This window comes from Egicoccus sp. AB-alg6-2 (genome assembly GCF_041821025.1).
In the GTDB taxonomy this organism is placed as follows: Bacteria; Actinomycetota; Nitriliruptoria; order Nitriliruptorales; family Nitriliruptoraceae; genus Egicoccus.
Genome location: NZ_JBGUAY010000006.1, coordinates 1 through 115,343, shown reverse-complemented (window position 1 = coordinate 115,343; position 115,343 = coordinate 1). Strand labels below are relative to the sequence as shown.

At 72.4% G+C, this 115,343-nt stretch carries 88 protein-coding genes (1 of these 88 running past the window's edge); 58 read left to right on the top strand and 30 right to left on the bottom strand.

Features of this window, described 5'->3' with window-relative positions; translation table 11 throughout:
- From ACERMF_RS12045 to ACERMF_RS12035, 3 genes are all read left to right on the top strand, one after another.
- On the top strand, positions 1-1,639 hold the 3' portion of the coding sequence (locus ACERMF_RS12045) for an S-layer homology domain-containing protein (protein WP_373669352.1). The gene continues 632 nt to the left of window position 1, outside the view; 1,639 of the gene's 2,271 nt are visible here — the last part of the coding sequence; its start codon lies off the left edge, out of view; the stop codon is at positions 1,637-1,639.
- 267 nt (positions 1,640-1,906) lie between these two features.
- Positions 1,907-2,758 (top strand): tyrosine-type recombinase/integrase, encoded by an 852-nt coding sequence (locus ACERMF_RS12040; RefSeq protein WP_373669351.1) that lies wholly within the window; start codon positions 1,907-1,909, stop codon positions 2,756-2,758.
- A 104-nt stretch (positions 2,759-2,862) separates the two neighbouring features.
- The gene (locus tag ACERMF_RS12035) at positions 2,863-3,330 is read left to right on the top strand and encodes a universal stress protein (protein WP_373669350.1); all 468 of its coding nucleotides are present in this window, start codon (positions 2,863-2,865) and stop codon (positions 3,328-3,330) included.
- A gap of 46 nt (positions 3,331-3,376) precedes the next feature.
- Here the strand turns inward: ACERMF_RS12035 and ACERMF_RS12030 are convergent, their stop codons facing one another.
- Positions 3,377-4,063 carry a DUF305 domain-containing protein gene (locus ACERMF_RS12030; protein WP_373669349.1) on the bottom strand — a complete coding sequence of 229 codons (687 nt, stop codon included), beginning with the start codon at positions 4,061-4,063 and terminating at the stop codon, positions 3,377-3,379.
- Between the two features lie 332 nt (positions 4,064-4,395).
- On the opposite strand from ACERMF_RS12030, the gene ACERMF_RS12025 reads away from it, so the two are divergent.
- Positions 4,396-6,198 carry an LVIVD repeat-containing protein gene (locus ACERMF_RS12025; RefSeq protein WP_373669348.1) on the top strand — a complete coding sequence of 601 codons (1,803 nt, stop codon included), beginning with the start codon at positions 4,396-4,398 and terminating at the stop codon, positions 6,196-6,198.
- Positions 6,199-6,292: 94 nt separating this feature from the next.
- Here the strand turns inward: ACERMF_RS12025 and ACERMF_RS12020 are convergent, their stop codons facing one another.
- The 4 genes from ACERMF_RS12020 to ACERMF_RS12005 form a co-directional block, all read right to left on the bottom strand.
- A complete protein-coding gene (locus ACERMF_RS12020; protein WP_373669347.1) occupies positions 6,293-6,538 on the bottom strand; it encodes a hypothetical protein in 246 nt (81 codons plus the stop codon).
- A gap of 132 nt (positions 6,539-6,670) precedes the next feature.
- Positions 6,671-6,937, bottom strand: a complete 267-nt coding sequence (locus tag ACERMF_RS12015) for a hypothetical protein (protein WP_373669346.1) — start codon at positions 6,935-6,937, stop codon at positions 6,671-6,673.
- A 91-nt stretch (positions 6,938-7,028) separates the two neighbouring features.
- Positions 7,029-7,451, bottom strand: a complete 423-nt coding sequence (locus tag ACERMF_RS12010; protein ID WP_373669345.1) for a DUF86 domain-containing protein — start codon at positions 7,449-7,451, stop codon at positions 7,029-7,031.
- 2 nt (positions 7,452-7,453) lie between these two features.
- Positions 7,454-7,870: a nucleotidyltransferase domain-containing protein gene (locus tag ACERMF_RS12005; RefSeq protein WP_373669344.1), complete on the bottom strand. Its 417-nt coding sequence runs from the start codon at positions 7,868-7,870 to the stop codon at positions 7,454-7,456.
- Between the two features lie 124 nt (positions 7,871-7,994).
- Here ACERMF_RS12005 and ACERMF_RS12000 point away from each other — a divergent pair, with 124 nt between their 5' ends.
- The 3 genes from ACERMF_RS12000 to ACERMF_RS11990 all read left to right on the top strand — a co-directional run bounded on the left by ACERMF_RS12000 (position 7,995) and on the right by ACERMF_RS11990 (position 10,785).
- The gene (locus tag ACERMF_RS12000) at positions 7,995-9,455 is read left to right on the top strand and encodes a uracil-xanthine permease family protein (protein WP_373669343.1); all 1,461 of its coding nucleotides are present in this window, start codon (positions 7,995-7,997) and stop codon (positions 9,453-9,455) included.
- A 28-nt stretch (positions 9,456-9,483) separates the two neighbouring features.
- Positions 9,484-9,933 carry a lamin tail domain-containing protein gene (locus ACERMF_RS11995; RefSeq protein ID WP_373669342.1) on the top strand — a complete coding sequence of 150 codons (450 nt, stop codon included), beginning with the start codon at positions 9,484-9,486 and terminating at the stop codon, positions 9,931-9,933.
- Positions 9,934-10,071: 138 nt separating this feature from the next.
- Positions 10,072-10,785: a GAF and ANTAR domain-containing protein gene (locus ACERMF_RS11990; RefSeq protein WP_373669341.1), complete on the top strand. Its 714-nt coding sequence runs from the start codon at positions 10,072-10,074 to the stop codon at positions 10,783-10,785.
- Between the two features lie 162 nt (positions 10,786-10,947).
- Here the strand turns inward: ACERMF_RS11990 and ACERMF_RS11985 are convergent, their stop codons facing one another.
- Positions 10,948-11,292 (bottom strand): ANTAR domain-containing protein, encoded by a 345-nt coding sequence (locus ACERMF_RS11985; protein ID WP_373669340.1) that lies wholly within the window; start codon positions 11,290-11,292, stop codon positions 10,948-10,950.
- Positions 11,293-11,318: 26 nt separating this feature from the next.
- Here ACERMF_RS11985 and ACERMF_RS11980 point away from each other — a divergent pair, with 26 nt between their 5' ends.
- The 10 genes from ACERMF_RS11980 (at position 11,319) to ACERMF_RS11935 (ending at position 28,642) form a co-directional block, all read left to right on the top strand.
- The gene (locus ACERMF_RS11980; RefSeq protein WP_373669339.1) at positions 11,319-11,822 is read left to right on the top strand and encodes a GAF domain-containing protein; all 504 of its coding nucleotides are present in this window, start codon (positions 11,319-11,321) and stop codon (positions 11,820-11,822) included.
- The gene (locus tag ACERMF_RS11975) at positions 11,819-12,013 is read left to right on the top strand and encodes an ANTAR domain-containing protein (RefSeq protein WP_373669338.1); all 195 of its coding nucleotides are present in this window, start codon (positions 11,819-11,821) and stop codon (positions 12,011-12,013) included. Before ACERMF_RS11980 ends, ACERMF_RS11975 begins: the two co-directional genes overlap by 4 nt.
- A gap of 215 nt (positions 12,014-12,228) precedes the next feature.
- Entirely contained in the window at positions 12,229-14,409 is a 2,181-nt protein-coding gene (locus ACERMF_RS11970; RefSeq protein WP_373669337.1) for a S8 family serine peptidase, read from the top strand.
- A 149-nt stretch (positions 14,410-14,558) separates the two neighbouring features.
- Positions 14,559-15,776: an EAL domain-containing protein gene (locus ACERMF_RS11965; protein WP_373669336.1), complete on the top strand. Its 1,218-nt coding sequence runs from the start codon at positions 14,559-14,561 to the stop codon at positions 15,774-15,776.
- 29 nt (positions 15,777-15,805) lie between these two features.
- On the top strand, positions 15,806-19,636 hold the full coding sequence (locus ACERMF_RS11960) for a BTAD domain-containing putative transcriptional regulator (RefSeq protein WP_373669335.1): 3,831 nt from the start codon (positions 15,806-15,808) through the stop codon (positions 19,634-19,636).
- 408 nt (positions 19,637-20,044) lie between these two features.
- A complete protein-coding gene (locus ACERMF_RS11955; RefSeq protein WP_373669334.1) occupies positions 20,045-21,223 on the top strand; it encodes an EAL domain-containing protein in 1,179 nt (392 codons plus the stop codon).
- Between the two features lie 188 nt (positions 21,224-21,411).
- The gene (locus ACERMF_RS11950; RefSeq protein ID WP_373669333.1) at positions 21,412-22,704 is read left to right on the top strand and encodes an S-layer homology domain-containing protein; all 1,293 of its coding nucleotides are present in this window, start codon (positions 21,412-21,414) and stop codon (positions 22,702-22,704) included.
- A complete protein-coding gene (locus tag ACERMF_RS11945) occupies positions 22,701-23,450 on the top strand; it encodes a hypothetical protein (protein ID WP_373669332.1) in 750 nt (249 codons plus the stop codon). The genes ACERMF_RS11950 and ACERMF_RS11945 overlap by 4 nt, the downstream gene beginning before the upstream one ends.
- 143 nt (positions 23,451-23,593) lie before the next feature.
- Positions 23,594-26,062 (top strand): S-layer homology domain-containing protein, encoded by a 2,469-nt coding sequence (locus ACERMF_RS11940; protein ID WP_373669331.1) that lies wholly within the window; start codon positions 23,594-23,596, stop codon positions 26,060-26,062.
- Between the two features lie 123 nt (positions 26,063-26,185).
- Positions 26,186-28,642 carry a heparinase II/III family protein gene (locus tag ACERMF_RS11935; RefSeq protein WP_373669330.1) on the top strand — a complete coding sequence of 819 codons (2,457 nt, stop codon included), beginning with the start codon at positions 26,186-26,188 and terminating at the stop codon, positions 28,640-28,642.
- Between the two features lie 24 nt (positions 28,643-28,666).
- Here ACERMF_RS11935 and ACERMF_RS11930 read toward each other — a convergent pair whose 3' ends face one another.
- The 6 genes from ACERMF_RS11930 to ACERMF_RS11905 all read right to left on the bottom strand — a co-directional run bounded on the left by ACERMF_RS11930 (position 28,667) and on the right by ACERMF_RS11905 (position 36,278).
- Complete coding sequence (locus ACERMF_RS11930; RefSeq protein ID WP_373669329.1) at positions 28,667-29,365, bottom strand: anti-sigma factor; 699 nt, start codon at positions 29,363-29,365, stop codon at positions 28,667-28,669.
- Positions 29,362-29,928 (bottom strand): RNA polymerase sigma factor, encoded by a 567-nt coding sequence (locus ACERMF_RS11925; protein ID WP_373669328.1) that lies wholly within the window; start codon positions 29,926-29,928, stop codon positions 29,362-29,364. Before ACERMF_RS11925 ends, ACERMF_RS11930 begins: the two co-directional genes overlap by 4 nt.
- Positions 29,928-30,521 carry a hypothetical protein gene (locus ACERMF_RS11920; RefSeq protein WP_373669327.1) on the bottom strand — a complete coding sequence of 198 codons (594 nt, stop codon included), beginning with the start codon at positions 30,519-30,521 and terminating at the stop codon, positions 29,928-29,930. The genes ACERMF_RS11925 and ACERMF_RS11920 overlap by 1 nt, the downstream gene beginning before the upstream one ends.
- A gap of 92 nt (positions 30,522-30,613) precedes the next feature.
- Entirely contained in the window at positions 30,614-31,663 is a 1,050-nt protein-coding gene (locus ACERMF_RS11915; protein ID WP_373669326.1) for an FkbM family methyltransferase, read from the bottom strand.
- Positions 31,660-33,879 (bottom strand): glycosyltransferase, encoded by a 2,220-nt coding sequence (locus ACERMF_RS11910; RefSeq protein WP_373669325.1) that lies wholly within the window; start codon positions 33,877-33,879, stop codon positions 31,660-31,662. The genes ACERMF_RS11915 and ACERMF_RS11910 overlap by 4 nt, the downstream gene beginning before the upstream one ends.
- Positions 33,876-36,278, bottom strand: a complete 2,403-nt coding sequence (locus ACERMF_RS11905) for a hypothetical protein (RefSeq protein WP_373669323.1) — start codon at positions 36,276-36,278, stop codon at positions 33,876-33,878. Before ACERMF_RS11905 ends, ACERMF_RS11910 begins: the two co-directional genes overlap by 4 nt.
- 198 nt (positions 36,279-36,476) lie before the next feature.
- Between ACERMF_RS11905 and ACERMF_RS11900 the strand changes: the two genes are divergently transcribed.
- The 4 genes from ACERMF_RS11900 (at position 36,477) to ACERMF_RS11885 (ending at position 42,449) form a co-directional block, all read left to right on the top strand.
- Positions 36,477-37,373 carry an ABC transporter permease gene (locus ACERMF_RS11900; protein WP_373669322.1) on the top strand — a complete coding sequence of 299 codons (897 nt, stop codon included), beginning with the start codon at positions 36,477-36,479 and terminating at the stop codon, positions 37,371-37,373.
- Complete coding sequence (locus ACERMF_RS11895) at positions 37,366-38,172, top strand: ABC transporter ATP-binding protein (protein ID WP_373669321.1); 807 nt, start codon at positions 37,366-37,368, stop codon at positions 38,170-38,172. The genes ACERMF_RS11900 and ACERMF_RS11895 overlap by 8 nt, the downstream gene beginning before the upstream one ends.
- Before the next feature lie 189 nt (positions 38,173-38,361).
- Positions 38,362-40,824 (top strand): glycosyltransferase, encoded by a 2,463-nt coding sequence (locus tag ACERMF_RS11890; protein ID WP_373669320.1) that lies wholly within the window; start codon positions 38,362-38,364, stop codon positions 40,822-40,824.
- Complete coding sequence (locus tag ACERMF_RS11885) at positions 40,821-42,449, top strand: glycosyltransferase family 4 protein (protein WP_373669319.1); 1,629 nt, start codon at positions 40,821-40,823, stop codon at positions 42,447-42,449. The genes ACERMF_RS11890 and ACERMF_RS11885 overlap by 4 nt, the downstream gene beginning before the upstream one ends.
- Before the next feature lie 88 nt (positions 42,450-42,537).
- Here ACERMF_RS11885 and ACERMF_RS11880 read toward each other — a convergent pair whose 3' ends face one another.
- The 3 genes from ACERMF_RS11880 to wecB all read right to left on the bottom strand — a co-directional run bounded on the left by ACERMF_RS11880 (position 42,538) and on the right by wecB (position 46,330).
- Positions 42,538-43,461 (bottom strand): hypothetical protein, encoded by a 924-nt coding sequence (locus ACERMF_RS11880; protein WP_373669318.1) that lies wholly within the window; start codon positions 43,459-43,461, stop codon positions 42,538-42,540.
- 176 nt (positions 43,462-43,637) lie between these two features.
- Positions 43,638-45,245, bottom strand: a complete 1,608-nt coding sequence (locus ACERMF_RS11875) for a hypothetical protein (protein WP_373669317.1) — start codon at positions 45,243-45,245, stop codon at positions 43,638-43,640.
- Positions 45,242-46,330 carry a non-hydrolyzing UDP-N-acetylglucosamine 2-epimerase gene (gene wecB / locus ACERMF_RS11870; protein ID WP_373669316.1) on the bottom strand — a complete coding sequence of 363 codons (1,089 nt, stop codon included), beginning with the start codon at positions 46,328-46,330 and terminating at the stop codon, positions 45,242-45,244. Before wecB ends, ACERMF_RS11875 begins: the two co-directional genes overlap by 4 nt.
- A 183-nt stretch (positions 46,331-46,513) precedes the next feature.
- Between wecB and ACERMF_RS11865 the strand changes: the two genes are divergently transcribed.
- The 6 genes from ACERMF_RS11865 to ACERMF_RS11840 all read left to right on the top strand — a co-directional run bounded on the left by ACERMF_RS11865 (position 46,514) and on the right by ACERMF_RS11840 (position 55,846).
- Positions 46,514-48,340 carry a glycosyltransferase gene (locus tag ACERMF_RS11865; protein ID WP_373669315.1) on the top strand — a complete coding sequence of 609 codons (1,827 nt, stop codon included), beginning with the start codon at positions 46,514-46,516 and terminating at the stop codon, positions 48,338-48,340.
- A 391-nt stretch (positions 48,341-48,731) separates the two neighbouring features.
- Positions 48,732-50,639, top strand: a complete 1,908-nt coding sequence (locus ACERMF_RS11860; RefSeq protein ID WP_373669314.1) for a phosphodiester glycosidase family protein — start codon at positions 48,732-48,734, stop codon at positions 50,637-50,639.
- A gap of 110 nt (positions 50,640-50,749) precedes the next feature.
- Positions 50,750-52,045, top strand: coding sequence for a nucleotide sugar dehydrogenase (locus tag ACERMF_RS11855; RefSeq protein ID WP_373669312.1), 1,296 nt, complete (start codon positions 50,750-50,752; stop codon positions 52,043-52,045).
- Between the two features lie 60 nt (positions 52,046-52,105).
- Positions 52,106-53,233, top strand: a complete 1,128-nt coding sequence (locus ACERMF_RS11850) for a glycosyltransferase (RefSeq protein ID WP_373669311.1) — start codon at positions 52,106-52,108, stop codon at positions 53,231-53,233.
- The gene (locus tag ACERMF_RS11845) at positions 53,230-54,270 is read left to right on the top strand and encodes a glycosyltransferase (protein ID WP_373669310.1); all 1,041 of its coding nucleotides are present in this window, start codon (positions 53,230-53,232) and stop codon (positions 54,268-54,270) included. Before ACERMF_RS11850 ends, ACERMF_RS11845 begins: the two co-directional genes overlap by 4 nt.
- Before the next feature lie 178 nt (positions 54,271-54,448).
- Entirely contained in the window at positions 54,449-55,846 is a 1,398-nt protein-coding gene (locus tag ACERMF_RS11840) for a sugar transferase (RefSeq protein ID WP_373669309.1), read from the top strand.
- A gap of 10 nt (positions 55,847-55,856) precedes the next feature.
- On the opposite strand, the gene ACERMF_RS11835 is transcribed toward ACERMF_RS11840, so the two are convergent.
- On the bottom strand, positions 55,857-56,408 hold the full coding sequence (locus tag ACERMF_RS11835) for a DUF5319 family protein (protein WP_373669308.1): 552 nt from the start codon (positions 56,406-56,408) through the stop codon (positions 55,857-55,859).
- 94 nt (positions 56,409-56,502) lie between these two features.
- Between ACERMF_RS11835 and ACERMF_RS11830 the strand changes: the two genes are divergently transcribed.
- Genes ACERMF_RS11830 through ACERMF_RS11815 form a run of 4 tightly spaced genes read left to right on the top strand, consistent with a single transcriptional unit; the run spans position 56,503 to position 61,074 of the window.
- Entirely contained in the window at positions 56,503-57,621 is a 1,119-nt protein-coding gene (locus ACERMF_RS11830) for a GuaB3 family IMP dehydrogenase-related protein (RefSeq protein WP_373669307.1), read from the top strand.
- A gap of 5 nt (positions 57,622-57,626) precedes the next feature.
- On the top strand, positions 57,627-58,913 hold the full coding sequence (locus tag ACERMF_RS11825; protein WP_373669306.1) for an O-antigen ligase family protein: 1,287 nt from the start codon (positions 57,627-57,629) through the stop codon (positions 58,911-58,913).
- Positions 58,914-58,940: 27 nt separating this feature from the next.
- Complete coding sequence (guaA, locus tag ACERMF_RS11820; RefSeq protein ID WP_373669304.1) at positions 58,941-60,515, top strand: glutamine-hydrolyzing GMP synthase; 1,575 nt, start codon at positions 58,941-58,943, stop codon at positions 60,513-60,515.
- 34 nt (positions 60,516-60,549) lie between these two features.
- The gene (locus tag ACERMF_RS11815; RefSeq protein ID WP_373669302.1) at positions 60,550-61,074 is read left to right on the top strand and encodes a DUF6328 family protein; all 525 of its coding nucleotides are present in this window, start codon (positions 60,550-60,552) and stop codon (positions 61,072-61,074) included.
- 107 nt (positions 61,075-61,181) lie between these two features.
- Here the strand turns inward: ACERMF_RS11815 and ACERMF_RS11810 are convergent, their stop codons facing one another.
- Both ACERMF_RS11810 and ACERMF_RS11805 read right to left on the bottom strand, forming a co-directional pair.
- Positions 61,182-63,020 carry an S-layer homology domain-containing protein gene (locus ACERMF_RS11810; protein WP_373669300.1) on the bottom strand — a complete coding sequence of 613 codons (1,839 nt, stop codon included), beginning with the start codon at positions 63,018-63,020 and terminating at the stop codon, positions 61,182-61,184.
- Between the two features lie 14 nt (positions 63,021-63,034).
- A complete protein-coding gene (locus ACERMF_RS11805; RefSeq protein WP_373669299.1) occupies positions 63,035-64,279 on the bottom strand; it encodes an S-layer homology domain-containing protein in 1,245 nt (414 codons plus the stop codon).
- Between the two features lie 233 nt (positions 64,280-64,512).
- Between ACERMF_RS11805 and ACERMF_RS11800 the strand changes: the two genes are divergently transcribed.
- Together ACERMF_RS11800 and ACERMF_RS11795 are read left to right on the top strand one after the other, a co-directional pair.
- Positions 64,513-65,067, top strand: coding sequence for a LemA family protein (locus ACERMF_RS11800; RefSeq protein ID WP_373669298.1), 555 nt, complete (start codon positions 64,513-64,515; stop codon positions 65,065-65,067).
- Between the two features lie 2 nt (positions 65,068-65,069).
- Positions 65,070-66,242: a M48 family metalloprotease gene (locus ACERMF_RS11795; protein ID WP_373669297.1), complete on the top strand. Its 1,173-nt coding sequence runs from the start codon at positions 65,070-65,072 to the stop codon at positions 66,240-66,242.
- Positions 66,243-66,324: 82 nt separating this feature from the next.
- On the opposite strand, the gene ACERMF_RS11790 is transcribed toward ACERMF_RS11795, so the two are convergent.
- The 4 genes from ACERMF_RS11790 to ACERMF_RS11775 form a co-directional block, all read right to left on the bottom strand.
- Complete coding sequence (locus ACERMF_RS11790) at positions 66,325-67,632, bottom strand: SGNH hydrolase domain-containing protein (RefSeq protein ID WP_373669296.1); 1,308 nt, start codon at positions 67,630-67,632, stop codon at positions 66,325-66,327.
- Between the two features lie 178 nt (positions 67,633-67,810).
- The gene (locus ACERMF_RS11785) at positions 67,811-69,901 is read right to left on the bottom strand and encodes an acyltransferase family protein (protein ID WP_373669295.1); all 2,091 of its coding nucleotides are present in this window, start codon (positions 69,899-69,901) and stop codon (positions 67,811-67,813) included.
- 389 nt (positions 69,902-70,290) lie between these two features.
- Positions 70,291-71,217 carry a hypothetical protein gene (locus ACERMF_RS11780; RefSeq protein ID WP_373669294.1) on the bottom strand — a complete coding sequence of 309 codons (927 nt, stop codon included), beginning with the start codon at positions 71,215-71,217 and terminating at the stop codon, positions 70,291-70,293.
- 398 nt (positions 71,218-71,615) lie between these two features.
- Positions 71,616-72,839, bottom strand: a complete 1,224-nt coding sequence (locus tag ACERMF_RS11775) for a PucR family transcriptional regulator (RefSeq protein ID WP_373669293.1) — start codon at positions 72,837-72,839, stop codon at positions 71,616-71,618.
- Between the two features lie 269 nt (positions 72,840-73,108).
- Here ACERMF_RS11775 and ACERMF_RS11770 point away from each other — a divergent pair, with 269 nt between their 5' ends.
- From ACERMF_RS11770 to ACERMF_RS11735, 8 genes are all read left to right on the top strand, one after another.
- On the top strand, positions 73,109-73,894 hold the full coding sequence (locus ACERMF_RS11770; RefSeq protein ID WP_373669292.1) for an ABC transporter ATP-binding protein: 786 nt from the start codon (positions 73,109-73,111) through the stop codon (positions 73,892-73,894).
- A 102-nt stretch (positions 73,895-73,996) separates the two neighbouring features.
- Positions 73,997-74,797 carry an ABC transporter ATP-binding protein gene (locus ACERMF_RS11765; RefSeq protein ID WP_373669643.1) on the top strand — a complete coding sequence of 267 codons (801 nt, stop codon included), beginning with the start codon at positions 73,997-73,999 and terminating at the stop codon, positions 74,795-74,797.
- Complete coding sequence (locus tag ACERMF_RS11760) at positions 74,794-76,740, top strand: long-chain fatty acid--CoA ligase (RefSeq protein WP_373669291.1); 1,947 nt, start codon at positions 74,794-74,796, stop codon at positions 76,738-76,740. The genes ACERMF_RS11765 and ACERMF_RS11760 overlap by 4 nt, the downstream gene beginning before the upstream one ends.
- Positions 76,740-77,639: a branched-chain amino acid ABC transporter permease gene (locus ACERMF_RS11755; RefSeq protein WP_373669290.1), complete on the top strand. Its 900-nt coding sequence runs from the start codon at positions 76,740-76,742 to the stop codon at positions 77,637-77,639. The genes ACERMF_RS11760 and ACERMF_RS11755 overlap by 1 nt, the downstream gene beginning before the upstream one ends.
- A 61-nt stretch (positions 77,640-77,700) precedes the next feature.
- The gene (locus ACERMF_RS11750; RefSeq protein WP_373669289.1) at positions 77,701-78,867 is read left to right on the top strand and encodes a branched-chain amino acid ABC transporter permease; all 1,167 of its coding nucleotides are present in this window, start codon (positions 77,701-77,703) and stop codon (positions 78,865-78,867) included.
- A gap of 193 nt (positions 78,868-79,060) precedes the next feature.
- Positions 79,061-80,482 carry an ABC transporter substrate-binding protein gene (locus ACERMF_RS11745; protein ID WP_373669288.1) on the top strand — a complete coding sequence of 474 codons (1,422 nt, stop codon included), beginning with the start codon at positions 79,061-79,063 and terminating at the stop codon, positions 80,480-80,482.
- A gap of 195 nt (positions 80,483-80,677) precedes the next feature.
- Entirely contained in the window at positions 80,678-81,358 is a 681-nt protein-coding gene (locus ACERMF_RS11740; protein ID WP_373669287.1) for a DUF4870 domain-containing protein, read from the top strand.
- 157 nt (positions 81,359-81,515) lie between these two features.
- Positions 81,516-82,946, top strand: coding sequence for a S8 family serine peptidase (locus ACERMF_RS11735; protein WP_373669286.1), 1,431 nt, complete (start codon positions 81,516-81,518; stop codon positions 82,944-82,946).
- Positions 82,947-83,399: 453 nt separating this feature from the next.
- On the opposite strand, the gene ACERMF_RS11730 is transcribed toward ACERMF_RS11735, so the two are convergent.
- Positions 83,400-83,822 carry a flagellar basal body-associated FliL family protein gene (locus ACERMF_RS11730; RefSeq protein ID WP_373669285.1) on the bottom strand — a complete coding sequence of 141 codons (423 nt, stop codon included), beginning with the start codon at positions 83,820-83,822 and terminating at the stop codon, positions 83,400-83,402.
- A gap of 120 nt (positions 83,823-83,942) precedes the next feature.
- Here ACERMF_RS11730 and ACERMF_RS11725 point away from each other — a divergent pair, with 120 nt between their 5' ends.
- The 3 genes from ACERMF_RS11725 (at position 83,943) to ACERMF_RS11715 (ending at position 89,545) form a co-directional block, all read left to right on the top strand.
- Positions 83,943-86,732 carry a S8 family serine peptidase gene (locus ACERMF_RS11725; protein WP_373669284.1) on the top strand — a complete coding sequence of 930 codons (2,790 nt, stop codon included), beginning with the start codon at positions 83,943-83,945 and terminating at the stop codon, positions 86,730-86,732.
- Positions 86,733-86,825: 93 nt separating this feature from the next.
- Positions 86,826-89,003, top strand: coding sequence for a DNA helicase PcrA (gene pcrA / locus ACERMF_RS11720; protein WP_373669283.1), 2,178 nt, complete (start codon positions 86,826-86,828; stop codon positions 89,001-89,003).
- An 80-nt stretch (positions 89,004-89,083) separates the two neighbouring features.
- Positions 89,084-89,545 carry a dimethyladenosine transferase gene (locus ACERMF_RS11715; RefSeq protein ID WP_373669282.1) on the top strand — a complete coding sequence of 154 codons (462 nt, stop codon included), beginning with the start codon at positions 89,084-89,086 and terminating at the stop codon, positions 89,543-89,545.
- Positions 89,546-89,585: 40 nt separating this feature from the next.
- Here the strand turns inward: ACERMF_RS11715 and ACERMF_RS11710 are convergent, their stop codons facing one another.
- Entirely contained in the window at positions 89,586-90,101 is a 516-nt protein-coding gene (locus ACERMF_RS11710) for a hypothetical protein (RefSeq protein ID WP_373669281.1), read from the bottom strand.
- Positions 90,102-90,314: 213 nt separating this feature from the next.
- Here ACERMF_RS11710 and ACERMF_RS11705 point away from each other — a divergent pair, with 213 nt between their 5' ends.
- The 3 genes from ACERMF_RS11705 (at position 90,315) to sucD (ending at position 92,903) form a co-directional block, all read left to right on the top strand.
- Positions 90,315-90,710 (top strand): cobalamin B12-binding domain-containing protein, encoded by a 396-nt coding sequence (locus ACERMF_RS11705; protein WP_373669280.1) that lies wholly within the window; start codon positions 90,315-90,317, stop codon positions 90,708-90,710.
- Positions 90,711-90,788: 78 nt separating this feature from the next.
- Positions 90,789-91,967 (top strand): ADP-forming succinate--CoA ligase subunit beta, encoded by a 1,179-nt coding sequence (gene sucC, locus ACERMF_RS11700; protein ID WP_373669279.1) that lies wholly within the window; start codon positions 90,789-90,791, stop codon positions 91,965-91,967.
- Positions 91,968-92,012: 45 nt separating this feature from the next.
- Positions 92,013-92,903: a succinate--CoA ligase subunit alpha gene (sucD, locus tag ACERMF_RS11695; RefSeq protein ID WP_373669278.1), complete on the top strand. Its 891-nt coding sequence runs from the start codon at positions 92,013-92,015 to the stop codon at positions 92,901-92,903.
- 9 nt (positions 92,904-92,912) lie between these two features.
- Here sucD and ACERMF_RS11690 read toward each other — a convergent pair whose 3' ends face one another.
- Positions 92,913-94,706 (bottom strand): diguanylate cyclase, encoded by a 1,794-nt coding sequence (locus ACERMF_RS11690; RefSeq protein WP_373669277.1) that lies wholly within the window; start codon positions 94,704-94,706, stop codon positions 92,913-92,915.
- Entirely contained in the window at positions 94,687-95,907 is a 1,221-nt protein-coding gene (locus tag ACERMF_RS11685) for a hypothetical protein (RefSeq protein ID WP_373669276.1), read from the bottom strand. Before ACERMF_RS11685 ends, ACERMF_RS11690 begins: the two co-directional genes overlap by 20 nt.
- A 472-nt stretch (positions 95,908-96,379) precedes the next feature.
- On the opposite strand from ACERMF_RS11685, the gene ACERMF_RS11680 reads away from it, so the two are divergent.
- From ACERMF_RS11680 to ACERMF_RS11655, 6 genes are all read left to right on the top strand, one after another.
- On the top strand, positions 96,380-97,807 hold the full coding sequence (locus ACERMF_RS11680) for a diguanylate cyclase domain-containing protein (protein WP_373669274.1): 1,428 nt from the start codon (positions 96,380-96,382) through the stop codon (positions 97,805-97,807).
- 122 nt (positions 97,808-97,929) lie between these two features.
- The gene (locus tag ACERMF_RS11675; protein WP_373669273.1) at positions 97,930-99,087 is read left to right on the top strand and encodes an FIST N-terminal domain-containing protein; all 1,158 of its coding nucleotides are present in this window, start codon (positions 97,930-97,932) and stop codon (positions 99,085-99,087) included.
- A gap of 165 nt (positions 99,088-99,252) precedes the next feature.
- Positions 99,253-99,591 (top strand): P-II family nitrogen regulator, encoded by a 339-nt coding sequence (locus ACERMF_RS11670; RefSeq protein ID WP_373669272.1) that lies wholly within the window; start codon positions 99,253-99,255, stop codon positions 99,589-99,591.
- Positions 99,592-99,595: 4 nt separating this feature from the next.
- On the top strand, positions 99,596-102,265 hold the full coding sequence (gene glnD / locus ACERMF_RS11665; protein ID WP_373669271.1) for a [protein-PII] uridylyltransferase: 2,670 nt from the start codon (positions 99,596-99,598) through the stop codon (positions 102,263-102,265).
- Positions 102,266-102,462: 197 nt separating this feature from the next.
- Positions 102,463-103,824 (top strand): inositol-3-phosphate synthase, encoded by a 1,362-nt coding sequence (locus tag ACERMF_RS11660; RefSeq protein ID WP_373669270.1) that lies wholly within the window; start codon positions 102,463-102,465, stop codon positions 103,822-103,824.
- Between the two features lie 388 nt (positions 103,825-104,212).
- Positions 104,213-105,124, top strand: a complete 912-nt coding sequence (locus ACERMF_RS11655; protein ID WP_373669269.1) for a type IV toxin-antitoxin system AbiEi family antitoxin — start codon at positions 104,213-104,215, stop codon at positions 105,122-105,124.
- A 289-nt stretch (positions 105,125-105,413) separates the two neighbouring features.
- On the opposite strand, the gene ACERMF_RS11650 is transcribed toward ACERMF_RS11655, so the two are convergent.
- Positions 105,414-106,679, bottom strand: coding sequence for a Glu/Leu/Phe/Val dehydrogenase (locus ACERMF_RS11650; protein WP_373669642.1), 1,266 nt, complete (start codon positions 106,677-106,679; stop codon positions 105,414-105,416).
- A 151-nt stretch (positions 106,680-106,830) separates the two neighbouring features.
- Positions 106,831-108,222, bottom strand: coding sequence for a class II fumarate hydratase (locus ACERMF_RS11645; RefSeq protein WP_373669268.1), 1,392 nt, complete (start codon positions 108,220-108,222; stop codon positions 106,831-106,833).
- Positions 108,223-108,502: 280 nt separating this feature from the next.
- Here ACERMF_RS11645 and ilvA point away from each other — a divergent pair, with 280 nt between their 5' ends.
- The 4 genes from ilvA (at position 108,503) to ACERMF_RS11625 (ending at position 111,984) form a co-directional block, all read left to right on the top strand.
- The gene (gene ilvA, locus ACERMF_RS11640) at positions 108,503-109,711 is read left to right on the top strand and encodes a threonine ammonia-lyase (RefSeq protein ID WP_373669267.1); all 1,209 of its coding nucleotides are present in this window, start codon (positions 108,503-108,505) and stop codon (positions 109,709-109,711) included.
- A gap of 232 nt (positions 109,712-109,943) precedes the next feature.
- Positions 109,944-110,435 carry a hypothetical protein gene (locus tag ACERMF_RS11635; protein ID WP_373669266.1) on the top strand — a complete coding sequence of 164 codons (492 nt, stop codon included), beginning with the start codon at positions 109,944-109,946 and terminating at the stop codon, positions 110,433-110,435.
- A 188-nt stretch (positions 110,436-110,623) separates the two neighbouring features.
- Entirely contained in the window at positions 110,624-111,436 is an 813-nt protein-coding gene (locus ACERMF_RS11630) for a hypothetical protein (RefSeq protein ID WP_373669265.1), read from the top strand.
- A gap of 158 nt (positions 111,437-111,594) precedes the next feature.
- On the top strand, positions 111,595-111,984 hold the full coding sequence (locus tag ACERMF_RS11625) for a response regulator (RefSeq protein ID WP_373669264.1): 390 nt from the start codon (positions 111,595-111,597) through the stop codon (positions 111,982-111,984).
- Here the strand turns inward: ACERMF_RS11625 and ACERMF_RS11620 are convergent.
- Both ACERMF_RS11620 and ACERMF_RS11615 read right to left on the bottom strand, forming a co-directional pair.
- The gene (locus ACERMF_RS11620) at positions 111,975-113,294 is read right to left on the bottom strand and encodes an ATP-binding protein (protein WP_373669263.1); all 1,320 of its coding nucleotides are present in this window, start codon (positions 113,292-113,294) and stop codon (positions 111,975-111,977) included. The genes ACERMF_RS11625 and ACERMF_RS11620 overlap by 10 nt on opposite strands.
- Positions 113,294-113,983, bottom strand: a complete 690-nt coding sequence (locus ACERMF_RS11615) for a response regulator transcription factor (protein ID WP_373669262.1) — start codon at positions 113,981-113,983, stop codon at positions 113,294-113,296. Before ACERMF_RS11615 ends, ACERMF_RS11620 begins: the two co-directional genes overlap by 1 nt.
- Before the next feature lie 476 nt (positions 113,984-114,459).
- Between ACERMF_RS11615 and ACERMF_RS11610 the strand changes: the two genes are divergently transcribed.
- Positions 114,460-115,343 (top strand): Ig-like domain repeat protein (locus ACERMF_RS11610; protein ID WP_373669261.1); only part of this gene is annotated, 884 nt, incomplete at its 3' end.

Sequence of the window (115,343 nt, the reverse complement as noted above, 5' to 3'; positions counted from 1 at the left end):
CAACTACCCCGACGTCGACGATGACGCCACCCACTCGGACAACATCAACAAGCTGACCGAGGCTGGCATCGTTCGTGGTTTCGGTGACGGTACCTACCGTCCCGGCGCCAACGTGACCCGTCAGCAGATGGCCCAGTTCATCATCCTCGGCGCCGCCGAGCTGCACGAGCAGGGCCTTTGGGAGGGCGAGTTCGAAGAAGAGCCGACCACTCCCACCACGAACCAGACCTTCACGGTGACCACAGGCGAGGCTGCCACTAACGAGGTCGGCGATGGCCGTACCTACACGGTGACGGGCCTCGACGACACCGAGACCTATAACATCGCACTGTTCGAAGCCGGCAGTGTCACTGTCGCCACGGGAGACGTGGTGTCCTTCGATGAGGACGGCACCACCGGAACCGCCGACCAAGGCGACATCGCTGCCGTCATCACCCACGTCAATAACCTCGACGTCGTGGATGCCGACCAGCAGACTGCCGTGCCGGTGGGTGGCACCATCACCTTCCGTATCAACAGCGACCTAGCTGACAGCGTCTTCCCGGTCGTCTGGCTTGATGAGGACGGAGCCGACTTCACCGCCCTCGCGCTCGACGTCGATGAAGACGGCCTGCCGACCGAGGACTTCGGTGTCGGTGGTCAGAAGACGTGGATCCCGACCGAGGCAGAGATTGGTTCGGACCACGACGGTGAGGTCACCACGATCGACGCCGCGAACAACTGGTACATGCTCGACACGGACGGCGATGGCCGGGCCGACGTCGTCATCACCTACGTCGCCGGTGACACCTTCCGTTATAACGGCGCTTCGATCTCCCTCGCACAGTTCGAGGCGTGGGCGAGCGCGGGGGACACGATCCAGGTTACGGACTACAACCCTGGCGGCGCCGAGCCTGGTGACGCCACCATCCACGACATCGTCGAGGACGTCACCGCCGCTCCGGCGAACGTGACGGTTGTCGCCGATGAGGACGACATCGTCGTGGACTGGGATGCTCCCAGCCCGGCCGAGGGCCGCATCGCTGGCTACGAGGTCTGGCTGTACGAGGCTGACGCCGCCGACACCGCTCTGGCATGTGCCGGGACCGATGTTGATGACGCCAGCACGACCGCTGCTGTCACGGAGTACACGTTCGAGGGCCTGGTCGACGGCGAGTACTGCGTCGAGGTCTACGCCGTTTCCTTCACTGGGCACTACAGCGACGCTGTCGCTGTCCAGGTCGAGGTGGACACCACGGTTCCGGCCGAGCCGGCGACCATCACCGACATCGATCTGACCGACACGGTCATCGAGGGTCTGGCTGACGCCGGCGACGTGTGGGAGCTGACCTTCGCTGAGGACATGGACACGGCCAATGCCGACGACATCCAAATCCGTGTCCAAGACGGCGACGGGGACGCGACCATCGTGGTCTGCTACGACGTAGTCGCAGTTCCCGGAAGCTCGGCAGCTGGCGAGACCAGCGCCGAATGCACCTGGGACACGACTGGAGACGACGACGTCCTCGTTGTCACACTGCTCGAGGAGGCGGACGACCGCACCATCGCTGGTGACGGTAACCTGACCTACCCACTCGAGATCACCGCAGTAACCGGTCTGAACGTGGACCTGACAGCGGGCGTTACCACGATCAGCTGAGTGACGATAGGTCACCGTCTGATCGTTTGATCCAGGTCAGTCGCACGACGTGAAGCCCCGGTCTCTTCGGAGACCGGGGCTTCCGGTTTTTCCGGGACGGCAGTCGGCGTTGACGCGCAAGCCCTGACGCCAGCCGTGATCCACAGGCGTCGGTCACTGTTTCCGCTGGTGGGCCGGCGGCGCTGTCAGCATCAGCCCATGGCCGCTGATTCGCACACGAGCTCTTGGCAGGCGCTGCTCAGCGGCTTTGTCGATCACGAACGCGCCGTGGCGGGGTTCGCAGCCGAGACGCTGCGACACCGCGAACTCTGGTTGCGCACCTTCGCCCGGTGGTGGTTCGGCGTCCATGCCGACCGCTGCCCGTCGAGCGCGACGACCGCCGAGCTCGCCAGCTTCCTCATCGCCGAAGACCATCGTGGCGTGAGTGCTGCGACCCGCAAGGCGCAACTCGCGACGCTGCGCCGCTTTTTCGCCTGGCTGGTGCTCACCGGGCGAAACGACGACGATCCCGCCGGGAGGCTCGCCGCGCCGAAGGTCTCGACGTCGGAGATCTCGGTCTACCGCGCCGACGAGGTGCGCGACATCCTCGGCCACACCGCTGCCCTCGACGACCTCCGCGGGCGGCTGCGCCACGTCATCGTCTCAACGCTCCGCTACACCGGGATGCGCTCCGGCGAGCTGCGGAGTCTGCGCCTGGACCGGCTCGACCTCGACGCCGGTCGTGCCGGTGTCATCGGCAAGGGGTCGCGTCCCCGCGTCGTCGTGCTGCCACCTCCGCTGCAGCAGCTGCTCCGCGGCTACCTCGGCGGGCTGCGTCCAGAGCTGCCCGACTCGCCGTTGCTGTTCGCCAACCCGCACCCGGCCGTGACCACACCGCAGGCCGGCTTCAGTCACGAGGCCGTCTACCGCGAAGTCGTGCTGGCCGGCGAGGGGGCAGGCGTGGCCGGGCGGCATTTCCCTCACCGATGGCGCCACACCTTCGCGACCGAGCTTGTCCGCGACGGCGTCGACATCCACGTCGTGCAACGCCTGCTCGGGCACCGGTCCATCGCTTCCACCGTCGGCTACACCCACCTCCACCTGGACGACCTGCGCCGCGTCGTCGCCGACCGGTGGTGACCGATCACCCGCTCGACACCGGCGCGTGTCACCACGTCGGTCGCCGCCTTGCCGGTGGGGCGGTTCGCTGCGACCATCCGGGTACCGCAACCGGGGGACTGAAGATGGACACCATCGTCGTCGGCGTCGACGGGTCCGAGCGCTCGACTGCGGCCCTGCGATGGGCGGTCGAGGAAGCCCGGCTGCGAAACGCGCAGGTCGAGGCGGTGTACGTGCTCGACATGCCGGGCATGATGGCGTCGGGCTACACCGACGGCCTCGTCAACCCCGACGTGCTCGACAACGCGATCGTCGGTGCCAGGGAGGAAGCGCAGCGCGCCCTCGACGAGGCGATCGCCGACGTCGAGGCAGGCGAGGTGACCATCCGGCGCCTCGTCGTCGACGACCGCGGCCCGGCCGACGCGCTGGTGGAACGCTCCCGTGACGCCGCCCTGCTCGTGGTCGGCTCCCGGGGGCTGAGCGGGTTCCGGGAGCTGGTGCTCGGATCGGTGAGCCGCCAGGCCGCCAACCATGCCCACTGTCCCGTGGTGATCATCCGCTACGAGGCCGAGTCCACCGACGAGCACAGCTGAGCGCGACCTCGGCGGCTGCCCAGCGACTTCTCAGGAGCGACGGACCTCAACCCGCCGCGTCGCCGGCGTCGAGCTCGTCGAGGATGCGGCGCATCCGGCCGATCTCGATCGTCTGGTCGGCCGCCACGTGATTGGCGAAGCTCGACACCGACAGGTCGGTGGCGCCGCTCTCGGCGTCGAACAGCTCGGTGACCATCTGCAGCGCACCCTCGTGGTGGCGGATCATCGCCTCGAGGAACAGCCGGTCGAACGCCTCGCCGCTGGCTGCCTCGACGGCCAGCAGCTCCTGCTCGGTGAGCATCCCCGGCATCAGCTCGTCGTCGGGGACCGTGACCTCGTCGTGGTCGTGGCCGGCGAGCAGGGACGGGACGGGTTCGTCGCGCTCGAGCAGCCAGGCGCGCATCTGTTCGAGCTCGGCCTCCTGCGACAGGTCGATGCGACGCGCGAGCAGCGGGATGTCCTCACGCGCGGTGCGGTCGGGCACCAGTCGGGTCAGCCGCAACGCCTGGACGTGGTGGAGTATCATGTGCTGCATGAAGGCGACGTCGGCCTCGCCGTAGTCGCTGTAGTCGATCGCGGCTAGTTCGCTCGCTGACAACTCGCGACTGGCATCGCCCGGAGCGCCCGGCTGGACAACCCGGGGAGCGTCCTCGGACGAAGAGGTGCAGCCGACCAGCATGGCCGCCGCCATCAGCAGCGGCAGCGGGTGACGACGCCGCCGAACAGCACTCATCCGCCGGTCCTCCGCCACGTACGCCGAAAGTCGAAACCATAGACCCGGCTGCCGGACCGACGATGATGAACTGATTCGGTGCGCGCAGCGCGGGCGCGCCCGTACGGTGACCTGCCGCGTCCAATGGCTCGCCGCCGCGCGAGCTGCGCGCGAGGGCCCTGTTCGCGACCGGCCGGAAATGACTAGTTTCTTCCCATGCCCGGTCGGAAGGCGCCGGCGAGTCGGATCGGTGCGAGGTCGTCGTTCGGGGGAGGACGGCCGCATCACCGCGACGTCGCCACGCGTCGCCTGCATGCCGGGTTCGGGAGCACTTGAGGAGAGGACCACGACACATGCACGACTCGCAACCGCGGCGCAACCAGCGCCGCAGCCGCCCACGCATCCTGAGCCTCGCGGCGATCGCCGGACTGCTCGTCGCGCTGATGCCGGCAGCGGCGACCGCGCAGACCGACCCTCGCGAGGGTCTGGGCAGCGGCTTCCTCGATGCCGAACAGGCGATCTTCGGCATGGACCTGATCGGCACCTTCGAAAAGCCGGACGGCGAACTGTGGGACCCGGCGAGCCTCGACTCCGCCTTCGGCGGGATCTCGACGGCCAACTCCGACCTGACCTTCACCGGCGACTACGCCCTGCAGGGCAACTTCGCCGGCTTCAACATCTTCGACATCTCCGACCCGGCCAATCCGACGCTGCGCACGGTGGTGCACTGCCCCGGTGGCCAGGGCGATCTCAACGTGTGGGGTGACCTGGTCTTCATGTCGGTCGAGGAGACCCGCGCGCAGCTCGACTGCACCGCCGGTCCGTCCTCCGGCGAGAACCCCAACCGCTTCCGGGGCGTCCGGATCTTCGACATCAGCGACATCGACAATCCGCAGCAGGTCGCGACGGTGCAGACCTGCCGCGGTTCGCACACCCACCGGCTGGTTCCCGACCTCAACGACCCGAGCAGGATCTACGTCTACGTCAACGGCACGAGCTCGGTCCGCTCCGGCGACGAGCTCGAGGGCTGCGCCAACCCGCCCGCCACCGCCGAGGACTTCGACGAGGCGTCTTCGAGGTTCCGCATCGAGGTGATCGAGGTCCCGCTCGCCAATCCCGCCGCGGCCGAGATCGTCAACGAACCGCGACTGTTCGCCGACGACGAGGGCAACATCGACGGGCTGTGGCCGGGCGGTAGCCACGGTCCCGGGACGCAGAACACCACGCAGACCGACGCGTGCCACGACATCACGGTCTTCCCCGAGATCGGTCTGGCCGCCGGCGCCTGCGAGGGCAACGGGCTCCTGCTCGACATCTCCGACCCGGCCAACCCGAAACGGATCGACGAGGTGATCGACCCGAGCTTCGCCTACTGGCACTCGGCCAACTTCAACAACGACGGCACCGCGGTGATGTTCACCGACGAGTGGGGCGGCGGCACCGCGGCGCGCTGCCGCGAAGGTGACCCCGCGACCTGGGGCGCCAACGGGCTGTACGAGATCGTGCGGACCGCCGACGGTCCACGTCTGCAGTTCGCCAGTCACTACAAGCTGCCGGCGGCACAGACGGCGGCGGAGAACTGTGTCGCCCACCAGGCCAACGTCGTGCCGGTACCCGGTCGCGACATCATGGTCCAGGCGTGGTACCAGGGTGGCATCTCGGTGTTCGACTGGACCGACCCGTCGGCACCGTTCGAGATCGCCTACTTCGACCGCGGCCCGATCGCCGACACGCTCGTGCTCGGCGGGTTCTGGTCCGGCTACTGGCACAACGGCAACGTCTACGGCACCGAGATCGCCCGCGGGCTGGACGTCTTCGACCTGGTCGAGACCCAGTACCTGAGCGCGAACGAGCTCGCTGCGGCCAAGACCGTCACCTACGACCAGCACAACCCCATGACCCAGTCGAAGGTGACCTGGAGGCTGACGGCTGTGGTCGCTGACGCATTGCGCGACCAAGCTGACCGGGCGGAGCTCCCGGCCAACCTGCGACGTGACCTCGACAAGTTCCTCGATCGGGCGCTGCGCTTCGACAGCGGTGCGCAGGGTCGGGCCGCAACGGCCCAGCTGCACGCCCTCGCGAACCAGATCGAGCACCAGTCGGACGCGTCCGCGTTGGCCAAGGCCCTGCGCGGTATCGCCGACGCCCGGGGGTAGCAGGTTCTCGAAACAGTTGGAGGGGCCGGCCTGGTGCCGGCCCCTCCCGAGCCTCCAGCCAGCCACGGTGGCGCCGCTGCCGTCGCCCCGCGCCTCAGCCGGCTTTCCGCTGCCACTGCAGCAGGATCGAGGTGAGGCGGCCGTTGCGCTCCGCGAGTGCCCGGCGGTCTTCGGCCGTCAGCGCGGCGGTGCGCAGCCGTGCGGCGTTGCGCTGGACCTCCAGGTGGGCCCGGCTGGCGCAGGTGGCCGAACAGCAGCCCGGCTCAGGCGTCGGCGTGCCACACAACAGGCAGGCCGGCGGGACGGGCCAGTCCAGTGCGGCGGAAGCAGGTGCGGCCATCGCGGGTCCCTCCTCGACGATCCGGGAGGACCCGCGCCTTGAGTCCGGCCTTCAGCGTAGCTACAGGTTTCGCGGGACGAGACCGACCGTCGGACACCTGGCCGCGGCAGGAACCGGGCGGGGGGGCCGGGATCAGGCGTCGTCGCGTCCGCTCTCGAGGAAGGCCTCGGTCAGCGCCATCGTGACGGCGGGGGGCTGGCCGCGCTGCTCGAGGTTGACGAGCAGGAAGCCGGCCACGGTGATGAGGTCGGCGACGAGACGATCAGCATCGCCGTCCTCCTCGATGATCTGCTTGGCCTCGTGCATCGCGATCGGCAGGTTGTCCTCGTTGCCAGCGTTCCAGGCTCGAAGCACTTTCAGCGCCCGCTGGCCCATGTCCTTCTCGTCGAACGGCTCCATACGGTCCTCTTCCCGCTTGGGCCCGGGTCCGCTGCGTATGCCCGGGGTGCGAACCGGCGACTGTAGTGCTCCGTCTCTGGCTCGCCGGGCCTCAGTTTTCGGCCAGGCCCGCAAGGCTGGATCGCAACCGCTGGAGGTCGTGCAGCCGATCGCCGTGCAGGATGTCGACGACACGGTCGTCGTCGACCTCCGCGTAGCCATGCACGAGCAGGTTCCGAAACCGCGCCATGGCCCCCAGGGAGTCGCCGAGTTCCGCGTCGATCGCGCCTCGACGCGCCAACTCCTCGAAGACGCCGGCGAACGAGCTCGGCGCGGAGTAGCCCTCGGACGCGATGACATGCTGTCCCGCATCGATCGCGATCTCCGCCGCGAGGACGAACAGGTACTTGCAGGCGTACATCCGGTCGACATCGTCGCGGACGGCAGCGGGGCCGAGTTCGCGCAACCGGCGCAGCTCGTCCTCGGTCCGCTCGAGCCGATCGAGGAGAGCCAGGAGTCGTTCGGCGTCGACCATGCTCAGGGCGCCTGCCTGGCCATCGTCGCCAGCAACGCTTGGTCGAGTTGCCGGGCATGGTGGTCGAAGTCCAGGAAGCGGGGGAGGAGATCGGTCTCGTACCGCACCCGTGCTGCGCTCTGGAGTCCGACGACGACCACACGCTCCGTCAGGATGCGACCGGCGAGGCGCAGCGGCGCTTCGGCCAGGTCGACGACGTCGACGTGCCGACCCAGCAGACGCTCCAGCCGGGCTCCGAGCTCGAGGAACCGCTCGAAGCGGTCCGATGCCGGCAGTCCGTCGGCGAACAGCACCGCGAGGTCCACGTCGCTGTGCGGCTGTGCGTCACCCCGCGCCTGGGAACCGAAGAGGTACGCGAACTCCACCGGCTCGCCGGCAAGGGCCGTACCGATCGTCTCCACGAGTTCGCTGGTCTCCACGCGACGACGATACCTGCCACGCCCTCGTCACCGCGGACGCGTCCGTGGTCGAACCTGCCGCTTGGTCGACCGTCCGTCCGTACGATGTCCGGACTGGATGGACCGGAGCAAAAGGGAGCGCTTCATGGTCGATCGCGGTTCGGTTGAGGTCCTGTACGACGTCGAGGAGATGCCGCCGCTGGGCAAGGCCATCCCCCTCGGCCTTCAGCACGTGCTGGTGATGGTCGCCAGCAACGTCACCATCCCCATCATCATCGCCGGCGTCGTGGGAGCGACCACCGGCGAGACCGCCTTTCTCGTGCAGGTCGCGCTGCTCGTCGCCGGTCTGACCACGTTGCTGCAGACGATCGGAATCGGGCCCGTCGGCGCCCGGCTTCCCGTCGTCCAGGGCACCAGCTTCGGGTTCCTGGTCATCGCCATCCCGCTGGCGTCGGAGTACGGGCTGTCGGCGATCTTCGGCGGCGCGATCTTCGCCGGCGTCGTGCAGGTTTTGCTGGGCGTCAGCCTGCGCTGGCTCAAGTCGCTGTTCCCGCCGCTGGTCAGCGGCATCGTGGTGCTCGTCATCGGGGTCGGGCTGCTGCCCGCCGGGATCAACCTCGCCGGCGGTGGCGCCGGTTCGGAGAACTTCGGTTCCGCCACCAACCTCGGCCTGGCCGGCCTGGTGCTCGTGGTGATCCTGGTCACGTACGCGCTCGGCAAGGGCATCCTCAGCGCCGCCTCCGTCCTGGTCGGCCTCGTGGTCGGCTACCTCGCCGCCATCCCGTTCGGGCTCGTCGACGGTGCCCGCATCGCCGACGCCGCCTGGTTCTCGTTCCCGCGTCCGCTCGCGTTCGGCCTCACGTTCCCGGCGGCGGCCGTCATCGGCATGGGCGTCATGGCCATCGCGACCAGCGTCGAGACCATCGGCGACCTCGCCGCGGTCACCAAGGGCGGTGCCGGCCGCGAGGTCACCGACAAGGAGCTGTCCGGTGGCGTCATCGCCGACGGTGTCGGCACCGCGTTCGCGTCGGTGTTCAGCGCGATGCCCAACACCTCCTACAGCCAGAACGTCGGCCTCGTCGCCTTCACCGGCGTGATGAGCCGGCACGTGGTGTCCGTCGGCGCGGTCTTCCTGATCCTCGCCGGCTTCATCCCGAAGCTCGCCGCGGTCATCGCCGCCATGCCGTCGGCCGTTCTCGGTGGTGCTGCGGTCGTGATGTTCGCGATGGTCGCCGCGGCAGGTATCCGCCTGATCGCGGAGTCGCGGCTCGACCGGCGCGCGCTGCTGATCATCGCCGTCTCGGTCGGGGTCGGCCAGGGCATGGCCACCGTGCCCGACCTGGTCGCCATCGCGCCCGAACAGCTGCGGGTCCTGCTGATCACCGGCATCGTGCCGGCCGGCTTCCTCGCCGTGTTCCTCAACCTCGTCCTGCCGGGACGCGAGACGGGGACCGACTCGCCGCTGGGTGCAGCGGTCGCTCCAGCCAACATCACGACCGACCCGGCGCGTCCGACCGATCCGGCGCGTCCGACCGGCCCGGCGGGAGCGCCGGATCCTGCGCACCGGCACGACCCGGTCCCGCCGGCCGACACGACCGGGACGTAACCTTCCCGGCCCGCGTCGAGGAGGGACCGTGGGTCGGCGTACGGTGGTGGCGGCGGCCATGGTGGCCGCCGCCTGCAGCGGCGGTGGCGCCAGCGGCACGTTCGACCTGCCCGACGCCGACACCGCGCGGACCGGGTCGGCCTACATCGCCAGGGTCGTCGCCGACGCCGAGGGCGACGACCTCGCCGAGGGGGCGGGCGAGCACGTGGTCCTGCGCCACGACCTCGACATCCGCAACGACCTCGGCGGCTGGTGGCTCGAGGATGCGCAGGGCAACCGCCTCAACGTCGGCATCGGGACCCAGATCGACCCCGGTGCCGAGCTGCGCGTGCACACGGCCTGCGGCGAGAACAGCGACGAAGCGGTCTTCAACTGCCTCGACACCGAGGTGCTGGACGACGACGGCGACGTGCTCGTCCTGCGGGATGCCGCCGGCGCCGAGGTCCACCGCTTCGCCTACGGCGACGCCGCCGAATGAGTCGACGAGGCATCCCTCGGGTCACATCACCTCGTGCCACCTGGTCCGGCGTCCAACAGGGGATTGGTAGGCTCGTTGCGGACGAACTTGCTGTGGACGAAACCGCTGACGAGCCGTTCGGACGACGGTGGCTCGTTCGTGGTAGATGGTCTGGGCGCGGCTGAAGGCGGTCCCGAGGGCGGGTCGGGCCGGTTCGCGGCGGCACTGCGCGACCTCGCGTCGTGCAACGAGGTCGACGGCACGCTGCAACTGGCGGTCGAGTTGGCGACCGAACTGGTCGGGGGCTGCGACATCGCCGACATCATGTTCATCCGCGCCCGCGGGGTCACGACCCCGGTCTCGACCGATCCGCTCGCGATCGAGTTGGACAAGATCCAGGAAGCGACCGACGAGGGGCCGTGCCTGCAGGCGGGGCACGACCAGGTCACGGTGGTCGCCGCCGACCTCGGCAGCGACCCGCGCTGGCCGGCGTTCGGCCCCGACGCCGCGGAACGGGGCATCCGATCGGCCCTGTCGTTTCCGCTCTTCCTCCATCGCACCGACGACGACCGCTTCGGCGTGCTCAACCTCTACTCCCGCGAGACCGACGCGTTCGACGCCCAGGCGGTCGAGCGCGGTGAGGTGTTCGCCGCACAGTGTGCGGCGGCGCTGGCGGCCGCGATCGCACGCGAGGGGCTGCAGTCCGCGCTCGAGTCCCGGGACGTGATCGGCCAGGCCAAGGGCATCCTGATGCAGCGGCACCGCTGGTCGGCGCTCGAGGCGTTGGACCGGATCCGCGAGGTGTCGCAGCGCGACAACGTCAAGTTGCGTGACGTCGCGAGGCACGTCGCCGAAACGGGCGAACTGCCCTGATCCTGCCGCCTGGATGGCCGATCGCCCCGAGCAGCCGCCAGGACGAGGTGGCACCCTGAGGGAGAGTGTCGTGGCGTTCAACCCCGAGCGCCCCGACATGGGGTGGCGCCACGCGTGACCGCCTCCACGGCCCCCGCCGGTGCACCGGTGCGGGGCTGTGTCTCACCCCGGAACGGGTGACTCGCCCGTTCGCGTGGCCTCCTCGGCAAGTTCGCGCAGTGCCACGTTGCGGCGTTGCGACACGTCGCGGAGCCGGTCGAACGCCGCCTGGGAGGTCAGTGCCTCGCGCGCCATCAGGATCCCCTTCGCCTGGCCGATGACGTCGCGCGACTCGAGCGCCGCGTGGAGGCCGACCTCGGCGATGGACGCCTTCATCGCCACGGCGGCATGCGAGGCGAAGACCTGTCCGAGCAGGCGGGAGCGGGCACCGAACGCGTGCGCAGTAGCGGAGTAGAAGTTCAGGGCCCCGAGGGTGTCACCCTCGAGGAACAGCCGGAAGCTGATCATGGCCCGTATCGACGGGTGGCCGGTCCGTGCAGGAACATCTGCGTGCCGTGGTGGTGGAGTTCACGCGTGCGCTCCTCGACGAGTACGACCTGTCGGAGCTGCTGCATCGCATCACCGACCATGCCGTGACGGTGGTCGAGGCCACGGGGGCGGGCATCATGCTCGCGCGCGGCGACAGCCTCGAGTTCGCCGCCGCCTCCGACGAGGTGGTCACGGCGGTCGAGCGGATCCAGGACCGCAACCAGTCGGGGGTCTGCCACGAGGCGTTCATGAAGAACACGACCCTCGTCGTCGCCGATCTCGAGCAGGTCGACGGCTGGCCCGAGTACCGCAGCCGGGCGCTCGAGCTCGGTCTGCGGTCGGTGCTCGGCCTACCGCTCAACGCCCGCGGCACCACGATCGGCGTGCTCAACGTCTATCGCGACCGGCCAGGACCCTGGAGCGACGAGGACGTGGAGGCTGCGAGATCCTGGCGGCGATGGCGGCCGGCTACGTGCTGTACGCCAGCGCGTTGCAGGAACAGCTGGTGATCACCGGTCAGCTCGAGGAGGCACTCGCCTCGCGCGCCGTCATCGAGCAGGCGAAGGGCGTGCTGATGGCACGCGAACAGATCGACGCCGACACGGCCTTCGCGTGGTTGCGGGAAGCGTCGATGACGAGCAACCGCAAGCTGCGCAGCATCGCGCAGGACCTCGTCGACCGGGTCGCCTCCGGCGTCTGATCGCCGCCTCCGTCGTGATCCCTCGGGGCGCGCCGGTCCCGGCCCCCTGCCGCGTCGCGCCCGTGGCGGGCGCTGCGTGCACCTGCATGATGGTCCGCTGACCAACTGCTGTGGCCGCAGGGGCGCATGGCCGACGGGCTGGGCGTGTCCCGACACGCCGCGATCGACGGCGTGCGGCACGTCGCCGCCCGCCCCGTCGCATCCTGGAGACCGCTGTGACCCGCCACGCCTCTGTCCGGTCGCACCTGGTGTCCTGGCTGTCGCTGGCCGGACTGGCCGTCTCGTCGGTTGCCGCGACCTCCGCGCCGGCGCCCGCGGACCCCGACGTCGTCCCGGGCCGCGTCGTCGTCGCGTGGGAGGACGACGTGGTCGAGCAGGACCGTGCCGCACTCCTCGACCGCCACGGGTTGCACACCCTCGAGCAGATCGACGGACTCGACGCCGAGGTGGTCGGTGTGCCGGCCCGCGCGGTGGAGCGCACGATCACCGCCCTCACCGACGAGGCGCACGTCAAGTTCGCCGAGCCCGACTTCCTGCTGGAGGTGGCGACGGACGACCCGGAGTTCCGCCGCCTGTGGGGGCTGCACAACACCGGTCAGAGCGGTGGGACGGCGGGCATGGACGTCCGCGCGGAGGCGGCCTGGAGGCTGACCCGCGGCGCACCGGAGGTCGTCGTCGCCGTCGTCGACACCGGGATCGACCTCGGCCACCCGGACCTGGCGGGCAACATCTGGACCAACCCGCGTGAAATCGCCGGCAACGGCCGCGACGACGACGGCAACGGCTTCGTCGACGACGTCAACGGCTGGAACTTCCACCACAACACCAACCAGGTCTTCGTCGACGCCGTCGAGGACCGCCACGGCACCCACGTCGCCGGCACGGTCGCGGCCGTGGCGGACAACGGCATCGGGATCGCCGGACTGGCGCCGAACGTCAGGATCATGCCGGTCAAGGCGCTCGGGCCCGGCGGCACCGGGACCACCTCGGCGGCGGCTGCCGCCATCACCTACGCGCACGCCAACGGCGCCACGGTCATCAACGCCTCGTTCGGTGGCGGCAGTGGCAGCAGCATCCTGCGCGAGGCCATCCGCAACGCCACCGGCGCGCTGGTGGTCGCCTCGGCCGGCAACAACGGCGTCGACATCGACGTGACGCCGAGCTATCCGGCGTCGTGGGCCAGGGACCCGCACGGCGTGCACAACCTGCTGTCGGTGGCGTCCATCGACCGCCACGGCAACCGCTCGTCGTTCTCCAACTTCGGCGTCGCCTCGGTCGACCTCGGCGCGCCAGGATCCGACATCTACTCCACGGTTCCCGGCGGCGGGTACGCGCACGCGTCGGGCACCTCGATGGCGGCACCGCATGCGTCCGCGGCGGCGGCGCTGATCGCCTCCCTCGCGCCGGGGCTGGACGGTGCCGGACTCGCTGAGGCGCTCAAGGCCGGGGTCCGGCCGCTGGCGTCGCTGTCGGCGATCACCACGACCGGCGGGCTCCTCGACGCCCACGCCGCCCTGCTGCCGTACGCCCCCACGGACCCGGCCCCTGCGGCTGATCCCGCGCCTGCACCGGACCCGGCCCCGGCTCCCGCTCCGGCACCGTCGCCCGCGCCCGCGCCTGCACCGGCTCCTGCGCCCGCGCCCGCGCCGGCTCCGGCGCCTGCTCCTGCTCCGGCGCCCGCGCCTGGACCGGCTCCTGCGCCGGCGCCGGTCCCTGAGCCCCTTGCGCCCGCGCCCAGGACCGAGCCCGTCCGCACGCCCGTCCCCTACGACGGCACCGGGGCGCGCTCCCTCGAGCAGGCCTGCCCGTCGCTCCGGACGTCTGGATTCCACGACGTTCCCACCACCTCGCCGCACGCGGCCGGCGTCGGCTGCGCCGCGTCCTGGCAGGTGTTCACCGGCTCGACCACCGGGGCGTTCCAACCGGGCACCGAACTGACCCGCGGACAACTCGCGTCGGTCCTCGCACGCGGCATCGAGCGGGCGACCGGTCGGCCCCTGCCCGCGGGACGCACGAGCTTCGGTGACGTCGGTGACTCGGCCCATCGGGAGGCCATCGCCAAGCTGGCCGAGCTGGGCATCGTCGGCGGGATCACGGAGACCACGTACGCGCCCGGCGCCCCCGTGACCCGGGGCCAGTTCGCCGCGATGCTGGCCCGTACCTACCGCGAGCTGGCCGGTGACCTCCCGGCGGGCCGCCCCGCGTTCACCGACGTCGCCGGGTCGTCCCACGCCGCCTCGATCGAAGGGCTCGCCGCGTTGGGAATCGTCGCCGGCAACGGCGACGGCCACTACGAGCCGAGCGCCGTCCTCAACCGCGGCCAGGCCGCCACCATGGTCGCGCGACTGCTCGACGCGCTGGTGGCGGCCGGCGTCGCCACCCCACCGTCGGCGTGACGCGACGGCGACGGATCGCCGGGCCGGGACGCAGACAGTCGCGAGACACCTCCCGGGCAGGGTGAGCATCGGATGCTCCTGCGCGGTCGGCCGTCGGCCGGGCAGGCGTCCGCCCGCGCTCACCCCCGCCGCCGCCGAGGTCCTTCTCCTTGTCCGTCTCCCAACCGGTCCCTCGCGCCCCCGCCATGCAGCCGTGGGTGTCGGGGACCTTCCGCCCCCTGTTCAGCGTGTCCGCGATCCTGGCCCTGCTCGCCGGCGCCTGGCTGATCTCCTATGCCGCCGGCGGATCACGCACGGCGGCGCCGCACGGCTTCTACCTCGCCATCGTGCTGGCGGCGCTGCTGCTCGGAGCGCCGGGCGGCGCACTGACCGGCCTCGCCGCGGGCCTGCTCAGCGGCCCCCTTCTGCCGTTGAACGTCGCCACCGGCGAGTCGCAGCTGGCCGCGAACTGGCTGTTGCGCGCGTTCTTCTTCGTGCTCATCGGCGTCATGCTCGGCCTGCTGGTGACCGCGATGCGCCGCAACTACGAGGCCGCGCTCGAAGCGCGGTTCGACCACGAGCTGCGGTTGGCGACCGAATCGGCCGTGCCGACCACCTCCTACCACCAGTGGCAGGTGCGCGAACTGCTCGAACAGCAGCGCTTCACACCCGTGTTCCAGCCCATCTATGCCCTCGACGACGGGCGCCTGCTCGCGGTCGAGGCCCTGACACGCTTCACCACCGAGCCGCCCGAGGCCCCCGACGTCTGGTTCCGTCGCGCCGACGATCTGGGCATGGGCCGCGACCTCGAGGTGGCCGTCATCCTGGCGGCCGTCCGGGTCGCCGACACCGAGGGACTCCCCGAGGACGTGGCACTCAGCCTCAACTGCTCGCCCGGAACCCTGGCCGACCCTCGCCTGCTGCACCTGGTACGGACCAGTCGCCGGCCGGTCGTCTTCGAGATCACCGAGCACGTGCTCGTCGAGGACTACCACGAGCTCGACCGGGCCATGGCGCTGCTGCGCGAGCACGGGGCGCGCTTCGCCGTCGACGACGCCGGCGCCGGATTCGCGAGCCTGCGCCACATCGTGCGGCTGGCGCCGGAGATCATCAAGCTCGACATGTCCCTGACGCAGAACCTGCGCCACGACCCGATCCGTCGCAAGCTGGCGGACTGCCTCATCCGCTTCGCCCGGGAGACGGGCAGCGAGCTGGTCGCCGAGGGCATCGAGCACCACGCCGACCTGGTGACCTGGCGCGACCTCGGGGCACACGGCGCGCAGGGCTACCACCTGGCCCGTCCGGGGCCATTGCCGGTCGACGCCCACTCGCGCATCATCGTCGCCGAGACCGTGGTGGCAGCGAGGGGACCTGCCGGACTGGCGTAACCTGACCCCCGAGGATCGCGAGGGGACGCATGGCGGCGTTGGAGGTGCTGCTCTTCGGCGGCTTCCAGTTGCGCAACGACGGTGAACCGCTCCCGCCGGTGCCTTCTCGCGCCGCACGCTCGCTGATGGCCTACCTGGTGCTGGACCGGGGTGTCCGCCACTCCCGGGACCGCCTCGCGGCGCAGTTCTGGCCCGACCTGCCACCCGCACGCGCCCGGCGCCGGCTCAGCCACACCCTGTGGCAGCTCCAGGACGCCCTCGGCGAACTGCCCGGCGGCTGGGACCACCTGCAGGCCACGACGGACGCGATCGCGATCGACCGGGACGCGCCGTGCTGGATCGACGTCGAGGAGTTCGAACGCCGCCTCGACACCGTCCGGGCGCCCGCCGCCGAGCCACGTCGGGCCAGCGACCGCGCCAGCCTCGAGCAGGCCGTCGAGCTGTACCGCGGTGACTTCCTCGCCGGCCACTACGACGACTGGGTCCTGGCGGAGCAGCAGCGGCTCGCCCAGCGCCACCTCGACGCCCTGTCCGGGCTCATCGGCCTGGCCCGCAGCACCGGTGACTACGCCGAGGCGCTGGTGTTCGCGCGCCGGCTGACCCACCACGACCCGTTGCGCGAGGACGCCCACCGCGAGGTGATGCGCCTGTGCACGCTGCTCGGTCGCACCAGCGACGCGCTGCGCCAGTACGAACGCTGCCGGGAGGTGTTGGCCGAGGAACTGGGTACCGAGCCGGCCGCCGCCACCGAACAGCTCTACCAGCGGATCCTGCGCGAACGTGACGCGGTCGCCGCGCCGCGTCCGCCGGTCCAGCACCCACCGTTCCCCACGCAGCTGCCCCTGGCAGGACGGGACCGAGAGCGTGAGCAGGGTGTCGCCGTGCTCGAGCAGGCTCTGGCCGGACGTGGCGGGCTGGTGCTGGTCGAGGCCGACCCGGGCCACGGCAAGTCCCGCCTGCTCGCCGAGCTGGTCGACGACGGGCTCTGGCGCGGCTTCCGCACGCTGCAGGCGGTCTGCCGTGGCCCCGAGCTCGCGGGCCCGTACGCCGCGGTGCGCCAGTTGCTCGAACCGGTCCTGACCCCGCTGCGGGTCGAACAGCTGCGGCACCGCGTCGAGCCCGTGTGGCTCGGGGTCGTGGCCCAGCTGCTGCCATCCGTCGCCCAGGCGCTGCCGCCCGAGCAACGCCAGGTTCCCGCCGTCCGCAGCGACGAGGCGGCACAACGGCTCCGGCACGCCCTCGCGCGCACCATGGCGGCGCTCGCCGGCCTCGACCCACTGCTGGTGGTGGTCGACGACCTGCACTGGGCCGACGACAGCTCCCTGCAGGTGCTGGTCGACGTCGCGGCACAGGCACCGGAGCACGGTCTGGCCCTGCTGCTCGGCTACCGGGGCGAGGAGGCACGGGCACGACCAGCGGTCTGGGACGCCGTCCGCGACCTCGACCGTCGCGTGCGTCCCGTGCGGATCGTGCTGGCGCCGCTGGACCCCGAGGCCGTCGCCGACGTCGTGCGGGCTGTCGGGCGTGCACGCGGAACCGAGGCCGAGCTGGCCGCCCGCCTCCACCGCGAGACCGGCGGCAACCCGCTGTTCGTCGTCGAGACGCTGCGGATGCTCACCGAAGCCGACGAGCGCGGCGGGAGCGACCCCGCCGGCGGGGACCGCGACATCGGCGCCCTGCCGCTGCCCGCCACGATCCGTGACCTGGTCCTCGATCGGCTCGACGGCCTCAGCACCGAGCAACGCAACGTGGTCGACCTCGCCGCGGTCGGCGGCGACGGCACCGACCTCGACAGCCTCGTCGCCGCCTGCGACCTGCCACGCCTCACCGTGGCCGACGCCACCGCCTCCCTGGTGGGCCGGGCGCTGCTCTGCGAACGCGACGACGGCTTCGGGCTGCAGCACGAGCAGATCCGCCGCGTGGTGCTCGAGGCGATGCCGGCCGCGGCCCGCCGTGCCCTGCACCGCCGTTTCGGTGACGCACTCGAGCACCACCACCCGCGCGCGGTCGACCGGCTCGCGCACCACTTCGTCGCCGCCGGCGACCATCGCAAGGCCGTCCACTACCTGCGTGCCGCCGGCCGGCAGGCAGCCGGCGTGCACGCCTACACCGCGGCGGAGGAGTACCTGCGCCAGGCGGTCGAGACGCAGCGTCGCCGCCCCGCCAGCGTGTCCGCCCGCTTCGCACTGCTGGCCGAGTACAGCGACGTCCTCGACGTCCTGGGCGACCGCGCGGCGCAGCAGGACGTGGTCGCCGAGCTGGCAACGCTCGCGGCCGGCTCGGCGGCACGCGAGGTCGAGGCGCGACGCCGGCAGGCACTGCTCGAGGGACACCTCGGCAACCACGCCGCGGCGCGCGTCGCCGCCACCCAGGCGGTCGAACTCGCCACCTCGGTCGGTGACGAGCCGTTGTCGGCCACCTGCCGCTTCGCGCTGGCGCAGGTGCTGGCCTGGGGCGGTGAGCGCCGCGCCGCCGTGCCACTGTTCGTGCGGGCCGTGCGGGCACCCGGCCTGCCACCGGCGACGACCGTGCAGATCCGCACCACGCTCGCGTCCGTCCTGCGGGAACTGCAGCGCTACCGCGCCGCCGCCCTGGAGCTCGATGCCGCGCTCGACCTCGCCCGAAGCCACGCCGAGACGCGCGAGGAGGCGCAGGCACTCGGCGTCCTCGGCACGGTGCGGATGGAAACGGGACACGCCACCGAGGCGACGGCGCTGTACGGGCAGGCGATCGACCGCTGCCGCGCCATCGGCTTCCCCCGCGGCGAGGGGATCAACCTCGTCAACCGCGCCAACGTCCACTACGTGCGCGGCCTGCTCGCCGCGGCACTTGACGACTACCAGGCTGCCGCCGGGGTCTTCGCCCAGCTCGCCGACCGGCGTGGCGAGGCCGCCGTACGTCTCAACCTCGGGGTCGTCGCGCACGCCGTGCTCGGGGACGACGACCGCGCCGTCGCCGAACTGACCGCGGCGCTGGACTTCTTCGCCGACGCGGGCGACGCCCCGTTCGAGGCCGCCGCCCGCGAGGCGTTGGCCGGCGTGGCGCTACGTGCTGGCGACACCGTCGCGGCCCGCCGCCACGTGAGGACGGCGCTCGCGCTGGCCGCCGCGGGCGACGACGTGCGGGGCCACGCGCAGCTGCTGACCCGCGCCGCCGAGGTGGCGCTCGCCGAGGGCGTGCCCGCCGACGCCGCCCGGTCGGTACGCGAAGCCCTGGCGCTGGCCGAACGGCACGCGCTGACCGAGGTGGCACCGTGGATCCGTGCCCTGCAGGGGCGCGTGCACCTCGCATCGGGTGACCTCCCGGCCGCCGAGCAGGCCACGGCCTCCGCCGTCGCCCTGCTGCACGACGGGGTCGAACGTCCCTGGCTGGTGCACCTCGCCCACCACGACGTGCTCCGCGCCAGCGGTCGCGACGAGGCAGCCCGCCGGGTCGCCGCGGATGCCGCGGACAGCCTGGGCGCGCTGCTCGCCGGCCTGCCGCCCGACGACCGGGCCCGGGCCGAGGACGTCCCCGAGCACCGGCGCATCCTGACCGCGGCGGCCCGCGTCGCCGCCGAGGTGGTGACGGTCCGGGTCGCCGCGGCAACGGCCCCGCGCGGCCGCCCGCTGCGGGCCGCCGAGTACGTCGAGGTCGAGGTCGCGCTTCCCCCCGGACCGGAGGCGCCCGACGATCCGATCCAACGGCGACGCTGGCTGCTGTCCCGGGTGGTGACGCAGATCACCGACCAGGGCGGAGCCGCGACGACGGCCGACCTCGCGGGCCTGCTCGACGTCAGCGAGGCGACCGTCCGGCGCGACCTCGCCGCCCTTCGCTCCGCCGGCCGGCCGATCGAGACGCGCGGCCGCCGGACCGGATGAGCGGTAGGTGACAGGCCCCGCGGCCCGATCGAGACATTCCAGAGACAGTCGCTCGCGACCCTGACGCGGTCTCGTTCCGACCGCCAGCCTGGCGGTCCCCCCTCGACCGCCGGCCCGGCGGTCGTCCGACCGTCACCAAAGGTTGCGCCATGTCCCGCCTCAAGGCCCGTCTCACCGCCCTCTCCGTCATGACCGCCATGGCGATGCTCGCCGCCAGCCCCGCCTTCGCCGGGATCAAGAACCTCGGCCTGTAGCCGGACCGCGACGTCGAGGTTCAGGCGACGGGCCACACGGCCGACAAGACGACGGGGAGTACGTCCAGGGAGCCCAGACATCTCGAGCGCGTCGCGGGGCCGCACCGCCGGTGCGGCCACTGATCCGGCGCCGTCGACGGGAACGCCGACGGCGATGGCCGCGCGCGCACTCCTGGCCGCCGTCTCCCTCCGTCCGCGTGCGAGCGTGGTCCTGGTCGCCGCCCTGCTGTTCGCCCAGTGGGCGCTCAACTCGGTGTTCGGCGCCGGGGTGGTCGTCCCGCACGGCTACTACCTGCCGGTGCTGTTCGTCGCCCTGCGCTTCGGGCATCTCGCCGCCCTCGCCACCGCGGCGGTGGCCGGCCTGCTGGCCGGGCCGTTCACCTACCAGGTGGTCGACTCGGCGACGCACCAGGCGCCCGTCGAATGGGGAACCCGGCTGGCGTACTTCCTGCTGATCGGGCAGCTGGCGGCGTGGCTGGCCCGGCATGCCCGACCCCCGCTGCAGGCGGCCGCGCGTCTGGCGAGGGACGAGCGCGAACTCGTCGCAGCCATCGAGGCGGGTCGACTCGACGTCCACTACCAGCCGGTGTTCGACCTCTCGACCGGTGAGCTGCGCGGCTACGAGGCCCTGGTGCGGTGGGACCACCCCGACGGTCTGCGCGCCCCGGACACGTTCCTGCCGGTCGCGGAGGCGACCGGGCGCATGCGCCAGATCGGTGACGTCGTGCTGTCGATCGCCTGCGAGCAGGCGCAACGATGGCGCCGCGAGGCCGAGGCGGCCGGTCGCCGGCCGCCGGTGCTCGCGGTCAACCTCGCCGCGGAGTGCGTCAGCGCAGACGACCTGCAGGCGCGCGTCGAGCGGGCCCTGCGACGCAGCGGCCTCCCCGCCGAGCTGCTGTGCGTCGAGGTGACCGAGGGCGCCGTCGTCGCCGACCTCGACGGGTGCGCGCGCCGGTTGCAGGCGCTGCGCGAGCGTGGCGTCTGCGTCGCGATCGACGACTTCGGCGCCGGCCACGCCGCACTGTCCTACCTGCACCGGCTCCCGGTGGACGTCATCAAGCTCGACCGCAGCTTCGTCGCCGAACTCGAGGCCTCCGGACCCTCGCTCGGGGTCGTCGAGGTCATCCTGGCGCTGGCGGAGCAGATCGGGGCGCCCGTGGTCGCCGAGGGCATCGAGACCGGCCGGCAGCAGCGGCTCCTCGCGCGCACCGGCTGCCACTTCGGGCAGGGCTACCACCTCGGACGGCCGCTGCCGGCCGGACAACTACCCGCGGACTGGCTCGAACAGCTCCCCGTCGAACCCGCGAGCCGCCCCGCCGTCGGCGCCGACTGACCGGCTGCCCCGCCGTGCTGCCAGGGCGCGGTCGTGCGGTCAGCCCGGGGTCTACCTCGGCCTCAGCGCACCACCGCGCCGTGGCATCACGGCACCGAACGTCGCGTCCGGTCTCCGCAACACGGCCACGGCGCGCGCGCCGGTCACCTACCTTGCGCGGTGCTGCAACCTTCGAGGGAGCCCCATACGTGGATGTCCGCCGACGTCGTCGTGCCCCGCAGCGGACGCTTGCGCTGTCCGCCGTGGTGGCCCTGACGGCCGCACTCGCCCCGGCCGCGCTCGCGCAGACCACCGGCCCGGAGGCCGGCGCGTCCGAGGAACGCGGCATCGAGCGGGTCTGTCCGCCCCCCGGCGACGACGGCGCCCCGCTCGAGCCGGGCGAACCGCGATTCGCGGACGCGCAGGGCACCCACGGTGACGCGATCGAGTGCGCCGCCGACTACCTGCTCGTCTCGGGCTTCACCGACGGCACCTACCGTCCCGGCGCGGCGATCAACCGGGCCCAGATGGCGACCTTCGTGGCCAACTGGGTCGAGGTGGCCACCGGCGAGGAGCTGCCCTTCGACCCGCAGGCCGCCTACTTCCCCGACATCGCCGGTGGCACCCACGTCGACGCGATCAGGAAGCTCGCCGAGGCCGGCATCGTCAGCGGGCGCGCCGACGGCTCCTACGGGCCCGGTGCGAGCGTGACCCGCGGCCAGATGGCGCGCTTCGTCGCCAACGCGATCGACTACGCCGACACGTTCGCGGTCGACGGCTCGCTGCCGCCCGCCGACGACACGGTCTACTTCGCCGACGCCGTCGGCAGCGCCTTCCAGGCCGACATCCAGCGCATCGCCGGCGTCGGCATCGTCCAGGGTGACAGCAGCGGCGACTACGGCGCCGCCCGTCGGGTCACCCGCGGGCAGATGGCGTCGTTCCTGATGCGTGGCGCCGACTACGGCGACCGTGAGCAGCGCTGGCTGCCGACCGCCGTCATCGTCGAGTTCCTCGTCCCGCTCAGCGGGCTGACGGTCCTCGACGACGACGGGCGCCCGGGGCAGGGTGAGCTCGCGGGCCGGGGCGAGGCGACCATCACCGTCGACGCCTTCGACGGCGTCCTCGAGTACACGATCGACGTCTCCGACGTCTCGGGTCCGTTCGCCTCCTCCGGCGGCGCGGCCATCCACCTCGGTGCGCACGACGAGAACGGGCCCGCCGTCATCCCGCTCGCGACCGGTGCACAACTCGACGCGGCCAGCGACGGCGTCGTCACCGGCGTCGTCATGGAGATGGACGTCGACCACCGCTTCGCGGAACTGGTGGAGGATCCCTTCGGGCACTACGTGCTGGTGACCTCCGACGGACATCCCGACGGCGCGGTCCGCGGGCAGCTCCTCGACGCCGGCGAGGACGAGGACGACGACGAACTCGAGGTCGCCGATCCGCCCGGCGAGATCGTCCCACCGCCCGGGCAGCCGGGCGTGGCCTCCTTCCGGTGAGCCAGGAGCTGGGTGACGCCGAGCTCACCCGCCCTGGTGCACCGCCGACGACCGTCCGCTTGGCGCTGCCCACCGGGCGGCGGGTCGCGTTCGTCGCGGCCGGGCTCGTCGCCGCGCTCGTCGTCCTCGGCATCCTTGCGGCGGTCGTCAGGACCGCCGGCTGGGTCTTTCCCGGCAGCGAAGGCCTGGTCGCGCTGTTCCACCTCGACTCGGAGTTCAACGTCCCGAGCATCGCCAGCGTGCTGGGGCTGACCGCCTGCGGCGCCCTGCTGCTGCTGACCGGTGCGTGCCTGCGCGCCCGCGACCTGCCGGACGCGACCCGTTGGCGCTGGCTCGGTCTCGGGTTCGTCCTGCTCGCCTTCGACGAGGGCGCCCGCATCCACGAGCGGGCCAACACGGTGGTCAACGAGCTGGGGATCTCGCTGGCCGCCCTGCGGTTCGGCTGGGTCATCCTCGGCGCGGTCGCGGTCCTCGCGCTGCTGCCGATCTACCTGCCCGCGGTGCTGCGCATGCCGGCGGACCTGCGGCTGCTCGCCATCCTCTCGGCGGCGCTGTACGTCGGCGGCGCGGTCGGGGTGGAGATCGTCGGCGGGCTGCTCTACGACCGCGGCACGGACGATCCGCTCTACCAGGGCGCCGTGCTCGTCGAGGAGACCGGCGAGATGGCCGGCATCGCCCTCTTCTTCGCCACGCTGTGGTCCTGGTGGCGGCGGATCGCGCCACGGACCGAGCTGCTCCACGCCTGACGGGCACGAGCCGGGTCGTGGGCCCGGACCGGGCCGGGTCGGTCGTGCGCCCGGAGCGCGTCCGCTAACGCCGCCCCCCGGCAGGACCGACGGGGAGGTGGACGCGTGACCTACGCGTCGCTTCCGCCATGCCCGGGGACCGCATGTCGCACCGCCGCCCGTCCGCCCGTCCGTTGCTCGCCGTGCTGGTGGCGCTGGGGCTGCTCGTCCTGCCCCCCGCCGACACTTCGGCACAGGCCGCGCCGCTGGCGTTCTCGTGCATGCCGGCCAGCGGACTCATGGGACTCAACACGCCCGAGGGCGTGCTCGCCGGCAAGGTCGTGCTGCCCCAGGGCGTCACCGTCAGCATCGGGACCACCGGGGACGTGAACTGGTCGCAGCCGCAGCTCGACACCGAGAGCGCACGGCTGTTCTACAGCCTCAAGTGGCTCGATCCGCTCACCCGCGAGGCCGCCCGCGGCAGGTCCACGATCCACCTCGAACGCGCCCAGGCCATCGCGCGCGACTTCGCCAGGGACAACCCGCCCGGCCGCGGTTCCCGGCCCCTCGACGTGTGGAACCCGATGTACTCCGGGCAGCGGGCGACCGTCTACAGCTGTCTCGACAGTCTCGGCGACGACCCGGCGATCCGCACGGCGTTGGCCGCGCACGGCAGCTGGCTCGCCGACCCCGTCAACGATCCGGGCAACTGGAACCAGGCCATCGATCCGGCGCTCGGACTGCTCGGTGCCGGCTGCCGCCTCGACCGGGCCGAGTGGCGCAGGCAGGCCGGTGACCGGCTCGGCAGGCTCATCGCGGTCAACATCGACCACCAGGGCGCGATCAACGAGCAGGCGCCCGGCTACGGCGGCTTCATCTACGACCGCTGGGGCATCGTCGCGGACAAGCTCACCGAGTGCGGCCAGCCGGTGCCGTCCGCCATCGCCGCCCGGCGTCCGTTGCTGCTCGACTTCGTCGCCTGGGCCACCGGCCCCGACGGCCGGTTCGTCCAGATCGGCGACACCTACCACGAGCCGCCCCGCGTCGTGGCCGGCTCGCCGACCGCCTACGTCACCAGCGCCGGCCGCGAGGGCCGCGCCCCCAGCGGCACGCACAAGGTCTACGACGCCGGCTACGTGTTCGGTCGCGACACCTGGAAGCCGTTCGCGACCGGTATGCACTACAGCCTGCGGTTCGGGCCCGGCATGGACTTCCACGGCCACGAGGACCACCAGTCGGTCACGCTGGCTGCGTCCGGGCGCCCCGTCCTGGTCGACTCCGGCCACGTCGGCTACACCGACCGTGCCAAGCGGGACCACCTCCGCTCACCCGAGGCGCACAACGTCCTGGTCGCCCGTGGCGAGACGCTGCGCCGGCGCCAGCCCACGCAACTGGTCCGCTCCCGCGGCGGGTCGACGTGGCAGTTCTTCGAGGTCCACGACCGGATCTGGGGCGGCCACGACCGCACCCGCGGGATGCTGGCGGACACCTCGCTGCAGGCATTGCTGATCCAGGACCGCGCCGCGCGCGGCTCGACGGGCTGGTTCGACCAGCTCTGGCACCTGCCCCGCGGCAGCCAGGTCCGCGTCGAGGGCCGCGGCCGCGCCGTGGCCCGGCACCCCAGCGGAGCGCTCGAGACCCACGTGCTGCAGATCCCGCTGCCGGGACAGACCCTGCCGGCCGGCTCGACCGACGTCATCACCGGGCGTACCGACCCGATGCTCGGCTGGCTGGCGCCGTCCGTTGGTGCCTGGCACGCCGCTCCCGTCGTCCGCACGAGCCGTTCGGGCACCTCGACCCGCATGGTGACCGCCGTCGTCCCCGTCCCCACCGGGACCGCCGTCTCCGCGTCCGTCACTGCGGTCGGCAGCCACCTGCAGGTCACGCTCACCGCCGGCGGCACCGTGCGCCGCTACGGACTGGGCAACGACGGCAACATGTGGCTGATCGAGTCCGCGGTCGCCCAACCGCAGCTGCAGCCGACGACCGTGCCCGACGAGCGCACCACCGTCAGCCTCGACGCGGCCTGCCCGCCCGGCACGTTCGCCCCGGCCACGTTCACCGACCTCGGGCGCACCCCCTTCGCCGCCGACATCGCCTGCGCCGTCGACTGGGGCGTCATCAACGGGATCAGCGCCCGCGAGTTCGCCCCGACCCGCACCGTCACCCGCGCGCAGCTGGCGTCCATGCTCGACCGGCTGGTGACCGCCAGCGGCCACCCACGGACGGCCGCCACCACGAAGCGGTTCACCGACGTTCCGGCCGGCAACGTCCACGCCGAGGCGATCGGTCGCATGGCCGCGGCGGGCATCGTCGCCGGCCGCACCGACGGCAGCTTCGACCCCGCGGGCGCCGTCACCCGCGGTCAGCTCGCCACGATGCTCACGCGCCTCCACGAGCAGGTCTGGAACGGGGCCCTGCCGGCGACGACGGCGCGACTGCCCGACGTCCCCGTCGGCAGCGCCCACGCGCGCGGCGCCGGCGCGATGGCCCACCTCGAGGTGATGCCGGTGATCCGGTCGTCCCAGGGCGACTTCGTTCCCGGCGCTGCGGTCACGCGCGCGCAGCTCACCTCGCACCTGATGATGCTGGCCGACCACGGGATCCGGCACGCCGACGCACGGCGCCCATGACCCGCCGACCGGCAGGGCGGAGCGCGCACGCCCCGTACCCGAAGGGCGGTCCCGGTCGCTTGCCCCTACGATCTTCGATCTTTGTTCCCACTTCGCCACGATCTCGGGGGATTCGTGCGACCGTTGTTCCGTACGTTCGCGGCCGTGGCGGCCGCCGCCGTGCTCGTCCCGCTCACCATGACCGCCCAGCCGGCGCTCGCACAGGACGAGGACTCGACGCCGATCGACGGTTCCGTGCGGACCGAGGCGCCGCCGGCGCCCACCGGCGACGAGCCGCCGTCCGGGCTCGACCACGACCCGCTCGCCGACCATCCCGCAGAGCCCTACATCGGCACGGCCAGCGTCGACGCCCAGCGCGGCTCGCTCTGCCTCGGCTACTCCGGCATCGACCGGGACAACCCCGTCGAACAGGTCATGCGCGGCGAGGTCGTGCTCACCAGTCGCCCGGCGGTGCAGGTCATGCGCGACGGGCGCGTCGACTGGAGCCTCAACCCCTACGGCGACAGCACCTGGCGGCTCTGGTTCCAGTCGTTGCGCTGGACGGGGTCGCTGATCCGTTCGCCCGACGCCGCCGCGGTACAGCGCGCCACCGACATCGCCCGCGACTGGACCCGCACCCACGACGTCCAGCGCCTGCAGGGCCAGGACGCCGAGGCGGTCCGTCACCGCTCGAACGTGCTGCTGTGCCTGCGCGAGCGGATCGGTGCCCACGACTGGCTCGACGCCGCGCTCGCCCGCCACGCCGACTTCCTGCTCGCCAACTACAGCGGCGACTGGAACCACGGCCTCGACGACAACCTCGCGTTGTACGGCGTCGGATGCGTGCTCGACCGCGCCGACCTGCGTCGCGCCGCCCTCGAGCGCAACGACAACCTGGCGCGGGTCGCGCTTCACCCCGGCGGCGGCAGCAACGAGCAGGCCGTCGGCTACGACCTCTACGTCAACCGGCGCTTCCGGCTGCTGATGCAGATGGCCGAGCAGTGCGGTGACACGGTCGACGCGACCACCCGCAGGCTGGTCGAGGCGATGCCCAACTTCATCGCCCATGCGACCAAGCCCAACGGCTACCTGCCCAACATCGGCGACTCGTACGCCTACGACCGGCCCGACCCCATCGGCGGCACGCCGATGGAGTACGTCCGCAGCGCCGGGACCCAGGGCACGCCGCCGGCAGACCGGGCCGCCATCTTCGACGCCGGCTACGTGTTCGGGCGCAGCGGCTGGGGCCAGGGCGAGCGCGCCTTCGCCGAGGACAGCTGGTGGTCGGGACGGTTCGGCCCCGCACGTGACGTCCACGGTCACGAGGACCGCACCTCGATCCTGTGGCACGCGCGCGGCCGCGACCTGCTGGTGGACTCCGGGCACGTCGGCTACGAGACCTCGGCGTACCGGCAGTTCCTGCGCAGCCCGCAGGGCCACAACGTCCTCACCGTCTCCGGCGAGACGTGGCGCAGCGCACCGACCCGCCTGACCCGCTCCGAACTGCGGGCCGGCGCGGACTTCGTCGAGTTCGACGACCGCTCCTACCCCAACGCGCCACGGCAGCGCAGCGTGCTGGTCGCCTCCGACCCCGAGGTGGTCGTCGTCTTCGACCGCGCCAGTGCACCGGCCAGCCGCGTGTTCACCCAGCACTGGCACCTGCCGCCCGACATGGCGGCCACCCCGGTCGGACGCTCCTACGTCGACGCACGCACGACCGACGGCACCACGAAGCTGATCCTCCAGCAGGTCGCCCTGCCGGGACAGGAGGTGCCGGCGGGCTCCACCCGCGTCGTGCGCGGGAGCACCGACCCGCTGCAGGGATGGCGCTCGTTCCAGGTCCGTGAGCGCACCCCGGCGCCCACCGTCGAGATGCGCCGAACCGGTACCTCGACCGCCCACCTGACCGTGCTGGCGGCGACCGAGCCGGCGGCCAACGTGTCGTCCGAGATCGCCCGCACCGCCGACGGGTGGCTGCTGCTGCAGGTGCGTGTCGGCGGCGAGACGCTGCACGTGCGCATCAGCCCCGGCGGCTACCTCGGCCGGACCCAGGGGCCGGCGACCCCGGCCGCCCGCGGCACCTTCGCCGACGACGACGGCAGCGTCCACGAGGCCAACATCGAGTTGCTGGTCGCACACGGGATCACGCAGGGTTGCGACCGCTCCGGTACCCGGTTCTGCCCGGACCACGACGTCACGCGCGGCCAGCTGGCGAGCTTCCTGGCGCGTGCGCTCGAGCTGCCCCCCGCCACGCGCGACCACTTCGACGACGACACGGGCAGCGTCCACGAGGACGCCATCAACCGGGCGGCCGACGCCGGCTACGTCCAGGGCTTCGGCGCGCGCACCTACCGGCCCGACGAACCGGTCAGTCGCGCGGCCAGCGCCTCGATGCTCGACCGTGCCCTGGGACTGCCTGCGGCCACGCGCGACCACTTCCGCGACGACGCCGGCAGCGTCCACGAGGACGCGATCAACCGTCTCGCGGAGGCGCAGATCACCCGCGGATGCTCGTCGGACGGCCGCGACTTCTGCCCGACGGAATCGCTCAGTCGCGGCCAGATGGCGTCGCTGCTGGCCCGGGCGCTCGAACTGGAGTGAGCGCCCCGCTCGGTCGGGCGGACGTCACCACCCCGGCAGCGGCTCGGCACCCGGTTCGCCGGTCGCGGCCGCGGACGGGTCCAGCGCCGCGTCCAGCGCCACCACCTCGTCGTCGCCGCCCGCCGGATGCCACGTCACGGTGAGGCGGTCGTAGTCGGCCAGGCGCCCGCCACACAGCAGCTCCACGCGCGCCCGGGCGTCGGCCGTCCCCACGAACGTCCCCGCGCTGGCGCGCACGTCCCCGGCGTGCAACCAGGCGTGGTAGTAGCCCTGCTCCCCGCTTCGGACCCCGGTCAGGTCGAGCGCGACCTCCACGCCGTTGGCGAGCTGGCGCAGCTGTGCCTCACCGACGATCCCGACCGGTTCGTCCGCCTGCAGGGCAACGGCCGCGTCCGGCGGCGGCGGGCGCGAGGCCAGCGTGGCCACGCCCGCGCCGGCCGCCGCGGACAGGACCATCGCCGCCGCGACCAGGCGGATGCGGCCGCGCCGCTTCCGACGCGCGCCGAGGACCCGCTGACGCAGGTCGGCCGGCGCCGTCGGCGTCGCGGACGTCGAGCGGTCGAGGGCACCGAGCCACCGTGCCGTCTCGGCGAGCTCCGCCTGCTCGGCGCGACAGCGCTCGCAGACAGCCGTGTGCGCGGCCACCAGCTCCCGCTCGTCCGGCTCCAACCCGTCGAGGACATAGCCACCCAGGGCGTGGCGGATCTCGTCACATTCGCTCACGGTGTCACCCCGAGTTCCTCACAGGCCAGCCGCAACGTCTTCAGCGCGTAGTAGGTGCGCGACTTCACCGTTCCCAGCGGCAGGCGCAGCACGTCGGCGATCTCGCGCTGGCTCAGTCCACGCTCGTAGGCCAACTCCAGGACGCGACGGTGGTCGGGTGCGAGGCGTCCCAGCGCGGTGCGCATCGCCGCGGCCAGCAGGACACGCTCGGCGTCGTCGTCGACCGCGGCGTCGCGGTCGTGGAGCTCACCGACGGGCCGGGGCCGACGCGCAGCGGTGCGGCGCAGGTCCGCCACCGTCGAGGCGGCGATGGCGAACAGGAACGCGCCGACCGTCCCACGCGCCGGGTCGTAGGTGCCGGCCCGCCGCCAGGCCTTCTCCAGCACCCGCTGGACCAGTTCCTCGGCCAGCTCCTCGTCGCGCAGCCGCTGCAGGCCGTAGCCGTAGAGCCCGTCGGCGTAGCGGTCGTAGAGCACCGTCGCGGCGCGTTCGTCACCGCGCGCGGCCCCGGCGAGCAGTTCCGCCTCGCCGACCGGACCGCGCGTCGATGATCGTCCCACCATCAGTAGCCGTCGTCGCCGGCGGCCGCGCCCACCTCGTCCTCGATCGCCTCGCCCTGCGGGTCGACCACGAACCACACCCCACCGACGCCCTGGCCCGTCACGTCGCCCGGCGCCTGGTCGGAGGCCCAGGTGTAGAGCGGCCAGTCCGCATAGGTCACCTGGGTGGTGCCGTCGCTGCGCTCGGTCGTGCCGAGCAGCGACGGGTCGACGCCCGCGCCCGCCGTCGGCGTGTCCTCGACCAGCAGCGGCGGCCAGGCGACCGCGCAGTCGTCCTCGCAGACGCTCTGACCGTCCTGGTCGTTGGTGAACAGGTACAGCGTCATGCCGTCGGCATCGACCAGCACGTCACCGAGTTCCGTGCTCGCGACCGCCACGTCGCCCTCCCCGCCCGCTGCCTCGTCGCCGCCCGCCTCGCCGGCCGCCTCGCCGGTCTCCTCGCCCGCTTCCTCGCCGCTCGGCGTGTCGCCGGCGTCCGCCGCCGGGTCGTCGGCGGTCTCGCCCGTCGCCTCACCCGCCGGCGGATCCTCCGAACCGCAGGCGGCCAGCACCACCGCCATCGTCACCACGGCCAGTGTGTGCGCTCGCGTCCGCATGGGACAGCCCTTTTCTCGGGATCGCCTGCACTCGATCACCAGGGACTACGTGCGCAACGGCGCCATCGGTTCATCCGGTTCGGCGGCGACGCTCAGCGCCAGGCGTTCCGCCAGGTCGCGACGGTGGCCCAGAAGGCCTCGTCCGGTTCCTCGGGGGTGAACAGCCAGTTGAGGTACTCGTAGTCGGTGTCGCCCGCCAGCGGCCCCTCGGAGGCCGGCCCGCCGCCGTCGAGGCGGTAGGTGCGGTACCCGAGCCCGTCGAGGATCGGCTGCAGCCCCTCCTCGGAGCCGCGGCCCGGCAACACCTCGCAGATCATCCACGGCCGGTGGCGCTCGAGCGTGTCGCGCGCCCCCGCCAGCACGTCGGGTTCGGTGGTCTCGGTGTCGATCTTGAGCAGCGTCGGCACCTCGCCGCGCTGGGCGACGTCGGAGTCGAGCCGTTCGATCTGCACCTCGACCTTGCGGGTCGAGGGCCGGAACGCCTCGTTGAGCGACGACGAGGCGTCCGACTGGTCCGACAGGTGGAAGATGGCGGTCGTGTCGTCGCGTCCGAACGCCATCGACAGCACCTCCACGTCGAGGTGGTTGCGGCGGATCAGCCGCCGCGCCACCTCCACGAGCTCGGGCGTCGGCTCGACCGCGACGATCCGGTGTGCCGGCGCCAGCCCTTCGCGGACCAGCAGCGCCGCGGTCAGCGCGAACACGCCGATGTTCGCGCCCACGTCGTACACCAGTCCCGGCGGACGCAACTGCAGCGCCGCACACCAGGCGGCGAGGGTGTCCGGCTCGTAGCCCGCCAGGCCCACCTCGTGCAGCCGCTTTGCCACGAACGCCCGCGGCGGCGCCTCGACCAGCAACGGCGGCAGCGGGGCCGTGCCGGCGGGCACCGGCAGGCGGGTGGTGAACCGGCGCTGTGTCAGCGTCGGCGCCTGCGTCGGGCGGTCGACGCCCTCGGCCGGGCCGTCCGCCGCGACCTCCGACGGCGTGCCCGCCGACGCCTTGCCGGCCGGCTTGCCCGCCGCCGGCTTGCCCGCCGCCGGCTTGCCCGCCGCCGGTGTCGCGCCGGGTCCTCCGCGGCCACGTCGCCACCGGCGGCGCACGCGTCGCAGCAGTCCGCGGGCGATCCGGGTGGCCTGGTTCATGGCATCAGCCGGGCCCCCGGCGCGTCCGGCGGCAGGTCCTCGACCAGGATGCGCCGCCACTGCTCGGCGACCCCCGGCAGGTCGAACGCCTCGGTGACCTGCGCGCGGGCCTCGTCCGCCGCCGCGTCGTAGCCGCCTCCGTGGACGAGGTCGAGGATGCGCTCGACCATCTCGTCGACGTCGGCGTGCACCCAACGGTCGGCGTAGATGGTCCGCGAGCCCGGCCAGTCACGGACGAGCGGGACGGCGCCCGACGCCATGCCCTCGGCGGGGGAGAGGTGGAACGACTCGTCGTCGCTGGTGGAGAGCACGAACCCGATCTTGCGCAGCCACGCCGCGACGTCGGGACCGAACCCGTCGAACACCACCCCGTTGCGCAGCAGCGCCGACGACTGCAGCCGGTCGAGGCTGTGCTGCAGCTCACGCTGCTCGTCGTCGTCCTTCCAGATCCACCAGTAGTCCCACGACAGCTTCGACTTGACGAACAACATGAAACGCGGGTCGACAGCACGCAGGCGCTCGACGACGTCGATGCCGAGATCCAGCCGCTTCCGGGTGACGGGGGACACCCCGATCATGCCGAGGTGGAACCGGGCCGCCGGATCCTTCGGGCGGTCGAAGGCGTGCACGTCGACCCAGTTGGCGATGGTCACGACCCGTTCGGGGGCGAAGTCGGTCAACTCGCGGGTGAGGTCGGCGTAGTGCGGGCTGACCGCGATCACCTGGTCGATGGCGTCGTGCTGCACGTCCGCCGGATAGTGGGTGTAGAGCTCGAAGCGGTGCAGGCGCAGGATCAGGCGCTGCCCCTCCCGCTTGTGCCGCGAGTACCAGGCCGCGTTGCGGCCACACCACTCGAGGATGACGACGTCGGCCCAGTCGTTGAGCTCGCGCGAGCGGGCCTCGTCGTGGTCGTTGAGCGAGGCCCACGGGTCGATGCGGACCTCGACCTGGGGCAGGGCCTGCAGGTCGTCGAGGATGCGGGTGAAGAACTTCAGGTCGTGGCTGGCGACGACCACGCGCAGCGGGCGACCGTCACTGCGGGCCAGCGCCGGCGCGTCGGGGAACACCCGCCCCAGTTCGATGCGCAGCTCTTCGCTCGCACGCTCCAGGGTGTAGGCCGCCGCGGCGGTGCGGCAGCGCTCCGCGGCCAACTTCCAGCGTTCACCGTCGCGGGTGACGTCGAGCAGCACCTCGACGACCTCGTCCTCGGTCGCGGCGAACAACGGATAGTCGGCACCGAGCAGCGCCTCGTGCGCCGGGGTGCGGTTGAGCACGACCGGCAGTCCGAGCGAGCCGTACTCCAGCACCTTCGTGGACAGCTCGAGGCTGGCGTCGAGCTCCGCGTCACGCCACGACATGCCGACGTGGGCGAGTGCGGCCTGGGCCATCGCCTCGGCGCGTGGGCGTCCGCCGTGCCAGACGACGCCGACACCGTTCTCCAGCCCCTCACGCATCCGGTGCGGGAAGTCGGGCATCACCTCGTCGCCACGGTGGATCTTGTCGCCGACCGCGTGCAGCTGGGCGGTCACGCCGTGTTCGGCGAGCCGGGCCGGCAGCTGCGTCATCTCGAGGGTGTTCCAGCGGCGGGCGAACTTGCCGATGTAGACCAGCTGCAGGTCGTCGGTGGCGGGCGGCTCGTCGGTGGCCGAGACCTGCGCCGCCGGCACGATCGGCGGGAACAGCGCCGTCTTGCCACAGGTGGCCGGGACGCCGGTCTCGAGGAAGGAGCGCAGTTCCTCGGTCTGGCACAACACGACCCGCGAGGCGTCCGCTATCGCCGTCAGCTGGTCGACGGCCTCGTCGGTGAGCTCGACGACCGTCTGCGGGATGTCGGTCAGGTAGGTCCACAGGCGGCCGTGCAGGCGGCCGTCCTCGACGACCGTGCGCACGAGCCCGAAGCCGCGGAGCACCACCAGGTCGAAGCGGTCGGCGGCGTCCAGCTCCGCGGCCAGCTCGGCGAACTGCGCCGGCGTGAGCTGTCCCTCGCCGAGGTCGGCCACCGTGCGCTCCGCGTGGGGGGCGTGCACGACGATGCCCGCGTGGTCCGCCAGCGGCTGCAACAGCCGGTCGGTGGTGACGGCGGCCTTGAGGACCAGGGTCACCTCGACCCCGGCGTCGGCCAGCGCCAGCGCGGTGGACTGGGCCCACACCGCCGAGCCGTCGATCACGTTCATGTCGACGTCGCCGTACAGCAGGGCGCGCAGGCGCCGGGTCACGGGGTCACCTCGCCGGTCGTGGCCTGGGGTTCGTGGAGTCGGGGCACACCGAGGCTGCGCAGCCCCAGCGGCGTCCAGCGGTCGGCGGCGGTCCGGCCGCGCCGGCGGACCAGCTCGGCGCGCAGCAGCGTGCCGGTGTCGGGCAGGCGCTCGGCCGGTCCCAGCCGGTCGGCGTACCCGACCGCGTCCGGGAGCGGCCCGAGCTCGGCCGCCAGCAGCAGGTCGTGCAGGTGGTCGGGGTGCAGCTCGGCGCCGGCGTCGAGGCGCACCACCCACGGCGTCGGCGCGGTCAGGGGCAGGGCGCCGCGCGAGGGGCCGGTCGCGATGACCTGGATCCCGGCGGCCTCGAGTTCGGCCAGGGCGCGGTCGTGCAGGCCGGGTTGCGCGCCGCGGGCGACCACGACCTGCGGGCGGGTCCGCTGGGCCAGCGCGGCGGCCACGAACGGCTCGGCGTCGCCGTCGAGGTCGGTGACGACCGTCACGGCCCGCTGCGGGGTCGGATCCACCTGGTGGCCGAGGTGGCCGCCCAGGCGGCGCAGGGCCGTGTAGGGCGAGGCGACCGCCGCGAGGTGGCGCAGCTGTCGCCAGCGGGCCGCGTCGTCGGCGGGCGCGGCGGTCAGCGCCTGCTCCAACGCGTCCGGCAGCTCGTCGGCGGTGTCGACGAAGGTGACGAGGTCGCCGACGAGGTCGCGCAGCACGGGGTTCGGGCCGCTGACGACGCGGGCGCCCGACAGCAACGCCGCCAACGTCGGGCCGACCGCGTCGGTGCCGTCCGGCGCGCTGGTGAAGGGCGAGGCGAGGACCACGGCGGCGTCGCGGTAGGCCGCGTAGCGGTCGTTCGGGGTGGCGACGGACAGCTCGGCGCCGGTCTCGACCGCCACGTCGGCCAGCCGGGGATGGTCGAGGAGGTCGACCACCACGCGGGTCGTGGTGCGCCGGGCGGCGGCACGCAGGGCCTCGCGCAGGAGTCCGACCGGTGCGCGAGGACCACCGGTGTGCAGGTGGACGACGCCGTCGCCGCCCCGGGCCGCGACGTCGACGTGGTGCAGGTCCGCGCCAGGGGCCCAGGCCGGCCCGAGCCGGCCGTCGGCGGAGAGCACCACGTCACAGGTCGCGGCGACCGAGCGCAGCAGCGGCAGCGACGCCGCCGGCGCGTCCCACCACCACACGGTCGACACACCGGCCGCCGACGCGGCGGCGAGCACCTGCGCCAGGTCGCGGTCGCGCTCGACGGACACGGACGTTCCGCCGCCCGCCCAGGGCGAACCGTGCAGGACCGCACTGGCCTGCACGAGCACCGCCCCGGGACGCATCCGCTCGAGCAGCAACGCGGCGTCGTGCGGCAGCAGGCGGGTCACGGCGGCGTGACGGCCCAGCACGTCGGCGAACTCGGCGGTGCCGACGACGGCGAGCGACGGGGCGACGTCGGCGGTGAACCGGGTCGTCAGCCCGTCGACCAGTCGCCACCGCTCGGCCGGTTCACCGCTGCGTTCCTGCGCCTCGGCACCGCCGGCGTGCTCCTCGGCGACCTCGGGGGTCGTGGTGGCCGGGGCCTCGCGCTCGCGCAGGGCCTTGGCCAGTTCTTTGGGCAGCCGCTTGGCGGCACCCGGCGAACGCGTCGAGCGGACCAGCGCGTGTCCGACGCGGTAGCTCGTCGAGGTCTCCATCTGTCCGAGCTTGCGCTGTGCGGTCCGCAGGTCGCGCTTGAGCACGCGCTCGCGTTCACGGTGTTCCGCGGCGTCGTCGCGCAACCGGTCGAGCTGGCGTTCGAGGTAGGCCAGGCGGTCGCGCAGGTGCTCGGCGTCGCCCTCGTCGCCGTCCTCGCCGCCCTCGAGGCGGGCCAGCAGCAGCGGAACCAGCGCCCGCTCGAGCACACGACGGTTGTGTTCGGCCAGATCGTCGTCGCCGGTGTCGGCGTGGCCGCCGTCCTGGTCGCGGTCGCCGCTGTCGCCGGCGTCGGCGTGGCCGTCGTCCTTGCCACCGTCGCCGGCGCGCACCGCGACCACCGCGCTGGGTGCCACCTCGTAGAGCAGTTCGCCGAATCCCAGCACCCGCCAGCCGGCGTCGGCGAGTGCGGCACCCAGGCCCAGCACCGGCGCGTGCTCGAGCCCCGAGCGCAGGAAGACCACCGCCCGGGCGCCGGCGGCGGCCCCGTCGAGGTCGCCGACCGCCTCCTGCGGATCCGCGCCGGCGGCGACCCGCGTCACCAGCAGACAGCGCTGGTCGCGGGACACCTCGATGTCGGAGGTGACCGGGACGTGGGCGACCTCCGCCGGCAGCCCGACGACGCCGCGCAGGTCCGGGTCTCCCGGGTGCAGGTCCAGGGCGTGGCTGACGCCGTCGAGATGGGGGCGCAGCAGGTCGATGGTGCGCTGCGGCCGCGCGGGGGAGTGGCGCATGAGGTGGACGTTCCTCGGACGAAAACGTCGCCGCCACCAGGCCGGCGGCGACGACGCTCGACGATAGCAGCGGGGCCCTCCGACGGACCTCGACGCACCGGCGCACGGACAGGCCGCCGGGACCCGCCGGCACGATACGGGCGGGTGGCGGCAGTAGGATGGCGCGCCGACTCCTCCCCATGTCCGGATGCCCCGCCCGTGTCCCAACTCTCCTCGCCGCCCCGGGGGCTGATCCCGCTCGGCGGCAAGCCCCGCGCGCGCGACTACCTGCGTGGCCTGTGGGCGCGACGGCAGTTCGCCGTCAACCTCGCCACCGGGCAGCTGCGTGGCGAGCACATGGACACCGTGCTCGGCAGCCTGTGGCGGTTGATCAACCCGATCCTGCTCATCGCGATCTACTACCTCATCTTCGGGATCATCTTCGACGTCGGTGGCGCGGCGGTCGAGGACGCCGACCTCGCCGGTGACGTCCGGCCGCCCAACTACATCGCCTTCCTCACCGTCGGCGTGATGTTCTACGGCTACATGCAGCGCACCATCAGCGGCGGGGCCAGCTCGATCGTCAACAACGTCGGCCTGCTGCGCTCGCTGCAGTTCCCGCGCGCGATCCTGCCGCTGTCGGTGGCGATCAAGGAGGCCGCCGGCTTCTGGCCCTCGTTCCTGGTCATCCTCGCCACGATGCTGCTGACCGGCGAGGGCCTGTTCTGGGGCATGCTCGCGTTCCCGGTCGTGTTCGTGATGGCGACGCTGTTCAACCTCGGCGGCGCCATGATCACCGCGCGCCTGACCGACACGGTGCGGGACATGCGAAACGTCCTGCCGTTCGTGTTCCGGCTCGGCTTCTACCTCTCCGGGGTGCTCTACGACATCGGCCGCTTCACGCAGGGCCGTCCCAACTGGCAGTGGCTCGAGCCGGTGTTCCTGCTCAATCCGTTCTACGTGTTCATCTCGCTCGCCCGCGAGTACCTGATGCACTCCCACGCGCACTTCGACCTGCGCCTGTTGTGGCTGTCGGCGGTGCTGTGGACCCTGCTGGCGCTGGCCGGCGGCTTCTTCTTCTTCACCGCCGCCGAGAAGCGGTACGGCCGTGGCTGAGCAGGACACCGCCGCCGACCGGCGCGCCCCCGACCAGGTCCTCGGCGACGAGGACGTCAACGTCTGGCTCGACGACGTCCACGTGACCTACCGCATCTACGAGGACCGCGCCCTGCGGCTGCAGGACCTCGCCCGCGGCAAGAAGCGCCAGTACCGCGAGATCAAGGCCGTGCGCGGCGTCGACCTCGTCGCCCGCCGCGGCGAGACCATCGGCATCGTCGGCCGCAACGGGTCGGGCAAGTCGACGCTGCTGCAGGCGCTCTCGGGCCTGCTGCCCGTCGACGCCGGCGAGGTGTACGCCCGCAGCCAGCCGACGCTGCTGGGCGTCGGCACCGCGCTGCAGCCCAACCTCTCGGGTCGCCGCAACGTCGAGCTCGGTTGCCTCGCACTCGGCATGAAGGGCAAGGAGGTCGACGAGGCGCTCCCGCGGGTGCTCGAGTTCGCCGGCGTCGAGGAGTTCGGCGACCTGCCGCTGCGGGCCTACTCCTCCGGTATGCGCGCCCGGCTGTTGTTCTCCATCGCGACCACCGTCATCCCCGACATCCTCGTCATCGACGAGGCGCTGGCCGTGGGCGACGAGGAGTTCCGCGACAAGAGCCGCGCCCGGATCAACGAACTGCGCGAGAACGCCGGCACCGTGTTCCTCGTCAGCCACGCGCTGGACACGATCCTGGACACCTGCACCCGGGTGCTGTGGCTGCACGACGGACAGTTGCGCGCCGACGGTGACCCACAGGAGGTCATCGACGAGTACCGCAGCGACGTCGCCGACCGCCGGCGCCGCGCCGCCGAGCAATGACCGCCGACCGTCGAGGGGTCGGGGGTCGCCGGCGGGCCACGGGTCGCCGAGGGGCCGCGGGGCTCCCCGGGGCCGCGGGTCGCCGACGGGCCACGGGCCGCCGGCGCGTGCGCGGCTAGGTTCCGAGCGCCGTCCCGCGCCCTCCGGCGTCGTGGTCGGCGCACCGTCCGACGAGCAGCAGGGGGAGCCGTGACCGAGGTCGAGGCACCGCAGCCCGCGCACGCCGCCCGCCACGCCTGGCTGGCCGAACATGACGGAGGGCCGGGCACCGTCCTCCTCGACGACCCCGCCACCGCTGCGGACCGGCTCGCCGGGCTCGGCGAGGGCACGGCGTCGGTGGTGGTGCTCGCCGACGTGCTCGACCACCTCGACCCCGACGACGCCGGGGCGCTGCTCGGCCGGATCGCCCGCGTCCTGGCCGACGACGGCCGGTTGCTGGTCGCCCACCGCGTCGCTGGCGCCGGCGACCGCGAGCCTCGACCCGTGTCCACCCCCGGCACGCTGGTCCCGGCCGTGGCGCAGCACCTGGCTCCGAGGACGCTGCACCTCGACGACGGCGACCTGCTGCTGACAGCCGTCCCCGGAGCGGCCGACGCCGTCGAGGTGGCACGGCTGCAGGCGGGGGTGCACGCCGCCGCCGAGGCCGCCTGGCGTGAGACCGCCGAACTCGCGCACCGGCGCAGCGAGGAACTGCGCGGGCTCAACGAACGCCTCGACGGGCTGCAGGCGGCGGTGCGTGGGCGCAGCGTCCACGCCAAGGAGCGGCGCCGGCTCGAGCAGACGCTGCGCGAGACCGTCGAAGCCGCCGAGCAGCAGCTGTGCGAAGTCGCGTTCCAGCGCGACGACGCGCGGTGGAAGCTGGCCTCGATGCGGGTGCGCCGCTGGAACCGGCTGGGCACGGCGCTCGGCGAGGCACGCCGCAGCCGGAAGGCGCTGCTGCTGCTCCCGCTGAAGGTGTGGCAGATCGTGACGGGACCGCCGGTGCCGTCCGCGCTGCCGCGACCGACGCGCAAGAAGGTGCCGCTGAAGGTGCCCGAGGGCCTCCCGGTCGTCACGGGCATGCGGCCACGCGCGCTCGACCCGGTCGAACCGGCCGCGGTCGCCGACCTGCGGGTCGCCGGGATCATGGACACCTTCACCCGCGCCTGCTTCGAACCCGAGGTGGAACTGCTCACCTTCACCCCCGAAGGCTGGCGCGACACGCTCGAGCAGCGACCCCCGAACCTGCTGTTCGTCGAGTCGGCGTGGCAGGGCAACGACGGCAGCTGGCAGTACCGCGTCGGCCAGTACGACGACGTGCTGTCGGTCGGGCATCCCGAACTGTCGGCGTTGACGGCCTGGTGCCGGCAGCGCGGCATCCCGACGGTCTTCTGGAACAAGGAAGACCCGATCCACTTCAACCGGTTCCGTCGCGCGTCGACGCTGTTCGACGTCGTGCTCACCACCGACGCCGACTGCGTCCCCGAGTACGCCAAGCTGCACCTGCAGACCGCCGACGTCATCGAGGCATTGCCGTTCGCGGCGCAGCCGGTCCTGCACAACCCGACCGGCAACATGGGTCCGCGCGACCCACGGCCGGTCTTCGCCGGCACCTACTACAAGAGCCGCCACGAGGAACGGAAGCGTTCGCTCGAGCAGCTCCTCGACGCCGCGCGCCCCTTCGAGCTGATGATCTACGACCGCACCCACGGCGACGGCGACCCCTCGACCGGCTTCCCGGACCGGTTCGCGTCCCACATCGTCGGCGGGGTGCCGTATGCCGAGATGGTGCGCCTGTACGGCCGCCACAAGGTGTTTCTCAACACCAATTCGGTCGTCTCGTCGCCGACGATGTTTTCGCGGCGCGTGTTCGAACTGCTGGCCTGTGGGACGCCGGTCGTGTCGACCCCGAGCCTCGGGCTCGAGCAGATGCTCGGTGACGTGGTCGACGTCGTCGACACCGAGGAGGCGGCCCGCGACGCCATCCGGCGCCTGGTGGAGGACGAGGACTGGTGGCGCGAACGCAGCCTCGCCGGACTGCAACTGGTGATGTCGCAGCACACCTACGCCGACCGGCTGGCGCAGGTCGCCCGCTGGTGCGGCTACGACGTCGCCGCCGACCGCGACGCCGCCATCACGGCGCTGCGCCCCGCCAGCGACCCCGCCGGTGACGCCGACCTCGAGGTCGTCCTCACCGCCGGGGACGCGACGGATGGGTCCGGCGCGGCCGGCGGTCGCGGGGGTGCAGCAGGCGGCGGGGGTCCGGCCGGCGGTCGCGGTGCGGCCGCCGACGGGTCCGTCGAGGTGCGTCGGTTGACCCTGGGCAGCGACGACGAGGTGGCCCGCTACCGCGAACTGGCCGACCTCGCACCGACCGCATGGGTGCTGGTCGGCGAGGGCGCTCCCGGCCGCGACGAGGTGGCACGACTCGCGACCGCGCGGCGCTACACGCGGGCCGATGCGATCGGAACCGACGCCGACGACGGTCCCACCCACCGCTATGTCGACGCCCTGCGCGCCGGACCGGCCCTCGTTCGCCGCGAGTTGGTGGCGCGCCTGGGCTGGTCGTCGGACCCGACCGTGCTCGCGCGCATCCTCGACGAGGCCCGGACCAGCGGCTCGCTGTTCTACGCCGTGGAAACCGCCGGTCGTGCCGGGTCGGCTGGCGCATGAAGGTCCACCTGCTGGACACCACCGCCGACGTCGACGCGGCGGTCGACTGGACGCGGGTGACCGCCGACGCGCTACGGAACGCCGGCGCCGCGGTCCGGGTCGTCGCGCGCAGCGGTCGAATGCGGTCACTGCTGGCGACGGCCACCGGTGCGGGCATCGAGGTCACCTCGGACGGCGGCACCTCGCCGGCACCGGCCGAGCGGCTGCTGACGGTCACGGCCGGTGTGGCCAGCGCGGCGGACGCCATTCTGGTGCGTGGCGTGGACGGCGTGCGGCAGCTGGTGGCGCGTCGGCCGGCCGCCCAGCGATGGGTCGCGCCCGACCCCGGCCTGCTGGAGGCCGACGACGAGTTGTGGGAGCGTCTGACCGATGCCGTCGACGTGATCGTGTGCCGCGACGAGACCGAGCGCGCGACCGTCGTCGGTCGCTGGCACGCCGCCTCGTGGCGCACACAGGTGCTGGGATCCGCGGCCCTGCAGCGGCGCTGTGCTGCGCCCGTGCCCAACGGGAGCCCGCGGCTGCGTGGACGCAAGATCGCCCTCGCGGGGCACGACCTCAAGTTCTTCCGCGCGCTGGTTCCGGCGTTCGAACGCGCCGGGGCGCAGGTGCGCATCGACCCCTGGCGCAGCCACGTCCGACACGACGAGCGACGCTCCAAGCGCCACCTCGACTGGGCTGACACGGTCGTGTGCGAGTGGGCCCTGGGCAACGCGGTCTGGTACGCGGCCAACCGCCGGGCGAACCAGCGCCTGGTCGTGCACCTGCACCTGCAGGAGCTGTCCACGCCGTTCCCGGCCCGCATCCGTCAGCAGGCGGTCGACGCCACCGTGTTCGTGTCCGGGTTCACCCGCGACCGGGCGGCGGCCGAGCTGGGTTGGCGCGATCGGCTGCACGTCGTGCCCAACGCGGTCGACACCGACGCCTTCGACCGACCGAAACTGGAGGGCTCGGCGTTCGTGCTGGGGATGCTGGGATTCCTCCCCGAGCGCAAGCGCCTCGACCGGGCCATCGACCTCGTCGAACGCCTACGGGCCGTGGACGAGCGGTTCCGGCTCGAGGTCGCGGGCGCGATGCCGTGGGACAGCGAGTGGGTCCGCCAGCGCCACGACGAGCAGGTGTACTACGAGCGCCTGTTCGACCGCGTCCAACGCTCCCCGCGGTTGCGGCACGCCGTCCGGTTCGTCGGCCCGGTCGCGGACGTCCCCGGCTGGTTCCGCCGGGTGGGCTGGGTGCTGTCCCCCTCGGACTTCGAGTCGTTCCACCTCGCGCCCGCCGAGGGCATGGCGGCCCGCAGCATCCCGCTGCTGTGGGACCGCGAAGGCGTCCGCGAGATCTTCCCCGCCGAGCACGTCGTCGCGGACACCGACGCCGCCGTCGAACGGGTGCTCACCGCCGTGCGGGCCGGTCCGCTGTCCGCGACGGGCGACGCGGCCCGCCGGTTCGTCGTCGAGCGCTACGACCTTCCGCTGGTCGCCGCCCGGTGGGTGGACCTGCTCGCCGACCTGCCGAAGCGACCGACCGCCGTGTCCTCGCTGCCCGATCCGGTCCGCGACGCCGCCAAGCGCCTCCCCGCCCCCGCGAAGTCGCTGGCCAAGCAGGCCGCCCGCCGCCTCGGCGTCACCTGACCGATCGTGTCGCGGCTCCACCTCGATGTCGCGGCAGCCCCGCACCGGTGCGGGATCGGCGCGACATGGACGAGCTCCCGCGACATGATCACGCGGTGGTGGCGGCGCGTTCTCGCAGGCGGGCCGCGATCTGGGCGGGACGGGGACCGTCGAGGTCGGCGAAGCGCAACACCTCGACGGTCCAGCCCAACGCCCGCATGCGGTCCCGGACCTCGGCGTCGTGGCGTCGGGCGGCCGACGTGTCGTGGTAGGCCGCGCCGTCGAACTCGAGGATCGTCCACAAGTCGGGCCACGCGGCGTCGACCCGCTTGACCGCCGCTCCACCACGGTCACGTACCTGGTACTGCAACGTGGGAGCAGGAGCGCCGTGGCGCAGGAGCGCCGGCAGACCGATCACCTCCAAGGCGGAGCCGAGCTTCTCGATCGCCTCGGGTTGCCGGGCCAGGACCGTCAGCAGTCGACGTCGGCCGGGCATCGTCGGATAGCGGGCGAGCAGTCCGCCGAGCTGGCGGAACGCGGTGCGGTCGCGCCGGGCGAGCTCCAGCACCTGCCGTTCGAGCTCGTCGGTGGCGGTCGTGGCAGCGAGGTCGAGGAGTGTCCGGGCTCGGGTGGTGCACCGCAGCCCGGACACCGCCGTCGTCTCGTCGTCGGCCAGCCCGAGCGTGGTGTGCAACCGAAGCGCTCCGACGGCGGTGTGACGTCCACGGCGTACCAGGATGTCGAGGTGGCCCGGCTCGTCCACGTCGAGGAAGCGGTGCAGATAGGCGGCGCAGCGGTGCGAGACCCACGATGCGGGGCCGGTGGCGAGCAGGACCTGCTGCAGCCGTCCGTGCCACGTCGGTTCGTGCGTCCCGACGTCCACCACGCCGGCCACCGGCTCCGACCACCGCGCGTTCTGCAGGCGACGGGTGATGGTCGCTGGCGACACCCCCGCGTCGAGCAGTTGCCGGCGCGTCGCCAGCCCACGCTGCGACCGGGCGATGTCCAGGGCACGATCGTCGACACTCGGCATGCGGCGGATGCTGCCATCACCCCGCCTGGCGACACCCACGGCGCTCGCCCACCCTGTGGTCCGCGTGCCCGCCCCGCCGATCATGTCGCGGCTCCACCTCGATGTCGCGGCAGCGCCGCACCGGTGCGGGATCGGCGCGACATGGATGAGCTTGCGTGACATGACGACGCAGGCGGTCAGCGGTTCCAGCGGAGCTCGAGGCTGGCGTCGCCGGCGTCGGGAGCGCGGCTCGGTGGGCAGGGCGTCGGGCTGTCGGCCGGATCGGGGATCGTGGGCGGGTCGTCGGGACCGAAGTCCTCGGGGCGTTCGTACAGGCCCCAGCCGCCACCCTCGACGCCCTCGACGGGCTGCACGTCCCAGCCGGTCAGTCCCGGTCCGGCGGGTGGACGTCCGCGGGAGATCGCGAAGACGCGGTAGCCGTCCTCGGCGAGTGCGGCCAGGTCGCGCCGGGCGTCGTGGCACTGCAGCAGTGGTGCGTCGAGGTGGATGACCTCGCCGAGGCAGCCCGAGTGCCACTGGATCTCGGGCCACTGGGTCTCGGAGAGGAATGCGCACGGGTCACCGCCGGCTTCTGCGGCGAGGTACTCGCCCAGGCCCCTGGCGCGCGCCTGCAGCGGGGCGATCTCCTCGCTGTTGTTGCGCGCCAGCACGCCCTGCCAGCCGACGACGACCAACGCGACCACGACGGCGACGGCGAGCCCCGCCACCGATCCCGACCGCCGCAGGGCGCCGGTCAGCGTGACGACGCCCGCCCCGACGGGTACGGCCGCCAGCAACAGGGCGGGCAGGATGTAGCGCAGGTTGATGCCGGCGTTGAGGACGAGGTAGGGCGCCGCCATGGCCACCGCGGTGACCGTCGCCGCCACCGCCGCCCGACGTCGCGGCGCGTCCACGCGCTGCGCCATCCCGAGCAGCGCGAGCAGGGCCAGCCCCACCAGCAGGGCGAGCGCCCGGTAGGTCAGCACGGGATCGGCGCTGACCTGGCGGACCGGTCCCTCGACGAGGTTGAGGTACTGGATCAGGCTGTTGCGGTCCGCCCCCGACGCCGACTCGCCGGCGGCGGCGCCCAATCGCGCGAAGGGGCCTCCGAAGCGCAGGATCGCCTCGACCAGCCAGGGCAACCAACCGACGAAGCCGCCAGCAGCCAGGGCGAGGATCCCGCGCCAGGCGTCCCGGCGCGCGAGCGCGACGACCACGGGCGTCAGCCCCGTCGCCAGCCACACGCTCTCCGACGGGCGCAGCCACGCCACCACCGCAACACCGAGCGCGGTCAGGACCAGGTCACGGGTCGCGCGGTCGCGGCACCACAGGACGAGGTGTCCGGCGGCGGCGGCGGCGGCGAAGCCGGCCAGCAAGTTGGGATAGAGCTCGACCGCGAAGTACTGGGGCACCCAGCCGGCTGCGGCCACCAGCGCGGCGGCACCGCCGGTCCAGCCCGCCACCTTCGCCCACGGCCGGAAGGCGACCACCAGCGCGACCGACGACACCAGCACCATCCAGATGCGCAGCAGCGTCAGCGGTGCCCCGAGCAACGCAACCGGCAGCACCACGATCGTCATGCCGCGGGCGCGCTGCGGGCCGAACCACACGTCGGGCTGGCCCGGCGTGACCTGGGCGAGGTAGGTGACCTCGTCCCAGCGCAGCTCGCGATCCAACCCCACGAACACGACCGTGAGCGCCGCGAACACCACGCCCGCCAGCGTCACGAGCCCCACCGGGGTCAACGACCACCGCCGTGCCGACCGGGGGGTCGCGCGGGCCGTGGCCTGACCCACCTCGGTCACGCGATGCGGTCGAGGAACGCCACGATCTCGGCGGCGCACCGCTCCCCGGCGCGGCCGTCCCAGAACGGCGGGCGGTCGACGGGATAGGTCGCCTCGCCGGTGAGCACCGCCTCGGCCGCAGGCGCCATCTCCTCGGGGGTCACGAGCCGGTTGGTGCCGTGCGTGATCGTGATCGGCCGCTCGGTGTTGGGGCGGACGGTCAGGCAGGGCACGTCGAGGATCGTGGTCTCCTCCTGCACGCCGCCCGAGTCGGTGATCACCAGTGCCGCGCCCGACACCAGCGACACGAAGTCCACGTAGCCAAGCGGGTCGATCACGTGCACGCCCTCGCCGGAGACCAACCCCAGGTCGGCCAGCCGCTCGCGGCCACGCGGGTGCAGCGGAATCGCGACGTCCACCGTCTTCGCGACCTGCTGCAGACCCTCGACGATCTGCTTGGCGACGACCGGGTCGTCGACGTTGGCCGGCCGGTGGAGGGTGGAGACCACGACACGTTCGGGCAGCCCGGCCGCCTCGCGGACCGGCGCCGGGTCGAAACGGTCCCGGTTCTTGAGCAGGGTGTCGATCATCGGGTTGCCGACGAGGCGGACCTTGTCGACGTCGCAACCCTCGTTGGCCAGGTGCGCGTACGCCTCGGGCGAGGTGACCAGCAGCAGGTCGGCGAGCACGTCGGTGACGCGCCGGTTGACCTCCTCGGGCATGGTCATGTCGAACGAGCGCAGGCCTGCCTCGACGTGGACCACCGGGATGCCGAGCTTCGCGCACACCAACGCGGCGGCGATGGTGGAGTTGACGTCGCCGTAGACGACCATCGCGGCCGGCAGATGCTCCAGGACCGTGGTCTCGAGCCCGGTCAGCAGCGCGGCCGTCTGTGACGCGTGCGAGCCGGAGCCGACGCCGAGGTTGACGTCGGGCTCGGGGATGCCCAGCTCCCGGAAGAAGATGTCGGACATCTTCTCGTCGTAGTGCTGCCCGGTGTGGATCAGCAACTGCGGCTGGCCGAGCGCCGCGAGGGCGTCGAAGACGGGCGCCGCCTTCATGAAGTTGGGGCGGGCGCCGACGACGTGCGCGACGGTACGGGGCATGAGATGGACGTCCGGGTCGGAAGGGTGGTGGGCGGCTGGCAGACTACCGCCGCACCGATACCGATCCCGGCACGGGATCCGGCTCCGGAACGCCCCGCCGTGCGTTGCCGGTTGCCAGTCGGGAAGCCGCACCGGTGACGCAACCGGTACGCGGCCCGCGACCAACCGGCGACAGGAGGATCCGTGACGCTCGCGCGTCTGCTGCGTGCCCTGGTCCGTCGCGCCGCGACCGATCCGGTGGGGGCCGCGACGCTGGTCGCCACACGCGTCCGCGACGAGCCGGCCCACGTCCTGGTCCGCGTGCTCGGGCTGCTTCCCGCCGGCGCCCGCACAGGGCTGGTGCGACCCTTCCACCTCCTCGGCACCGTCACCGGGTTGTTGGCGCGCCGGGCAGGGTGGCCCCTGCTGCTGCGGCTGGTCGCGCTGGACCTCGCCGGCGATCGTGACGGCGCCGTGGCCCTGGCCTCCGAACGCGGGGCGCGGCTGACCCCGGCCGGTCGGCTGACCGTGGCGGGGTGGCTCGCCGAGGTGGAACGCCCGCACGCCGGGCTGGCCCTGGTCGAGGGGCTTGCCGACGTGCCTCGCGTCCAACGGGTCCGTGGACGCATCCGGTGGCGGGCGGGTCACTGGGTCGCCGCCCGCGACGAGCTCGCCACCGCCGTCGCGGCCGATCCGCGTCCCACCACCGAACGCACCCTGCACCGCGTGGCGGAGGACGTCCGCGCCCTCGAGCCGGGATGGTTGCCGACCGTCACGGGACTGACCCGCGTGACGCCGACGCCGGGCCGCGCCGTCCACCTGCTCAACAACGCGCTGCCGCAGGTCCAGGCCGGCTACACCCTCCGCGCCCACCGCATCGCCCTGGCGCAACGCGAGCACGGCGTGGATCCCGTCATGGTCACCAAGCTCGGGTTCCCGTGGCGGCAGGGGTTGGCCTCGCCCTCCGCGGCCGCCCGCGACGTGGTCGACGGGATTCCCTACGTGCACGTGCCCGACCCGGGCGGCGACACCATCTTCGGCACCGCCGAGCGCGTCGAACGCTCCGTCGCGCGCACCGGCCCCATCGTCGCCGAGCTCCGGCCGGCCGTGCTCCACCCGACCACCCCCTACGACAACGCGCAGGTGTGCCTCGCCCTGGGTCGAGCCCTGGACGTCCCCGTCGTCTACGAGGTGCGCGGCTTCCTCGAGGAGACCTGGCTCTCACGCCACGCCGGCGTCCCCGACCTCGAGAAGGTCGACCGCTACCGGCTGATGCGCGACACCGAGGGCTGGTGCGCCGCCCAGGCCGCCCACGTGGTCACCCTCGGCGAGGCCATGAAGGCCGACCTGGTCGCCCGCGGCGTCGAGGCCGACCGCATCACCGTGGTCCCCAACGCCGTCGACACCGAGGTGTTCCGACCGGGCGGCCGCGGCGGTCCGATCCGTCGCCGTCTCGGCGTCCCCGACGGACGCGTGCTGCTGGGCTACATCTCGTCGTTGGTGCCCTACGAAGGCGTCGAGGTGCTGCTGCGCGGCGCCCGGCACCTGCTCGACCGGGGGCACGACGTCGGCGTGGTCGTGGTCGGTGACGGGACCGCCCGCGCCGGCTGGGAGCGGGAGGCGACCGAGCTCGGCCTGGGCGCACGTGCGACGTTCACCGGTCGTGTCCCCCACGGCGACATCCAGGCCTACTACGAGGCGATCGACGTGTTCGTCGTGCCGCGTCGTGACGAGCGCGTGTGTCGCAACGTCACCCCGCTCAAGCCCGTCGAGGCGATGGCGCTGGAGCGTTGCGTGGTCGTCAGCGACCTGCCGGCGTTGGCCGAGATGGTCGAGGAGGGGGTGACCGGCCGCACCTTCCCGGCCGAGGACCCGGTCGGTCTCGCCGACGTCGTCGAACCGCTCCTGCACGACCCCGGCACGCGGGCCCGCCTCGGCGCTGCCGCGCGCGAGCGCGTGGTGGCCGAGCGCACCTGGGCCGCCAACGGCGCCCGCTACGCCCGCATCTACCGCGACCTCGGCGCCCTCTGACCCGCCGCGCCTATCCACGCACTTTCGTGTCCCGGAGCGAAAGTGGTCGCGTGTGCCGGCGGGTGGGCGGCCCGGTGTCCCCACGTTCGTGTCCCGGAGCGAAAGTCGTCGCGTGTGCCGGCGGGTGGGCGGCCCGGTGTCCCCACGTTCGTGTCCCGGAGCGAAAGTCGTCGCGTGTGCCGGCGGGTGGGCGGCTCGGGGCGCCCACGTTTCGTGCCCCGGGCCGAACCTCGGCAGGGCGCGGTGGGGCGGCTCGGACGTGGGGAGTGGTCGGGGAGTTCCCGTCGCGCGCAGGACGCGTAGCGCATTGGGCCGGAAAAGCGGTTGCCGACGTGGGGGATACCGTGGCCGAAACGGCCGATCGGCCACTGACCAACGGGGACGCTGCTCCATGCTCGACACCACCGTGCGCGCCCGCGGCGGCGCGCTGCTCGCTTCCACGACCCGCCGCGCGTCGCGCTCGCTGGTGGCCGTGCTGCTGCTGGCGCTGGCCGCCACGTTGCTGCCGACCGCGCCCGCCCACGCCGCGCTCGAGGTACGGACCGGCAACACGCAACGCGTGCTCGGTGGCCTGACCCACCAGCAGCTCGACATCAACCTCGACGGGCGCCGGATCCGCGGGCAGGCACTCCGCTTCCGCGACGCCAGTGACCTGCAGTTGCGTCCGCGGCTGGCCGGTGGCACCGCGACCGGCCTGCAGACCATGCCGCAGATGATCCGCAGCGAGTACGCCAAGGGCGCCATCGCCGGCGTCAACGGCGGCTACTTCATCGCGCAGCCGAACGGCAACCCGAACGGCCTGCACGTCCAGGACAGCCGCCTGGTCGCGACCCACGCCATCGGCCTGCCCAGCGGCAACACCCAGTTCCGGGCCGCCCTCGGCATCCAGCAGAACGGCCGGATCATCGGCGACAAGCTCAACGTGGGACTGCTGCTGTCGAGCCCCGACCTGGCGCTGACCAACGTCCCCGTCGTCGACCTCAACCGGATCCCCGTGCGTGAGGGCATCCACCTCTACGACCGCTACTACGGTCGCGCCTTCCCGATCCCGGCGAACCACACCGCCGTGCTCGTGACGGACCTGCCGCTCGGTACCTCCGGCACGGCCGAGGGCACGGTCATCTCCCAGCGTGCGGCGGGCGGCACCGCGACCACGCACACGCTCGCCGCCGGCGAGACCGCGATCGTCGTGAGCGCGAACAACCCCCTGGCGACCGCACCGCGTGGGACCCGTGTCGCCGTGACCGCCAACGTCGCGCCGATCACGGCCGGTCCCGCCTCGGACTGGACCAACCTGCGTGGCGCGATCGCCGGCGCCGGCCTGCTGGTCAAGAACGGCTCGGTCCAGTCGGGCGCCTCGCACAACGACCAGGGCATCAACCACGCCACCAGCCGGCGCGCCCGGACCGCGGTCGGCCGCCTGGACGACGGCCGCAGCCTGCTGGTGACCGTCGACGAGACCTCCGTGGGCAGCGGCGACGGCGTGACCCTGCACGAGATGGGCCGCATCATGGCCGCGCTCGGGGTCGTCGACGCGGTCGCCATCGACGGTGGCGGCTCGACCACCATGGCCGTCAACGGCAGCGTGGTGAACCGGCCCAGCGACCGCGACCGCGGGCACTCCAGTGCACTGTTCGTGTATGCCCCGCTGCCCCCCGCGTCCCGGGCGATCACGGGCGCCTGCCCCTCGGGTCGGGTGCCCTCGGGCGGCTTCCGCGACACGGCCGGCAACACCCACGCGGCGAGCATCGACTGCCTCGCCTGGTGGAACGTGACGCAGGGCACCGAGCCGGGGGTGTTCTCGCCCAACGGCACCGTGACCCGGCAGCAGATGGCGTCGTTCCTGGCCCGTTGGCTCGACGACATCGCCGCCCGTGGCAACGGCACGGCGCTTCCGGCGTCGGCCCCCAACAACTTCACCGACGTCGGCACCGGCACCACGCACGAGGCGTCGATCTCCCGTTTGGCGGCCGCCCGCGTGATCTCCGGCACCTCGACGACCACCTTCAACCCGACCGGGTCGGTGACCCGCGCGCAGACGGCCTCGATGCTGGCCCGCGCGCTGAACTACGCACGCGGTGCGGAGTTGCCGGCCGCACGCGACACCTTCATCGACGACAACCACATCGAGGCGCACGAGGCCAACATCGACCGCCTCGCGCACCAGGGCGTCATCGGGGGGACGGGCGGCTACAACTACGGCCCCGACCAGCCCGTGACCCGTGGTGCGATGGCGTCGCTGATCATGCGGGGTTCCGACCTGCTGGTGAGCGAGAACCGGGTCGCGCCTCCCTCCTGACCGCAGACGGCCGGACCGCACCACCGGTGACCACCAGCGGCGCACGCCATCGCGGCGTGCGCCGCTGGCACTATCCTCGGCCGATCACTCGTCATGAAAGACGCCCCCTCATGCACCCTCGCGCCTCCGAGTTCGAAACCCAGAAGTGGACCGCCGGTGTCGTCGGACTCGGCTACGTCGGTCTGCCGCTCGCGGTGACCGCGGCCAGCCGTGGACTCGACGTCATCGGCTTCGACGTCGCACAGGCCAAGGTCGACGACCTCAACGGCGGGACCAGCCACGTCGAGGACGTCAGCGACGCCGAACTGCGCGAGGCACTGGACGCGGGGGCGCGGTTCACGGCCAACGAGAGCGACCTGTCCCAGGCCGACGCCCTGTTCATCGCGGTGCCCTCGCCGCTGGGCCGCAACCGCCAGCCCGACATGTCCTACATCGAGGCAGCCGCCGAGACGGTGGCCCGGGTCGCCCGGCCCGGGCAGCTGGTCTCGCTGGAGTCGACGACCTACCCCGGGACCACCGAGGACTACCTCCTGCCGGCGATCGAGAAGGCCGGCCTGCGGCTCGACGAGGACGGTTTCGTCGCGTTCTCGCCGGAGCGCGTCGACCCGGGCAACGTCCTGCACACCCACGAGATCCCCAAGGTGGTGGGCGGGGTCAGCGAGGTCTCGGGCGAGGTCGCCGCGGCGGCGTACGGCCGCCTGGTCGACAACGTCCACGTCGTCTCGTCGGCGCGCGCGGCCGAGCTGACCAAGCTGCTCGAGAACACCTACCGGGCCGTGAACATCGCGATGATCAACGAGTTGGCCCAGGTCGCCAACGTGTTCGACATCGACATCTGGGAGGTCGTCGACGCGGCCGCGACCAAGCCGTTCGGCTACCAGGCCTTCTACCCGGGTCCCGGCGTCGGCGGCCACTGCATCCCGCTGGACCCGCAGTTCTTGGCCTGGCGTGCCCGCGAGCTGCGTGTCGCGACCCGGTTCATCGACCTGGCCGAGGACGTCAACCTCCACATGCCCGACTACGTGGTCGGACGCATCACCGAGCTGCTCAACAACAGCGGCAAGGCGCTCTCGTCCAGCCGGATCGTCGGCCTCGGCGCGGCCTACAAGAAGAACATCGGCGACGACCGCGAGTCACCGTCGATGGACGTCCTCAAGCTGCTCGAGCGGCGTGGCGCCGAGGTCGGGGTGCTCGACGTCCACGTCCCGACCGACCGCCTGGCGCGCCACGGCCTGCACGCGCTGGAGAACGACGCCGACCTGACCGACTGGGACCTCGCGGTCGTGCTGACCGACCACGACGACGTCGACTACGCCGCGGTCGCGCAGCAGGTGGACCTGGTCTTCGACACCCGCGGCATCTACCGCCGCCGTGGCATCGACGCGCCAAACGTCCACGCGCTGTAGGCGCGTCGTCGTGGTCCCCGTACGGGTGGGCCCTGGGGGGCGCCGAGGTTCGGTGAGCGCGTGCGTGTCCTGATCGTCACGACCGTCCACACGCCGCTCGACGCGAGGATCCACCACCGCCAGATCCGGGCGCTGGTGGCCGCCGGCGTCGAGGTGACCTACGCCGCACCGTGGTCGGCGACCGAGACCGACCCCGGCGAGGCGGTCGCCGGCGTGCGCACGCTCGATCTGCCGCGCGCGACGGGCCGTCGGCGGGTGACGGCGGTGCGTGCGGCGCGGCGTCTGCTCGGCCGGGTCGCGCGTGCGCACCAGGGCGGCTTCGACCTGGTGGTGCTGCACGATCCCGAGCTGGTCGCGGCCGTGGTCGGGCGCCTGGACCGCCTGCCGCCGGTCGTGCTCGACGTCCACGAGGACCTCGTCGGCAGCCTCCCGGACCGCCCGTGGGTGCCGTCCGCGCTGCGTCCCCTCGCGGCCCGCCTGGCCCGCCGCCTGGAATCGTGGGCCGAGCGGCACCTGCACCTGCTGTTGGCCGAGGACGCCTACCGCCACCGCTTCACCCGGCCGCACCCGGTCGTGCCGAACCTGCCGTGGTTGCCCGACGCCGCGCCGCCCGACGCCGGGACCGAGGAACGGGTCGTCTACGTCGGCCGCGTGTCGCGGTTCCGTGGCGCCGAGGAACTGATCGCGCTCGCCGGCCGCCTGCATGCGGGCGGCGGCCCGCACGTCGAGGTGGTGGGTGCGGCGGACGCCGACGTCGTCGACGCGCTGCGTGCCGCCGACGGTCGCGGCGAGCTCACCTGGCACGGCTACCTGCCGAACGAGCGCGCCCTCGACCGCGTGCGGGGCGCGGTGGCCGGCCTGAGCCTGCTGCACGACGTGCCGAACTACCGCGGCTCGATGCCCACCAAGGTGGTCGAGTACCTCAGCCTCGGGGTCCCCGCGATCACCACGCCGCTCCCGGCGGCACGCGACCTCGTCACCGCCGCGGGCGCCGGGATCGTGGTGCCCTTCGCGGATGCCGATGCCGCTGCGGCCGCCGTGCTCGAACTCGCCGCCGACCGCGAGCGGTGTGCCGCGCTCGGTGCCGCCGGCCGGCGTCATGTCGCGGAGCACCACAGCTGGGACGCCGTCGCGCCTGGGTTCGTCGAGCAACTGCGGCAGTGGGCCGAGCAGCAGCGGCCGGCATGAGCAACGACCCGACGGCCCACCCGCTCCATCCGCCGCTGTCCCCCCTGCCCGACGACGCCGAGGTCGTGGTCGTGATCCCGGCGCTGCACGCGGGCCCGGCCATCGGACGCGCGGTCGCCTCGGCCCTGCGCCAGGACCTCGTCGGCGACGTCGTGGTCGCCGCCGGTGATCCTGATACAGCCGACGCCGCTCGGGCGGCCGCCGACGGCGATCCACGCCTGCGCGTCGTCGACAATCCGACCGGGCGCACCCCGGATGCCCTCAACGCGGCCATCGCCGCCAGTGACGCGGAGGTGGTGGTGCGCCTGGACGCGCACGCGGTGCTTCCGCCCGGCTACGTCACCCGGGCGGTGGAAACGCTGCGCCGCACCGGCGCCGCCAACGTCGGCGGCCGGCAGGTCCCCGTCGCCGACCGCGGGTTCGCACGCGCGGTCGCCGTCGCCATGACCTCGCCCGCCGGCGCCGGCGGTGCCACCTACCGCGTCGGCGGTCCGGAGGGCGAGGTCGACACGGTCTACCTCGGCGTGTTCCGGCGCGAGGCGCTGAACGCGGTCGGTCACTACGACCCGCGGTTCACCCGCAACCAGGACGCCGAGCTCAACGTCCGGCTGCGCGCCGCCGGCTACGCCGTGTGGTTCGACCCGAAGCTCGCGGTCGACTACCGCCCCCGCGACACCGTTCGTGGCCTCGCCTCGCAGTACCTGCAGTACGGGCGCTGGCGGCGCCTGACCGCCCGCACCCATCAGGGCTCGCTTGGCCCGCGGCAGCTGGCCGCACCGACGCTCGTCGCCGGGCTCGGTGCGGCGCTGGTCCTCGCAGCCATGACCGGGTTCTGGCCGTTGTTCGGACTGGCGCTCGCGACCTACGTGGCCGCGCTGGTCGTGGCGGCGGCGCCGTTCGTGCCGACGCTGCGACTGGTGCCGCAGGTGGTCGTCGCACTCGGGACGATGCACCTGGCCTGGGGGATAGGCTTCCTGCTGGGGCCACCACGGATGGCGCATGTCGAACGTTCCAGACCGGGGGACGCCGATCGCTGAATCGGGCGAGCGCGCCCCCACCGAACCGCACGACCCGGAGTCCGCCGTCGCGACCGGGTCCCCCGCGCCTGCCTCGACGTCTGCCTCCGCCTCCCCACCGGCCACCCCGGAGCCGTCGGGATCCACGCCGGCGCCACCGCGTCCCGATCCGCTCGACACCGGGCCGATCGTCTCACGTATGAGCCCGCCGCTGCGCGACCTGTCCGAGGACGCGCCGATGCTGGCCCGCCTCAACGCCATCGGCTTCCGGCTGGTGATGCTCCTCGATGCCGTGGTGCTCTACCTCGTCACGGTGGCGTCGATGGTCGTGCGCTATGGCTGGGCGTGGCGTACCTACCCGATGTGGCAGTACCTGCTCTCGTTCGCCGTCCTGACCGCGATCTTCGTCGCGAGCCTGTACTTCGGCGGCCTGTACGAGCGCGAGCCGAGGTTGGGCGCACCCCCGACGCTGCCACGCGCCGTACGCCAGACGTTGGCGGCAGCCGGGCTGTTCGTCATCCTCAACCTCGTGCTCACCGGCTTCGCCCAGGAGGTCGGGTGGGTGCGGACGACGCGGGTCGTGCTGCCGCTGCCGACCCCGAACCTGGTCGCGCTCATCGCCATCGGCGCCGCCGCGGTGTCGGCCAACCGCTGGTGGGTGGCCCGAAACCGCACCCGCCGGGAAGGCCCGCCGAAGATCCTGCTCGCGGGCAACGAGGCCGACCTCGAGATCGCACGCCGCCACGTCGCCATCGACCCACGCCGCAGCCAGATCGTCGAGGAAGTGGCCGAGCCGGCGCAGATCCTGCCCGCCGTCCGCCGCACCGACGTGACCGACGTGGTGGTCGTCACCAGCCGCTGGCTCGACGACCTGTATCCGCATGCCGTGGAGCGGCTCGACAACGCCGGCATCACCATGCTGCTGCGGGTGACGGGCCGCGAGACGATGTTCGGCCTGGAGCGCCTGCGCGAGATCGGCGGCCTGCCGTTCGTGCTGTTGCGGCCGCAGACGATGCCGAGGTCGCGGCGCCACTTCAAGCGCCTGTTCGACCTGACCGTGCTCGCGGTCAGTGCGCCGGCGCTGCTGCTGCTGACCGCCGTCATCGCGGTGCACCAGCTGCTCGTCGTCGGCCGACCGCTGCTGTACTGGCAGGAGCGGGTCGGCGCCGGCGGCCGCCGCTTTCGCATGGTGAAGTTCCGCACGATGCGCCTCGACGCCGAGTCCGACGGCCGCGGTGCCCGCCTCGCCGAACAGGACGACCCGCGCGTGATCCCGGCCTGCCGCTGGGTCCGGGCCATGCGCATGGACGAACTCCCGCAGGTGTGGAACGTGCTGCGCGGCGAGATGTCGCTGGTCGGCCCGCGACCCGAACGTCCGGAGCTGACGGCGCAGTTCGAGACCGCGATCCCCGGCTACGCCCGCCGCCACGCGCTGCCGCCGGGGCTGACCGGCCTGGCCCAGATCCACGGCCGCTACCACACCGACCCCGAGTACAAGCTCGGCTACGACCTGCAGTACCTCGTCAACTGGTCGCCGGTCGTCGACCTCGAGATCCTCGCCCGCACCGTCTGGGTCGTGCTCGCCCGCCGGCTCTGAACCGGCGGGATCAGCCGGGCAGGCCGGTGCGGCGCAGGAACTCGATCACCTCGTCGGAGGTGAAGCCGGCGTCGGTGAGCGCCGCGGCGAGCCGTCCCACCAGCAGCGCGTTGCCGCAGCGGGGGCAGAAGTTGCCCTGCGCCAGCGCATCCGGCAGCCGGAACCCGCAGCGGTTGCACTCGGTGAGGTCGAGCCGTTCCTGGACCCCCGCATCACGGAGCGCGTCGACGTAGCCGCGCGCGTACTCCCACTGGATGTAGCGGTCGGGCTCGGGCGCGTAGGCGGGCTCGTGCACCGGGGTCTCGCCCGTGTCGATCAGCAGCTGCAGGTTCTCGCGCAGCATGTCCCACGGGTAGTAGTGCTCCTCGGCGCAGTCGTGGCACCACACCGCCACCCCGCGGTAGCCCTCGGGCCGGAACGTGGCCTCGAAGTCGGCGAGGTCGTGCAGGTCCTGCTGGATCAGCGCGGTCTCATGCTCGTCCAGCGGCTCGTCGAAGCCGTCGGTGTCGTCGTCGAGCCCATCGTCGTCGAAGCGCTCGTCGTCGAAGTCGTCGTCCGCCACGATGGCCTTTCGCGTGGGTCCCGCCGGGCGTGGCAGCCCAGCGTACGCGGACCACTAGGCTTTCGGCTCCGTCCACGACCCGGGGTGTCCCACGGTGCAAACGACCGCGATCGGTGGCAACAAGCAGGCGTCCGTCGGCTACGAACTCGACGACGTCGCGCTGGTGCCCAGCCGCCGGACCCGGGACGTCGAGCTCGTCGACGTGAGCTGGTCGCTGGACGCCTACCGCTTCGAGGTACCGGTGCTGGGCGCACCGCTGGACGCGGTGGTGTCGCCCTCGACCGCCGGTCTGCTGGGCGACCTCGGCGGACTCGGGGTGCTCGCGCTCGAAGGGTTGTGGACCCGCTACGAGGAGCCCGAGGAGGTCCTGGCCGAGATCGCGGGCCTGCAGCCGGGCTCCGAGGCGACCGTGCGCCTGCAGCAGCTCTACCACGAGCCGGTGCGCGAGGAGCTGATCGGCCGCCGGATCGAGGAACTGAAGGCGGGCGGCCACCTCGCCGCCGGCAGCCTCACGCCCCAGAAGGTCGAGCGCTACCACCACGCCGCCCTCGAGGCCGGGCTGGACCTGCTGCTGGTCAACGGCGTGACCGTGACGGCCCAGCACGTCGGGCTGCCGGGCAGTGACCCGCTGGACCTCAAGTCCTTCACCGCCCGCTACGACATCCCGGTCGTCGCCGGCGGGGTGGCGTCGGCGAAGTCCGCGTTGCACCTGATGCGCACCGGCGCGGTCGGTGTGCTGGTCGGCACCGGTTCGTCGGTCTCCACCACCTACGACGCCCTCGGCGTGCACGTGCCGCTGGCGACCGCGATCGCCGAGGTCGCCGCCGCCCGGGCCCGCTACCTCGAGGAATCGGGCCGCTACGTCCACGTCATCGCGGCCGGTGGCATCCGCACCGGCGGTGACCTCGCCAAGGCCATCGCGTGCGGCGCGGACGCGGTCATGCTGGGCCGTGCGCTCGCGGCCGCCGACGAGGCGCCAGGCCGCGGGGCCTACTGGGGCCTGGCGGCCGCCCACAACACCCTGCCGCGCAGCCACTACGCCCGGGTCGAGCCCGTCGGCCCCATGCAGGTCGTCCTCGAGGGGCCGGCACACCGCGCCGACGGGACCGTGAACCTCGTCGGTGGCCTGCGCCGCGCCATGGGCGTGACCGGGTACCAGTCGCTGGCCCGGCTCAAGGACGCCGAGCTCACCGTCCGCGCCGGACGGCACTGAGCCTCGTGTCCCGCCGCGCCGCCGGCACCCCGCCGTGGCGCGACCCGGCCGGTACCCCGTCGTGGCGCGACCCTGTCGGTACGCCGTCGTGGCGTGACGCGGCCGAGACGCCGCCGTGGCGTGACCCGGCGGTCGTGGCCTTCGCCGCGGCGGTCGTCCTCGGTGTCGGCCAGGCGCTGGCCGCCGCGTTGGGTCGCGGCGGCTTCGGGGTGACGCCGACCACGATCGTGGCGGGGACCGTGCCCTACGCGGCCGCGCTCGGGGTGCTCCTCGTCGTCCGGGCCGGCCGCGACGCCCCGCGTTGGCGGCACGACCTCGATGTCTGGTTGGTCGGACTCGCCGTCTTCGGCAGCCTGCTCGCGACGTGGCTGCTCGTCCGCTTCGCCGTGTCGCTGCCGCAGGCCGTCGGGGCGGAGTTCGGCTTCTACCGCCTCAAGGGGCGGATCACGAGCCCGCTCGGCGACCACAACACGGCGGCCGGTCTCCTGCTGCCACCGCTGGTGGCGACGGCGGTGCTGGCCGCATCTCGGCCGCGGTGGGCGTGGGCGGGCGGGGTGGTGGCGCTGGGCCTCGTGGCGACGTTGTCGCGCGGTGTCGCGGCGGTGCTGGCAATCGTCGTCGTTGCCGCCTTCGTGCTCGCATCACGCGTGCGGGTGGCCGTCGTGCTGACGGCGGCGTTCGGCGTGGTCGTGCTCGGGCTGACGGCAGCGATGGTGGGTCTGGACACCTCGGTTCCGCCCGGAACGGCGGCGCCGGGTCCGGCCACGCAGGCAGGGGCGGGCCCGTTGGGGGCGTCCGTGCTGGGACGGATCGACCTCGCGGTCCGAGGCGTCGGGGCGGGTGCGGACCGACCGCTCACGGGCGTCGGGCTGGGCGGCTTCGCGTCCGTCGCGCAGGACCTGCCGCAGCCCAACGACCACGCCCACCAGGCGTTCGCGAACGCGTTCGCCGAGGGCGGCGTGCCCCTGCTGCTCGCCGTGCTCGTCGTCGTCGTGACGCTGGCCGTGCGCGCGGCGCGGCTGCCGCGATCACCGCGCCGCGACCTGGTGCTGCTCGGTGGGCTGGGGCTCGTCGCCCACGCGCAGCTCGAGATCCTGGCCGGGCGGCTCGGGCACGAGGTGCTCCTGGCCGCGCTGGTCGGCCTCGCCGTCGTCCCCGGCACGTCGCGGGCAAGGGCCGGGCAGGCGTCGGGGACCGCAGGCGGTCCGGCACCCGGGACCGGGGGAGGTCGGGCACCGGAGACCGGCGGCGGTCCGGCACCGGGGACCGGAGGACGCCCGGCGTCGGGATAGCCTCGCGCCGACCCAGGAGAACGCCCCGTGAGCAGCCCGGATCGTGCCACCGTCGTCGTCGTCGACTTCGGGGCCCAGTACGCGCAACTGATCGCCCGCCGGGTCCGTGAGGCGCGGGTGTACTCCGAGTTGGTACCGCACACCATGCCGGTCGCGGAGATCCTCGCCCGCGAACCGGCCGCCATCATCCTCTCCGGCGGACCGTCCTCGGTCTACGCCGAGAACGCCCCCGCCGTCGATCCGAGCCTGTTCGAAGCGGGCGTCCCCGCCTTCGGCATCTGCTACGGCTTCCAGGCCATGGCCTCGGTGCTCGGCGGCCGGGTCGAGCAGACCGGTCAGGCCGAGTTCGGCGGCACCCCGTTGCAGGTCGTCGCGCCCGACTCGACGCTGTTCCACGGCCTGCCGCAGCAGCAGTCGGTGTGGATGTCCCACGGTGACGCGGTCACCGACGCGCCCCCCGGCTTCGACGTCGTCGCCCGTACGCCCGACACGCCCGTGGCCGCGTTCGAGGACACGACCCGCCGCCTCGCCGGGGTCCAGTTCCATCCCGAGGTCCTGCACTCCGAGCACGGCCAGGCCGTCCTCGAGCACTTCCTCTACGAGGTCGCCGGCATCCAGCCGACCTGGACCATGGGCAACGTCATCGACGAACAGGTCGAACGCATCCGGACCCAGGTCGGCGACGCCCGGGTCGTGTGCGGCCTGTCGGGCGGGGTCGACTCCGCGGTCGCCGCTGCCCTGGTGCAGAAAGCCGTCGGCGACCAGCTGACGTGCGTCTTCGTGGACCACGGGCTGCTGCGCAAGGGCGAGGCCGAACAGGTCGAACGTGACTTCGTCGCCGCCACCGGCGTGTCGCTGAAGGTCGTCGAGGTGGCCGACCGCTTCCTCGACGCCCTCGCCGGCGTGCGCGACCCCGAGGAGAAGCGCAAGACGATCGGACGCGAGTTCATCCGGGTGTTCGAACAGGCCGCCCGTGAGGTCGTCGCCGACGCCGGCGCCCACGGCGAGGAGGTCCGGTTCCTGGTCCAGGGCACCCTGTATCCCGACGTCGTCGAGTCCGGTGGCGGCGCCGGGGCGGCCAACATCAAGAGCCACCACAACGTCGGCGGCCTGCCGGACGACCTGCAGTTCGACCTCGTCGAGCCGCTGCGGACCCTGTTCAAGGACGAGGTCCGTCGCGTCGGCCGGCAGCTCGGTCTGCCCGAGTCGATCGTGTGGCGCCAGCCCTTCCCCGGGCCCGGCCTGGCGATCCGCATCGTCGGCGAGGTCACCCGCGACCGCCTGGAACTGCTGCGCCACGCCGACGCGATCGCCCGCCAGGAGCTGACCGCAGCCGGCCTCGACCGCGACATCTGGCAGTGCCCCGTCGTGCTGCTCGCCGACGTCAACTCGGTCGGCGTCCAGGGCGATGGACGCACCTACGGCCACCCGGTCGTGCTGCGTCCGGTCGCCAGCGAGGACGCCATGACCGCGGACTGGGCCCGCGTCCCCGACGACGTGCTCGCCCGCATCTCCACGCGGATCACCAACGAGGTCCGCGAGGTCAACCGCGTCGTCCTCGACGTCACCTCGAAGCCGCCGGGCACCATCGAATGGGAGTAATGGTCGCGGAGGTGCCGCCCGTATCGTTCGCGGCATGACCGACACCCTGCACGACGACAGCGGCCTGGCCGACCGGCACCAGGGCGAGCCCGCCGACAGCGGCCAGGCCGACGGCGGCGACGAGGAACGCGAGCGCTACCGCGAACTCCTCGAGGAGCTGCGCACGATCCTGCCGGGCGTGCAGGTGCTGTTCGCGTTCCTGCTCGTGGCGCCGTTCAGCCAGCGCTTCGGCGACCTCGACGAGCTCGGCCGCGACCTGTACGCGGTCGTGCTCCTGCTGACCGGCCTGGCCGCGGCGCTGTTCCTCGCCCCTGCCTCCTACCACCGCATCGGCGAGCGGCGCCGGCGACGGGAACGGCTCCACACGGCCATCCGGCTCATGGTGGTCGGCATGTTGCTGCTGGCGACCGCCATGGTGCTCGCGATCTACACCGTCATGCGGTTCATCTTCGAGGGCAGCCTGATCGCGGCGGGCGTCGCCGGCGGGCTCGCGGGCGTCATCGCCCTGCTGTGGTACGTGATCCCGCTGGCCCTACGCGTCCAGAACGGCAACGGCTGACGCGGCCGGCCCGGGCGAGGGCCCTGCGGTTGAGGCCCGTGGACGTGTCCGGTCCTCGGCGGTGCGACCCAGCATCGGCACGACCAGCTCACGTCGAGCGCTACGAGTTACCTCGGCAGGTCGAGCGCGCGGGCGAGGAAGCTGGCCATCTGGGCCCGGGTGACGGTGTCGTCGGGGCGGAAGGTGCGGTCGGGGTAGCCGGTGGTGATGCCGGCTCGGGCGACGGCGCCGATGTTGCCGGCGTGTGCACCGGCGACGTCGGTGAAGCCGTGGTCGGTCACCGGCCGCAGCTCGAGTGCGCGGGCGAGGAAGCTGGCCATTTGGGCCCGGGTGACGGTGTCGTCGGGGCGGAAGGTGCGGTCGGGGTAGCCGGTGGTGATGCCGGCTCGGGCGACAGCGCCGATGTTGCCGGCGTGGGAACCACCGACATCGGTGAAGCCGTGATCCGCGACCGGCGACAGGTTCAGTGCCCGTGCCAGGAAGGTCGCGAGTTGGGCGCGCGTGACCGTGTCGCCGGGACGGAAGGTGCCGTCCGGGTAGCCCGACGCGATCCCGGCCTGCACGACGGCGGTGATCGATGCCGCGTGGCTGCCGGTGACGTCCCGCAGCCCGGTCGTCGCGCCCGGCGCGGTCGGCGCGGTCGGGCTGGGCGACGGCTCGGTCCCCGGAAGGGGCACGAGCCGGAAGTCGAGGTCGGCCAGGCGCAACGAGTGGCGGGCCGGACCGGTGATGCCGGCGGGGGTCAGCAGGGTCCCGCCGTCGCGGAGCAGGTGCACGCCGTTGCCTGCGGCGTCCACGACCCGGACGTTCTCGAGCCGGTAGGAGCCGTGGGGCCAACTCTGCGGGATCGGATGGTGCAGGCTCCCCGCGGTGAAGTCCCGCTGATTCTGCGTCCGCACGACGCGACCGTTTCCGAGCGGGTCGGCATAGGTCAGCTCGAGGAGGGCGACGCCGCTGCCCCCGTCGGCGACCCGCACCTGGAACCACAGGCTCTCGCCGCGGTGCCGCTCGGTGCCGTTGGACAGGCGCAGGAGGGTGAGGTCGGGCGCGGTCGTGTCGGCGCTCGGGTTGTCCACGGTGAAGTCCGCGTCGGCGAACCGCAGCGCATGGGTGGTGGGGCCGGCGAGACCGGTCGGGCTGCGCTGTATCCGGCCGTCCCGGAGGTAGACGGCGAGGTTGTGTCCGTCGTGGACGGTGACCTGGACGAGCCGGTAGGCGCCGTCTGCCCAGTCCGCGCCGACGACACCGCGGACGGGTCCGTGCGCCGCGGCCGGGCCCGAGACGTCGAGGTGGTGGGCGCGACCGACGGCGTTCTCGTACAGGACGACGACCCCGTTGACGCCGGTCTGGGTGTCGATCGCGGTGTACGACACGCTGAGCGGATCTCCCGGACGCACCCGCTCGGGCGTGGTGCGCGTGAGCGCCTGCAGCTCGGGAGCGGTCGTGTCGCTGCCGGGGTTGACGTACGTGACGTCGAGGTCCGCGAACCGCAGGGTGTGCCGCGTCGGTCCGACGGCGCCGGAGGGCGTCGACCAGGCACGGCCGTCGCGTTCGTAGACGACGGTGTTCCCGGCCGCGTCCGTCAGGCTGACCGTCGTGAGCCGGTAGGTGCCGCCGGGCTGGCCTGGCAGGAGTTGCACCCGCGCCGGCCCGGTCGCGGCGGCCGTACCGCTCGCGACGGCCGCCGTCTCGTGACCGAGTTCGGAGGTGAACACGAACGCCGCGCTCCGGACGCCGCTCCCGACATCGCTGGCCCGGTAGGCGACCTCGAGCCGTTGGAGCGGGTGCAGCGTCGTCGCCGACGCCAGCTGCATCGACTCCAGCGTGGGCGTGGTGGCGTCGTTCGGTGTCTCGGCGAACGCACCGGACGGGCCGACGGACAGTCCGACCAGGGCGGCGACGAGTCCGAGGACGCCGCGGGAGCGGGCGGGGCGACGACGTGGCACGGACCTCTCCGAGATCAGTCGAGGGCGCGGGTGACGAAGGTCGCGACCTGGCCGCGGTTGACGGCCTGGTCGGGACGGAAGGTGTTGTCCTCGTAGCCGGTGGTGATGCCGGCCCGGCTCACCGCGCCGATGGCGAGACGGTGACGGTTGTGCTGGACGTCGCTGAACCCCGGCGCGCTCTCGGGGAGCTCGAGGGCGCGCTGCAGCATGGCGGCGAGCTGGGCCCGCGAGACCGGCTGGTCCGGGCAGAAGCTGCGGCGGCCGCAACCGTCGGTGATGCCGGCGGCGTACAACGCGCCGATGTTGGCGCTGTGCGTCGGGCCTGCGTCGGTGAACGGATGGGTGCCGGCGGGCAGGTCGAGCGCCTTGGCCAGGATCGTGGCCAGCTGCGCGCGGGTGACGGCGGTCTCCGGGCAGTAGCGGGTGGCGCTGCAGCCCTTGACGACGCCGAGATCGGCCAGCCCTTCGATGCCCGCGCGGTGCGAGTGACCGGCCCACACGTCGGCGAACCGCTGGGCCGGCGCGAGGGTGACCGACCGGGCGAGCCCGTCGTTGCGCTCGGCGTGCGCGAGCATGGAGCCGTAGATGCTGAGGATCTTGCTCGCGTATTGCGGGTCGGTCGCCCAGTTGCCGCCACCCATCTGCTCCCACAGGCGCGCCTTGCCCTTCGGGGTCACGAGGTGGAAGCGCGGGCTCTCCAGCGGGTGGGCCAGGCGCGCGACCGTCACGTTGGGGTCGGCGTAGGCCCGCAGGTGCTGGATCTGGGCGCGGACCCCGATGCGGGCGCTGCGGAACTGTGCCACGGTGCAGGTGCCGCCGTCACAGGCGCCGATGCCGGAGAAGTTGTTGTAGGTCGCGTGGACCTGGCCGTGCGACGGCCAGCGGAACCAGCCCGTCTCCAGGATCGACTGTGCGAAGGCGAGGTCGCCGGCCACGCCCTCGGCGCGACCCTCCTCGATGAAGTACTGCGCCAGGGTCTCGGGGGAGACGGTGGCGCGGTAGCCGCTGGGCTGACTGGCGCGGAACCAGGCCGCGATCCCGGCGGCGCTGACCTTCTCGGCCTGCATGACCGGGGTCTGCGTCGACGCCTCGGCCGCCGCCGGCGCGGCGACGTTGGCGGCCACGGCCGTGAACGCGAGCAGCGCCGCCAGCAGCGCGGCCCGGACGCCACGGGGTGCACGGGCGCCGAGGCGACCGAAGGAAACCGGCGAAGAGGTCGAATCGGGCAGGCTGAGGTGTGGCGGCGTGGCGAACGTCACGTGGTACCTGACACTCGGGGTCTTTGAGCACAGGACGGCCACACGCAGCCGGCGGGAGAGGCGCGGAAGATGCGCAGGGAACCGGGGTGCGGACGTCTGTCGCCGGCGCGGATCGGGGCGCCGACTCCAGGATGGTCGGCCGCTCCTGCGCTACGTTCACATCGCGTGCGCGCAGCGCCGCGACGCGCAAACAGGGGAACTTTTCTTCTGCTGACCCAGCGAGGGGCATCGCGATGGAGTGGTTGATCGTCCTGGCCGTGGTGGTCGTGCTCGCCGTCATCGTGATCGGGATGTACAACAAGCTGGTCCGCGCACGCGTGCGCGTCGACGAGGCCTGGGCACAGATCGACACCCAGCTGCAGCGCCGGCACGACCTGATCCCGAACCTGGTCGAGACGGTCAAGGGCTACGCCGCCCACGAGCGCCAGACCTTCGAGGACGTCACCAACGCCCGTGCGCGCGCGTTGCAGGTGTCCCAGCCCGGCGAGTTGGCCGAGGCGGAGAACCAGCTCACCCAGGCGCTGGGCCGCCTGCTCGCCATCAGCGAGAACTACCCGCAGCTGCGCGCCGACGCGAACTTCCGTCAGCTGCAGGAGGAGCTCGCCCACACGGAGAACCTCGTCGCCGGCAGCCGTGGGCACTACAACGCCTCGGTCCGCGCCTACGACGAGACCCGGCAGGTGTTCCCGACCTCGGTCATCGCCGGTGCGTTCGACTTCGAGGACCGCGAGTACTTCGAGGTCGAGACCGTCGAGGTCCGCGCGGTACCTGACGTCTCGTTCGAGTAAGCGTGAGCCGTACGCCCGAACCGGCGGTCTACGACGAGCTGCAGCGCGCCAACCGCCGTGCGACGCGCGTGCTGCTCGGCGGCAGCGTCTTCCTCGCCGCCGTCATGGTGTGGATCATCGCGGGCTGGTTCCTGCGCGACCTCGCCTTCGACCCCATGGTCGCGCTCCCGGTCACCGGCCTGGGCACCGTGGTCGGGCTCGGCGGCACCTACCTCGCCTACCGCAGCGGGCCGTCGCTGGCACTGCGGGCCGCGAAGGCGCGCCCGGCGGTCCGCGAAGCGCATCCCCAGCTGTTCAACGTCTTCGACGAGGTGTGTGTCTCCGCCGGCATCGCGGGGACCAAGCCGAAGTTGTACGTGGTCGACGATCCGGCGCCGAACGCGTTCGCGACCGGGTTGAAGCTCGAGGACAGCCACGTCGCGGTCACCACCGGCCTGATCGAGCAGTTGCCCCGCTACGAGCTGCGTGCCGTCCTGGCCCACGAGGTGGCCCACATCCTCAACGACGACATCAGGGCGGTCACGGTGGCCGTGGCGACCGCCGGGCTGGTCGCGCTGCTCGCCGACGTGCTGGTGCGCTCGATGTGGCTCGGCGGCGGACGCGCACGGGGCGGCGGCCGTGGCGGCAACAACAGCGGCGGTGGTGGCGCACAGGTCATCTTCCTGGTGCTCGGGTTGCTCGCGGTCGTGCTCGCGCCGCTGGCGGCCCAGCTGATCCGGTTCGCGGTGTCCCGTCAGCGCGAGTACCTCGCCGACGCCACGGCTGCGGACCTGTTGCGCGACCCCCAGTCGATGGTCAACGCGCTGCGACGCCTCGAGGCCGACCGCACCGAGATCAAGCGGTTCGAGGTGGCGACCGCGCACCTGTGGTTCGAGGAACCGAACGAGACCAAGGGCCGCGACCGAGGCGCGAAGATGGCGCGCCGCTTCGCCACCCACCCCTCGATCACCGAACGCATCGAGCGGCTCGCCCGGCTGAACGCCGGCACGGTTCGGCTCGACGCGCCGCTGCCACCGCCGCCGGGCGCGCAGCGTCCCGAACCGCCGTCGCCCGAGGCGTCCGGCGGGCGTGGCGGCGCGTTCGGCCCGCTGCACCTGCCCGGGATGCCCGAGATCGGTGGGTTCCCCGGCTCGTCGCCACCGCCCCCGCCGCCACCCCCGCGGCCGCCGGCCTGAGCATCGTTCGTCAGGGCGGGACCAGTCGGTCGGGCCAGCGGGTCGGGCCAGCGAGTCGGGCCAGCGAGTCGGGGCCAGCGGACTACCGCGCGGGCACCACGGGCAGCGTCGGCGGCACCCACAGGTCGCGGAGCAGTGCCTCCTCGAACACGGGGCGTAGCCAGCGCGTGAAGGAGGGGGCGAGGTGGCTGCCCACGTTGTGCACGAGCTTGTCACCGATCACGGCCGGGCACGTGCCCTCGTGGCACATCCAAGTGGACGCGTCGATGAAGACGGCGCCGCTGCGTGCGGCGACCTCGCGCTGGGCGTCGTGCAGGTCGACGGCGAGCGCGTCGTCGCGTGAGCTGGCACAGGTGGCGATGCTCTCGGGAGCTTTCGCCAGGCAGGTCGCGCCGCCCGCCACGGCGTGCGGTGTGGTGCCGATGACGGCGACCTCGACCTCCGGCGCCACCTCGCGCAGGCGCTCGATCATGCGGGCGAGGCCCCGGGCATGGAAGTCGGCGCGCGGGACGTCGATCGCCTGGCCGTCGCGGTCGACCGGCTCGTAGTCGCGGACGCTGGAGAGCACGACCAGGTCCGGCTGCAGCTGGGCGATGCGATCGAGCGCGTACCCCCGCCAGGCCGTGCACGACGGGTAGAAGTCACCGTCGCGGACCACGGGCATGTGCAGCGACGGGCAGCTCGCCTTCACGTACGGGACCAGCCGCCAGTCGCGGTCGACGGCGAGGTCGTGCAGCGGCGGGAACCAGTGGGCCGCGTGCGAATCGCCGAACAGCACCACCGTGCGTTCGGGGGCGTCGACGGCGCCGTAGACGCAATCGGCCGGCTTCGCGACGTGGAAGCCGGTGAAACAGTCGTCGGTGTAGACCTGGGACAGCGCGTCGCCGGCCGTCGCAGGCGGCGGGTCGATCGCCGCCGGCAGCGTGGTGGCCGCGACCGACTCCGCGAGGACGTCGGCGAGGCCCATGACCTCTGCCGCGGTCGGCTCGGCGGGCGGCTGCGCGGTCGCGGGCGGCACACGTTCGGGCGGGATCGCGAAGGCCGGCAGGTCCGAAGGCGTGTCGTCGTCGGTCCCGTCTCCGCCGGCCGGCAGGTCCGAAGGCGTGCCGTCGTCGGTCCCGTCTCCGCCGGCTGCATCGTCGCCGGTCCCGTCTCGGCCGGCCGCATCGTCGCCGGTGGCGTCCTCGTCGGCCGCATCGTGGCTGGTGGCGTCATCGCCGTCCGTGTCCTCGGCCTGTTCGGGTCCGGTGGTGGACGACCCCTCGACCGCCTCGGCAGCCTGCTGCTCGGGCCAACGGTCCCCGGCGAGCGGGACCGCCAGGACCGCCAGCAGCCCGACCACGCCCAGCAACTCCACGCCGCGGCGCAGTCGCTTTCGTCGGGGGCGCATGCGGAACGGGATGGTCGTCTCCAGGCGTGAGCAGGCGCCGGCGGCAGGCTGGCGCAGGGGCGTGAGCGGCGGCCCGTGCCCGCGGCCGGGGCACGGATCGTGCCGCTACGACGAGCGGCACGATGCCGTAGTCAACACCAGCAACGAAGCAGGACCGGCATCGGCCACGTCCGGAGGTTCACGGGGCGGGCAGCGCCGACTCGCGCAACAGCGCGTCTTCGAGCAGCGGCCGCAGCCACAACGTGAACGGCGGCGCGAGGTGGCTGCCGTCGTTGTAGACCAAGAAGTCGGCGATCACGACCGGACAGGTGCCGTTGTGACACATCCAGGCCGAGGGGTCGACGAAGATGGCGCCCGCCGACTCCGCGACCTGTTGCTGGGTCGCGAGCAGGTCGACGGCCAGCATCTGGTCCCGCTGGCCGGCGCACGACGCGATGTCCTCGAGTCGTTCGGAGAGGCACACCGGCGTGTCTGAGGGCGGGTGCGGGGTCGTGCCGATCACCGCGATGTCGGTCTCCGGCAGCAGCGCCTGGAGCCGCTGGATCATCCGCGCCAGGCCCGCGCCCTGGAACGGCTCGCGTCCGCCGTCGAGTTCGTTGCCGTCGTCGTCGACCGCGTCATAGGCGCGCGCGTTGGCCAGCACGATCAGGTCGGGCGCCAGTTCCTCGATGCGTTGCACGCTGTTCTCGCGCCACGCGTCGCACGCGTCGTAGCGGGAGCCGTTGCGGAAGACGGGGACGTCCATCGACGGGCAGCTCGCCTTGACCAGCGGGACGAGGCCCCAGCCGCGCCCGACCGTCAGCTCGTGCAGCGGCGGAAACCAGTGGGCGGCGTGCGAGTCGCCGAAGAGGACCACGGAGCGCAGGGGTTGGTCGTCGTCCGGCCCGTAGGCGCACGCGTCGGGGGTGCGCTCGTCGTCGAAGCCGAGGAAGCAGTCGTCGCCGTAGACCGCTGGCTGCACCTCCCGTGCCTGCTCCAGCGGCGGGTTCAGCGACGCGGGCAGCAGTGCGGCGCCCACCGAGGCGGCCAGGACGGCGTCGAGGCGGTCCGGGTCGGCGACGTCACCGGCCTCGATCGAACCGCCCGAGCCTCCGAGGCCGGGGGCGACGAGCGGAACCGCGACCATGGCGACGACCACCGTCGCCGCCAGACCGAGGCCCCCACCGATGCTCCGGGCGGGGCGTGCCGACAGCCACTTCGACCGGCGGATCGGGTCCTCGACGAGCCGGTACGTCAGCGCCGACACCGCCACGGTCACACCCAGCAGGCCGACCTTGTGCCAGACGGTCAGCACGCCGGGGGAGGCGTGCTCGGCGAGGACCAGGATCGGCCAGTGCCACAGGTACAACGAGTACGACCACCGGCCCAGGCGCTGCATGGGGTCGAGGTGCAGCAGGTGCCCGACGCCGCGGCGGTCGGCCACCTGCCCGCCGACGAGCAGTGCACAGGTGGCCAGCACCGGCGCGAGCGCGGTCCACCCGGGGAACGGCGTCGCCGTCGTGTAGGTGACGCTGGTGGCCACGAGCGTCACCAGCCCGAGCCAACCCAGGGCCACGCCGACGCGCGGATGCACCCGAGCGGTCAACGGGCCGGCGATCGCCAACAGGCCGCCCAGCGCGAGCTCCCACGCACGGGTGTGCAGCGCGTAGTAGGCGATGACCGGGTCGGAAGCCGTCTGCACGATCGAGGCGGTCAACGACGCCGCGACGACGACACTCAGCAACACCGCGATGCGCAGGCGCAGACGCGAGTTCGGACCGAGCAGCGCGACCAGGATGAGCGCGGGCCACAGCAGATAGAACTGCTCCTCGACCGCGAGCGACCAGAAGTGCAGCAGCGGCGACTCCGCGCCGGCGGACGCGAGGTAGTCCAGGCCCTGACCGATGAAGCGGTAGTTCGCGAGCCAGCCCGCTGCCCACAACCCGTCCGTGGCGATCGGTCCGAACAGCAGCGGCGGGGCGACGAACCAGGCGGCGACCACGGTCGTCACGATGACCAGCGAGGAGGCGGGCAGCAGCCGCCGCAGCCGCCGGGCGTAGAACTCGCGCAGATGGATCGTGCCGGTCCGCGAGCGTTCGTCCAGCAGCAGTCGGGTGATCAGGAAGCCCGACAGCACGAAGAAGACGTCGACGCCGACGTAGCCACCGGCGAAGCCGGGAACGTCGGCGTGGAAGAGCAGTACCAACAGCACCGCGACGGCACGGAGTCCCTCGATGTCGGGACGGTGTCCGGGCCGCTCGGGGTGGACCGCGACGGCGGTCGCCGTCATGCACTGACTCCCGGTTGTGAACGACTGGAGCAGCGCGCGACCGTACCGCCCGCCGCCCACCTCCATCGCCCGCCGATCCCCGTGCGGTCGTCGGCGCGGCTACCGGCCGGTGCAACGTTCGTGCCGGGAGCCGGAAGTCGACCGGCAGGCCGTCGGTGCGGGTGCCGGCCGGTGCAACTTTCGTGCCGGGAGCCGAAAGTGGACCGGCAGGCCGTCGGTGCGGGTGCCGGCCGGTGCAACTTTCGTGCCGGGCGCCGAACGTGGACCGCCAGGCCGTCGGTGCGGGTGCCGGCCGGTGCAACTTTCGTGCCGGGCGCCGAAAGTGGACCGCCCGGTCGTCGGCGCGGGTGCGGCCGGTGCAACGTTCGTGCCGGGAGCCGAACGTGGGCTCAGGAGGCCATGTACACCGGGGCCGTCGTGCCGAGTTCGCGAGCCCGGAGGGTGAGGAGGCCGGCGAGGCGGGCCAGCAGGTCGTCGACCGGCGTGAGATCCGCGTAGGTGAACGCCTCGACGCGTATCCCCGCCCCGGCGAGCTCGCCCTCGCGCTGCGCGTCCGCGCGCTGCCGGTCGCGCCAGCCGTGGTCGACACTGCCGTGGTACTCCAGGGCCAGTTTCAGGTCGCGGAAGTACCAGTCGACCCGCCGGCCCGCCAGGACCCACACCTGGGCCTCGGGAGCGGGGCGGAACGCCTGCATGATCTCGCCCATGCGGCGTTCACCCTCCGCCTCGGAGCGCAGGTCGGCCAACCCCAGCGCCTGCTGCAGCCCCACCACGCCGGGGTCGTCGGCCGGAAGGGCGTCGAGGTGGTCGGCGAACCGGTCGGCGTTGATGAGCTTGCGCCACCGCAGCTGGTCGTAGGCGAGGCGGAGTTTCCGGTCGCCGAGCAGCTCCCGGTGTCTGCCGCTGTCGACCAGGGCGTCGACGGGGCTCGCGAGCCGTACGTCGCCCAGATGGCTGCCTGGGCGGTCGTAGTCCGCGCTCCCACGCCAGGCGAAGTCGACGTGGCGGAGTCTCCGCGCAGGTCGCTTTAACACCTCGAACGGCGCATCCGGCTCGAAGCCGTCCACGCGCAGGCGGCTGAGGACGAACGGGCCGGTGACCTGGCCGTTGCGCGCCCGGAGCGCGGCGGCGATCGGCGCCTGGTCCGGCAACGCCGCGCCACCCCGGACGCGGTACACGCCGCGCTGGATCGGATGGAGGTAGCCGCAACGGCACAGGTGCTGCGCCCGGTGGCGGTCCATGTGCTGCAACAGCTGGTACCGAGCGATCACGCCGAGTTGGTTCTCGGCGAGTTGCAGTGCGGGTTCGGGCAACATGCGGCGGAGTCTCGACCCGCGCACTCGCCAGCGCCGCCCGAATCTCGACGCAGCTGTGGACAACGCCCCTCATCGCAGATGCGCAAGGGCCGGCCGGCGGCAGCCACCTTTCGCTTCCGGGCACGAATGTGGACGGCGAGCCAGGCGCGGGCCCGCCGGCGGCAGCCACCTTTCGTGTCCCGCCACGAAAGTGGGGAGCGAGGTGTGTCGCGGCCGGCCGGCGGCAGCCACCTTTCGCTTCCCGGCACGAAAGTGGACGGCGAGGCAGGCGCGGGCCGGCCGGCGGCGGCCATCTTTCGCTTCCGGGCACGAAAGTGGAGGTGAGGCGGGTTCGGGCCGGCCGGGTCTCTGGCCACCCTTCGTGTCCCGGCACGAACGTGGCGGCGGGGGCTGGCGGGTCAGGGGCGGCCGAGGCGGAGGGCGGCGAGGGAGCGGGACAGGCCGGCGAAGGTGCGGGGGTCCCAGCCGGTGAGCTCGGCCCAGCGGTCGAGGCGGTAGGCGACGGTGTTGGCGTGCAGCGACAGCTCGCGCCCGGCTTGGCTCACGCTGAATCCGGCGTCGGCGAAGGCGCGGACGGCCTCGGCGAGGTGGGGGTGGCGGGCGGCGGCGTCGACCCCGTCGGTCAGCAGCGGGTCCAGCCGCTCGGCCGCACCGGTCAGGGTCGCCCACAGCCAGGCGTCCTCGAACGTCGAGGTGGTCCCGTCCTCGGTGACCGTGAGCGTGAGTTCGGCGTCGGTCAGCGAGGCGCGGGCGCCGCGCAACCCGGCGCGTGGCGAGCCGAGCGCCAGCGCGGCGCCGGGGAAGATCCCGCGGACGGCGGCGCGCACGCCGGAGGGGTCGCTGCCCTGCGAGACGCACACCAGCTGGGCACCGCGCGCCACGACCGCGTGCCGGCCGGGCAGCCCGTCGACGGCGTGCTGGAGTTCGACCGCGTCGAGGTCGTCGCCGCCGACGCGAAGCACGCTCACGACGAAGGTGCCGGCCGGATCGAACCCGAGCGAGCCGGCCAGTCGGGGCACCTCCTCACCGTCGAGGTCGCCGCCGACGAGCAGTTCGACGAACCGCTGGCGGGCGCCGACCGCCCGGGCCTCGATCGAGCGCACCGTGGAGGCGTGCGCGTCGGCCAGGGCGTCGGTGACCTCGTGGACCCACTGCCACACCAGCGTCGCCGTCGTCAGCAGCTGCGTAGCGGTTCCGGGCTGGTCGGCGGGCACGGCGTCGACCAGGGCGAGCCACAGCTCGCGGTAGCCCACGTGGTAGGCCTGGATCAGCGCATCGACCGGCATGCCCTGCAGGGCGCGGCGGGTCCCCAGTTCGCTGCGGACGGCCAGTTCGTCGGGGCGCGGCGGACGGTGCTCGGCGAGCCCGCCGAGGGTCGCCTCGATGTTGCGGAGCACGGAGCCGTGCAGGTCACGGCGCGGCACCAACCCGCTGCGGTAGGTCGGGATCTCCTCGAGGATGCAGTCGGTGATCCGGTCGACGAGCGGACCGAGCCGCGCCAGGACGTCGGCGGCGAGCCGGGCCATCGGCTCCCAACCGTCGGGGACCTGCGGGGCCGCGTCGGCACGCGGCAGCGGCTGACGCAGATCCAGCGGCAGCAACTCTTCCGACGGCTTGGTCATACGCCCGCCTCAGGTGAGGATCCCTCGTGGAATACACAGGGACGTTCGGCCACCGGTCGGTGATCCTACGAGGTCCGTCGTTGGCGCGTCCAGCGCGGCAGCCGCAATTGGGTCCCGCGCCGTTGACACCCGTCCGACTGGACGGTACCAATCCGCACCGGGAGAATTCGTGGGAACCACGAACGGCGTTCTCGCCCCGTACGCAGGGCGAGGGTGCGGTCGGGGACCCGCATGGCGGCGTCGGGTGTGGCGGGAGCTTGGGAGCGCGCGTGCTGACATTGGAGAACCTCGAGGTCGTCTACGAGGACGTCATCCTCGTGCTCAAGGGCGTCAGCCTGCAGGTCCCCGAGGGATCGATCGTCGCGCTGCTCGGTGCCAACGGCGCGGGCAAGACCACGGTGCTGCGCGCCATCACCGGCCTGCTCGACGTCCACCGCGGTGAGATCACCAAGGGCCTGATCACCTTCAACGGCACGCCCATCCACCGCCTCGACGCGCCCGCAACGGTGGCGACCGGCATCGGCCAGGTCATGGAGGGCCGGCGCGCCTTCGCCGAGTTCACCGTCGAGGAGAACCTGCGCATCGGTGGGCACACCGCCGACCGCGGCTCGATCAACGCCAGCCTCGACCGGGTGTTCACGCTGTTCCCGCGGCTGGCGGAGCGTCGCAAGCAGATGGCCGGCTACCTCTCGGGCGGCGAGCAGCAGATGCTGGTCATCGGCCGCGCCCTGATGGCGGAGCCGAAGCTGCTGCTGCTCGACGAGCCGTCGCTGGGGCTCGCACCACTGATCGTGCAGCAGATCCGCGACCTGATCGTCGACATCAACCAGCAGGGCACCTCGGTGCTGCTGGTGGAGCAGAACGCCAACATGGCACTGTCGATCGCCTCGCACGGCTACGTGATGGAGACCGGCAAGGTCGTGATGGACAAGCCGGCCGCGGTGTTGCGCGAGGACGAGGACGTCCGCGAGTTCTACCTCGGCCGCCACGGTGACGAGGGGTCGTCGTTCCGCGACGTCAAGCACTACAAGCGCCGCAAGCGCTGGCTGTCCTAGGGAGACGACGTGGCTCAGATCCGCCCGCTTTCGCAAGCCCTCACCGGCACGTCGGTCGACGTCGCCGACGGTCAGCCGATCCTCGAGGTGCACGACCTCGTGATGCGGTTCGGAGGCACCACGGCGGTCGGCGGCGTCAGCTTCGAGGTGCAGCGCGGCGAGCTGTTCGCGATCATCGGCCCCAACGGCGCCGGCAAGACCTCGATCTTCAACTGCCTCTCCGGCGTGTACCGCCCGCAGGAGGGCACGGTGCGCTTCCTCGGCGAGGACCTGCTCGGCACCAAGCCCGACGCGGTCGCCGGACGCGGGGTCGCGCGGATGTTCCAGAACATCGAGCTGTTCGACAACCTGACGGTGCTTGACAACCTGATGCTCGGCCGCCACCAGCACCTGCCGTACGGCGTCTTCTCCGGCCTGGTGTACGGCGGCAAGGCCAAGCGCATCGAGCTCGAGAACCGCCGCATCGTCGAGGACATCATCGACTTCCTCGAAATCGAGGCGTTCCGCAAGTTCCCGGTCGGGATGCTGCCCTACGGCGTCAAGAAGCGGGTCGAGCTCGGACGCGCGCTGGCGATGGAGCCGAAGCTGCTGCTCCTCGACGAGCCGGTCGCCGGCATGAACGTCGAGGAGACCGAGGACATGGCGCGTTTCATCCTCGACATCCGGGCTGAGCTCGACCTGGCGATGATCATGGTCGAGCACGACATGGGCCTGGTCATGGACCTCGCCGACCGGGTGCTGGTGGTGGACTTCGGCAAGCCGATCGCGCTGGGCACGCCCGACGTGGTCCAGAACGATCCCGAGGTGATCCGGGCCTATCTCGGCGAGGGCGACACCGGCCCATCGTTGGAGCAGGACGCGGCCGAGGCGGAAGCCGTCGCCGCGGAGGAGCTGGGACGATGAGCGCGACGCTGGAACAGACCACCCCGCGGGCAAGCGGGCCGCAGGGCGCCCGCACCATCCCGCGACGGATCCGCGAGCACGCCGAACGCGACCCGCAACGCATCTGCATGCGCGAGAAGCGTTTCGGCATCTGGCAGGACATCACCTGGGCCGACTACTGGGAGCAGTCCGCGCTGGTCGCCCACGGGTTGACCGCACTGGGCGTTCGGGCCGGCGACCGGGTCGCGATCCACTCCGAGAACCGCCCGGAGTGGCTCTACGCCGACGTCGGCACCGTCGCCATCCGGGCCATCACGATGGGCCTGTACCCGACCAACCCCGCCGCCGAGGTGTCCTACCTGCTGCGCGACTCCGGCAGCCGCGTCCTGATCGCCGAGGACCAGGAACAGGTCGACAAGGCGCTCGAGGTCGAGGCCGACTGCCCCGACCTTCAGCACATCGTCTATCTCGACCCGCGCGGCGTGCGCGAGTACGACCACCCCAAGCTGATCGCGTGGGACGAGTTCATCGCGCGCGGCCGGGCACACCGCGACCAGCATCCCGACCTGCTCGACCGCCTGGCGAACGAGGCCACCGACGCCGACATCGTCACCCTGATCTACACCTCCGGGACCACCGGGCCGCCGAAGGGCGCGATGCTCAGCGTCGCGAACATCGAGTTCGCGATCCAGACCCTGGTGTCGGGCGGCGGGTTCTACAACCCGCCGGCCAGCCCCTCCGACGTCATCCTGAGCTACCTGCCGCTGTGCCACGTCGCCGAGCGGGCCGCGACCGAGTGGGTCAACGCCGAGGCCGGCGTGACCGTGCACTTCGCCGAGTCGATCGAGACGGTGCAGGCCAACCTCAAGGAGGTGCAGCCGACGCTGTTCTTCGCGGTGCCGCGGATCTGGGAGAAGCTCGCCGCCGGCATCCACATCAAGATGAACGCCGCGTCGCCGCTGAAGCGGGCGGTGTTCGGGTTCTGGATGCGCATGGCGAGCCGGATCGGCGACGAACTGGTCGCCAACGACGGCCGGCACACGGCGAAGACGCGACTGCTGTACGCGCTCGGCTACCCGTTCGTCTTCCGGGCCCTGCGCGACCGGATCGGGCTGCGCAAGGTGCGCTCCGCCGGTTCCGGCGCGGCCCCCATCGCCCCCGAGGTGCTGAAGTTCTTCTACGGCATCGGCGTGATCATCTACGAGATCTACGGGATGACCGAGAACGCCGCCGTCGCGACCGTGAACCGGCCGGGTCGCGTCAAGCTCGGCACCGTGGGCGAGCCGCAGCCGGGCATCGAGCTCAGGATCGACGAGGAGACCGGGGAGATCCTCACCCGGCACCCGGGCGTGTTCGCCGGCTACTGGAACCTGCCGGAGAAGACCGCCGAGGCGATCGACGCGGACGGCTGGCTGCACACCGGCGACGTCGGCGAGTGGGTCGACGGCACCCACGTCAAGATCGTCGACCGCATCAAGGACATCATCATCACGGCCGGCGGCAAGAACATCTCGCCGTCCGAGATCGAGAACGCGCTCAAGACCTCGCCGTTCGTCAAGGAGGCGGTCGTCATCGGCGACGCCAAGCCCTACCTGACGGCGCTGATCGGCATCGAGCTCGACACCGTGGGGGACTGGGCACAGCGCCGGAAGCTGCCCTACACCACCTACCGCGACCTGTCGGAGAAGCCCGAGGTCCTCGAGCTGCTGCAGAAGATCGTCAAGGAGACCAACGAGAAGTTCGCCCGGGTCGAGAACATCCGCAAGTTCCGGGTGATGCCGAAGGAGCTCGACCACGAGGACGGCGAACTGACCGCGACCCAGAAGGTCAAGCGGGCGTCGCTGCACCAGATGTTCGCCCACCTCGTCGACGACATGTACGCCAACACCACCGAGTACGCGGGCGGCGACCTCGTCGAGGTGCACACCCCGGCGGCTCCGAGCCGGGACGAGGGAGTCGCGTAGTGGACGACCTGCTCACCATCCTGATCCGCGGACTCGCCCAGGGCAGCGTGTACGCGCTGCTCGCGGCCGGGTTCGTGGTGATCTACCGCGCGACCGACGTGGTGAACTTCGCGCAGCCGGCCCTGATGGTGCTCGGCGCCTACTTCACGGCCCTGTTCGCGCGCACCTACGACCTGCCGTTCCCGTTGGCGGTTCTCGCGGCGATCGTGGTCGTCGCGATGGTGGGGGCCGTCACCGAACGGATCGCGCTGCGGCCGATGGTGGGTGAGCCGCCCTTCTCTGCGGCCATGGTGACCATCGGTCTGTTCCTGGTGCTCACCATCATCGCCAACCGGCTGATCGGCTCCAACGTCCTGACGGTGGGCGACCCGTGGGCGCTGGACACCGCGGTGTTCGCCGGCAACGTCCGGATGCGCGTCGCCGACGGCTGGCGGATCGCCCTGACCGCCGTGGCCTTCGCCGGCGTCGGGCTGTTCCTGGTCCGCTCGCGCGTCGGGCTGGCGATGCGCGCCACCTCGCTCGACCAGGAGGTGGCACTCGCGCAGGGCGTCAACGTCGGACGCATGTTCGGTCTGTCGTGGGCGTTGGCGGGAGGCCTCGCCGGCCTGGCCGGGATGATGGTCGGCAGCGGCGGCATGGGCGTGGACAACACCACCGCGTTCATCGCGCTCAAGGCCCTCCCGGTGATCATCCTCGGCGGGCTCGACTCGCTCAAGGGCGCCTACATCGGCGGTCTGGTCATCGGTGTCGCCGAGGCGTTCACCCGGGCCAACTCGGCCACGCTCAGCGGCTACGTCGGCGCCAACGTCGACGTCGTCGTCCCGTACGTGATCATGATCCTGGTGCTGATGGTCCGCCCGTACGGGCTGTTCGGCACCCCGGAGGTCCAGCGGGTATGAGGACCGGCATCGCGCCCATGGGGCGTTTCGAGGGACCGGTCGTGGTCCCGGAGGAGCGGGCATGACCGGCAACCGCGGTTCCTTCAGCCTGACGGGCCGGCGTGCGGTGACGCTGCGGGGTCGTCCCGAGCTCTACACCGACTACGCGTCGGACCAGGCGCTGCTCAACACGCCGGCGAAGCGCACGTTCACGCTGGTGCTGGTGGCGGCCCTGCTCGTGACCCCGTTCCTGATGGAACGCGACCTGACCACGCTGCTGACGACGGTGTTCATCTACGCCATCGGCGCGATCGGGCTCAACCTCGTCAGCGGGTACGCCGGCCAGGTGTCGCTCGGGCACGCCTTCTTCGTCGGCCTGGGTGCCTACACCGCCGCGTTCCTGGGCAGCGAGGCCACCAGTTCGCTGCGTGGGCTCGGGCTCGAGATGTGGATTTGGCTGCCGCTCGCCGGACTGGTCCCGGCCGTCATCGGGTTCCTGGTCGCCCCCATCGCGGCCCGCGTGCGCGGCCTGTACCTCGCCATCCTCACGCTGGGCCTGGTCTTCATCGGCGACCACATCTTCAAGGAGGCCCGCACCTTCACCGGCGGTCCGGGCGTGGGCCGCCGCGCCGCCGCGCCCATCGTCGGTGGGCTCGACCTCAGCCGACGCCAGGAGATCCTCGGCGTCACGGTCGAGGGCGCCAACCTGTTCTACCTGTTCTGCTTCGCGTTGCTGGTCGTGATGGCGATCGCCGCCCGCAACCTCGCGCGCAGCAAGTCGGGGCGTGCCTTCGCCGCCGTCCGCGACCGCGACATCGCCGCCGAGGTGATGGGCGTGCCGCTGACCCGCACGAAGGTGCTCGCCTTCACGGTGTCGTCGTTCTACGCCGGCATCTGTGGCGGGCTGCTGGCGATCACCTACGGCGTCATCGAGCCGGCCGCCTTCAACCTGTTGATGTCGGTCGACTTCCTCGCCATGGTGCTGATCGGAGGGGTGGCGACGATCTCGGGCTCGATCGCCGGCGCGGCCTTCGTGGTGCTGCTGCCGCGCCTGGTGCAGACCTACGCCACCTACATCCCCGGTGTCAGCCGCGGTTCGACCGGCGGCGGGATCCTGACCGTGTTCCAGGTCCAGGGCCTGCTGTTCGGCGTGCTGATCGTGGCGTTCATCATCCTCGAACCGCGCGGCATGTACGGCCTGTGGTTGCGGGTGCGCAACTACTGGAAGGCCTGGCCCTTCTCCTACTGACGTGCCCCCGAGGCAGGACGCGATGCGCGCGCCGCGGGCAACCGGGGACGCGAACGCGCAGGTCGGGACAAACCGTCGTCACGGGGAGCGAGGCGACCTACGATGCACCTACGACGCAGGTAGTAGAGAACTCCGCCCATCCATCCGGCGTGGGCGGCAGGGAGACCCTTCAGACGACAGAGAGGACGAAGGGATGCGGGAGACAACGCGATTGCGGCGCATGGCCGCAGCGCTGTGCGCGGTCACGTTGGTGGCGACGGCGTGCGGCGGCAACGAGCCAGACACCGCCGCGCCGACTGGCGATGGTGACGAGCAGACCGACACCGACACGGGGGACGACACCGGCGACACCGACGGCGACGAGGACACCGGTGGCGACACCGGCGGGGACACCGGCGGTGAGATCGCGACCGACATCGGCGTCACCGACGATCCGTGCCCCGAGGCGATCAACCCCGACAACGGGTGCATCTACCTCGGCATCCTGTCCGACCTGACCGTCGGCCCGTTCGCGGCGCTCGGCGTGCAGATCGTCGAGGGCCAGGAAGCCTTCTGGGAGCGGGTCAACAACGAGGGCGGCATCTCGGGCTACGACATCAACGTCACCGAGTACACCCGCGACAACGAGTACAACCCGCAGACCCAGTCGCAGCTGTACCGCGAGATCGAGCCGGACATCCTGGCGCTCGCGCAGACGCTGGGCACCCCGCCGACCGAGGCGATCCTGCCCGACATGGACGAGGACAACGTCATCGGCGTGCCGGCGTCGTGGTGGTCCGGTTGGGACCACGACTCCGCCGACTACGGCCTGATCCTCAACTCGGGCTACTCGTACTGCCTCGAGTCGCAGATCGCGCTCGACTGGTCGTCGGAGAACGAGGGCGAGATCGGTTCCGTGCTCGCCGTGGGCTACCCCGGTGACTACGGCGGCGACTCGGCCGCCGGCGTCCAGGCGTGGGCCGAGGCCACCGGTGCGGAGTACCTCGGCTTCGTCGAGACCGCTCCCAACGCCGTGGTCGGCTCGCAGGACGCCGCCATCGGCCAGGTCGTCAGCAGCGGCGCCGACCGGGTCGTGATCGCGACCGGTCCGGCCGAGACCGCCGAGATCGTCGGTGGCGCCATGGCCAACGGCTACGCCGGCCGCTTCATCGGCTCGGTGCCGACCTGGAACCCGGCCCTGATGGACTCCCCGGCCGCGCCGGCCCTGGAGGCAGCGTTCACGCACATCGGCCCGTGGGAAGCCTTCACCGGTTCCTCCGAAGCGCACCAGGCGATGCAGGAGCACCTCGGCGAGGGCAACCTGCCGGGCAACGACGGGTTCACCTTCGGGTGGATCTGGTCGTACCCGCTGAAGTCCCTGCTCGAGCAGGCCGCCGCCAACGGCGACCTGACCCGTGAGGGGCTGCGCAGCGCGGTCGACGGTCTGACCGTCGACTACGAGGGCGCCCTGCCCGAGCGCACCCTGGGTGGCGACGCCAACGAGACCGCCGTGCGTGTTGCGGTCGTCTCGCAGCCCGACAACGACGAGCCGCTCCGCCTGCGCACCATCGAGACCGGGATCTCCGGTCCGACGGCGGACGACTACGACTACAGCGCGCCCTGCTCGGGCACCTGAGTCGAGGCAGGAGCACGCTGGGGCGGTCCGCAAGACGGGCCGCCCCAGCGGCGTGTCGCGGGGTCCCTGAGCCCACGCCCGCCTCGTCAGGGCCGACCAAGGGTGCTCCCCGATGTCCGCGGCTCCGCGGCGGTGCGATGCTGGAGACCGAGCCGGACCGCTGACCCGCGCGGTCCATCCACGAAGGAACCCACGGTGACCTGCACCAACTGCGGCGCGACCCTGGAGTCGACCGCCACGACCTGTCCCGTCTGCGGCAGCGCCGCTCCCGGCGCGCCGGGCGACCCCGGCAACCTCGATGCGTCCGCGCGAGAGGCGACGTCTGGTGCCGCCTCCTGGCAGGGCGCTGGAGCATCCGACACGCCGCCGTCCTCAGGCGGCGCCTCCTCCGGCGGCGGCGCTGGCTACGGCGGCGCTGGCTACGGCGGCGCGGGATACGGCGGCACAACGGGCGGCGGCGCCTCCACGCCGGGCGGAGCGGCATGGCAGCAGCCGGCGGCCCCCCACCCGTCCGGGTTGCCCAGCGACATCCGGGGCTGGGGGATCGGTGCGCACGCCGCCAGCTACCTCGCCTTCATCGGGCTGCCCGTGGTCGGACCGCTGCTGGTATGGCTGATCCGCCGCGACCACCCCTTCGTCGACCACCACGGGAAGGAGTCGCTCAACTTCAACCTGTCGGTCGCGCTCTACGGCCTTGTGCTGGCCGTGGCCGCGATCCCGCTCGGCTTCCTCACCCTCGGCATCGCGCTGGTGCCGATCGGCCTGCTCGGGGTCGTCCTCGGGCTCGTCTGGCTCGTCCTGCCCGTGATCGGTTGCGTGAAGGCGTCCAACGGCGAGGGCTACCGCTACCCGATGACCATCCGCTTCGTCCGCTGACCTCGCGTCGCGGACCCGGGGGGCGGCGCGCGCAGCAGCCGCCCCCCACCCATGCGGGTAGCGCGCAACGGCGCCCCGGCCCCGCCTGACGCGTCACCCCGCCCGACCTCCGACGTTGGACCCCGCGAACCGCGCCGTCCAGCCGAGGAGTCCCCGCGTGCGCCGAAAGCTCGCCTCACTGTCCGCAGGCTCGATGCTCGGCGTCGCCGGGCTGCTCGCGCCCCTGACCGGCGCGGTGGATCCCGTCAGCGGCGCGGTGGACACCATCACCGGCACCGTGACGGCCACGATCGACGACGAGGTGGCCCGCCTGTCCGGGACGGCGACCGTCCTGGTGATCCTCGACGAGCAGGCCGACGTCGACCAGCTCGCCCAGGCGGTCGCTGCGCGGGTGCAGCTCGTCAGCCGCTACGACCGGATCTCGGTCCTGCTGGCACAGGGACCGGCGGATGACCTGCGGGCGCTCGCGGAGCTACCCGGCGTCGCACGGCTCGAGCACGACGCCCCGATCGGCACCTTCACCGACTCCTCGCACACCGCGACGCGCGGCCAGGAGCTGTTGGACGGCGAGGTCACCGTCGGCGGACAGCTCGTGGACGGCACCGGCGTCGGCGTCGCGGTCGTGGACACCGGCGTCGACGGCTGGCACCCCGACCTGGCTGCCCGCATGGGAGAGAACGTCAAGGTCGTGCCTTCCCTCGGGCTGCTCGGCGGCACCGCGATCGACTTCCCCGAGTCCGACACCCTGAGCCTCGGCGGTCACGGCACCCATGTCGCCGGCATCGTCGCCGGCGACGGGACCGCATCGGCCGGCACCTTCCACGGGGCCGCGACCGGGGCGACCATCCACGGTGTCAGCGGCGGGACCCTGATCTCGCTGCACTCCGGCCTCGAGGGGCTGTACTGGGTCCTGGAGAACCACGACACGGTCACGCCCGCGATCCGGGTCGTCAACAACTCTTGGGGTGGCTCGGCCGGGGACTACGACCCCGACGGCGCCATCCCGCGTGTGGTGCGGGCGCTCATCGAGGACGGCGTCGTGGTCGTCTTCGCCGCGGGCAACTCCGGCGGCGACGGCTCGGTACAGGCGACCAGCATCCAGTGTGTCGATCCCACGCCCGGCATGATCTGCGTGGCCGCGTACGACGACCTCGGCACCGGCGGCCGTCTGGGCACGACGGCCTCGTTCTCGTCACGCGGCGACGCGTCACGACCCGAGACCTGGCCGGATCTGTCCGCGCCCGGCGTCGACATCGTGGCCGCGTGCCGCCCGACGCTGCCGGTGTGCGCCACCGGCGTGCTCGGTTCGCCCGACCCGGTCCACTACGCCGTGCTGTCGGGTACCTCGATGGCGGCGCCGCACATCGCGGGCATCGCGGCGCAGGTCCTGCAGGTGGCCCCGCACCTCACGCCCGCACAGGTCGAGCAGGTGTTGACCTCGACCGCCACCAGTGACGGCACGCCAGGCTACGAGCAGGGTGCCGGCCTGGTCGACGCCGTCGCCGCGGTCCAGGCCGCCGCCGGTGAGAGCACAGCCGCCTCGACCAAGGGCCGCAAGGCACTCGCACCCGGACGCAACCGCGGCTGACGCCTGCGCGGGGCGGAGAGGGCGGCACGGCGGCAACGGGGGACGGCCCGGGACACGCGTCTCGGGCCGTCGCACGCCCGGCCGCACCGACCTCGACGTGTTCACGCTGGCCGGACCAACCGCGCCCCCCCGCCCGCCGGGCCTACCGCCCGGTTTCGTGCCCCGTGCCGAATGTGGACATCTCGTCGGCCCTGGCCGCGGGGCCTACCGCCCGGTTTCGTTCCCCGTGCCGAAAGTGGGCACCTCGTCGGCCCTGGCCGCGGGCCTACCGCCCGGTTTCGTTCCCAGTGTTGCAAGTGGGCACCTCGTCGGCGCTGGCCGCGGGGCCTACCGCCCGGTTTCGTGCCCGGTGCCGAAAGGGGGGACCTCGTCGGCCCTGGCCGCGGGGCCTACCGCCCGGTTTCGTTCCCCGTGCCGAAAGTGGCCGTTCCGGCTGGCCGCGTGGTGCGGGAGTTACTGCACGAGGACGTGGGTGAGGAGGACGCGGTCGATCCTCGTGCCGGGGGCGAGGTCACGCAGTTCGCGCAGGAGTTGGCCGCGCAGTTCGTTCTGCCCGTCGCCGCTGCGCATGCGCTCGGCGTCGTACTCGAGCGCCACCTCGACCAGCTTCGCGCGCAGCAGGTCGGTGGCCTCGGACACCGGGGCGACCGCCTGCTCCCCGATCACCAGCGCGGCGAGCGCGATGCTCGCGTGGGTGCCGTCGACGAGGGTGACCACCTGCGGCTCGAAGGTCACCACGTGCTCGGAGACGTCGGCTTCTCGGGCAAACCACTGGAGTTGGACCCCCCACCAGCCGATGCATACCAGGGACACCACGATCGACACGGCGACGACGGCGCGGATGCGGCGGGTCGGTGGCGCGATCTCGGTGGTCACGAGGCAGGACTCCGGGTTGCGGCTCGGGGGACGGGTCGCACGAAGCGGCTCGTTCGTGGGTGGAGCCGGCGGGTGCCGACTCCCGCCCCGTCGGCAGGGACAGGGAGGTCCTCAAGCGTCATGGCACATTCGACACCAGGTTCGTTGCAGCGGTTCGCGGCCTCGCGGTACGCGTCCATCGGTGCGCCCGTCGTGGCGCTGCTGCTCGTCGCCTCGGTCGTCGTCGCCAACGTGCGAGGACCTGCATCCGCCGAGCCCGACCTGTACGGCACCGCCGCCATCGCGACCGTCGACGGCGTGCCCATCGACCTGGTTCCCCCGGCTGCGGTGGTCCGGCTGGATCCGGCCGCACACGACTCGGCCGAGGCTGCGGTCGCCGCACTCCTCGAGCAGCCGGGCGTCCGCAGTGCCCGCTCCGTGTTCGGTGACTGGTACGCCATCGAGGGCGTCGACGGCGCCGCGGCGGCGGCCTTCCCCGGCGTGGTGGAGGCCGAGGACGAGGTGTACGCCCAGCTGTCGGCGGTCCTGCCGCAGCAGTGGCACCTGAACAACGACGGACAGGCGGTCTCCGGTCAGGCCGGCGGTGTACCGGGCGCCGACATCGACTGGGTGCGCACCCAGGACCCGACGCTGGCACTGGACGCGACCGGCGACGGGGTCGTCGTCGCCGTGATCGACAACGGCGTCGACGCGCTTCACCCGGCGCTCGCCGACGCGATCTGGGAAGGCTCCGGCGCGCAGGCGTGTGGCGCGGAGGCTCTCGACTGCAACGGCTACGACTTCGTGGCCGACGCGCCGCTGGGTCGCGCCACGCCCACGCGTGGCGCCGCGCACGGGACCCACATCGCCGGCACGATCGCCGCAGCCCCACAGGTCGAGGGGTCGGGAACGCCGACCGGCGTCGCTCCCGACGCGCAGATCATGCCGCTGACCATCACCTACGGCGACGAGGAATCCGACGCCTTCGCGATCACCCGCGCGGCCGAGGCGATCACCTACGCGGTCGACAACGGCGCCGACGTCATCAACGCGTCCTGGTCCACCGTGCCAGGGCAGACCCAGCCGTCCCAGGTCGCCGTGTTGGCCGCGGCCATCGAGCACGCCCGCGGTGAAGGGGTCGTGATCGTCGCCGCCGCCGGCAACCAGAGCGCCGACATCGACACGGCGCCGGCGTATCCGGCTTCGTTCACGCACGACAACCTGCTCACGGTCGCCGCCTCGACCACGTCGGACACGCTCGCGACGTACAGCAACCGGGGCCGCGTCGCGGTCGACGTGGTCGCGCCGGGCTCGGCGATCCTCGGCGCCAACGTCGGTGGTGGCTACATGCCGATGTCGGGGACCTCGATGGCGGCCGCGGTGACCACGGGGGTCGTCGCCCAGACCCTGCAGCACCTGGGGCTCACGGGTCCGGCCAGCGGCCTGCCGGCACGCAAGGCCGTCCTCGACGGCGCCACGCGCCTGTTCGGCCTGGACGCCGTGCGGACCTCCGCGCGCGTGTCGGCCGCCGGCGCGCTGGGGCTGCCGCCACGGCTCGAGGGTGGCCTGGTGATCATCGGCGAGGGCTTCGACGCGATCGCTCCGGACCGGGAGTTCGTGCGTCGCCTCAACGTCCGGGCGCCACGCGACAGCGACCTCGTCTTCACGTTGGGCGTCTGGCACGACGGCGCCGTGCACGCGGTCGTCGAGCACGACGTCGAGGTGTCGGCCACCGATCACATCGCCTCGGTCGGCGGGCCGACCAGTGCCGGCGGACGACTGGGTCTGCCCGTGCTGCAGGACCGCAGCGACCTCGAGGAAGGCCGACAGTTCACCGTCAGCTCGCTGCTGCCGACGGGTCGCTACGTGCTGCTCGTCGAGGAGGCCGAGCCCACCCGTCGCGCCGGCTTCCTCGCCTTCCTGGTGGGGACCCCGGCGGACGAGCCGGCGCCCAGCGACCCGACCGACCCCACCACGCCGCCCGGCCCCGGAAGCAACGTGGGCGGCGGCGGTGATGGTGACGACGGCGGGGACGGCACCGATCCCGACCCGTGTGACCCCGAGACCGAGACGTGCGAGCCGACCGGGCCGCCGGGCGGGCCGGACCCCGTGGACTGCACCGCCGTGCCCGAGGATCCCGCCTGTGTCCGCAACGGCGACGATGGCGCGGACGGTGCGGACGGCAACGACGGTGCGGATGGCAATGACGGCAACGACGGAGCCGATGGCAACGACGGCGCCGACGGTCGCGACGGCTCCGACGGCCGTGACGGTGCCGATGGCGCCGATGGTGCGGACGGCGGCGACGGATCCGGTGGCGGCGCGGGTGGTACGCCGACCGACGGCGCGTTCGTCCCGGTCTTCCCCGCCGAGGGACCGATGAGTGGGCGCACCGTCGACGTGAAGGGCGCCTGGGACGACCCGGCCTGGCTCAATGCCCGGGTCTACTTCAACGAGCGGGAGGCCGAGGTGTTGGCGCCGTTGCGGTCGGTTGCGGCCGTGCGCGCTCCGTCCTACCCGCGGCCGGGATCGGTCCACGTCAGCATCCGCGGCGCGAACGGCCGGTTGCTGGAGGCGTACGAGCACGCCTTCACGTACGTCGACGGCAGCGGCGGCACCCCGAGCCCGGACGACGACGGCGACGACGGCGACGACGGCGGCGGTGGTAACGGCGGTGGTAACGGCAACGGCACCGGTGGTGGCAACGGCACCGGTGGCGGGACCGGAGGCGGGGGTGACGGCACCGGTGGTGACGACGGTTCGTCGACCGTCGGCAATCCCCAGACGCTGGAGAACGGCCTGAAGGTCGACCGGTTCGGCCCCGACCACCCGTTGAGCCGGCTGACACTGGCGGCCTGGGGCGACGGCATGTTGTGCCAGACCTCCCCATGCACCGCGGTGTGGATCGACACCCGGCGCCAGAGCCTCTGACACGACGGGCGTGTCGGACCCCTGCACTACCCTCGTTCGGCGTCCCCGCACGGCCGGTGCCGGGACCTTCCGCACCTGCGACCGAGGCTGTTCGTGTCCGCCGATCCCCGTCTGCTCGAAGGGCTCAACCCGGCCCAGCGTGATGCCGTCGAGACCGTGGAGGGTCCCGTCCTGGTGATCGCGGGCGCCGGCTCGGGCAAGACGCGTGTCCTGACCCACCGCATCGCCCACCTGATCCGCGATCTGCACGTCAGCCCGTTCGAGTTGCTGGCGATCACGTTCACGAACAAGGCCGCGGGCGAGATGGCCGAGCGCGTCGGCGGCCTGGTCGGCGACCGGCTGTCGGACCGGATGTGGGTGACCACGTTCCACAAGGCGTGCGTGCGGATCCTGCGCCGTGAGCTGACCCGGCTCGGCTACCGCAGCGGGTTCACCATCTACGACGCCCAGGACTCGCAGCGCCTGATCTCGCAGATCGCGAAGGACCAGGGCGTCGACGACAAGCGCCTGTCCCCGCGGGCGATCCAGCACGCGATCAGCAACGCCAAGGACGAGCTGATCGACCACGAGACCTATGCCTCGCGCGCCGGCGGCTGGCCCGAGGTGCAGATCGCCGACGTCTACGCCGCCTACCAGGACCGGCTGCTGCGGGCCAACGCGCTCGACTTCGACGACCTCATCGTCAAGACGGTCGAGCTGTTCCAGCTGTTCGACCCGGTGCTCGAGCACTGGCAGCAGCGGTTCCGCTACGTGATGGTGGACGAGTACCAGGACACCAACCGTGCCCAGTACCACCTCGTCAACCTGCTCGCCGCGCGCGAGCGGAACCTCATGGTCGTGGGAGACGCGGACCAGTCGATCTACCGGTTCAGGGGCGCGACGGTCCAGAACCTGCTCGATTTCGAGCGGGACTACCCGGACGCGACCGTGATCCCGCTGGTACAGAACTACCGGTCGACGCAGACGATCCTCGACGCGGCCAACGCCGTCATCCGCAACAACGCCTCGCGGTATCCGAAGGACCTGTGGACCGACCAGGGGCCTGGCGAGGCGGTGGTCCGCTACCACGCCAACGACGAGCACGACGAGGCCGCGTTCGTCGCCGAGGAACTCGAGAAGCTGCGCTCCGACGGCTTCACGTTCGACGACGCGGCCGTCTTCTACCGGACCAACGCCCAGTCACGGGTGCTCGAGGACATCTTCATCCGCGTCGGCATGCCCTACCGGGTCATCGGCGGCGTCCGCTTCTACGAGCGCAAGGAGATCAAGGACGTCCTCGCCTATGCGCGGCTGCTGGTCAATCCCGACGACGACGTCTCGGCCCGGCGGGTCGTGAACACGCCCCGACGCGGTGTCGGCGACCGCACCGTCGAGGCACTGGACTGGCACGCCCGCCGCGAGGGCATCAGCTTCCTCGCCGCGTGCCGCCAGGCCGAACACGTCCAGGGACTCGCGACCCGCGCCATCGGCGCCGTCACCTCATTCGTCGACCTGCTCGACGGCCTGCGCACCGCCCTCGAGCACGACCTCGCCGTCCCGGACCTGGTCGAGGAGATCTTCACCCGCACCGGCTACCTGCGTGAGCTGCAGGCCGAGCGCACCGTCGAGGCGCTGGGCCGTGAGGAGAACCTCCGCGAGCTGAAGTCGGTGGCCACCGAGGTCCACGAACGTGGCGGCGGGGCGGTCGGGATCGCCGGGCTCGAGACGTTCCTGGAGTCGGTGACGCTGGTCAGCGACCAGGACCAGCTCGACGACGCGGGGGACGGCACCGTCACCCTCATGACGCTGCACACCGCCAAGGGGCTCGAGTTCCCGGTCGTGTTCATGGTGGGCATGGAGGACGGCGTGTTCCCGCACGTCCGCTCGCTCGACGACACCAGCGAGCTCGAGGAGGAGCGGCGCCTGTGCTACGTCGGTCTGACGCGCGCGCAGCACCGGCTCTACCTCACCCACGCCGACCATCGCACCCTGTGGGGTGGGACCTCGTACAACCCGCCGTCGCGGTTCCTCGACGAGCTGCCCGACGAACTGGTCGAGCGTCGCGGGGGCAGCCGCGGTGCCACGGCGGGTTCGCGCCGCCGCGACAAGGAACTGCTCGAGGTGGCCGGCCAGGAGTTCCGACCGGGGGACCGGGTGCTGCACACCAAGTTCGGCCCGGGGACGATCGCGTCGCTGACGGGCGAGGGCGAGCGCGCCGAGGCGACCGTCGACTTCGACAAGGCCGGTCGCAAGCACTTGATGCTCGCCTACGCGCCCCTGGTCCGGACCTGACCGACGCGGCACGGGTTGTGGGCGGCGATCCGGGCGGGGCTAGCGTCCCGAACCTCCGGCACAGCGAGGAACGAGGTCCCGTGGCGAAGCGCACGCGCAAGGTGTCGGCGAGTCGGGTGATCGAGGCCGACCGTCAGGCGATCTTCGACATCCTGGCCGACCCTGCCCAGCACCCGCTCATCGACGGGTCCGGCACCGTCTCCGACGTGCAACCGAACGGTCCCGAGCGGCTGCACGAAGGCGGGCGGTTCGGCATGGAGATGAAGCTCGGCGTGCCCTACAAGATCCTCAACACCGTGGTGGAGTTCGAGGAGGGGCGACGGATCGCCTGGCGCCACTTCCACGGCCACCGGTGGCGCTACGAGCTCGAGGACACGACCACCCCCGAGGGTCGTCCCGCGACGCTGGTCACCGAGTCGTTCGACTGGTCCCGGGCCCGCACGAAGATCTGGCTCGACCTGTCGAGCTATCCGCGCCGCAACCTCGACAGCATCGTCGAGACCCTCGCCCGCCTCGACGCGCACGTCGGCGCGAGACGCTGATCCCCACCACGCCGGCCTGCCGCGCCGGCATGCCAGGCGGTCAGCACGCGGGCTCGGCCGCATCGTCGGTCGGCGACGGCCCCGGCGAGGTCCGGGTCGGATCGACGTAGACGGTGCCGTCGTGCACCAGCGTCGGGTGCTCGTCGAGCGACGGGGCACCTCCCAACCCACGGCCGGTCAGGTTCCACACCTGCCGGCCGTCCTCGAGCCGGTTCGACGCCGGGCAGTAGGCGACCCCGTCCGCGCCGGCGAACACCCGCACCCGTCCACCGGCGGTGACGAGCACCGCGTCGAGGTGGTCGAGGGCGGCGCTCGGCGGCAGGTCCTCGACCCGGCCGACCGCGGTCCAGGGCTCGGCGGGTGGGTCGCCGCTGCGCAGCAGGAACATCACCCCGGCCACGACCACGACCAGGCCCGCGAGCAGCGACGCCACGATCCACTGCGATCCCAGGGGCGCCCGCAGCACGATCTTGCGGGCACGCTTGGAGGCCCGCTCGGGCAGGTAGCCGGAGGGGCCGAAGTCGGGCTGCTCGCCGCCGGTCGTCCGTTCGCTCATCGCCGCGGAACGGTACCCGTGCGCGTGTGCCGGCCGTGCCCGCACACGGCTCGCCCAGTCGTGCGGTCAGGGCCGGCTTGGGAGGCCCTGCCAGCACCCGACTATCCTCGGCGCAGAACGCGGCCGTTCCCGCCGGGAGGTCGCGGCAGGATCTCGCGCGGTGACGGTGGCGACCCCTCCGACGCGCGGGCCCTCCGACAGAAAGAGACGTCGATGGCGATCCGAGTCGTCGTGGCCAAGCCGGGACTGGACGGTCACGACCGCGGTGCCAAGGTGGTCGCGCGTGCGCTGCGCGACGCCGGCTGCGAGGTCATCTACACCGGCCTGCACCAGACCCCCGAACAGATCGTGAGCGCCGCACTGCAGGAGGACGCGCAGGCCGTCGGCCTGTCGATCCACTCGGGGGCGCACATGACCCTGTTCCCGAAGGTGGTCAAGCTCCTGCGCGAGGCCGGCGCCGACGACGTCGTCGTCTTCGGCGGCGGCATCATCCCGGAGCAGGACATCCCGTTGCTGCAGGAGCAGGGGATCGCGGCGATCTTCACGCCCGGCACCCCGATGAAGACCATCACCGACTGGGTCGCGGGCAACGTCCCCGAACGCGTCTGACCCCACCCGCGCCGCACCCGCCAGGGTCGCGGCGCGCGCCTTTTCCGCCCCCTTACACACTGATCGAGGAGGCCCCGCGTGGACCTCGTGGAGTTCCAGGGCAAGCAGCTCTTCCGGCGCAACGGCGTGCCCGTGCCCGCGGAAGGCACCGCGTGCCGCACCGTCGAGGAGGTCGAGGCGGCCGCCCGCGGCTACATCGAGACCGACGGCGCGTCGGCCGTCATGGTCAAGGCGCAGGTCAAGACCGGTGGTCGTGGCAAGGCCGGCGGGGTGAAGTACGCGCCCTCGGTCGACGACGCGCGCGAGCACGCCTCCAACATCCTCGGCCTCGACATCAAGGGACACACGGTCAACGTGGTCTACGTCGAGCCCGCCTCCGACATCGACGAGGAGTACTACCTGTCGGTGATGCACGACCGGGTGAACAAGGGTGAGCTGATCATCTGCTCGCGCGAAGGTGGCGTGGACATCGAGGAGGTCAACCGCACCAACCCCGACGCCGTGGTCAAGCGCACCGTGCTGCCCTCCGAGCGCGAGAACGGGCTGCCCAAGGAGATCGCGCTCGAGGTCATGACCCAGGCGAACATGCCCGAGGACGTGCGCGACGAGGCCGCGGACCTGCTCGTCCAGCTCTTCGCCGCCTACCTCGCCGAGGACGCGACGCTGGCCGAGATCAACCCGCTGATCAAGAACGGCGAAGGTCGCATCATCGCCCTCGACGCCAAGGTGACGCTCGACGGCAACGCCGCGTTCCGCCACGACGGCTACGGCGAGTGGCAGATCGAGGGCATCGACAACGACGACCCGCTCGAGGCCGAGGCCAAGTCCAAGGGCATCCAGTACGTCAAGCTCGACGGCAGCGTCGGCGTGCTCGGCAACGGCGCCGGCCTGGTCATGGCGACCCTCGACGTCGTGGCGCAGAACGGCGGTCGGGCCGCGAACTTCCTCGACGTCGGCGGCGGCGCCTCGGCCGACGCGATGGCGCAGTCGCTGGGCCTGGTCCTGTCCGACCCCGACGTCAAGAGCGTGTTCGTCAACATCTTCGGCGGCATCACCCGGGGCGAGGAGGTGGCCAACGGCATCATCGAGGCCACCCGGCGGCTCGGCGACTTCCCGCAGAAGCTGGTCATCCGCCTCGACGGCACCAACGCCGAGGAGGGCCGCCGCATCCTCGAGGAGGCGAACCTGCCCAGCGTCGTGTCCAAGCCGACGATGCAGGAGGCCGCCGCCGAAGCCGTCCGCCTCGCCAGCGCCTGATCGCCCGGACCCGTCACACGCCCGCTGCGGCGTGAGGAGCATCTCGTGAGCATCTTCATCGACGAAAGCACCAAGGTCGTCGTCCAGGGCATCGGTTCCCAGGGCACGTTCCACGCCAAGCGCAACCAGGACTACGGCACCAGCATCGTCGCCGGTACCCACCCGAAGAAGGGTGGTACGACCTGGGACGAGCTCGGGGTCCCCGTCTACGCCACCGTGAAGGAGGCGGTCGAGGAGGCCGGCGCCAACACCTCGATGGTGATGGTCCCCGCGCCGTTCACCAAGGGCGCGATCCTCGAGGCCTACGAGGCCGGGATCCAGACCATCGTCGCCATCACCGAGGGCGTCCCCGTCCACGACATGACCGAGGTCTACGACACGGTCGTGCGTCGTGGCGGGGTCCGACTCATCGGCCCCAACTGCCCCGGCCTGATCAGCCCCGGCAAGTCCAACGTCGGCATCATCCCGGCCGACATCACCATGCCGGGCAAGGTCGGTCTCGTGTCACGGTCGGGCACGTTGACCTACCAGATCATGCACGAGCTGGCCCAGGCCGGCATCGGGATCTCGACCTGCGTCGGCATCGGTGGTGACCCGGTGATCGGCACGCAGTTCCTCGACGTGATCCAGGCGTTCGCCGAGGACCCCGAGACCGAGGCCATCGCGTTCGTCGGCGAGATCGGCGGGTCGGAGGAGCAGAAGGCCGGTGAGTGGATCCGGGACAACATCCCGGACACGCCGGTCGTCGGCTACATCGCCGGTTTCGAGGCCCCCGAGGGCAAGCAGATGGGCCACGCCGGCGCCATCGTCAAGGAGGGCGGTCCCGGCGGCGAGTCCGCCGCGGAGAAGAAGGAGATCCTCGAAAGCTTCGGGATCTCGGTCGCGATGAACCCCTCCGAGGCCGCCCAGCTCATGATCGAGCGTCTGGGCGACTGAACCCGCGGGCTACGGCCCGACGCTGGTCGAATTCGGCGCCCCGGCCTCGTGCCGGGGCGCCGTTCGTTCGTTCGCGCGGCCCGCAGCGCCCGCGCGTGGCAGGTCGATCCGGCGCTCGGAGTCCCGGTGAGCCTCCCGGTCGTCGCGGTCGTCGCGGTCGTCGTCGCGGGCGTTGCGTTCCGCGGGGTCCTCGATGTCGTCGAGATGGACCACGCGGTTGCGTCCGGCGTGCTTGGCGGCGTACAGGGCCCGGTCGGCGCCGGCGATGAGCTCCGCGCGGTCCATGGCGGGCCCCACGGTGGTCGCGACACCGAACGACGCGGTGATGGTGCCGAGGTCGCGACCGTCCTCGGCCCGCACCCGCAGCGAGCGGATGGCCTCGCCCAGGCGTTGACAGGCCTGGACGGCCTCGTCGGCGCCGGTGTCGACCAGCACGAGCGCGAACTCCTCGCCGCCGTAGCGACAGACGACGTCGCTGGCACGCAGCAGGCCGTCCGCGGCGCGTGAGACGGCGACCAGGACGGCATCGCCCGTGGGATGGCCGTAGGTGTCGTTGATCTTCTTGAAGAAGTCGAGGTCGAACAGGGCGACCGACAGCGGGCGGTCGTCACCGTCGGCGGCGTTGCGGTCGAGTCGAGCCACCTCCTCGCCCAGGCGCTGCTGCAGGAAGCGGTGGTTGGGGAGCCCCGTGAGGCCGTCGGTGGTCGCCAGTGCCTTCAGGTCGGCCTGCAGGCGGGTGTTGTCGAGCAGCAGCGATGCCTCGTCGGCGAGCAGGCCGAGCCGGCGCAGGTCGGCGCCCCGCAACGCGGGGCCTGCCAGCAGGGAACGCCCCACCTCGGCGCTGATGACGGCGAGCAGACGTCCTTCGGCGCGCAGGGGCAGCAGCACCAGCGGCGCGTTCGGGCCGTGCACCCGCTGGAGCGCGCCGGGGCGTAGGTCGGTGCGGCGCACCAGCGTCGGCTCGCGGCGCTCGACCGCGTCGGCCATGGGTGTCACGGCCGGTGAGAGCTCGGCGCCCTCGGCGACCGCGTCGACACCGGCCCGGCCGGCCTGGCTGACCGGCCGCAGCCGCACGTCCTGCATCAACCACACCACGGCGCCGCGGTAGCCGAAGTTCTTGACCATGGTGGTGGCCATGGCGTCGCAGACGCGGTCGATGCCGAGGCGCGGATCGAGGTCGCGGGTCACCTGACGCAGCATGGTCAGGTCGCTCAGCCAGCCGCGCAGGTCGCGCTCGGCGACGGCGCTGAGGCAGCCGACCAGTGCCGTGACGGCGCCGAGACCGACCAGCAGCCAGATCACCTGGTGGTCGGCGGACAGTGCCATGGCCAGGCTGGTGTCGCGCTCGGCCACCACGTCGATCGTCTCGGCGAGCACCGGCGGGGTCACCGAGTGGATCCACAGCACCGCCAGCGTCAGCATGATGGCGGCCCGCAGGCCCCCACCCCAGCCGAAGACGAGGGTGACCGCGACCGCCTCGGCCAGCACCAGCCAGATGAAGGGGCTGACGACCCCGCCCGTGACGGCCACGAGCACCGCGATCATGGCGGCGTCGACGATCGTGGTGGTCTCGATCGCGGCGCGCAGGGCTCGAGGATGTTCGGGGGTCAGCAGCGCCAGGGCGTTGACGGAGAGGTGGACCACGGCCGCCGCGCGCAGCAGCGTCTGGCCGGCCGGGTCGACCAGGTCGGGGCCGAGGGTGACCAGGTACAGACCGAACAGCAGGTGGGCGAGCAGACGCCCGAACGTGATGGCACGCAGCCGCGCTCGACGAGCAACGTCGTCAGAGGCGGTGGCGCTCACGTGCTCCCTCCTGCTCGGGCACCGCCGCTGCGGACATCGGCAGCGTTCCCGGCCGGAACCGGCGTTGCGCGATCAGGTAGCCACCCAGCGCGGCCAGCAGACCCAGTGGAATGCCAAAGGTACGTGCCTCCACGGGAATCGCTTCGACGACCGCGCGCCCCGTGTCACGCAGCAACTCGCCGCCGGCCCGCGTGGTGCGTCCCACGACGCCGAACTCGAGGGCCAACGCCTCGATCGACGGGTTCGAGGTAGCCGCCTGGGCGGGTGCGGGCGCTGGTGCGGCCGGGGCCGAGGCGGGCGACGAGCCGGGTGCCGGGGCCGTGGCGGAAGCCGAAGCGGAGCCCGATGTCGCGCCTGCGGACGCGCTGGCCGAGGTCGCCGTCTGGACGGCAGAACGGTTGAGGACGACGGCGTCGGAGGTGACCCGATCGGCGTCGGTGGGCGTCACCGAGCCCAGGACCGGCAGCAACCGGGCTCGTTGCCCGTTTCCCTGCACGCCACGGTCGCCCCGGTCGCGGTCGAGCCGCCCCCAGCCGTTGCCGTTGCGATCGCGGTCGCTGCCGCCCCCGCTGCCGACACTCGCCGCAGTGAGGAAGTCGTCGTCGGAGGCCGCGCGACGTGCGACGCGGTCGTCGATCTTGGCGGCCTTGGCGGCGGCGCCGTCCGCGTCCCCGGCGTTCGTGTCCGCCCCGGCCGGCATCCGACCGCCGGGCTTCGCCGCGGCCTTCTCGACCTTGCCGTCGGCCTTCGCGGCCTTCGCGGTGGCCTGCTCGTTCTTGGCCTTGCTCTGCCCGGGCGCCTGCGCGCGCGGGACGCCGCTGTTGCCGCGGGCCGGGGCCGTGCCGGCGTGCCCCTTCGGGCGCGCGGACGCCTCGGCCCGTTGCGCCTTGGGCTTCGGGCTCGCCTTGCCCTTGGCCTGCGTCTTGCCCTGCGCCTTCGGCTTGGCCTGTGAGGACGCGTTCGGTTTGCCCTTGGCCTTCGGTTGCGACGTGCTCTTGGTCTTGCCGTGCGTCTTGGCCTTGCCCTGCGCCTTCGTTTCGGCGGAGCGTCCGTGGCCGGCCTTGGCCTCGCTGGCGTTCCCGCCGCCATTGCCGTGACCTGGCGCGGCCCAGGCGGTCGCGGGAACGGAGACCAGCAGGCACGCCAGCACCGCGACCGCGGCACCTCGTCGCCGCAGCCGCTGGGACACCGATCCGGTCACGATTCCCCCGAAGGTCTCGCGCGTGCGCGCGCTGGCTGTGCCCGTTCTGTCGGCCGCCGCGGATCCCGACTTGAGCGCTTCGGTGTACCGACGGCCCCTGTCCCGGCGAGGAGCGGCAACCCCAGGGAAACGCTGGAGACACAGCGAAACGGACCCCCGGCTGGGGAGCCGGGGGTCCGTTCAAGCCGGGACGCGCGGGGCACGGCGTCGACCGGCACGTGAGCGACCCTTGGGGGAAGGGCGATGCTCACTGGCGCGCCACCCGATGGGGCGTCGGGCGAAGATCGGCGCGCTCTGACGGTCAGGGGCGGACCGTCACACCTGATTCAACGCGTCTGGCGGCGAAGAGGTGCCCGTCCGTGCGTCGGTCGCGCGACCGCGTCCTGCTGTCCTGCACCTGCGCACCACCATCCACCCGAAGCAGCGTGCGAGAACGCTAAGGACCGGTACGTCCGGGCCGACACGAACAACCATGGAGCGGTGGTTGTGGCGCATCGGTGTGGGGCTCGGGACGGCGTCCGTCGGAGCCCTCGTCTGGCTGCCCCTCCGGGTCGCCTGGGTGCTCGTCGGCGCGTGGGTCGTGACGGCGACCGTCGTCGGGCCGTTGGTGCTGCGGCCGCGGACTCGCCAGCCCTGGCACACCATCGCGCTCGGCATGGGCTGCTTCGCGGCCGCCAACCTCTGGGACCTGTTGCTCGACCCGTACGAGCGTGGCGGCATCGCGTTGGTGGTCAGCAGCGTCCTCTACCTGGTCGGCTACCTCGTGCTGGGGGTCGCCTGCACACGCCTGGTGCGGACGCGGCTGCCGGCGGGCGACCCCGAGGGCCGCATCGACGGCTGGCTCGTCACGGTCGCGATCGCCACGGTGCTCGTCGACGCGGCGCTTGCGCCGGGCGGCGGTGACGGCACCGTCCTGTTCGCGCACCTGACCTACGTCGCGGTCCCCCTGCTGACGGCCGCCGTCATGGCCAGCGCCATCCGCGTGCTGTTCACCGGGGCCCACCGAAACGTCGCGGCGTGGTTGCTGGTGGGCGCCGCCGCCAGCGGTCTTGCGGCGAACGCCGTCTACGTGCTCGGCCACGACACCTCGACGCCGCTGACGACGGCCGCGTGGCTGCTGGCCTACGTGTTGGTGGCGGTCGCCAGCCTGCACCCGTCGATGCGGGAGCTGTCGCGGCCGGCCGAGCCCAGCGAGGTGACCTCGCTGCCGTTCGGCCGCCTGGTCGTGATCGGCCTGGCACTCACGGCCGTTCCCGCGACGATGCTGCGCGCGCCCGGCCCTGCGGCGACGCGCGTGCCCGCCATCGCCGCGTTGCTGTGTGTCGTGCTGGTGCTGTGGCGGATGACCCGACTGCTGAGGGAACGCGAGTCCGCAGCCGCGCTGCTGCGTCACCGGGCGCTGCACGACGCGCTCACCGGACTGCCCAACCGTGCCTCGATCACCGAACGGCTCGAGGGCGCGGTCGAGCGGGCGGTCACCACGGGTAATCCGCTCGTCGTGCTCTTCCTCGACCTCGACGGGTTCAAGGCGGTCAACGACACGCTCGGCCACGGCGCCGGCGACCAGCTGTTGGCGGAAGTCGCCGACCGGCTGCGCCGCAACGTCCGGGTCCACGACGTCGTCGGCCGCCTGGCGGGTGACGAGTTCGTCGTGGTGTGCGAGCCAGCACCCGCCGATGCCTCGGATCTGGCGCAGGGGCTGCTCGACGCCGTGGCCGCGCCCTTCGAGCTCGAGCTCGGCGACGCCATCATCGGGGTTTCCATCGGCCTGGCGACGGCGCACGCCGGCGACACCCCGGACTCGTTGCTCCGTCGCGCCGACGAGGCGATGTACCGCGCCAAGCACGCCGGCAAAGGCCGCATCGCCATCTGTACGCACACCGCGGTCGCCGGCGTCTGATTCTCCGGGCCAGCCGGCGCCTCGTTCGGCATCGGGTGTTGCCGGACGGCTCGGGTCTTTCCTGCACGAAGTCCGGGAGATCGCACCCCATTAGGCTGCGACGGGCCGGAGAGGAGGCCGTCGTGCGCACATCGGCATCGCTGTCACGGACGCCCGAGGGGGCGTTGGCGGCGGCCGAAGCCGCGGACGCCGTCGCGGTCGCGCTCGGCGACCACTGCGACCTCGCCGTCGTGTTCGTGCGACCGGAGCACGCCGACGACCTCGAGGCGGTCGCCCTGGCCGTGGAGACCCGGCTCGAACCCGGCGTGCTCATCGGCGCGCTCGCCCAGGGCGTGGTCGGACCCGGGGAGGAGGTCGAATCCGGGCCGGGCGTGGTCGTCTGGGGCGCTCATCTGCCCCAGGGCCAGGTGCAGCCGTTCCGGGTCTGGTCGGTCCGCACCGCAGGTGGCGGTATGGCGGTCGCCGGCTGGCCGGACACCCAACCCGACGACGTCGTGCTGCTGTTGGCGGACCCGCTGTCGTTTCCGGCCGCCGAGGTGGCCGTCCGGGTCGGCGACCGTGGGCGCGGGCCCACCATCGTGGGCGGGCTGTTGACCGGCGGCGAAGGACGCAGCCGGTTCTTCCTCGACGGGCAGCTCCACGACGACGGCGCCGTCGGCGTGATCCTGCGGGACCTCGACACCACCCCGCTGGTGTCGCAGGGCTGCCGCCCGATCGGCATCCCGCTCACCGTCACCGCCGCCGACCGCAACCGCATCCTCGAACTCGGCGGTGAACCGGCCGCCGGCCGCCTGCAGGAGATGCTGCACGACCTCGACGACGACGAGCGTGACCTGCTCGAGCGTGGCGGATTGCAGATCGGCCTGGTGGTCGACGAGGTCCGTGACACCTACGCGACGGGGGATTTTCTGGTCCGCGGGGTCCTCGCCGTCGACCCCGCCCGCGGCAGCATCACGGTCGGCGACCTGCCGCGGATCGGGCAGACGGTGCAGTTCCAGGTCCGCGACGCCGAGACGGCGAGCGCCGATCTCGCCGCTGTTCTCGGGGACGCCGGACCGGCCGTCGGCACGCTGCTGTTCACCTGCACCGGGCGGGGAAGCGGCCTGTTCGGCATCTGCGACCACGACGTCCGCGCCATCGAGCTGGCGCTCGGCGGTGCGGTGGCGGGCGCCTTCTGTGCGGGTGAACTGGGCCCGGTCGGCGACCGGTCACACCTGCACGGCTACACCGCCTCGATGCTGCTGTTCGGCTCCGGGGAGGACGACACGCCCCCGGACTGATCGCTTCCGATCGGGACGTAACGCCGCCGAAACGGTCGGGACACGGCGGGGACACCGCGTTGCTCGATGCTGCGGTCGCCGCGGTCCCCCCGCGGACGGTGACGCGCATCGGCCGTCACCCGGCCCTGAGGCGTCGCGCTGCGCACGCCGGCGGAGGAGGACGACGTGAAGCTCGTCACGGCGATCGTGAAGCCCCACAAGCTCGACGAGGTCAAGGAGGCGCTGCAGGACCTGGGGATCCAGGGGCTGACGGTCACGGAGGTACGTGGCTATGGCCGCCAGCGCGGTCACACCGAGGTCTACCGCGGTGCGGAGTACACGGTCGAGTTCGTGCCGAAGGTCAAGCTCGAGGTGCTCGTGTCCGAACTGCAGGTCGGCGAGGTGGTCGACACCGTCGTCAAGCACGCCCAGACCGGACAGGTGGGCGACGGCAAGGTCTTCGTCACTCCGGTCGAGCAGATCGTGCGCATCCGCACCGGGGAACGTGACGACGCCGCGATCTGAGCCGGTGACCTCCGTCCCGCGCGCCGCGCTCGACGCGGATGGACCGTCCCGCCACGGGGCCGAGGCGGTGGTCGGCCGGCTGCGCGAACGTCGGGACACGCTGCACCGGGTCGGTCCGCCACCCGGCCGCGCCTGGTGCGAGGCCTGGAGCGATGCCGTCGACGACGCCATGCGGGAGCTGTCCGCGCCCGTCGTCGACGCCCACCGCCTGACGGTCCTCGCCGTCGGCGGCTACGGGCGGCGCGAGCTGTGCCCCGGCTCCGACGTCGACCTGCTGCTGCTGCACGACCGGCTCGACCAGCCGCAGCTGGAATATGCCGTACGCCGGATCGTCTATCCGCTGTGGGACGCGGGCCTGACGGTCGGCTACGCCGTCCGCGATCGACGCGAGGCCATCGGCGCCGTCGACGACGTCGACACGGCCACCTCGATGCTCGAGCTGCGCCCGGTGGCCGGTGACCCGGGTCTGGCCCACCCGGTGCAGGTCGCGGTGCTGCGTCGCCTGCGGCAGCGGCCGCACCGATTCCTCGAGGCGTTGCGGCGCGCCGACGTCGCGCGCCGACGCAAGGCCGGTGACGCGGCCGAAGCGATCGAGCCCGACCTGAAAGACGGTGCCGGTGGCCTGCGTGACGTCCAGTCGCTGTCGTGGGCCGCCGCGGCGCTGGTCGGTGCGAGCGGCCTCGACCCACTGGTTCCGGCCGGTTACCTCGGCGCCGCCGACCGGCCGCGGCTGGTGCAGGCCCGCGAGCAGCTGTTGGCGGCCCGCGTGGCGCTGCATCTCGCGGCCGCGCCGTCGGGGTCGGCCGTCGCCCGTCCCGGGAGCGAGGTGCTCCGACTCGATCTGCAAGAGGCGGTCGCCGCGCGTCTCGGGTACGCCGACCGGAACGCGCACCACCTCGCCGTGCACGAACTCCTGCGCGACCTCATCCTGGCGGCGAGGACCATCGACCACGTGCACCGCCGGGCGTGGTCGCTGATCGACGCCGACCTCGCGCGCGGTGCCAGGCGCCGCCGCCGGCCGACCGAACGCGAGCACGACGGGTTCGAGCTCGTCGACGGGGTGTTGCGGCTCCCCGAGGGCATCGACCTGGACGAGCCCGGCCTGTCGGTCCGGCTGTTCGTCGCGCTCGCCGACACGGGCGCGGTGCTGGACCGGGGCAGCGCCGCGCGGTTGCGCCGCAGGGTCGACGACGGTGGGCTCGCGCGCACGTGGACCGGCCCGCAGCGGGAACGGTTCCTTCGGGTGCTGTGGCGCGGCGCGGTGATGCTGCCGGCGCTGGCCGAACTCGACGACGTGGGAATCCTGACCGCGCTGATCCCGGAGTGGGAGTTGCTGCGCGGCCGTCCGCAGCGCAACCCCTACCACCGCTACACCCTCGACCGGCACGCCTGGCACGCCGCCGCGAACCTCGGCGACCTGGTCCGCCGCGAGCCGTGGGCGGCGGAAGCCCTGCGCGAGGTCGACGACCGTGAGGGACTGTTGCTCGGGGTGCTGCTGCACGATGTCGGCAAGGCGCTCGGAGAACCCCACAGCGAGACCGGCGTGCCGCTGGCCACGGCGATCGCGCGCCGGCTCGGCGCTGCGCCGGCCACGGTCGACCTCGTCGGCCGGCTCGTCGCGTTGCACCTGCGGCTTCCCGACGCGGCCCGCCGGCGCGATGTCTCGGATCCCGAACTCGCCCGCGCACTCGCGGCCGAGGTGGGCGACCGATCGACGCTGGCCTGCTTGCATCTTCTCGCCGCCGCCGATGGGATGGCGACGGGACCGACGGCCTGGAGTTCCTGGACGGCGAGCCTGCTCCACACCCTCATCACGAAAGTCAGCGCAGTGCTCGACGAGCAGGACGGCGACACCCGCGACGCGCAGCACGACGAGCGCGAGGCTGCCGTGCAGACCGTCCGTGAGGCACAGCGGCTGGCCCCCGAGCTGGGCGCCGACGCGGCCGCCGTGCGTGAACACCTGGCGTTGCTGCCGACCCGCTACGCCCGCTCGGTGTCGCCGCGCGCCGTGGTCCGACACACGCTCATGGCGGCGCTCGTCCCCGGCCCCACCGAGGTGCGGACCCGGGTGACCCCGGGCGGGGAGTCGTCGCCGGGCGAGGGGGGCGTCGACGAACTCGACGTCGTCGCCCTGGACCACCCGGGCTGGTTCGCCAGGGTCGCCGGCGTCGTGGCCCTGCACGCCGGTTCGATCCTGGCCGCCGACGCCTTCACCCGCGAGGACGGCCTGGCCGTCGACACCTTCAAGGTCCGTCCGCCCGAGGGGAGCGGTGGTGCCTGGTGGGCGGCCGTCGAAGGGGACCTCGCCGAAGCGGCCGCCGGCAAGCTGGCCATCCGCGCCCGTGTTCAGCGTCGCGCGCGCGGAGCCGGGTGGCGGGCCTCGCGAGCCCACGACATCCCGACACGGATCAGCGTCGAACAGGACGCCGCCGGCCGGTCCACCCTCGTCGAGGTGCACACCATGGACCGGGTCGGGGTGCTGTACGCCATCGCAACGGCATTGGCGGAGCTCGAACTCGACATCGTCGTGGCACGCATCCAGACCATCGGCCGTGAGGTGGTCGACGTGTTCGCGGTCCGCGATGCGGACGGCAACCCCCTCGACGCCGACCACCTCAGCGAACTCGAGTTGGCCGTCACCGCCTCCATCGACGAACTGACCGGAGGGTCCTGAGCTCCGTCCGGGTCGGTCCTGAGCTCCGTCCAGGTCGGTCCTGAGTTGCGTCCGGGTCGGTCCTGAACTCCGTAGCGATGGGCCATCACCGACACGGTCGTCGTCGCCGGGTGACGTCGGGACCGGCCGGCGCGCCCTAACCTGTGGGGTCGGGCGCGCCGTCTGCCGCCCGCTTTCCCTTCCCGCGGAGTGCTCCCGTGTCCGACGTCTCGTCCCAGCCGCGCCTCGAAGCGCCCAGCATCGCGCCCGCCGACGGCAAGCTCGGGGTCATCTGCGTCGGCCTCGGCGCCGTCGCCACCACCTTCATCGCCGGCGTCGAGCTGATCCGGCGCGGCATGGCGGAGCCGATCGGGTCGCTGAGCCAGATGGGGACGATCCGCCTCGGCAAGCGCACCGACGAGCGTGCGCCGGTGATCAAGGACTTCGTTCCGCTCGCCGACCTCGACGACATCGTCTTCGGCGCCTGGGACCCGTTCGAGGACGACGCCTACGTGTCGGCCGCCAACGCCGGCGTGCTCGACACCGCCCGCCACCTCGAGCCGATCGCCGACGCCCTGCGCGAGATCCGCCCGATGAAGGCCGCCTTCGACCCGGCGTACGTGAAGAAGCTCGACGGCCCCAACGTCATGGCCGACACCTCCAAGCGGGCGCTGCTCGAGGGCATCCGACAGGACCTGCGCGACTTCCGCGAACAGCACGGGTGCGACCGCATGGTCGTCATCTGGTGCGGATCGACCGAGGTCTACATCGAGATCGGCGCCGCCCACCAGGACCTCGCGTCGTTCGAGGCGGCCATCGACGCCGACGACGACGGGATCAGCCCGTCGATGCTGTACGCCTACGCCGCCCTGCTCGAAGGGGTGCCGTTCGCCAACGGCGCCCCGAACCTGACCGTGGACGTGCCGGCCCTGCGGCAGTTCGCCTCCGACAACGGGGTGCCGATCTGCGGCAAGGACTTCAAGACCGGCCAGACGCTGGTCAAGACCGTGCTGGCGCCGATGTTCAAGGCCCGCATGCTGGGGATGGCGGGCTGGTACTCGACCAACATCCTGGGCAACCGCGACGGTGAGGTGCTCGACGACCCGGAGTCGTTCAAGACCAAGGAGACCTCGAAGCTCGGGGTGCTGGACACCATCCTGCAGCCCGAGATGTACCCCGAGCTCTACGGCGACCTCCACCACGTGGTGCGGATCAACTACTACCCGCCGCGTGGCGACAACAAGGAGGGCTGGGACAACATCGACTTCTTCGGCTGGCTCGGGTACCCGATGCAGCTCAAGGTCGACTTCCTGTGCCGCGACTCCATCCTCGCCGCCCCGCTCGCGCTCGACCTGGCGCTGTTCCTCGACCTCGCCCAGCGGGCCGGGATGAGCGGTATCCAGGAGTGGCTGAGCTTCTACTTCAAGGCGCCCCAGACCGCGCCGGGCCTGTACCCCGAGCACGACCTGTTCATCCAGCAGACCAAGCTCAAGAACACGCTGCGTTGGCTGATGGGCGAGGACCAGATCACCCACCTCGGCGTCGAGTACTACGCCGACGACTACCTCCCCGAGCACTGACCCCGCCCGCGCTTCGGCCCGCCGTCCGGATCGTCTTCGGCGTGATGCCTCGGCGCGGTCGTGCGGCAGATCCGACGTGGGCCTCCGTCTGACCGCACCACCTCGTCGTGGCATCACCGCGTGCCCGCGGCGCCGTCGGCTGCTCCGGACCGTCGCGTCGTGATGTCTGGGCGCGGTCGTGCGGCAGATCCGAGGTGGGCCTCCGTCTGACCGCACCACCTCGTCGCGGCATCACCGCGTGCCTGCGGGGCCGCCGGCATCGAGGTCGAGGTTGGCCCCGGTTCGCGCTCGCCTCGATGCTTGGCGATCCGGCGTGGTCGAGCCGCTCGTCCACAACCAGGCGGCAGACGGCGGCGTCGCTCACGCCGGTGCGCGCGATGCTGGGGCCATGCCCACTGTCGACGAACGCGCGCAGGAGTTCGGCCGGGAGCAATACGGCCGTGTGACGCGCCGGCAACTCCGCGAGCAGGCCGGCGTCTCGGACTGGACGATCCGTCATCGGCTGACCGGCGCATCCTGGAACGAGCCGCATCCGGGTGTCATCGACCTGCGCACCCATACGTCGTCCTGGCGGGGGCAGGTGATGGAGGTGTTGCTGCTCGCCGGCGACGACGCGTGGGCCTCGCACCGCACCGCCGCTCACCTGCACCAGTTCCTCGACGTACAGCGGCCCGACCGCATCGAGGTGGTGGTGCCACGCGGCCGCAACCCCCGCATCCGTTCGACGCGGTTCCGTACCACGTCGTCGATCGGCGCCGACGAGGTCACCGAGGTGCACCGGCTGCGGTGCACGACGCCGGCACGGACGCTCCTCGACCTCGCGTCCTGTACCGCTCCTCGTGAGCTGGAACGCCTGCTCGCGGACCGGCTGCGACGGGATCGCGGGCTGCTGGACGAACTCCTCGCACTCGCCGATCGGCACCGCCACGTGCCGGGTCGACGCCGCCTGCTCGACGTCGCGGCGCGACTTCCTAGCGGCAGCGAGAAACTCGGCTCACCGCTGGAGGTCGCCGGGGTGCAGCGGCTACGTCGGCTTGGCGCGCCCCCGTTCGTCCTGCAGTTCGTCGTACGCGGCCCTGGCGGTGAGCGGATCAAGCGCGTCGACGTCGCCTGGCCCGAGCGGATGACGCTCCTCGAGTTCGACGGCGCCGCGTACCACGACCTGTCGGCGGCGCGACGCGAGGATGCCCGTGTCCGCGACCGCATGCGCGCCCTCGGCTGGCACGTCGAGGTGGCCCGCCGCGCCGATCTCGACGGGCCGGCTCTCGCCGGTTTCGTCCGCCGGCTGCGCGCAGGCTGACGCCGCCGCCGGATCCGAGGCACGCCACGCGGTGATGCCTCGGCGCGGTCGTGCGGCAGATCCGAGGTGAGCCTCGCCCTCACCGCACCACCGCGCCCACGCATCACCACGGGGGGTGGGGGATGGGCGCCGGTCGGCCCGGGTTGGCGCCGGTCGGCGCCCCGCGAGGGATTCGAGCGCGCCACTCGGTGATGCCTCGGCGCGGTCGTGCGGCAGATCCGAGGTGAGCCTCGCCCTCACCGCACCGCCGCACCCACGCATCACCGCGCAGCCGACCCCGCGGGCAGGATCAGACGTAGCCGCGGAGGCGGGCCGCTTCGGTGACGCGGTCGACGGCCAGCGCGAAGGCGGCCTCGCGCAGGGACAACCGCTCGCCGCCCCACGCCTTGGCGTCGTCGACGTGCTCGTCCTGGAACTGGCGGCACTGTTGGTAGGCGGTGCGCAGCTTCGCCTCGAGCCGGGCGTTGACCGTCTCGAGGTCCCAGCGCATGTCCTGGCTGTTCTGCACCCACTCGAAGTAGCTGACCGTCACCCCGCCGGCGTTGGCGAGGATGTCGGGCACCACCGTCACACCGCGACCGTTGAGGATCTCGTCCGCGACCGGGGTGACCGGATGGTTCGCACCCTCGATGACGATGCGCGCCCGGATCCGGTCGGCGTTGTCGTGGTCGATCACCTCGCCGAGTGCCGCGGGAATCAGCACGTCGACGTCGAGTTCCAGCAGTTCCTCGTTGGTGACCGGCTCGGTGCCGAGCATGCCGACCACGCTGCCGCTCTCGGCCAGGTGTGCACGGACGGCGGCGATGTCCAGTCCGTCCGGCTGGTAGATGCCGCCACGGATGTCGGAGACGGCCACGACCCGGTAGCCGTGTTCGATCGCGGTCTCCGCCGCCCACGAGCCGACGTTGCCGAACCCCTGGATGGCCACCGAGATCTCGCCTGGTTCGCCGAGGTCGAGGTCGCGGGCCGCCTCGTCGAGGACGATGACACACCCGCGACCGGTCGCCTGCTCCCGTCCCAGCGATCCGCCGAGCGCCACTGGCTTGCCGGTAACGATGCCCAGCGTGTGGCCGTAGCGGCGTCCGTACTGGTCGAGGATCCAGCTCATCGTCTGCGCGTTGGTGTTCATGTCCGGCGCGGGGATGTCGCGTGTCGGCCCGATGATGTGGCCGATCTGCTCGGTGTAGCGCCGCGTGATGCGTTCGAGGTCGACCTCACTCATGTTGGTCGCGTCGACCTGCACCCCGCCCTTGGCGCCGCCGAAGGGGACGTCGACCAGCGCGGTCTTCCAGGTCATCAGCGAGGCGAGGGCGCGTACTTCCTCGAGGTCGGCATCGGGGTGGAAGCGGATGCCGCCCTTGTAGGGGCCCCGGGCGGCGTTGTGCTGCACGCGGTAGCCGTAGTAGACGTTCCGTGCGCCACCTTCGCAGCGGACGGCGATCTGTACCCGCAGTTCCCGGAAGGTGCCGGAGAGCACCGCGATCGCCTCGTCGCTCAACCGGTCGATGACGGCGGCCCGCTGGAAGAAGTGGTTGACCGCTTCGAACGGGGTCATCGAGGTGGTGGCGTCCACGGTCGCTCCTGGCCGTCGTCGCACGACGTCTCGACGCGTCGCGCATGGGGTGCCGAGCGAAGCAGCCCGCCGCGCGCGGTCAAACGGCCGTCGGCACGGGGTCGGCCGACGCCACCGGGATCAGAGACCGGGATCAGAGGATGCCGCCCTCGGTCATCCGCTTGTAGTCGAGCACGCGGTCGAGCGTCGCCTCCTCGACGCCGTCCTCGACGGCCACCTCGCGCAACGTCTTGCCCTCCTTGTGGGCCTTCTTGGCCAGCGCAGCGGAGCGCTCGTACCCGATTTCGGGCACCAGCGCGGTGACCTGCATCAGGGAGCGCTCCACCAGTTGTGGGCCCTGCTCGGTCGCCTCGGTGCCGTCGAGGCACTTCTCGACGAAGACGCGGCTGACGGAGGCGAGCAGGCGCTCGGACTCGATGACGTTGCGGGCCATCAGCGGAATCATGACGTTGAGCTCGAGCTCACCGGAGAGGCCACCGACCGTGACGGCGGCGTCGTTGCCGATCACCTGCGCGGCGACCTGGCGGACCGACTCCGGGATCACCGGGTTGACCTTGCCCGGCATGATCGAGGAACCGGGCTGGATCTCGGGCAGCTGGATCTCGTACAGGCCGGTGCGCGGGCCCGACGCCATCCACCGCACGTCGTTGGCGATCTTGATGAGGCTGACCGCGACGGTCTTGAGCGCGCCGGAGATCTCCACCAGCGCGTCTCGGGAACCCTGCGCCTCGAAGTGGTCCTCGGCCTCGCGGAACGGCAGCTCGGTGCGTTCCGCCATCAGCTCGATGACGCGGTCGACGAATCCGGGCGGGCAGTTGAGCCCGGTCCCGACGGCGGTGCCTCCCAGCGCGAGCTCGTAGACCGAGTCCAGTGCCTTCTCGATGCGGGCGACCCCGAGCTCGACCTGGCGCGCGTAGCCACCGAACTCCTGGCCGAGCGTGACCGGTGTGGCGTCCATCAGGTGCGTGCGGCCCGACTTGACGACGTCGGCCCACTCGTCCGACTTGCGGCGCAGCGAGGCGGCCAGCTCCTGCAGCGCGGGGATGGTCTCGTACCTGGCCACGCGCGCGACCGCGACGTGGACCGAGGTCGGGAAGGTGTCGTTGGACGACTGCGACGCGTTGACGTGGTCGTTGGGGTGCACCTTGCCCGACGACAGGTCCTCGCCCAGCAGCTGCTTGGCCCGGTTGGCGACCACCTCGTTGACGTTCATGTTGGTCGAGGTGCCCGACCCGGTCTGGAACACGTCGACGGGGAAGTGCTCGTCGAGTTGGCCGTCGATCACCTCGTCGGCCGCGCGGCGGATGGCGTCGGCCACCTCGGCGTCGACGACCCCGGTCTCCTCGTTCGCGGTCGCGGCGGCCCACTTGAGCATCGCGTGGGCGTGCACCACCTCGAGGGGGACCGGCTGGCCGGAGACGGGGAAGTTCTCGACGGCCCGCTGCGTGCTGGCGCCCCATAGCGCGTCGACCGGGATCTGCATCTCGCCCATCGTGTCGTGGGCCGTGCGGAACTCGCCTGCCATGGTTGCCACCTCGTCGCTCGCCGGGCTGTGCGCGCTCGCATCCGCGGTCGCGCCTGGGCTCCGGCAGGCTAGAGCCGTCGGGACAGCGGCACGAAACGGTGCCCGGCCGTGCGGCCCCCGTTGCTCATCGGTCTGTGGAGTCGTTCGGCCACGACCTGGTCGAACGACTCCCCGAATGGCCCAGCGATGGCATGGCGTCGGGCGTGCCGGTCACGGCGGGTGGGGCGGGCGAGGCGGGTCGGGTCGTAGGCTCGCGGCCTCACCCCAGGAGGGACGACACGTGGAGCTCGTCGGCATCGAGGCCGTCCGCGCCGCCCAGCGGCTGCTCGAGGGGGTTACGCAGGTGACGCCGATGGAGCGTTCGCGAGCCATCGGTGCGGCCACCGGGGGGGACGTGTGGCTCAAGTGCGAGAACCTGCAGCGCACCGGCTCGTTCAAGCTCCGCGGCGCCTACAACCGCATCTGTCAGCTCTCCGACGACGAACGTCGCCACGGCGTGGTGTGCGCGTCCGCCGGCAACCACGCGCAGGGCGTCGCGTTGGCCGCCAAGCTGCAGGGCGTGGCCGCGACGGTGTTCATGCCCAAGGAGGCGCCGCTGCCGAAGGTCGACGCCACGGAGGCGTACGGCGCCGAGGTCCAGCTCGTCGGCGAGTCCTTCGACGACGCCCTGCAACGCGCGCTGGCGTTCGCCGAGGAGGAGGGCCGGGTCTTCGTGCACCCGTTCGACCACCCCGACATCATCGCGGGGCAGGGGACCGTCGGCCTGGAGATCGTCGACCAGCTCCCCGAGGTGGGGACGGTGCTGGTCTGCGTCGGTGGCGGCGGGCTGATCTCGGGTACCGCCGTCGCGCTCCGTGCGCTGCGTCCCGACGTTCGCATCGTCGGTGTGCAGGCGGCGGGCGCGTCGTCGTTCGAGCGCTCGCTGCAGGAAGGCACCCCCGTCGAGGCAGCGACCTGCGACACCATCGCCGACGGCATCGCGGTGAAGCGGCCGGGCGAGCTGACGCTTGCGCACGTGGAGGCCCTGGTCGACGAGGTGGTGACCGTCGACGACGAGGAGCTCGCGCGCGCCGTCGTGCTCCTGCTGGAGCGTGCCAAGCTCGTCGTCGAGCCCGCCGGCGCCGCGGCCGTCGCCGCGCTGCTGTCCGGCCGCGTCGAGGTGCGCGGACCGGTCGTGGCGATGCTCTCCGGCGGCAACATCGACCCGCTCGTGCTGCAACACCTCGTCACCGGCGGGCTCACGACCGAGGGCCGCTACGTGACGCTGCGCACCACCGTCCCGGACCACCCGGGCGAGCTGTCCCGCCTGCTCCGCCTCGTCGGCGAGCAGCGGGCCAACGTCGTCGGGGTCGCCCACCACCGGCTCGAGCACCGTTTGCAGCTCGGACAGGTCGAGGTGGTGCTCGAGCTCGAGACCCGCGGGCACGACCACGTCGAGGGGCTGCGCCAGGCCCTGGTCGAGGCCGGCTACCCCCAGCCCCGCCTCTGACGCTTCCGTTTCCCGCCCCCAGCGCCCCGTCGCCGTCGGTGATCGGTCGGGCGCGCGTCGCGAGATTCGGGCGCTCGGGCGTGCGTCTTCAGCGCACGGTCAGGATTGCAGGCGCGCATCGCGGACGTTCCTGTGCGGTTTGCCCGCTTCGTCCTACCTCGAGGTGCTTACCGTTCCACCCGGCGTGCAGGGGTCCGCGGGGGATCGGGCGCCGGACAGGGGAGGTAGGAACATGCGGAGATTGCTGCTTGGCGTCCTCACCGGGATGCTGGTCCTGGCGGGGACGCTGCCGGCGTCGGCGGCACCACCGATGCGCGAACCGTTCCGCGAGGAGCTCGCCGGCGCGACGAGCCCGGTCCGGTTCCAGTGTGGCGACGTCGTGATCACGGAGCGGTCGGGCGCCTACGTCGGATGGATGAGCATCAACGAGTTGGGCAACGGGAAGGTGCGCGCGCACTTCCAGGCGCGGGCCGTGGACGTCGGGGCGACCGACCAGTACGGGAACCGCTACCGGATCGTGGGCTCGGGCGGCGGCACGGCGCTGTTCTCCACCATGGAGGAGGCGATGGCCGACGAGGCCGAGCCGCTGAAGGGACACTTCGCCATCCGGCTCAACATCCTGCACGAGGACGGCGGACGGTTCGGCCGCGTGCATCTGCGTGGCCACATGCACCCGGTGCGCGGGTTCGTGATGACCGAGCGCGGCGACTGCGTGGAGCTGTAGCTCGAAGCGGGTCAAACGGGGCAGTTGCGGCATCTCGACGGGGTCACGCTGGGGGCGTCGGGAAGCACTGGGAGGGGGCGGCCGATGGGTCGCCCCCTCCGCCGTTGCGGCGGAGAGGTGCCCGGAGCGCTCCGCCGGCGCGGCGGCTGGGTACCGTTCCCGGTTCGGGAGCGCGAGAGGTCGACGGCGTGGACGAGCAGGACGGCGGGCGCCATCGGTGGGCGGCCCCCGAGGGCTCGGCCTGGACGGCCGACGACCCGCCGACGGTCACCCACTGGGGCGCCGAGGAACCGGACGCCGACGGTCCGCCGCCGCCGCCGTTCGTGCGGCGTCGCCAGCGACGCCGACGGGTGGCTTCGGTCGTCGCCGTGGTCGCGGTCCTGCTGCTGGTGCCCGTGGGCTTGCTCTGGGCGGGGGTCATCGACCGGCCGGAGCCGGAAGCGGCCGGACCGACCGGCGAGCCGACCCCGACCGAGTCGCCGTCCCCGGATGCCGAACTGCGGCCGCCGGACCCGGCCGACTTCACCGGCAGTGACGCCGACTTCGCCACCCTGCTCACCGGCGTCGAGGCGTCCGAGCGCACGATGCTGACGTTCCAGGAGGAGTTGGCGCAGACCTTCGAACTCGCCGAAGGCACCGACCTCACCCCGTTCTTCGCCGCCGTGCGAAGCGTGGCCGCGGCCAACGCGATGAGCCTGGCGGAGGCCCGCGCCGACCTCGAGCAACCGCTGGAGACCCTCGCTGCCGAGTCCGTCCGAACGGTCTATCTCGACCACCTCGACGCCTGGCTCGAGCTGATGGAGACGGCGGCCGAGGACCCGACGGTGTTCGGACCGGCCGGCGACACCGCCCGCTTCGACGTGGCGATCAACGCCACCGCGGTGGACTTCTCGCGCGCCCTGGAGGCCGAGCTTCCCGACGACGCGGCGCCCGAGATCAGCCGTCACGTTCGTGAACTGCTCGACCGCGGCTTCCGGTTCGACGGCGAAGCGCAGGCCTGAACAGCGCAGGCCTACGCAGCGTGCGATCCGTGTCGGTCGCAGAGGGGTAGCGGTGCGTGAACGGGCCGCCACGCGCAGTTCTCGTGCGTTTTCCTCAGGTCCGCCACAGGTAGCGCGGGCATCGTTGGGCTTACACAACCGTCCGTTGGAGCGCGGGGATGGGCGAGTACGCCGAGGCACCGAGGGGCCGCGTACTCGTGCTCGCTGCAGCGGATTCGACGCTGGCGTCGGCGATCATGGGGGTGATCGCCGACGCTGGCTTCGAACCGGTCGGTGTCGTCGAACATTGGTCGGACGCGCTCGAGTATGTCATCGACCAGCACATCGAGGTGGTCGTCGTCGACCTCACGATGGGGGGGCGGATGGGGACCCGCGTGGTGTCCACCATCCGGGCCGCCGGGGACTGCGAGGTGTTCGTCATCTCGCCGTTGCAGGCCATCGATGTGGCGTTGGCCGAAGCCGGCGCCGCCGGTGTCGTCTCTCGCGACGACCTGCGTCCGCTCGCCGCCATGCTGCGGCGTTCTGGGAACGCGCCGGCTCACCTCTGAGCGCCGTCGCCGGTCACGTTCGTGCGGGGCAGGCGCAGTCGGAAGGCCCCGTCGGAGTAGGCGAGCCCGCCGCCGTGCGTGCGCGCGATCTGGCGGGCGATCGGCAGCCCGAGCCCGGAGCCACCGCGCCCGTCGAGTGACGTGAATCGCTCGAAGACGCGTTCCTCGCTGCCGGTGGGCAGGCCGGGACCGTCGTCGGCGACCGTGACGGTCACGGCGTCACTTGCGTCGCTCACCACCACCTCGATGCGGGTGGCGGCGTGGCGGCGGGCGTTGTCGAGCAGGTTCGCGAGTAGTTCGCGGATGGCGTCCGCGTCGACGCGGACCTCGACGGCGTCGCTGGGGGCCGTCATCACGAGCGTCAACGCGGGCGCGAGGCTGCGGGCACGCTCGACCTCGTCGAGGCAGATCGCGGCCAGGTCGTGCGATGCGAAGGCCAGGTCGTGTCCCTGGTCGAAGCGGGCCGCGTTCAGCAGGTCGTCCAACAGGCGCTGACAGCGGGCGGTCTCGCGGATGACATACCCGAACAGCTCGTCGCGGATGTCGGGTTGGGCGGTCTTGAGCAGGGCTTCGACGCAGGAACGCAGCGTGGCGATGGGGGTGCGCATCTGGTGGGCGGCGTCGTCGACGAACCGGCGGGTCCGCTCCTCGGCCGCGCGCGCGGTGCCCAGCGCCTCCTCGAGTGCGTCGAGCATCGTGTCGTAGGCGGTGGCGAGCTGGCCGAGCTCGGTGTCGGGGTCGTCCGGGCGGAGCCGTTCGCCGGCGTGGCCCTGCGTCGTCCGCCCGGCGGCCGCCGCGACCTCCTCGAGGGGGGCGACGACCACGGCGGCTGCGCGCCGGAACAACACGGCCGCGATCGCCAGTGCCAGCACGGTGCCGACCAGCAGCAACGTTGCAGTTCGCGCCAGCGTCGCCTCGACGCCGGCGCTGGAGGCGTACACCTCGAGGGTGGTGCCGTCCTCGAGTCGCACCGGTTCGGAGACGCGGGGCGTGGGCATCGTCGTGACCGGGCCCGGGGGGCCTGCCCCGAAGCGCGGGGTCGCCGGTTCACCGGTCAGCACCTCGCCTTCGGCCGTGGTGGCCGTCACCGGCACGCCGAGCGCGGTCAGCCGTGCGACGAGTTCGTCGGCCGGGAGTTGCTCCCCGAGCTCGCGGGCCAGGTCGACGCGGGTGTCGAGCACCTCGGCCAGCGTGTCCTGGAGCCGTTCGCGCAACGTGAGGTAGACGAAGATGTCGAGGAGCGTGACGAGCAGGGCGAAGACGACGACGCCGGAGACCGTCACACGCCGGCGCAGCGATGGGGTCCGCATCAGTCGGCGGGCGGGCGCAGGCGGTAGCCCGAGCCGCGGACGGTGTGGATCATGCGGGGAAGGTGCGCCTCGAGCTTGCGGCGCAGGCCGCTGATCTGTACCTCGACGACGTTGACGTCGTAGGAGTCGAAGCCCCACACCGCGGACAGCAGTTGGGTCTTGGACAGCACCCGGTCGGGATTGCGCCCGAGCGCGACGAGCAGGTCGAACTCGGTCCTCGTCAGTTCCACCTCGATGCCGTTGCAGCGGACGCGCCGGGTGTCCTCGTCGACGAGCAGGTCGCCGACCTGCCAGGTGTCGGAGGTCAGCCGGCCGCTGCGGCGCAGCAACGCGCGGACGCGGGCGAGCAGTTCGGCCATCACGAACGGCTTGACGAGGTAGTCGTCCGCGCCGGCGTCGAAGCCGGCGAGGCGGTCGTCGGTGGAGTCGGCGGCCGTGAGGAAGATGATGGGCAGCTGCGCGTCGAGCTCGCGCAGGACCCGGGCGATGCTGAGGCCACTGGGGCCGTCGGGCAGCCGGACGTCGAGGACGGCGAGGTCAGGTTGGAACGCGGTGGCGGTGGGCCTGATGCGCATGCCGTCGGGCTCGTCGTGGACGGTGTAGCCCTCGTCCGCCAATGCCGAGCGCACGGCAGCGCGCAGTGCCTGGTCGTCCTCGACCAGCAACACGCGTGCGGCGCTGCCGCCCATCTACCCGCCCGTCGTCAACTGCGCGGATGCTAGAGGCCGCATGCGACATTTGCGGGCGAAACGACCGTTCTTGGTCGTGAGTCCAGAACGGCCATCGTCGCGGCAGTGCACCAGAACGCGTTCACGACCGCACCGGGGAGCCGGGTACCGGGGTAGTGCGCTGAAATGTGGTTCGTCGAAACGGCTCAGGGTGGGTCTTCATCAATTTTGAGGAAATCGCCGATGCCACAGCTTCCGCACAGGTTTTGGCCGCAGGCTTCCTTCAGATGTCGGTCACGGGGGCCGGCACGGGGTGTGGGGCACTGATCCAGCCGGCGGTAGTTGGTCGCCGAGTCGGCTGGGGAGCCAGGGGCGAAACCGACACACCTTCCCACGACCAGCGGACCGCAAGGCTCGCCAAGGGAAGGCACACACCAATGCGAAGCTCTCCGAGGCGGCGCTCCCGCCGCCTGTTCGCGGCCCTGACGGCTGCAACCATGCTCATGACGACCGCCGGCGTCGCAGCAGCAGACGAAGCCGACAACAACGCACTCGACTCCAGCGGCAACACCGCCATCGCCGAAGGCGGCTCGACGTCGATTCGATACTGGATTGTGCAGAAGGGTAATGACGGCGGTCCCACCGGCGGGCAGCAGGGTAACTGCAACGCAAGACCAGCTACTCCAACAACCGTGGCGATTCTCGCCCCGAGCGACGTCACGGTGTCTCCGTCGTCATTGACGTTTACCGAGTGCGGTGACGCAAACTCTGGCTTCCAAACCGTCAGCTTCTCGTCCGCGAAGGCCGGGTCGTACGCCATCACGCACCGGGTGACTGACACGAGCAGCGGGGAGACAAGCAACTCGGCGGACTTCACACTGCGTGTCACCGCGCCGGCCACGGCGGCGACCAGCCTTGGCTCGGTTAGCGGCAGCGGGACGTACGGCGGTGCCGGGACACTGACGGCCACGCTGACCGCTGGTGGAGCCGGCGTGAACGGGAAATCCGTTGCGTTCACCATCGGCAACTCGCCCGCAGGTAGCGCAACGACGAACAGCTCGGGCGTTGCAACGCTGACGAACGTTTCGTTGGAGAGCCTGGCAGCTGGTTCTCATTCGGTGGGAGCAAGTTTCGCCGGTGACTCCACGCACTCGTCGAGCACGGGCTCCGGCACCCTCGCCATCGCGAAGGCACCCACAACCACGACGGTGACCTGCCCGGCAAGTGTGGACTACTCCGGTTCGGCGATCACGCCGTGCTCCGCGCAGGTGACTGGCGCGGGTGGTCTGAACGAGACCTTGACCCCGGCGTACACCAACAACACCAACACCGGGACCGCGTCGGCGTCGGCGTCGTTCGCTGAGACCGTCAACTACCTGGG

Excerpts from the sequence above, each read along its gene's own strand:
- ACERMF_RS11920 (WP_373669327.1), bottom strand. The coding sequence starts at position 30,521 with ATGCGGACGCGAGCGCACACACTGGCCGTGGTGACGATGGCGGTGGTG.
- ACERMF_RS11845 (WP_373669310.1), top strand. The coding sequence starts at position 53,230 with ATGAGCAACGACCCGACGGCCCACCCGCTCCATCCGCCGCTGTCCCCC.
- ACERMF_RS11780 (WP_373669294.1), bottom strand. The coding sequence starts at position 71,217 with ATGTTGCCCGAACCCGCACTGCAACTCGCCGAGAACCAACTCGGCGTG.
- ACERMF_RS11615 (WP_373669262.1), bottom strand. The coding sequence starts at position 113,983 with ATGGGCGGCAGCGCCGCACGCGTGTTGCTGGTCGAGGACGACCAGGCA.
- ACERMF_RS11725 (WP_373669284.1), top strand. The coding sequence starts at position 83,943 with ATGGCACATTCGACACCAGGTTCGTTGCAGCGGTTCGCGGCCTCGCGG.
- ACERMF_RS12025 (WP_373669348.1), top strand. The coding sequence starts at position 4,396 with ATGCACGACTCGCAACCGCGGCGCAACCAGCGCCGCAGCCGCCCACGC.
- ACERMF_RS11800 (WP_373669298.1), top strand. The coding sequence starts at position 64,513 with ATGGAGTGGTTGATCGTCCTGGCCGTGGTGGTCGTGCTCGCCGTCATC.
- ACERMF_RS11840 (WP_373669309.1), top strand. The coding sequence starts at position 54,449 with ATGAGCCCGCCGCTGCGCGACCTGTCCGAGGACGCGCCGATGCTGGCC.
- ACERMF_RS11625 (WP_373669264.1), top strand. The coding sequence starts at position 111,595 with ATGGGCGAGTACGCCGAGGCACCGAGGGGCCGCGTACTCGTGCTCGCT.
- ACERMF_RS11885 (WP_373669319.1), top strand. The coding sequence starts at position 40,821 with ATGAAGGTCCACCTGCTGGACACCACCGCCGACGTCGACGCGGCGGTC.
- ACERMF_RS11855 (WP_373669312.1), top strand. The coding sequence starts at position 50,750 with ATGCACCCTCGCGCCTCCGAGTTCGAAACCCAGAAGTGGACCGCCGGT.
- ACERMF_RS11710 (WP_373669281.1), bottom strand. The coding sequence starts at position 90,101 with ATGAGCGAACGGACGACCGGCGGCGAGCAGCCCGACTTCGGCCCCTCC.
- ACERMF_RS11955 (WP_373669334.1), top strand. The coding sequence starts at position 20,045 with ATGGCCGCGCGCGCACTCCTGGCCGCCGTCTCCCTCCGTCCGCGTGCG.
- ACERMF_RS11620 (WP_373669263.1), bottom strand. The coding sequence starts at position 113,294 with ATGCGGACCCCATCGCTGCGCCGGCGTGTGACGGTCTCCGGCGTCGTC.
- ACERMF_RS11635 (WP_373669266.1), top strand. The coding sequence starts at position 109,944 with ATGCGGAGATTGCTGCTTGGCGTCCTCACCGGGATGCTGGTCCTGGCG.
- ACERMF_RS12015 (WP_373669346.1), bottom strand. The coding sequence starts at position 6,937 with ATGGAGCCGTTCGACGAGAAGGACATGGGCCAGCGGGCGCTGAAAGTG.
- ACERMF_RS11985 (WP_373669340.1), bottom strand. The coding sequence starts at position 11,292 with ATGATCAGCTTCCGGCTGTTCCTCGAGGGTGACACCCTCGGGGCCCTG.
- ACERMF_RS11655 (WP_373669269.1), top strand. The coding sequence starts at position 104,213 with ATGCCCACTGTCGACGAACGCGCGCAGGAGTTCGGCCGGGAGCAATAC.
- ACERMF_RS12020 (WP_373669347.1), bottom strand. The coding sequence starts at position 6,538 with ATGGCCGCACCTGCTTCCGCCGCACTGGACTGGCCCGTCCCGCCGGCC.
- ACERMF_RS11785 (WP_373669295.1), bottom strand. The coding sequence starts at position 69,901 with ATGACGGCGACCGCCGTCGCGGTCCACCCCGAGCGGCCCGGACACCGT.
- ACERMF_RS11815 (WP_373669302.1), top strand. The coding sequence starts at position 60,550 with ATGACCGACACCCTGCACGACGACAGCGGCCTGGCCGACCGGCACCAG.
- ACERMF_RS11915 (WP_373669326.1), bottom strand. The coding sequence starts at position 31,663 with ATGAACCAGGCCACCCGGATCGCCCGCGGACTGCTGCGACGCGTGCGC.
- ACERMF_RS11745 (WP_373669288.1), top strand. The coding sequence starts at position 79,061 with ATGCGGGAGACAACGCGATTGCGGCGCATGGCCGCAGCGCTGTGCGCG.
- ACERMF_RS11765 (WP_373669643.1), top strand. The coding sequence starts at position 73,997 with ATGCGGTTCGGAGGCACCACGGCGGTCGGCGGCGTCAGCTTCGAGGTG.
- wecB (WP_373669316.1), bottom strand. The coding sequence starts at position 46,330 with ATGCCCCGTACCGTCGCGCACGTCGTCGGCGCCCGCCCCAACTTCATG.
- ACERMF_RS11790 (WP_373669296.1), bottom strand. The coding sequence starts at position 67,632 with ATGCGCCCCCGACGAAAGCGACTGCGCCGCGGCGTGGAGTTGCTGGGC.
- ACERMF_RS11705 (WP_373669280.1), top strand. The coding sequence starts at position 90,315 with ATGGCGATCCGAGTCGTCGTGGCCAAGCCGGGACTGGACGGTCACGAC.
- ACERMF_RS11905 (WP_373669323.1), bottom strand. The coding sequence starts at position 36,278 with ATGCGCCACTCCCCCGCGCGGCCGCAGCGCACCATCGACCTGCTGCGC.
- ACERMF_RS11860 (WP_373669314.1), top strand. The coding sequence starts at position 48,732 with ATGCTCGACACCACCGTGCGCGCCCGCGGCGGCGCGCTGCTCGCTTCC.
- ACERMF_RS12035 (WP_373669350.1), top strand. The coding sequence starts at position 2,863 with ATGGACACCATCGTCGTCGGCGTCGACGGGTCCGAGCGCTCGACTGCG.
- ACERMF_RS11760 (WP_373669291.1), top strand. The coding sequence starts at position 74,794 with ATGAGCGCGACGCTGGAACAGACCACCCCGCGGGCAAGCGGGCCGCAG.
- ACERMF_RS12030 (WP_373669349.1), bottom strand. The coding sequence starts at position 4,063 with ATGAGTGCTGTTCGGCGGCGTCGTCACCCGCTGCCGCTGCTGATGGCG.
- ACERMF_RS11650 (WP_373669642.1), bottom strand. The coding sequence starts at position 106,679 with ATGACCCCGTTCGAAGCGGTCAACCACTTCTTCCAGCGGGCCGCCGTC.
- ACERMF_RS11750 (WP_373669289.1), top strand. The coding sequence starts at position 77,701 with ATGACCGGCAACCGCGGTTCCTTCAGCCTGACGGGCCGGCGTGCGGTG.
- ACERMF_RS11960 (WP_373669335.1), top strand. The coding sequence starts at position 15,806 with ATGGCGGCGTTGGAGGTGCTGCTCTTCGGCGGCTTCCAGTTGCGCAAC.
- ACERMF_RS12000 (WP_373669343.1), top strand. The coding sequence starts at position 7,995 with ATGGTCGATCGCGGTTCGGTTGAGGTCCTGTACGACGTCGAGGAGATG.
- ACERMF_RS11940 (WP_373669331.1), top strand. The coding sequence starts at position 23,594 with ATGTCGCACCGCCGCCCGTCCGCCCGTCCGTTGCTCGCCGTGCTGGTG.
- ACERMF_RS11775 (WP_373669293.1), bottom strand. The coding sequence starts at position 72,839 with ATGACCAAGCCGTCGGAAGAGTTGCTGCCGCTGGATCTGCGTCAGCCG.
- ACERMF_RS11645 (WP_373669268.1), bottom strand. The coding sequence starts at position 108,222 with ATGGCAGGCGAGTTCCGCACGGCCCACGACACGATGGGCGAGATGCAG.
- ACERMF_RS11925 (WP_373669328.1), bottom strand. The coding sequence starts at position 29,928 with ATGGTGGGACGATCATCGACGCGCGGTCCGGTCGGCGAGGCGGAACTG.
- ACERMF_RS12010 (WP_373669345.1), bottom strand. The coding sequence starts at position 7,451 with ATGGTCGACGCCGAACGACTCCTGGCTCTCCTCGATCGGCTCGAGCGG.
- ACERMF_RS11880 (WP_373669318.1), bottom strand. The coding sequence starts at position 43,461 with ATGCCGAGTGTCGACGATCGTGCCCTGGACATCGCCCGGTCGCAGCGT.
- ACERMF_RS11680 (WP_373669274.1), top strand. The coding sequence starts at position 96,380 with ATGGAGCGGTGGTTGTGGCGCATCGGTGTGGGGCTCGGGACGGCGTCC.